Here is a 91,814-nt window from a genome sequence, read left to right as displayed (position 1 = left end):
TCAGGTGGTCTGAGCTGTGGTTACAGCAGGGGCGGCTCCGGCGCCGTTCTCCAGCAGGAGTTCCGCCGACGCTGGTCAGCAGAAGCTGCTGCGGCTTCCGCGTAACCGCCCGCGGCGTTTGCTGAGCTGGCCCCGCGCTTTGCGGTGCAGGTGGTCTGAGCTGTGGTTACAGCAGGGGCGGCTCCGGCGCCGTTCTCCAGCAGGAGTTCCGCCGACGCTGGTCAGCAGAAGCTGCTGCGGCTCCCGTGGGACCGCCCGCGGCGTTTGCTGAGCTGGCTCCGCGCTTTGCGGTGCAGGTGATCTGAACCGCAGGATACGCAGGAGCTAGTCAGGCTAACGGGCAGTCGGCCGGCAGGTTGATCAGGTTCGGCCGCATCCCCGGGCGCCAGGTCTCCAGTAGGAGTTGCTCTCGCACCCGGTCTCCGGCAACATCCTCCGCGCCCGACCTGCTAGCTCGGGAAGCTGATGCTGGTGAGCTCCTCGGAGACGTCCCAGATGCGACGAGCCTCGTCAGTACTACGAAGGCGGGAGTACAGCTTCTGCTCCGCCGGCCTGCCGCCGAGATGCCCGAGCCCGCTCGGCCCATAGAACCCACCGGCCTTGGCATCGGGGGAGGTAGCGGCGTACAGAGCAGGAAGCTGCGCAGTCCGGACTGTCCCCACGAGAATCCCGCGGGCCGAAAGCATCCGGATCAGACGAACACCAAGCGTGTCCTGAGAGCGGCCGAGTTCCGGCCGGGCGGCGAGGAGGCTGGTGGGGGCGATGCCGGGGTGGGACAGGTTGCTGGTGATGCCCCAGTTGCCTGCTTCGCTGCGGCGGTTGAGTTCCAGACCGAAGAGGCCGAAGGCGATCTTCGATTGGCTGTACGCCTTCATGCCGTCGTAGCTGCGTTCCCAGTTCAGGTCGTCCCAGTTGATGGCGCCCTGGTTCGCCGAGATGCTGAGTTGGGAGGTCACCCGGGCGTGGCCGGCGCGGAGCAGTGGTAGCAGGTGGGCTACTAGGGCGAAGTGGCCTAGGTAGTTAGTACCGAATTGCAGTTCGTACCCGTCGGCGGTGGTTTGCCGGGCGGGTGGGGTCATCACACCCGCGTTATTGATCAGCAGGTTGATGGGCTGATCCTCCGCCAGCAGGGTTTTGCCCAGCGCGGCGACGGAGTCGAGGGAGGACAGGTCGAGGGTACGGAGTGACACCTTCGCGTCAGGGACTTGCTGACGGATCGTCGCGAGAGCGGCCTCCCCCTTGCTCGGATTGCGGACCGGCAGGATGACCTCCGCGCCGGCGCCCGCCAGGCGTGTCGCGATGCCGAGGCCCATCCCGTCGCTCGCCCCGGTGACGACAGCGCGCCGGCCGGACAGGTCGGGAAGAGTGATGTCGATCGGACTGCGTGCCATGTCTGCTCCTGGAGGTTGCGGGTCCTTGCACTCTCGCTGAAAACCTCGGCGTTAGTCAGTGCCGCTCGATCCACTGCTTGAGAAGACCAGGCTGAGCCAGCCCAGAATCAGCTCGAGCGCCTCGGGATCGAGCCGGGTCCCGTCCTCGTTGTACCCCGTGCCCGGCGCCGCGGCGATCTCCTTGAGCGCGCGGGTGTCCTCCTTGAAGACATGGTTCGCGTCCGGCGGGAACGCGAAGGTCACGTTGTCCATCCCGGCAGCGGCCGCCTGCAAACGATCCCCATCAGCCCGTACGTCGATCTGCACGTCCTTCCCGCCGATCAGCACGAGCGCCGGAACCTCGACCTGTGGCAGCCGATCGACGGCCGACTCGGTCCACAGTTCGCGGGCCAGCGGGAGGTTGGCGGGGTTCTCGAAGCTGCCCAGCGTCAGCCGCACGGCCTCCGGCAGACTCGCGTCGAGCTCCATCGGCTGCCCCGCCGTGTACCGCTCGGTTGCCTCGCGCACCGAAATCATCAACGCGGAGCCGTCGGGGATCTGCGCTGCCTGTGCCGCAAGTTGCGAGAGCAGGACCTCGCCGACCGGGCGGCCCGGCGGAGCGGCGAGCACGATTCCGGCGAGAGGTACGTCCTGCGCGCTGGTGGCATAGCGGAGTACGTGCAACGTTCCCTCACTATTGCCCAGCGCAACGATCGGCCCGACGAATTCCTCAGCAGCCAGTACGCCGACCGCTGCCACCAACTCGTCGAGATGCGACCCCATGCTCAGCTGGCCGATGAGCTTGCCGACGTTCTCCATTGCCTGCGGCCCCGAAGCCCGCTTGTCGTACCGCAGCGAAGCGATCCCCGCCCCGGCAAACGCCTCCGCGAACAGCCGCGCCGATCCGTTCGTCCCCGGCATCAGCGGCGAACACCAGTCCCGATCGGTCGGCCCGCTCCCGGCCACGAGCACAACAGCCGGGAAAGGCCCGTCGCCGTCAGGCCGGACGACGGTGCCCTGCATCGTGATCCCGTCCAGCTCCCACGTCACAGCGGTGGAGGTCGTCATCGGTGGGTCTCCTCAGCGAGCGTACGGCGTACCGGGTCGCCTCGATCTTGCACCGACCAGCTCCGCTCGCACATCCGCCTCGCGGGGGACGGCTCACCCAACAGGATGGACAGGTGGAGCTCCTGCAGCTCCTGACAAGGCCGGATCGCCAACTGGTCGGCGAGCAGGCGGTCGATCGCGCGGTAGGCGGCCAGTGCCTCCGCCTGGCGGCCGCTGCGGTGCAGAGCCAGGATCAGCTGAGCCCGCAGGTTCGCGGACGGGTGCCGCGCGGTCAGTATCTTCAGCTCGAGGATCAGCGGCGCATGGACGCTGTCAGGCCGAGTGATCCGACTCACTCGGACGGAGCGGTCGCTCGGGTGTCGATCTCGACGGATCTGCCGACCGCCGCCGTTGCTCGGAATTGTGGATTCGCTTTGGCCGAGGTACTACGCCAGGCGTTTGTACAGCACTACGGGATCTCCCCATCCAGCCACCGCGCCAGCCACACCCGCACCCGCACCCGCTGACTCTCCGTTCACCAGCCGCGTTCACCATCTGCGGGCGCCACCTGCGGGCGCCACCTGCGTCCCCGCCACCTGCATGCACCACCTGCGTCCAGCTCAAGCCCGCACGTCCTGCCTTTCGCCGATGGCAGCTCAGACCACGTGCAGCGCAAAGCGCGGGGAGAGCGCAGCGCACGTCGCGGGCGGTCGAGCAGACTCCGTGCAGCGCAAAGCGCGCGGACGGCCGGCGAACGTCGCGGGCGGTTGATTGGCGGGCGGGGATATTGGCGTGCATCGGGGAGATCGGTGGGGGAGGGTGTCGCTGTGAGCATCGATGAGTTTCGGGTGGATATCCCGCAGTCCGAGTTGGACGAACTGCATACGCGGCTCGATCAGACGCGTTGGCCGGATGAGTTGCCTGGGGTCGGCTGGGCGTACGGCGTACCGCGCGACTATCTGCAAGAGCTCGCGCAGTACTGGCGGAATGAATACGACTGGCGCAAGGCCGAGGCGGAGCTCAATCAGTGGGAGCAGTTCACCACCACGATCGACGGGACCCGCGTGCATTTCGCGCACCTGCGGTCGCCGGAGCCGGATGCGACTCCGTTGCTCATCACGCACGGATGGCCGGGGTCGATCGTCGAGTTCCAAGCGATCGCAGGCCCGCTGACCGATCCTCGGGCGCATGGCGGCGATCCAGCGGCGGCGTTCCATCTGGTGATGCCGAGCATTCCGGGGTTCACGCTGTCCGGGCCGACGCGCGAGACGGGGTGGGAAGGCAAGCGGGTCGCGAGAGCGTTTGCTGAGCTGATGGAGCGGCTGGGGTACGACCAGTACGGCGTACAGGGTGGTGACTGGGGTGCTTGGATCTCGCGGGAGCTGGGGCGGATCCACCCGGAGCGGGTGATCGGGGTTCACCTCAACCTGATTCCGGGGTCGGGTGCGACCACGGAGCCGACTGACGAAGAATTGGCGCAGCTGGAGCCGGCGGAGCGCGAGCGGGCCTGGGCGTCGTGGCGGCGGTTCCAGAGTTGGAGCAAGGAGCGCCAGGGGTACGCCGAACTGCAGAGCACCCGGCCGCAGACGCTTGCCTACGCGCTGACCGATTCGCCGGTCGGTCAGTTGGCGTGGATCGCCGAGAAGTTCGAGGAGTGGTCGGACGGGCCAATTGATCGCGATCACCTGCTAACCAACGTGTCGCTGTACTGGTTCACCCGGACGGCCGGCTCGGCGGCGCGGATCTACTACGAGCGCGCTCATGCCCCGTACTACGGTCAGCCGATCGAGCCGTCGCGGACGCCGACCGCGCTCGCCGACTTCGCTCAGGAGAACTTCATCCCGCTGCGGCACATCGCGGCGGCGACGAACAACATCGTCCGCTGGACGTCGTACCCGAGCGGCGGTCATTTCGCAGCGCTGGAGCAACCCGAGCTGCTGGTGGCTGATATTCGTGCTTTCTTCAGCGAACTGGGCTGACCGCGCGTAGGACCGCCCGGTCGCGGTCCGGGCGGTCCTACGGGCGGAGTACCAGTTTGCCGGTGGTGCGGCGGGTGAGCAGGTCTTCGTGGGCGGCGCGGGCGTCGGCGAGCGCGTACTCCGTGACGACCGGGTGAAGCTTGCCTTTGGCAACCAGATCGAACAGCTCGGCGAGCGGTTCGCGGAAGCCGCCGGGGAGCTTGAGGGCCGGGCGAAGCCAGAAGCCGGCGATGGTGAGGTTGTGGTCGGCGAGCAGCGCCGGGTCGATCAGCGGGCGGCGTCCCTCGCGAGCCGCGTTGCCGAAGGTGACCAGCCGGCCGAATCCGGCCAGTGCGCCGAGCGCCGCGTTGAAGGTCGCGCCACCGGCCGACTCCAGTACTACGTCCACCGGGCGATCATCGTTCGCCGCGATGACCCTGGCGGCGTACCCCTCCGGGTCGCTGTCGACGGCGACGTCCGCGCCGAGCGAGACGGCCAGCTTGCGCTTCTCCTCGGTCGAGGCGACTGCGATGACCCGGCCGGCGCCGAAGTGCCGGGCGAGCTGCACGGCCAGCGAACCGACGCCGCCGGCCGCTGCGTTCACCACGACGGATTCGCCGCGCGACAGGCGAGCGCTGTTGCGGAGCAGGTGCCAGGCGGTGAGTCCTTGCACCAACAGAGCGAGGGCTTCGCCGTCGCCTACCTTGCCGGGGACGTCGACCGCGTCGGCTGCGGCGACCACCGCGAGTTCGGCGTACCCGCCGCCGTCGAAGGTGGTCGCGAGGACGCGGCGGCCGTCAGTACTGCGGCCGACGACCTCGGAACCGGGGACGAAGGGCAGCTCGGTGATGGTCGTGTAGGAGCCGTCGGTGCGATGGGTGTCGGCGTAGTTCACTCCGGCGGCGCCGACCTCGATCAGCAACTGGTCCGCGGCCGGCACAGGCGCGGGAAGCTCGATCGGGACGAGGACCTCGGGCCCGCCGTACTGGCTGACCTGGATGGCGCGCATGAAGTCGATCCGTTCTCTCGGTGAAGCTTCCACCGTAGAGCCGGATCTCGCTCCTGCCGGAAAATTGCACGTTGTTGCAATTCGTACTAGTCGGCCGGCCGGTCGAGAGTGAGCTGGCCGTTGGCGACGAGCCAGCCGAGCGCGTCGAGGGTCGCGCCGAGGGCGGAGTACGAAGGAGTGAAGCCGAGCAGGCGAGCGGCCTTCTCCATCGAGCAGTGCGGGCTGTGACTGAGGTGATCCAGCGTGATCTCCGCATCGCGCTCCGAGACGGTCCTGCGCCACTCGTCCCACGGCAGATAGGTCAGCCGTGACTCCTGGCCGAACCAACGTGCGACACCCTCTGCGTACCCGCGCAACGTCATCGCGCCGGCGGCCACGGCGTGGAAACTCTCGCCGACGGCGACCGAGCGGTTCGCCATCGCGGCGAGGAAGACGCCGGCGACGTCGGCGGCATGAACGTGCTGGACCGTCTCCAGTCCGAGGTTGGGCAGGGCGAGCTCGTTGCCGTTGGCAATGGTTTCGAAGACGCCGAGGTCGAGGTTTCCGGCCGGATTGACCGGGGCCCAGCCGGGGCCGCTGATGTGTCCGGGATGGACGACGGTGGCGGGCAGGCCGTCGCGGCCGAGCAGGTACTGCGCTATCGCGGCCTTGGCGATGCCGTAGTCGCCGAATGGTTCGGTCAGCGCTTCTTCCGGTGTCGGCACGAGGGTGCTTGGACCGTGGACCCAGATCGTGCCGCAGTGGAGGAGGTGGCGCACCTGGCCGCGCAGTGCCTCACCGAGCTGCCGGGCACTGGCCTCGGTGAAGCAGATCAGATCGATCACCACCTCGGCGTCGAGCGCGCGGATCCGCTCGCCGAAGGCGCCCGCGGCGTCCTCGGCGTCCCGGTCGACGGTGATCAGCTCGACGCGTCGCCAGGCGGAGCTTGCCCGGTACGGCGTACGCTCACCGCGGCTGAGCACGATGACTTGATGGCCGGCCAGCACCAACTCCGGCACCAGGTAGCTGCCGATGTGTCCGGTGCCTCCGATCACGACGATCCGCATGTGGCCACAGTAGTGCGGCGAACTATGGTGGCCGTATGAGTTTCACCGGCTTCCCGGCGGCAGCGCTGGACTTCTACGACGATCTCGAGATGGACAACAGCAAGACCTTCTGGACGGCGAACAAGCACGTCTACGAGGAGTCGGTGAAGGCGCCGATGGTCGCGTTGCTGGCGGAGCTGGAGCCGGAGTTCGGGGCGGCCAAGCTCTTCCGGCCGTACCGCGATGTCCGGTTCGCGAAGGACAAGACGCCGTACAAGATCGCGCAGGGTGCGTTCATCGACCTCGGGCCGTCCACCGGGTATTACGTCCAGCTGTCGGCGCCCGGCGTGCGGGTCGGAGCTGGCTTCTACGAGGCCTCCGGTGATCGGCTGGCCCGGATCCGGACGGCGATCGACGAGGACCGGCGGGGCAAGCAGCTGGAGAAACTGCTCCTCGCTCTGCAGGCGGAGGGGTGGGAGCTTGGTGGTGAGAAGCTCAAGACGACACCTCGCGGGTACGACGCCGGTCATCCGCGGATCGATCTGCTCCGGCACAAGTCGATGAGCGTGAACAAGTCGTACGGCTTCGAGCCGATCATCCACACCGCCGAGCTGGCCGAGCAGATCCGCCGGGACTGGCGGGCCACCGCCCCACTCCTCGACTGGATCGCAGCCAACGCCTGACTGATTTAGCGCAAACGCCCGACCTGCTCAGCGGTCATCGGTGCTCTTGACGGAGGACGGTGAGCTAGTCCAGGTCTCGGCTACTGGTCAGAGTCAGCCCGCCATCCGTTGATCTGTCCATCGTCGTAACGGTGTCGCCTGCTCATGAGAGACCGTACGGAGCGTAATGATTCTTGTACCATGCGAATCTTGGTGTGCAGACAGTCCTGTCAGGACAGATTTGTCGTCGATGAGCAGACCAACTTGGTCCGAATTCGCACCGTTGCGGAGTCAAAAACGAGAGGTTGTGGGAAATGCCGAGACCGTCTGGCCCTCCGACCGTACGGCTTCGCCGCCTCGCGTCCGAGCTGAAGGCATTTCGTGCCGAGGCCAAGCTGACGCGCGAGCAGGTGCAGGAACAGACCGGTGTCAACCAGGGGACGCTGTGGCGCATCGAGAAGGGCCAGGCCAAGCCGCACAACGGCACGTTGGAGACCCTGTTCGACCTGTACGGCGTCGCCGAGTCGCGCCGCCTTGAGCTCATCGAACTGACCAGAGGTGCGAAGCAGCCCGGGTGGCTTCGCCAGTACAAGGACGTTGTTCCGCAAGGCTATGCCGCCTACATCAGCTTCGAGTCGGATGCGAAGGCCGCACACAACTACGAGTCACTGTTCGTTCCGGGTCTTCTACAGACCGAAGAGTACGCTCGGGCGACGCTGGTCGATGGCTTGCCGATGGACACCGACACGATCGAGCGGAACGTGCAGACGAGGATGGAACGTCAGGTCGTACTGGCGCGGAAGAGGGAAGGGCGAGATCCGCTGGAGTTCTGGGCGGTCGTCGATGAAGCGGCGCTTCGAAGGGAAGTCGGCGGCCGCGCTGTCATGCGGGCTCAGCTCGGCCGACTACTGGAAATGAGCGAGCGACCCAACATCACGCTTCAGGTGGTTCCCTTCGACAAGGGAGCCTACCCGGGGATGACCGGTGCCTTTGTGCGGCTCAACTTCGGGGCCGTAGCGCCTGACATCATCTACGTGGAGAGCTTGGCCGGAGACATCTTCTTGGAGTTGGAGGCCGAGATCGATCGGTACGGCTTGGTGTTCGATCACCTGCGTGCCCGGGCGCTCAGCCCGCGCGACTCCAGCGCCCTGATTGCCACGCTGATCGCCTACTGAGAAGGAAGGGTGATCGCCAATTGCCGAGTGTGACCCGACCCAGGCTAACGGAGGGCAATCGTTAAGGGGCCGGACGATGTGAGCAGTTCGCATCGTTCGGCCCCTTCACTTTTCCACAACCTCGCATTTTGGTGCTGGTCGGGTACGGCAGGAATCCGACACAGCGAAAGCAACTCCCGTTTCGCTTGCCGATCTCCCCTATCAGTCACTCGGATTCGTATGGTGTAGCAGTCGTCACATTTCGTACGGTCGTTTCGTGACGATCTATGTGAGCCAGGCGTCCTGGCCAGACGGTGATCACCCGCTTGGGCTGCCGACTCGTTCATGCTCGCGCAGTGGAAACGGCGCATCGGCATCGTGGAGTGCGGTGACCCACTCAGTGGCCCCGCACCTCAGTGTGAAGCGCACGCTCTACTGCTATGCCCAGGAGCACCTTGCCAGCAGGTTGCGTGATGTTGTCGAGATTCATGAGGCTGCGGACCGAGTGGCGACTGGAGGCGGTTACCGTCTCGGGCCTCTCTTCATCGAAGAGGCTGGCTCCGGCCAAGCGATGCAGGCGCTCATTGAGGTTGCAGCGGCTTTCCACGACGGCGGAGCGGCAGTGGCGGTGCCCTCTCGCGGACACTTCATTCCGCTCGGCAGACCGCATGAGTGGCAGGTGTTTCTTGAACAGATCACTGGTCACCCGCTCCTGTTCACAAGCCGCATCCACTGAGCAGCGGGGCGGACATGCCGGCGCCCTGTCGCCCGTGTCCGTCCTGCTTTCCACAGCTCACACGAATCGCAACAACCGCGCCAACCCTGGGGAGCGACCACCCATGAACACCAGATATCCGTCTGCCGCGTGGAGAGAGGGACAGGCGTCAGTCCTCGGCTCGCATCCGAGGTCGGGCCTACCTGTCCGCTTGTCGGTCGACCGAACGCTGCGGCTGAAGGTCATCGACGCATGTGGCATGACTTGCACCTTCTGCCACAACGAAGGCACTCCGGTTGCCGCGGACAACCTCGGCCGACCGCTCACCGAGTTAACCTCTGCAGGACGTTCGGGCCGGGTCTCCATCTATCTGAGAACGAATGGTGCCAGATTCCTGCCGGCGACCGTCGCTCCGGACGACAGCCTGGCCACGACCTTGAGAATGCTTCGAGACGCCTTGCTCGTGGACGAGTTGCACCTCACCGGCGGCGAGCCGACGCTGCATCCGAGGTTGGCTGAGGTGGTGGCACTCGGTGTTAGCACCGGATACAAGATTTGCGCGACATCCAACGGCGAGAACGGTGCACGGGTACTTCCTGCCTGCGGCGAGGCCGGCCTGGAGCGAGTCAACTTCTCCATCTTCGGAACCACGGCCGGCGAGCTCGCCCAAGTGCAACATGGCAAGTATGCCAACGCGCTACGCGCGGAGCGGAAGATCCAAGCTCTGCAGGACGCAATTCAAGTGGCGATCAATCACGGCATTGGGGTGAGTGCGAACATCGTTGTGCCGAACGCGAGTCACGTTCCTCGCGTGCATCGGCTGCTCACGGAGTACTCGCCGTTCATATCAGTGCGACTGCTCAACTCGTTGGACGACGGCGAGGTGTCGATCGACGCTATTCACAAGCTCCTTGTGGATCTAAAGGCAGTACCTATCGGCATCAGCGTGACTGCGGGTGCGTCTGGCTGGAGAACGGCGTACCGGTTGCCGTCGGGCAGAGTCGTGTACTTCAAGCAGATCCGTCCTGTGCGCCTGCCCGAGAGCTGTACTGGCTGTCGTTTCAACAATGGCACCGATTGCGAAGAGGGGTACTACGGCGTCAGGCTCTATCGCGATCGCGACGGCGGGTTCCAGGTCGGTGTTTGTATCCAGCGCATGGATCTGTGCCTTCCTGTGGAAGAGTTTGTTCGCAGTGACCTCCGCGATGAGATTCTCTCGTTGCGGGAGGCGGAGTTTCGGAAGCTTGCGACGAAGTACGGGGCCGAGGGAGAGAGCTGAGATGCCGATCGAGTTCGAGGCCAAGATGTTGGACGTCGAACCGGATGAACTTGCGGATCGGATCCTCCGCCTGGGTGGTCGGCGGGTGGGCGACCGGCTGATGCGACGGTACGTGTACGACATCAGGGTGGGAGACGAGTCGCGATGGATTCGGCTGCGGGATGACGGTACGGCGGTGACGTTGACCGTGAAGGAGATTGCACACGACGGGATCGAAGGGACGACGGAGACCGAGGTGGTGGTCAGCGACTTCGAGGTCACCAACGAGTTATTGGGTCGGATCGGGTTCCATGCGAAGTCGTATCAGGAGAATCGGCGGGCCAGCTTCGAGCTTGACGGTGCTGAACTAGAGATCGACTGGTGGCCGTTGATCCCGCCATATCTCGAGATCGAGGGGCAGTCTCGGGAGCATGTCGTCCAGGTTGCCGAGGCGTTGGGCATCTCTGAGGATGAGCTCACCGGTGAGAACACGGTTAAGGTGTACGCCCGCTATGGAATCGATCTGGCTGAGATCAGCGAGCTCAGATTTCCTGAGTGAGGCATCGAGGCCAAACTACTCGGCTCATGCCACGGCTCTATCCCACTGGAGGTCCAATCAGCAGGGCCGCCTGGGAGTGACCGGCCCTCCGTAGCGGGAACTATTCAGTTCCTGACGGCGTGACGCCGGCAGGAACTGCCCTCACCAACCACGGAGGACTGACGCTCAGTCGTAGTCGTGGAGGATGGCGGCGAGGCGGTCGCGGGTTTTGCTGGGTGGGGGAGCTGCCACGCAGAGAGCTTCCATCGTCGCCGTGTACTGGTCGAGGTCTTCGAGCCTGTCCAGGTAGAGCGCGCTGGTCAGGTGCTCGATGTAGACGATGTCGGGGAGATCCTGCTCGGGGAAACGCAGGATGCTGTAGGCGCCGCCGGTGGCTGCGTGGCCGCCTGAGTCGAACGGCATCACCTGGAGCGTCACGTTCGGCATGTGGGAGGCCTCGATCAGGTGCTCGAGTTGGATGCGCATCGCCTTCAGGCCGCCGATCGGGCGGCGGAGTACCGACTCGTCGACGACGGCCCACAGGCGGACCGGGGTCGGTCGGGACAGGATCTCCTGGCGGTTGACCCGCAGGGTGACGCGGCGCTCGACCTCTTCGGCGGGGATCAGGCCGCGGCCGAGCTGGACGACTGCGCGGACGTACTCCGGGGTCTGCAGCAGGCCGGGGACGAACTGCAGCTCGTAGGTACGGATCAGTTGGGCCGCGGACTCCAGGCCCAGGTAAGAGTGGAACCAGCTGGGCAGTACGTCGCCGAAGCGGTGCCACCAGCCGGGGTTGTTGGCGTCGCGGGCCAACGCGAGCAGCCGCTCGCGCTCTTCGCCGTCGTCGATGCCGTACAGGGACAGCAGGTCGCGGACGTCGCGCTCCTTGAAGCCGACCCGGCCGAGCTCCATCCGGCTGACCTTGGACTCCGACGAGCGGATCTCCCAGCCGGCGTCGGACCTGGTGATCCCGGCCGCCTCACGCATTCTCCGCAGGTGCGCGCCGAGAATGATCCGCAGCGCGGTCGGCCCGCCCGAAGCGCCCGACTCCGTCACACTCACCTCCGACGCCCCAGCACGAGATCCCACACGGCGGCCTGTCCCACCCCGACGAATCATCTCATGGCCCAGCGGTGATCTGTCGAAGTTCTTACATAAGAGTCGGGGTCGCCGTCCGCGACCGGCATCGTTGCCAGATTTCATCACCCTCAGTCACGGCGAGCAGTGGCCGCCGGCGCGTGCACGAGTAAGCCCGCCAGCAGAAAATCGCTTCCAAGTCAGGTTGATTGGGAGGTTTGAGGCTCAGATGAGCGCGCTGGAGGCCGCTGCTGAGCGTTCAGTTGGTCACAAGTCGAAAACGTGCGGATGCACGTGCATCTGGCGCTTGCATTCGTTTCATGCGACCGCCATGATTGCTTCATGCACAGAAGGTGAGCTGAATCTCGCAAATAGTGACATCGCGTGATTCAGCAGGCCGGTCCTACAGACCCGCCGGGCGGTGCGGCCGGCATGACTGGTTGGGGAACCCGAGTCGATGAATGACGACGACACAGACGCCATCAGGTTCGCGGCAGCCCGCCCTTCCGGCGAGCGCGCCCCCGATGAGCTGACTGAGCGGGAGATCCAGGACCTGGTGGCGCGCTGCCCCGAGCAGCAGCGCTGGGCCTTCGAGGGCTGGCTTCGCGGGGAGCGCCTGCTGGACGGCGACCCCGTCGTGAGCCTGGGATGAACGCCGAACGAGCGAAAGGCTGGAAAATGGTGCGGATCTGGTTGGGCGACCACCTGATCGCCGAGTACGTCGCGGAGCCCGACCGGGCCTCGCGTTACCAGCGGGTGATGACGCCCAAGTTCACCGGTCTGCGGATCACGGTGGACGGCGCGGCCACCGCTGGAGCCTCGGAACTGCCGAGCGAGCAGCTCTGGCCGCTCACTGTTCAGTAGGTCCGTACCCCGAAACGCCCACTGGTTCGCAGGACAGCTCTGCTGCGCACCAGCGAAGAAAGGCCGGCCTCCTAGCGGAAGGCCGGCCTTTGTCGTTCCCGTCGGCCGCCGAGGCATAGATGCGACCGGCCTCACCGAAGTACCAAGACAATAAGAAGCCCCTCCACCACTCGCCTGGTGAAGGGGCCTCTCGCTCGTGAGGTGTGACTAGACGAGGTATCCGAACTCCCCGTCCTGAACGCCGCCGAGAAATGCTTCCATCTCAGCTTTGGTGAAGACCAGTGCCGGTCCGTCCGCGTGACGCGAGTTCCGCATCGCCACGCCGCCGCCGGGAAGCGTCGCCACCTCTACGCAGTTGCCTTGCGGGCCGCTGCGCTGGCTCTTCTTCCAGATCAGCTCGCTGTTCGCGTCGCCGGGCATGCCGTTGTAGATAGCAGTCATCAGCTGCACCTTCCGTACGTCTTTGGCATATGCACGTGCATTTGGGCTTGCATTTGCATCGTACACGTTAGAGGCCGCTGTGTCCGTACCAATACGCTCCGTGGTTTCGGCCCGGTCGGGACCACCGCGATGTCGCGGTGAGTAACCGATTTCCCCGCGCTGGCGCGGAGTTCCACGGCCCGCTGTGGGCTGTTCGGCCGACGCCTCGTCGGGCGTTCGGCGTAACCAGGCAAGGCCTTACCCAGTTGACTGCTTGAACCGCTCCCGAAAGGGCCTGACCAGGCTGCGGCTGGTATGCAAATGCACTACGATCACGGCAACGATTCCCTACGACTCAAAGGCTGCGCCGATGGCGACTCCCGACGGCCCGGATGCCCCTCCGGGGTTGGACACCTCCCAACCGACCATCGCCCGCGTCTATGACGCTCTGCTCGGTGGCAAGGACAACTTCGCCGCCGACCGCGAGGGTGCGGCGACCTACCTGAAGTACGTTCCGGACGCCGGTCGGTGCGCGATCGACAACCGCGACGCACTGGTCAAGGGCGTGCAGTACCTGGTCCGCACGGCCGGGATCGACCAGTTCCTCGACATCGGCAGCGGCCTGCCGACCCAGAAGAACACCCACCAGGCGGCGCAGGAGATCAACCCTGACGCCAAGGTCGCGTACGTCGACAAGGACCCGATCGTGCTGGCCCACGGCCGCGCGCTGCTGGCCACCAACGACAGCACCATCGTGGTCACCGCCGATCTGCGGCAGCCGAAGGAGATCCTCGACAACGCGGAGATCCGGGCGCACCTGGACTGGAGCCGGCCGATCGCGCTGATGATCGTCGGGATCCACATGCACTTCCACGACGACGAACTGCCGGACGAGTGGGTCCGCACCATCCTGGACACGCTGGCCCCGGGCAGCTACCTGTTCATCACCGACTTCGTCGACACCGGCGAGCCGCTGCAGAAGGCGATCGAGCAGGCCGGTCTGGAGAGCCTGGGCAACGGCTGGATCCGGACCCCGGAGCGGATCACCGAGCACTTCCTCGGCCTGCCGCTGGTGCCGCCGGGTCTGGACTTCCTGGCCCGCTGGTTCCCGGAGGACCCCGAGGCCGACGTGCCCGAGGTCGAGGACCTGCAGCCCTACCAGCGGATCCTGATGGCGGGAATCGCCAAGAAGGTCTGAGCTTCCGCACCAGAACAGGCGCGTACCCCGTAACGGGGTGCGCGCCTGTCGCGTTGTCAGGGCGGGGAGCGGCGAAAGGTTGCCAACTCACCCGTTCCGATTGTGACCACGGGCACCGGGTACCGGCACAATGAGGAACGAGACAGCCTCGAGCGACGGAGAAGTGACGTTTCAGCGTTCCGGATGATCAGGACGGTGCCTGCCGACGCGGTGGCCATCGTGCGGTTCTACCCGCCGATGGTGATCTGCTTCGCGGCGGCACTGGCCGGTACTGCGCTCGTCTTCGACATCTTCTACCTGGTCGCCAGCCCTGGACTCACGCTCGCCATGGTCTACACCGTGCCGGTACTGGCCGGGCTGATCGCCGGCCTGGTCGCGGCCGCCGACGATGTCGAGTTGGAGCGGCGGGTGCTGGTCTGGACGATCCTGGCGACGGTCGCCGTCGGCATCACGAACGTGGTGGTGGTCGCGATGGTCGCGGCGATGCGCCGGACCGGGCCGTCGGACTGGAAGGCGGGCTGGCAGTCGGTGCTGTTCGCCGGCTGCACCGTCCTCGCGGTCGCCGTGATGGTCGTGGTGGTCGGCGCCTTGATCCGGACGCTCGGGCTCGAGCTGCGGACGACGCTGCCGAAGAAGAAGGCGTACGTTCCGGCCGCGGTGCTCAGCAAGCCGAAACCTGCGGTCAGCAAGGAGGGTGCGGCGCGGTCCAAGCCGGCCGAGGAGCCGCAGCCCGAAGGAACCGTCGACACGATGTTCGACGAACTGACTGTCGAAGAATCATCGGGTGAAGCCGGTCGTCGGGTCGAGCCGGTGCCTGCGCTCACACCGCCGGCGTTCCTGCCGCCGTTGCCGACGGCGATCGATCTCGACGAAGCTCGGCCGGTGACGCCGTCCGAAGGCAGCGGCCACGCCGATCGCCGGACGCCGCGCTCCCGGCGGATCCCCGCCGTCCCCCCATCTCGCCGCCCCGGCCGCCGCGGCGGCCGCTGACCACCGGAATCGCAGTAGCCTGCGTTGAATGACGTGGGACTTGGTGGTGGTAGGAGCGGGACCGGCTGGTTCGGCAGCGGCGTTGGGTGCGCTCGCGGCTGAGCCTGGACTGTCGGTGCTGCTACTCGACCGCCACGACTTCCCGCGAGACAAGGCCTGCGGGGACGGGATCGCGCCGCAGGTGTTCGACCTGCTGGCCGAGGTCGGCGTGACCGGCCTGGTCGACGACCGTATGCCGATCCGCCGGCTGTCTCTGCGCCGCGGATCGCTCGGGGTCGACCGGTTGATGGCGAGACCCGCCTACGTGGTGCCGCGGACTCTGTTCGACCAGCGGCTGGTCGAGGCGGCTCAAGAAGCGGGCGCCGTACTGCGGAAGCAGCGCGTCGCACGCATCGACGTACAGACCTCGGCAGTGCTGGTCGATGACGAAGAAGCCCGGATGGTCGTCGGAGCGGACGGCGCGCACTCGCTGGTCCGCGGGGCATTAGGTGTTGCAGCCGGGCCGGTCGCGCTGGCGCTGCGCGGCTATGCGCCGACGCCCGCGAGCAGGGCTGGGCAGCAGGTCATCGTGTTCGGTACTGCGAGGCAGCCGTCGTACGCGTGGTCGTTCGATCGGGGCGACGGCTGGTCGAACGTCGGGTACGGCGAACAGTTGCGGGCGGGCCAGGACCATCCGACGCGGGCCGGATTGCTGGCATGCCTGGAAAAGTTGTTGCCAGAAGCAAGCGTTGGCGGGACGGACTGGCGTGGGCATCAGTTGCCGCTGTCGGGGTGGGCGTGGCGGCCGCAGGCTGGTCGAGTGATGCTCGTCGGTGATGCCGCCGGGCTGATCAATCCGATGACGGGTGAGGGGATCTACTACGCGGTCGCGACCGGGATGCTGGCGGGCAAGGCTGCGGCGGAAGCGATTCGCGGTGGCTCGGGCGATGCGGGTACGGAGTACCGGAAGGCTTCGGAGCGGCTGTTGGGTCAGCATTTCCGGCACACTGCGCTGGTTGCGGGGCTGACGCGCTCTGGGGTGGTGCTGGATGCGGGGATCAGGGCATCTGCCGCCGACCAGGGAGTCTTCGACAATCTGGTCGAGATCGGGCTGGCGGACGGGGCGCTGCGGGTCAGGTCGCTCGGGCGCGTGGTGAAGCAGGCGCTAGCGCACGGCGTTGGGCGTCGCTCAGGCGGGTGACAGCCACCGCATAGGTGTCGGGGGCAACTGTCTTGACGGCCAGCGGATCGGTGAAGAGTTCGTAGGTCTTCGCTGCGGAGAGCGCCGCACTGAGGCGGTCGCTCGACCAGTCGAGTGCGGTGCTGAGCTGGGTCGAGGTGAGTGGTCGGGAAGCGTGGACGAGCGCTGCCAGCAGCGTGGCGGTGTCTTCGGCGACTTCGGGATCAGGTCCGTGCCCGGACATGTCGTCGCTGAGTTGCTGGAAGAACTGACTCATTCGCTCGAGTCGCTCGCCCGCCGGAGTCGCCGGGTCGAACAGCTCGGCGCCCTTGCGGGCGGTGCCGGCCCAGTTCGCGTTGGCGCGGGCGCTGGTCCGCCACGCCTGGATCCAGATGTCCTCGGCGATCAGGTAGTGCTCGTGCCGCTGACCAGGATCCGGCTCACGGCGAACCAGTTCGAGGCTCTCCAGGTAGTTGATCGCCTTGGAGATCGAGGCGGGGCTGACCTTCAGCTCACGGACCAGCTCGGCGGCGGTGAGGCTGGCGGCGTCCGCGGTGTAGAGAAAGGAGAGCACTCGCGAGGCCATCCGCGGCAGGCCGGTCTCGACCATCGTCTCGGCGAACAGTTCGGCGTACTCCCGGACTGCCGACCGGTCCCGGCCGTAGGCATCGGTCGCAGGGCCCGACTCCTCCGGGGCGGAGCTCTTGCGTCGGCGGGCCCGAGAGCCGGTCGCGAGTTGGGCGTGCTCGGCGCGGTATCCGGCGCGACCGCCGTTGCGGGTGACCTCACGGCTGATCGTCGAGGTCGGACGGTCCAGCTCGCGCGCGATCTCGGCGTACCCGTGCCCCGCGGTCAGCCGGGTGGCGATCAGCAGGCGGTCCTGCTGGGTCAGGCGGCCTCCTGGCATCAGCACCTCCCGGGTTTGCGTTCGCTGTCAAAGTCATTGCAACAATAGCTCAGAAAGTCAAGAATAGTTGCTCAAGCCAGCGGAATGAGTGTTGCCGACTGCAGAAACGCAACGTAGCTTCCGAGGTATGACGATGACTGGGGAAGTCGTGCTGGAGGTCGACGGCCTGCGGATGCGGTACGGCGCGACCGATGTGCTGCACGACGTGACGCTGCGGGCGCGGCAGGGCGAGGTACTGGCGTTGCTCGGGCCGAACGGCGCGGGCAAGACGACCACGATCGAGATCCTGGAGGGTTTTCGGCTGCGTTCGGCCGGCCGGGTCGAGGTGCTCGGTGTTGATCCGGCCGAGGGCGACGAGCAGTGGCGGGCGCGGCTGGGCGTAGTACTGCAGTCCTGGCGGGATCACGGCAAATGGCGGGTCCGCGAACTGCTTGGGCATCTCGGCGAGTACTACGCGCCGTACTCGACCGCCGCGGTCCGGCGGCCGTGGGATGCCGACGAACTGATCGAGGCCGTCGGACTGACCGCGCACGCGAACCAGAAGATCAAGACCCTGTCGGGCGGGCAGCGCCGGCGCCTGGATGTCGCGATCGGGATCGTCGGGCGGCCGGAGGTGCTGTTCCTGGACGAGCCGACGGTCGGGTTCGACCCGGTGGCGCGGCACGAGTTCCACGACCTGGTACGCCGCCTGGCGGTGGAGGAGGCGACGACCGTGCTGCTGACCACGCACGATCTCGACGAGGCGGGCAAGCTCGCCGATCGCATCCTGGTCCTGACCGCCGGCCGGATCGTTGCCTCGGGCACCGAAGCTGACCTGACCCGGCAGATCGCCGGCCAGGACGAGGTCCGCTGGAGTGTCGAGGGCCGGCACTTCGCCGAGTCCACCAGCGAGTCCACGGCGTTCGTCCGCGACCTCTTCCACCAGTACGGCGAAGCGCTGGCCGAGCTGGAGGTCCGCCGGGCCACCCTGGAGGACACCTACCTGGCCCTCGTGCGGCAGAGCGAGGTGGCGTGATGAGTCCGCGGATGATGGCGATCAGGACCGGCTGGCGGCGCGGAGTGATCGAGTTGCGCCAGTCGTTCACGAACCCCGGTGAGCTGGTCAGTCACTTCCTCTGGCCGGTCCTGATGCTGATCGCGCTGTACTTCCTGCGGGACAGGTCGTTCGGCTCGACCGGGTTCGCGCTGGGCGCACTGGCCTTGCCGAGCATCCTCGGGATGAACACGGCGATGGGCATGGTCAGCATGAGCCAGCAACTCACCGTCGATCGTGAGGACGGCACCTTGCTGCGCGCCAAGGCGACGCCGAACGGCATGGTCGGCTACCTGACCGGCAAGGTCGTCTCGGTCGCGGGCGGGTTGCTCGTCGACCTGGCGATCCTGTTGATTCCCGGGCTGCTGATCATCGGCGGCCTCGCGGTCGATCGGCCGGGAGCCTGGCTGACGCTGCTCTGGGTGCTGCTGCTCGGGTTGCTGGCGACGCTGCCGATCGGCGCGATCCTGGGCTCGGTGTTCACCAGCGCGCGATCCCAAGGGCTGCTGCAGTTGCCGGTACTCGGGGTGATCGCGATCTCGGGCATCTTCTACCCGGTCACCGCGCTGCCCGGCTGGCTGGAGTGGCTGGCGCAGCTGACCCCGATCTACTGGCTCGGGCTGGGGATGCGGTCCGCGTTGCTGCCCGGCGAGGCGGTCGCGGTCGAGATCGGCGAATCGTGGCGGCACCTGGAGACCGTCGGAGTACTGGGGGCGTGGGCGGTGCTCGGGTTCGTGCTGGCTCCCGTCGTACTGCGAAGGATGGCGCGCCGCGAATCGGGGTCGAGCGTCGCGGGCCGCCGCGAGAAGGCGCTGCAGCGGATCGGGTGAGCTCTCAGTACGTCGCCGGGAGACCGAACAAGGGGAAGTGTTCCGCGCCGATGAACGAGGTGACGGCGGAGATCTTGCCGTCGCGAATCGTCAGCACGTTGATCGACCAGGCGTTGTGCTCGCTCTCGGCGGACATCCCCAGATAACATGCGACTGCGGGCTGGCCGTTGGCCGTGGTCACCAAGTGGTGCCAGCTCGGGCATCTGGTCAGCGGCACCTCGGTGGCGAAGTCCATCACCGCCGTGATTCCGCTGTACCAATGGCCCAGTGGCGGCATCGACCAAGTGACGTCTTCGGTGAGCAGCGCGACGAGAAGATCCGCATCGCCTTGTTCGAGCGCGGTCGCGTAGCTGGCAACCAACTCCTGGATCCGGTCGTTGCCAAGCTCGCGGATGGTTTGCTGCTGACTCACCGGAGGCACCTTGTCGGCCACGATCCGACGGGCCCGCTGCAGCGCGCTGTTCACCGAGGCGGTCGAGGTGTCCATCATGCTGGCGATCTCGGCCGCGCTGAACCCCAGTACTTCGAACAGCAGCAGCGCCGCGCGCTGGTTGCCGGGCAGATGCTGAAGCGCGGCGACGAAAGCGAGCTCGACCGCCTCGCGCTGCTCGTAGTGCGCTGCTGGTCCGGTGGGGAGGTCGCTGACGGAGTACGGGCCGAGCCAGGCGATCTCGGTCAGCGGTGGGTCCACCAGTACTGCGTGATCGCTCGACGGGCTGAGATCCATCGGGAGCGCGCGCTTGCCGCGTTTCTCCACCAGGTCGAGGCAGGTGCGGGTCGCCACGGTGTAGAGCCAGGACCGGAGCGTACTGCGTCCCTCGAACCGGGCGATGGCCTTCCAAGCCCGCAGCAACGCGTCTTGCAAAGCGTCGTCGGCGTCGTGCGATGAGCCGAGCATCCGATAGCAGTGAGCGTGCAACTCACGGTGCAGCGGCGCGATCAGGCGGCTGAAGGCGGCGTCGTCACCTTGCTGCGCTCGACTGAGGTCGGCCGCCGACTGGAGAGAAGTTTCGCTCACACCGATGAGTCTGCCTCATCGCGGGAGTCCTACCACTGAAACTGAACTCCTGAGGAGGCGGCACGATGAACGAGATCATGACCTGGGTCGAGGCCGAGCGGTTGTCCTTCGCCGACCTGCTGGCCGACTTGCGCGATGACGAGTGGTCGAGGGACTCGCTGTGCGCGGGGTGGACCGTGCAGGACGTCGCAGCGCACCTGACCCTGTCGACCCGGCTGACGCTGGGGATGGCGGTCTGGGGTGCGATCAAGGCGCGGGGGAGCTTCGACCGGATGGAGGCCGACCTGGCCCGCAAGCGTGCGACCCAGTTCTCGCGGGCCGAGTTGATCGAGCAGATCCGGTCGACCGCGGGGTCGGAGAAGCACGCGCCTGGCTCCAGCTCCCTCGACTGTCTCCTCGATGCGTTGGTCCACGGGCAGGACATCGCGCGTCCGCTCGGGCGACCTCGCCCGATGCCGGTGAAGCCGACGATCGCGGCGCTCGAACACCTTCGTGGCAACGCCTTCTACGGCGCCCCCAAACGTCTCCGCGGCGTGAAGCTGGTGGCCACCGACACCGACTGGTCCGGCGGCGACGGCCCCGACGAGCTGCATGCCCCGCTGGCCGACCTGATCCTGCTGGCCTCCGGCCGACCAGCCGGCCTCGCCAACGCGACCGGCCCAGGAGTTGCCTGCCTCGAACTCAGGATTTGAAGAGGGCGGAGTACGCGTTGAGAGCCAGTTGGCCGCCGAGATGGGCATAGAGAACAGTGGAGTCGCGAGGGATCTCGGTACTGCGAACCAGGTCGATCAGGCCCGCCATCGACTTGCCCTCGTAGACCGGGTCGAGGATCACGCCCTCCAGCGAACCGGTCAGCCGGATGGCGTCCAACGTGCTCTGCACCGGGATGCCGTAGTACTCGCCGGCCCAGCCTTCCAGCACGGTGATCTCGTCGTCGCGCAGGTCGCGACCCAGGCCGATCAGGTCGGCGGTGTTGCGGGCGATCTTCTCCACCTGCGCGCGGGTCTCGGCGAGCTTGGCCGAGGCGTCGATACCGATCACCCGGCGGGGCCGGTCCTGGCCCGCGAAGCCCGCGATCATCCCGGCGTGGGTGGAGCCGGTCACCGAGCAGACCACAATGGTGTCGAAGAAGAGGCCCAGCGCCTCCTCCTGAGCCCGTACTTCGTCCGCCCAGTTCGCGAAGCCGAGGCCGCCGAGCGGGTGATCGGAGGCGCCCGCGGGGATCGCGTACGGCACACCGCCCTCGGCGCGGATCTGCTCCAGCGCGTGCTCCCAGCTCTCCTTGAAGCCGATGCCGAAGCCGGCCTCGACCAGCTCGATCTGGGCGCCCATGATGCGCGACAGCAAGATGTTGCCGACCCGGTCGTTGACCGCGTCCGGCCAGTCGACCCAGCTCTCCTGGACCAGCCGCGCCTTCAGCCCGAGCGAGGCGGCGACGGCCGCGACCTGCCGGGTGTGGTTGGACTGGATCCCGCCGATCGTCACCAGGTGCGTCGCGCCCTGGGCGAGCGCGTCCGGCACCAGGTACTCGAGTTTGCGGGTCTTGTTGCCGCCGAACGCGAGCCCTGAGTTGCAGTCCTCCCGCTTGGCCCAGATCGCCGCCCCGCCGAGATGGTCCGAGAGCCGCTTGAGCGGGTGGAGCGGACTCGGTCCGAAGGTGAGGGGGTGGCGGGGGAAGTCGCTCAGGCTCATGGTGGCTCCTGATTCTCTGATGTGCTGAATGCAATATATTGCACGCGGAACGTCAGTGAATGTCAACCGAGTGTGGCGGAGCGGACAGAGCCGTGGTCGCGGGCTGTGTGGTCGGGGTGGGGGATGTCGGCGGTACTGCGGTCCGTGGCCGGTACAGACCGACCAGCAGTCCGGCGATCACCAGCACTACCCCGGCAAGCTCGGCGGGCGCCGGCAGGCCGAAGCCGAGAATCAGCGAGGTGATGATGGTCCCGACCGGGATGATCCCGGCGAACAGCCCGGCGCGATCAGCCCCGAGCATCGGCAGCGCGCGGTACCAGAGCAGGAAGGCGACTCCACTCACCAGCACAGCGAGGTAGGCCAGCCCGCCCAGTTCGGCCAGGCTCGGCGTCCGGAGGAAGTCAGAACCATCGGTCATCAGACCGAGCCCGAGCAACATCGGCACCGAGGTCGCCGCGGTGTAGGCGGACACCCGCACCGGGCCGAGCCTGACCAGCAACGGCAGCGCGAGCAGCGAGAAACACGCCTCGCAGGCGAGCGCACCAACGGAGTACAGGATCCCTTGCAGGTCGGACGTTCCGAAGCCGGAGGCCAACACCGTACCGGCCACCACGATCGAGGCGGCGACGATGATCCGCCCCGACGGCCCGGTACGCCGCAACAGCGGTCCCGCCAGCGCGAGCACGATCGGGACCGTGCCCACGATCGTTCCGACGATCGCCGGGTTCGCGTGCCGGGTGCCCTCGATGACGAACAGGTTGAACAGCACCAGCCCGGTCGCGGCGAGGGCGATCAGCAGCAGCGCCTCCCGGCCGGTCGGACGGATCAACGGAATCCGCCGAGCCCCGGCGACCGCGAACAACAGGATCGCGGAGACCAGGTATCGCGCGGCCTGCCCGCCGTAGAAGGGGTAGTCGTTGACGACGCCGGAGACGGCCGCCAGGCTGCCGACCAGGAACATCGCGCTGCCCGCGCGGCTGTAGGCCGGCCAGGAATGGTTGCTCATGGCCTCAACGTACGGCGGCTCTGGTCCCCTGTAGAGGTCCATAACCATGCACTTGCAGTGGTCCATAAAATCGCCTCTTGCCGACACTGAAGTCTGCGGCCATAGTCGGCACGGTGTCTGCGCAGCTCGAGCCCAGCGTCCTGCGCGATAACCGGTTCCCGGTGGTCGCCGCGCTGGCCGTGACCCAGACCGTCGGCTACGGCGTCCTGTACTACGTCTTCGGCGTTTTCCTCGGCCCGATGAGTCTCGACCTGGGCATCTCGACCGCCACCTCGGCCGGTGCGCTCACCCTCGCGATCCTGGTCAGCTGCGTGATGTCGGTCCCGGTCGGGCGTTGGTTGGACCGACGCGGCGCGCACTTGCTGATGACCACCGGCTCGCTGCTCGGCAGTGTGGCCGTGCTCGCCTGGTCGCAGGTGCAGAACGTGGTCCAGTTGTACGCCGTCTTCGTGCTGATCGGCGTCGCGTCGGCGATGGTGCTCTACGGCCCGGCGATCGCGGTACTGGTCGCAGTACTGGAACCGAAGCGGCGGGCCAACGCCTTGCTGGTGGTCACGATGGTCGCCGGGCTGGCGAGCACGATCTTCATTCCGCTGGCGGGGCAGTTGATTCACGCGCAGGGCTGGCGGCAGGCACTGCTGATTCTCGGCCTCGCCCACAACCTGGTGACCGTGCCACTGCACGGCTTCGCACTGCGCGGTACCCGTCCGGCCCACCCGAAATCAGCAAGAGACCCCGCGGACCGCGGCGCGATCCGGGTCGCCGTTCGCGACGGTGGCTTCTGGCTGATCACCGTCGGCTTCGTCCTGCACAGCGGAGCGATCGCGATCGTCTCGGTTCATCTGGTGCTGTTCCTTGTCGACCTCGGCTACCGGCCGGCGGTCGCGGCCGGGCTGACCGGACTGCTCGGCGTGTACTCCGTCACCGGCCGGATCGTCACCTCCGTGCTGCAACGGTGGCTCGACATGTCGACGATCGTGGCCCGGACCTTCCTGATCCAGTGCTTCGCGATCGGCGTCCTGCCACTGCTCGGCCTGCATCCACTCGGGGCGGCGCTGTGCATCCTGTTGTTCGGCCTCGGATTCGGCGTCTCCACTCTCGCCACGCCCGCGATCCTGCTCGAGCGGTACGGCGCAGCCGGGTACGGCACGATCTCGGGAGTACTCGCGACGCCGGTGCTGGCCGCCAGGGCGATCGGCCCGCTCGGCGCCGCGGTACTGGCCATGAAGGCGGGCTATCACTACACGATGGTTCCGGTGGCGCTGGCCTGTGTGGTCGCCAGCCTCTGCCTGACCTTCAGCCAGTACATCCCCAAGCCGGGTCGTTGACCGGATCGCGGCCGCGGACTGCGACGATGGATGCCATGGGAACAACGGAGTACGACGTCATCGTGCTGGGTGCCGGCGCGGTCGGGGAGAACGTCGCCGATCGCGCGATCAAGGGCGGTCTGACCGCGGTGATCGTGGAGAGTGAGCTGGTCGGCGGCGAGTGCTCGTACTGGGCCTGCATGCCGTCGAAGGCGCTGCTCCGCTCGGCCCAGGTACTACGCGCCGCGCGGCACGTCCGCGGCGCCGCCCAGGCGGTGACCGGTGACGTCGACGTCCAGGCGGTGCTCGACCGGCGGGACGATTTCACCAGTCACTGGAAGGACGACGGCCAGGTCGCCTGGCTGAACAGCGCCGGGATCGCGCTCGTCCGCGGCCACGGCCGGATCACCGGGGAGAAGACGGTGACGGTCGGGGACACGGTCCTCACCGCCCGGCACGCGGTCGTGGTGTCCACCGGCTCCGACGCGCTGATCCCCGACATCCCGGGCCTGCGCGGCGCTGACCCGTGGACCAGCCGCGACGCGACCAGCGTGAAGGTGGTGCCGAGCAGTCTGGCGATCATCGGCGGCGGGGTGGTGGCCGTCGAGATGGCCACGGCGTACGCCGGATTCGGGACGACGGTCACCGTGATCGCGCGCAGCAAGTTGCTCGAGGCAATGGAGCCGTTCGCCGGCGAGATGGTGACCGAGGGGCTGCGCGAGCTGGGCGCGACGGTGCTGCTCGACACCACCACGAAGAGCGTGCACCGGACCGACGACGCCGTGGTGCTGGAGCTGGGCGACGGTTCGACCGTCACCGCGCAGGAGGTGCTGGTCGCGACCGGCCGCACCCCGCGCACCGGCGACATCGGGTTGGAGACCATCGGCCTGAAGCCGGGCAGCTGGCTGGACGTCGACGACACCCTGCTGGTCCGCGGTTTCGACTGGCTGTACGCCGCCGGCGACGCGAACCATCGCGCGCTACTGACCCATCAGGGCAAGTACCAGGCCCGCGCCGCGGGTGACGTGATCGCCGCTCGCGCCGACGGCAAGCCGGTCTCGGACGCGCCGTGGGGGACCCATGTCGCGACGGCGGACAACCAGGCCGTCCCGCAGGTGACCTTCAGCGGGCCCGAGGTGGCTTCGATCGGGCTGACGGCCGCCGCGGCAGAGGCAGCGGGGTACCAGACCCGGGTCGTCGACTACGAGATCGGCAACGTGGCAGGCGCGAGTGTGTTCGCGGACGGCTACAAGGGCACCGCGCGGATGGTGGTCGACGAGCAGCGCAAGGTGATTCTCGGCGTCACCTTCGTCGGGCCGGACGTCGCCGATCTGTTGCAGGCGGCAACCATCGCGGTGGTCGGCGAGGTGCCGCTGGACCGGTTGTGGCACGCCGTACCGGCGTACCCGACGATCAACGAGATCTGGTTGCGGCTGCTGGAGACCTACGGTCGCCCGTAGCTGATCAGCTGAGGCGCGTGTTGCTCCTGGTCGCCAGGAGCAACGCGGGCAGTATGACGGCCAGTGCCAGCAGGACCGTGGTGCTCGGCTGCGGGTGGTAGGTCAGGATCGTCGAGTCGGTCAGGATCGTCTCCGTCCGGACGATCGCGAAGGCGCCGACCGGGATCGTCCAGCGGTAGTCGCGGGTCGTGATCGTTGCCCAGCCGGCAGCGATCAGCACCGCGAGCTCCAGGACGAACTGGCCACGCTGGAACCAGGGACCGCCCGCGGTGAGGTGGAGGCCGCCGGCAACGAACATGGCCAGCACGACCGGGATCAGCCAGCCGTAGGAGTAGCGGCGCGATCCGTTGGCCACTGCGAGAATCGCGCAGATCCCCAGCAGGAGCACGGGCAGAAAGATGTCGTGGGCAAGGATCGGCGCGCCCAGACCGTAGTAGATCACACCGGCAACACCTCGGTCGCCGAACACGTCTGAGCTGCTGACGCCGGCGTAGATCATGGCCGCCGCTGCCGGTACTGCGATCCAGGTCCGGCCGCGGAGCAGGGCGATGAAAGCGATCAACGGAAGCAGGCCGTAGGGGAGCAGGCGGGTCCGCGTGCCCTCGCCGATCGCCCAGGGGTACCAACCGTTGAAGTGGAAGTTAATGGCGTCCGAGCCCGGGTCGAGGTGCAGTGCCCAGGTCCAGATGTCTTGCAGATAAGGCGTCAGTGCGAGCAGCGTGAGCCAGAGCGCGGCCAACTGGAGGCCGCTGACCCACCAAGGACCGTGAGCGGTGGCAGCCTGCACCCGGGCCCGGAGGCCGCCACGGACCAAGGCCGTTGCCTCATGCAACGGTGGCCAGGCGCGGCCGGGATGCAGTTCGGTCAGACAGGCCAGCAGTTCGTCACCGTGGCCGTCGCGGTAGGTCTTGGGGTAGGCGACCAGGGCGAGACGGTTCACGCTTCGGCCGTCCGGGTGCGTCCGATCACCACGTTGGCGGCCTGTTGCAGGCGGCGCGCCTCGATCTGCAGGGCGGCGGCGCCGTCGTTGGTCAGGCGGTAGTAGCGACGGGCCCGGCCGTCCACGATCTCCTCATGGTCCGCCTCCACCAGGCGGGCGCGTTCGAGCCGATCCAGAGCGCCGTACAGGGTGCCGACGGCGAGCCGGAGTCGGCCGTCGGTGGCCTGCTCGGTGGCCTTGATGATGCCGTAGCCGTGCAGCGGACCGTCGAGCAGGGCGGCCAGCAGGAAGTACTGCGATTCGGTCAGGGACGGCGGTTTGTTCCTCACAAAATCGATCATATATCGGCGGGCGAAGCATGAGTACTGGCGGGAGCCGGGCCATTGACGCTGGGTTTTCTGTTAGGTAACTTTCCTAACAATTCTCACCACCCCGCCCCTGGGAGCGCAGCAGATGAAAAGACGCACGAAGATTTCGGCAGTGTTGTTACCGGTATTACTGGTGGCCGGCCTGGGTGCCGCCGCCCAGGCCACGGCCGGGACAACAGCAGATTCCCTGTTGTCGCAGCAAAAACCCGTCCTGACCTCCAGCAACGAATCCAGCGCCCTGAGCGGTGACAAGGCCGTCGACGGCAGCTCGACCACCCGCTGGGGGAGTGCGGAGGGCATCGATCCGCAGTGGATCAGCGTCGATCTCGGTCAGCCGGCCACGGTCAACCGGGTCAAGCTCAAGTGGGAGGCGGCCTACGGCAAGGCCTACCGGATCGAGACCTCCACCGACGGCACCAACTTCACCACGATCAAAACGGTGACCAACGGCAACGGTGGGACCGACGACCTGACCGGTCTCGGCGGCAACGGACGGTACGTCCGGCTGGTCGGCACCCAGCGCGCCACCGCCTACGGCTACTCGCTGTTCGAGCTCGAGGTCTACGGGACCACCGCCTCCAGCGGTGACACCCAGGGGCCGACCGTGCCGACCGGCCTGGCGGCCAGCGGCATCACCGCCACCTCCGCGAACCTCTCGTGGACCGCTTCGACCGACAACGTCGGCGTCAGCGGGTACGACGTACTGCGAAACGGCGCCGTGGTGGGGTCGGCCGCTACGACGCAGTACAACGACACCGGCCTGACCGCCAGTACGGCGTACCAGTACACGGTGAAGGCGAAGGACCTGGCCGGTAACACCTCGGCGGCGAGCAGCGCGATCACGGTCACCACCAGCGCGGGCGGCGGTACCGGGAGCTTCGTCCTGGCCGCGGCCGGCGACATCGCCGACCAGTGCACCGCGTCCAGCACCTCGTGCGTCCACCCGAAGACGGCCAAGGTGGTCGACTTCATCAAGCCGGCCAACGTCATCACGATGGGCGACAACCAGTACGACGACGCCCACCTGTCGGACTTCCAGAACTACTACGACAAGACCTGGGGCAAGTTCAAGGCGATCACCAAGCCGGTCCCGGGCAACCACGAGACCTACGACGACACCCCGTTCGGCGGGTACGAGAAGTACTTCGGCAACGCGATCGCCAAGCCGCAGGGCAAGCGCTACTACAGCTGGGAGAAGGGGAACTGGCACTTCATCGCCGTCGACTCGAACGACTTCAGCGGTGAGTACGACGGGTCGCCCGCCCCGCAGCTGGCCTGGCTGAAGGCCGACCTGGCCGCCAACACCAAGGGCTGCGTCGCGGTCTACTACCACCACCCGCGGTTCAGCTCCGGCGACCACGGGGACAACGACGCCGTCGTCCCGCTGTGGGAGACCATCGTCAACGCCAAGGTCGACCTGGTCCTGAACGGCCACGACCACCACTACGAGCGCTTCCTGCCGCAGAACAAGAGCGGCGGCGTCGACGCAGCAGGCCCGGTCCAGATCATCGGCGGCATGGGCGGCAAGAACCTGTACCCGGTGACGTCGGGTCACCCGTCGACCGCCAAGCTCGTCGAGGGCTTCGGGGTGCTGAAGCTGTCGATGACCGACAACACCTTCCAGAGCACGCTGCTGGGCCTCAACAACCAGGTGCTGGACGCCAGCCCGACCTACAGCTGCCACTGACGGGCTGAGTCATGTATCTCGCCGAGACTCGCAGTAGCGCACCGGCCAAGGCCGGGCGGAAGTGGCGCCGGGTGCCTGCCAACGTGATGGCACTCGGGGTGGTCAGTCTGGTCACCGACATCTCCTCGGAGATGATGACGGCGATCCTGCCGCTCTACCTGGTGATCGGGCTCGGCCTGAACCCCTTGCAGTTCGGTCTGCTGGACGGGCTGTACGCCGGGGCGACCGCACTACTGCGACTTGTCGGCGGGCATGTGGCCGATCGCTGGCGGCGGCTCAAAGCCGTCGCCAGCCTCGGCTACGGGTTGTCAGCGGTCGCCAAGCTCGGGCTGCTGGCCGCCGGTTCGTCGGTGGCCGCAATTGGCGGCGTACTCGCGGTGGATCGGGCCGGCAAAGGGATCCGTACGGCGCCGCGCGACGCGCTGATCTCGTTGAGCACCGAACCCGAGAACCTCGGCCGGGCGTTTGGCGTTCATCGGGCGCTCGACACGTTCGGCGCCTTCCTGGGACCGATCGTGGCGGCCGGAGTGCTGTGGGCCAGTCTGGGAGATTTCGACGCGGTCTTCGTGGTGAGCTTCTGCATCGCCGGGTGCGGTGTGCTGCTGCTGGTGTTGCTGGTCAAGGACCACCCGCGTCCCGGGCCGCCTGGAGCTGTCCCGCTCCGGGGGATGCTCAAGTTGCTGGGCATCAGGTCCTTCCGCCGAACCTGCGGCTGGGCCGCGATGCTCGGGCTGGTGACGATCACGGACTCCTTTGTTTATCTGGCGCTGCAGCGTCGGTGGGATGTCAGTACCGCGCTGTTCCCGCTGCTGCCGATCGGCACGGCTGGGACGTTCTTGCTGCTGGCCATCCCGCTCGGCCGGCTGGCCGACAAGGTCGGTCGCTGGAAGCTCTTCCTGGCCGGCCATGTGGCGCTGGTGGTCGCGCTGTTGCTGCTCTGCGGACCGGTGCAGACTCCGTGGCTCGCAATCTTGGCGCTGGCCCTGCACGGAGTTTTCTACGCCGCGACCGACGGCGTACTGCCGGCCGCTGCCGGTCCGATGCTTCCTGAACATTTACGGGCGAGTGGGCTCGCGCTGCTCCAGACCGGCCAGGCACTGGCCCGGATGGTGTCGGCCGTGCTCGTGGGTCTGGTCTGGACCCTGTGGGATCTCCGCCCGGCGTTGTTGCTGACCACTGCCGCCCTGCTGGTCGTCACCATCGCCGCAGCCGTTGTCCGACCCTGGGAGGAAGCACGATGAAGAAGTTCCTGATCGGCGCCCTCGGCGTGGTGCTGCTGCTCGGCGCGGGCATCCTGTACGTCGTCCAGGCGCGCACCGGCCCGACGGTGAACGCCAGACCGGTGGTGTCCGGCCGGCTGACACTTGCCTCCGGCAACTTGTATGTGACGAACCTGGCCGAGGGCCCGGACCAGGGCAAGCTGGCGGCCGCGTCGGTGACCGCGCCGGACGGACCCCGGCAGGTCGGGGAGCTCAGGTGTGATCGGTTCGCGACGGCACGCAGTACGAGCATCTGTTTGCGGACCAAGCCCGGTTCGCTGCCGCCGCTGACCGAGATGCTGGTGCTCGGGCGGGAACTCGACGTCGTGCACCAGGAGACGTTGCCCGGCACCCCGAGCCGCGCGCGGGTCTCGCCGGACGGCAAGATCGTCAACTGGACCTTGTTCGTGACCGGCGACTCGTACGCCGCGAGCGGGTTCTCCACCCGGAGCGGGTTCTACGACCTGGAGAAGAAGAAGCTGACCAAGAGCATCGAGGAGCTCCCGGTCTTCGTCAACGGGAAGCGCTACTACGCCTCCGACATCAACTACTGGGGAATCACCTTCGGTGCGGACGGCGATCATTTCTACGTCACCATGGCCAGCAAGGGAAAGACCTATCTGATCGAGGCGCACCTGAAGAAGTTCCGGGGCGAGGCGATCGCGGAGAACGTCGAGTGCCCGTCGCTGTCGCCGGACGGCGAACGGATCGCGTACAAACAGAAGCAGCCCGACGGCAGCTGGCGGCTCGCGGTACTGGGGCTCGACAGCCTCAACATCAAGTACCCGCCGGAGGACCGCGCGATCGACGACCAGCCGCTGTGGCGCGGCAACTACACGCTGCTCTACGCGCTCCGCCGCGGCAACAGCTCGGACGTCTGGTCGGTGCCGGTCGCCCCGATCGGCAAGCCGACGCTGCTGGTCCCGGACGCGGCATCCCCCGCGCTAGCCTCGGCGGGGTGACCGACCACCTCGTACTGCGCCACCTCGAACTGGGGGACGGTCCGGCCTTCGCCACCTGGGGGCTGGACCGCCGGTTCTGCGAGCACGCCGGCTGGAGACTCGACCGCCCACTGTCCGGCCACGAGGCGCACTGGCACCGGCTGATCACGGTCCCTTCGCCCGATCATCTGCGGCTGGCCGCGGTCGCGGCCGGCGAGCTGGTGGGCTACGTCGACTTCGCCGGTGCCAGCGCCGATGCCGACCCCGATCGCCGCGAGCTCGGCTACGTGGTCGGCCCGTCGACCCGCTGGGGCCAAGGCCTCGGCACCGCCATCGCCCGGCTGGCCCTCGCCTATGGCTTCGGCCAGCTCGGCCTACAAGAGATCTGGGCCGAAGCACTCGACGCGAACGCCGCCTCCATCCGCATCCTGCAGTCGATCGGCATGACGGAGTACGCCCGCGGCGCCGACGACACCTTCCTGGGCGTGCCGACCTTCTACCGCCAATTCCGGATCCGAGGAACCTGACGGCGAAGAAATGACTGAAGCCCAGGTCGAATGACCTGGGCTTCAGCCGGTACTACGAAATCGTGCTCAGCTCAGGCGGTGAAAGTCACTCGCCGACGAGCTGCGGGGAGCCGCTTCCGGTGTACAGGAAGTGGGTGTTCGCGTCGAACGACGCTGCCGCCGTACCGATGGTGTTGATGACGGTCGCCGCGCCGTTCGCCTTGCTGACCGCGTACACGGTGGCCGTGTTGGCGGTGTTGTTGAAGCCGGTGAGCAGCGTGCTGCTGGTGCCACAACGCTGCGCGACGAGCTGGTCGTAGGCGCCGAAGCCGGTCGTCCGGACAGCCTTGAGAGTGGCCTTCAGCGGGTTCGCGACCGGAATGTGAATGGTCCAGAGCGCGCCCTGCTTGGTGGTGGCGAGCAGGGTGTCGTAGGTCGCCGTGGAAGCGATCGTGGTGATCGCCTTGAACGACTTGTAGCCCGGGGCGCTGCCGTAGCTGGCGACCGGACCGGTCGGGCCGAGGACGCTGTAGCGGTACAGGGAACCATTGGCGTGCAGACCGTAGAGGTTCAGGTGCTGAGCGCCGGTCGCCTTGTTGTAGAAGTTCGCGCTGGTGATGGTGGAGAAGCCGGTCCAGCCGGTGCCGAGCTTCTTCGAGCTCACGACCGGGTTGGAGGTCTCGGTCTTGTAGGTCTCGGCCGCGGCGTACAGGTTGCCGCCCTGCAGCACGAAGCCGGCGTAGTAGGTCGTGGTTCCAGAGGCGGCCCAGAGGTACCAGCTGGAGCTCGCGCGGACGCCGAATACCTTCAACGGCTGGTACTGAGTCACGCCGACGGGCTTGGTCGCCGTGAACTTGTACGGACCGTTGATCCCGGCGGCATTGATCGCGCCGACGGTCACGCTGCAGGCTGCGGCGGCGGCCTGCTTGTCGGTCAGCGGCACCTTCTTCGACGCCTGGATCCGGTCCTGGTGGGTCGGCTGGGGCTTGCCCTGCACGTCCGCGTTGGCCTGTCCGGCCAGTGCGGCTCCCGTGACCAGGCTGAGCCCAGCCACTGCGAGAGCAAGTTGACGAATTCTCATCTGAAGATCTCCCTTAGTACTCGATGCCCCCCGAGGGCCCACGCACCGACGAATGTGGGATCACCCTAGCGAGCGAGAGGTCCATACCAGAAAAGCTGTTGCACGTTGTTGCAGTGTTCGCGTGTCGCTCTGGCGTTATTCGCAAAGCGTTCGGACCTCCTGCAGTTCCGCCTCGATGACTTTCAGCTGCTGATCGATGGCCTCCGCGGGGGTGTCCGGCGGGAACAGGATCGTGAACTGGTACTCGCTTCCGTTGCCGTTCGGCATCACCCGGGTGAACGCGCCGGGGCGGGGATCATCGGCGGGGGCGATGTCCACGGTGCCCTGGTCGGCGGAGACGTCGTACCGGATCCTCGCCTCGCCCTGGGCGTTCTCGATGATCCAGTGCTCGCCGTCGGGGCGGACGGCGTGCGCGAAACCGGGGGCCCAGTCGGGCAGCCTGGCCGGGTCGGAGACGAGGGCGAAGACGGTCCGGGGTGGCGCGGCGATCGTGATGGAGCGAGTTCGGACGAGTTGCTGATTAGTAGGCATCTGCTGATCATATGCAACTGCGTATCATTGTCCAACGCTTATCATTCGAGGCATGCAGCGCGAAGACCTCGGATCGCTGGTCGGGCGGATCACCCGGCGACTGATCCTCGCGGAGGAGCCCTTGCTGAGCCGGCACGAGCTCTCGATGTGGGAGTACGGCGTACTGACGCACCTGGCGAAGGAGCCAGCTGCCAACCAGCTCGCGCTGGCGACCGCGATCGGCTACGACAAGTCGCGGCTGATCGCGCTGCTCGACGGGCTGGCCCGGGACGGGCTGGTGGTCCGCGAGCAGGATCCGACGGACCGGCGTAACCGTCAGGTCCGGCTGACTCCGGCGGGGGAGAGCCGGCTGGCCGCGGTACGGGCCGAGATCCACGCGATGGAGGACGAGTTGCTGGCTGGGCTGTCCGCGGCCGACCGGCGAGCGTTGATCAGGATGCTGACGGACCTCGCCAACGGCTGACGCAGGCCGGTTCGGCCCGGTTCAGCCGGTGATGTCGGCGGCGAGTTTGTCGGCGTCGGCCTTGGTGAACTGCGCGGTGATCTGGACCTTGCCGCCGGTGATCGCCGACATCACGGTGGGGGCGCTGACCACCTTGCCGCGGACGACGATCGCGAGCTGGTTCTGGGGTGGGTTCTTCGTGGCGAGCTCGGTGGTGAGCTTGGTGAAGGTGGCCTCGCCCTCGGTGTCCAGGGTCAGATTGACCTGCCAGGACGGGTCGCCGCTGCCTTGGTTCTGGTCGGTTCGCACCTCGGCGACGTGTGTGCCGTCCAGGGCGACGGGGCCGAGGGTGTAGCGGGTCCCGTCCGCGCCGCAGGCGGTGTTGCTGCCCGGCTTGGCGGGGGTTGATGCGTTGCAGGCGTTCGGCTCGGTGTTGAGCACCGAACGGAACCGCAGCGACTCCGGCGACGCGGGCACTCCCGCGGACCCGCCGCTGGCCGACTTGGAGTCGTCCCTGCCCAGCAACACGACCGCGCCCACGACTACGGTCGCGATCAGCACCAGCCCGAGCACGATGACCAGAACCAGCGGTCCGCGACTGCGCTTCGGCGGCCCGTCCTGCGGTGTTCCTCCGTACGGCGGCGGCGGGTAAGAGCTCGGCTGCGACATACCGGCAGATGCTACGGCCTGACCGGCGAGATCGGCTGCGCCAGGTGACGGCCCGGGCGCGGGGTAGCCGCAGGTCAGCAGGTCTTGCGGAGGTACGCCGAGTTGTCCGGGGTGGTGACGTCGAGGTCGCGGCGGACGATGCTGAGTTTGCTGCCGAAGGCTTTGCAGGCTTTGGTCAGGCCGCCGGCGGTGTACTCGATCACCAGCACGTTGTTGCTGAAGGCATCGGCATAGGCGGCGCACTCGTCGTACTGGCCGCACTCCTCGGAGACGGCGAAGTCGAGGCCGACGGTCTTGCGGTCGCCGACCAGGTCGGCGGTGTTCTTCTGGCCGATCGCGAGGTTGCGGGAGTGTGCGTGCTGCGCCAGCAACGCCAGGAACTGCTTGGCCTGGTCGGCGGTCAGCAGGTTCTTCGACCGGGTGTAGCTGTCGTAGTTGTCCGGCTCGATCGCCTGGTAGCCGCTCTTCGCGCAGCCGTCGATCCAGGTGTTCACCTTGGTGGCGATCCGGGTTCGCTTGCCGGCGGTGCGCAGATCGAGGAGGGGTTCGTTCCAGTCTTCGTCGATCACGACCTTGCCGGCGCTGTCACGCAACAGGAGGTCCTGGTCCCAGCTGTCCTCTTCGCCGGGCTGGGTCTGGAACGCGTTGACGTAACAGATGTTGTAGAGCCCCTTGGCGATCGGCGCCGTGCGGTCCCGGGTCACCACCTTGACCCCGACGGCCGGTGGATACGGACCGCCGAGTTGGTAGTCGAAGCCGGCATGCAGCGGCGGCAACTGGAGCGCGGACGGCGTACCGGCCGGGGTGCTGGCAGGGATCCCGGTCGGCGTCGGCGTCGGCTGAGAGACCGGCGGAGAGGCCGGGGCGGACGGCGTACCGGGAGTCTCGGCAGCAGCCGGTTCATCGGGCGACTGATTGGAGCAGGCAACCAACAGTCCACCGACGGCCAGACCGATGAGCAAGGAGCGAACGCGGAGGGTCACAGGACCCAGGCCACCACGACCCGTTTGGTTCCGGAACCGCGACTCGCCGCAGCAGGGGTGTGCGCTACCGCCCACGACATTAGAGTCCCGACGAAAGTAAGCGCTTTCCAGTGTGATTCGAGGAGGAACCGTGAGGCGTTCCATCAGTGCGGCGGTCATTACCGCCCTGGCCGCCGGGAGTGTGATCGCAGCCGCCGGCCTGCCTGCGACGGCCGGCCGGCCCGACCGTGGAGCCGCCGTCACCGGCACGTACTCCACCGGTCCGGCCCAGGCCTGGCAGCCGCTGCCGACCAACTACGTCGGTCGCGACCAGGGTGGCGCCACCGACGCCACCGTGGTGATCGACCCCAGCGCGCTGCGGCAGAAGTACAGCGGCGTCGGCTTCTCGCTGGACGAGACCAGCGTCTCCAACCTGTGGAAGCTGACCCCGGCCGAGCGGGACCGGGCGATCCGGTTGCTGGTCGACCCGAGGACCGGCGCCGGGCTGGACCGGTTCCGGCTGACCATCGGCAGCCCGGACCTGATCGAGCACCTGCCGTTCTGGTCGTACGACGAACTGCCGGCCGGCGTCACCGAGGACTTCGGGCTGAAGTACTTCTCGATCAAGCGCGATCTCGACACGCACATCGTCGACACGGTCAAGCTGATCCAGCGCTACAACCCGCGGGCGACCTTCTTCGCCTCGGCGTGGAGCGCCCCGGCCTGGATGAAGACCAACAACCGGTTCACCGGCGAGGTCGCGCTCAAGCCCGGCAGCACGTCGTACTACCAGGTCGGCAAGCTCCGCGACGACTGCATCGACGTCTTCGCCCGGTACTACGTGAAGTTCCTGCAGGCCTACGCCAAGCGTGGCGTGCACGTCGACGCGCTGACCCTGCTGAACGAGCCCGGCATCGACGTCGTCTACCCCGCGATGGACATCAGCGTCGAGCAGCAGCAGAAGCTGGCCGTCTCGATCAAGCGCGAGATCAAGCGAGCCGGGCTCGGCACCGAGCTGTACGTGCACGACTTCAACTTCTGGGACTGGCGCGACCCGAACAGCACCGAGACGAAGAACTACTACCGGATCCTGAACGACCCGGCGACCAAACGGGCCACCGACGCGATCGCGTTCCACCCGTACTGGGGTGACCCGACGGTGATGCGGGACGCGTACGAGCAGACCGGCAAGCCGGTGCACATGACCGAGACCAGCGACCTGTCGCCGGCCACCATCCTGGACTACTTCCGGCTGGACGCCTCGTCGTACGTGATGTGGGCGCAGACCACCGACCAGGACGGCGGCACGCTGCACTGGACGCCGTCGCGGGACAACAACGTCGACTGGGAGGAGGTCGGCCGGACCACCAAGTGGCCGGACCGGCTGGTCAAGGTGAACACGACCAGCAAGACCTTCACCGTCCGGGACGAGCTCTACGCGATGGGCCAGTTCGCGAAGTACCTCGGGCCGGAGCACACCCGGGTCGAGTCGAGCGCCACCGCGAACGGGGTCAGCAACGTGGTCTACAAGGATCGTGGCGACAACTTCGTCGCGATCGTCGGCAACGCGAACGCCACCCCGACCAGTGTGCGGGTGGTGCTGGGTGGCAAGTCGTTCACGGCGACTGTGCCGGCTGGTTCTTACGCGACGTACCGGTGGCGTGGGGAGGTTCCGTCGGCACACCACAACCATGCGCCGGTGCTGGGCGCAGTACCGGATGTTGTTGCTGATCAGTACGGCACCACGCAGGTGCAGCTGAAGGCGACCGACCGGGATCGTGACCGGCTCTCGTACTACGCCAAGGACCTGCCGGCGGGTGTGAGCATCGACGGGCGCACCGGCCTGGTGACGCTGCACCCGACCAGCGCAGGCAAGCAGGACTTCAAGATCCGTGTCACGGACGGCGCCGCGCACGACGAGGTGACTGTGCACGTGACGGTCACGCCGCACGGGACGCCGATCGGCGAGCGGGTCGAGGCCGAGTCGTACGTCGCCCAGAACGGCTGGGTCGACGGCGGCGCGAACTTCGTCGAGAACAACCCGGCGGCGAGTGGTGGCAAGAACGTCGGCTGGACCGCGGCGGGCAACTGGCTGCAGTACCGGGTGGATGTCGCGACGGCAGGCACGTACAACGTGGAGTTCCGGGTTGCCAATGGCACCGGTGCGGTTGCCACGGATGCGATCTCGTTGCGGGACGCGTCTGGCGCAGTACTGGCCAAGGTGTCGGTGCCGTCGACCGGTGGCTGGGCGACGTACCAGTCGGTGAATGCTCAGGTGACCTTGCCGGCGGGCGATCAGCGGATCACGGTGTTCTGTGAGACGGGTGGATTCAACATCGATTACCTCCGCCTGACCAGCTAGCTGTCCCCCGAGCGAGCTACTGCAGGTGTCCACCGCACGGTGACTCTTTCGAGGCCGCGAATCCCTAGCGTTCGAGCTGTCCGCGGCGCTGGGTTCGCGGCCTCGTCTCGAAGGAGTGGACATGCGACTGCTGAAGCAGCTCGGAGTCGTCGGTGTGGTGGCCCTGGCCGGTAGTTTCGCGGTCAGTGCGGCGCAGTGGAACGTGCCGTTGACCTTGGTCCTCGGCATGGCGACGGCGGTGTTGTCGCTGCTGGCCTACGCCTGGATCGTGCGGCGGACCGAACGCCGTACGCCGGTGGAGGTCGCCTTGGCCGGAGCCGGTCGGGGAATCGGCCGGGGAGTGCTGATCGGAGTGGGGATGTTCGCGGTGGTGATCGCGAACATCGCCTTCCTCGGCGGCTACGAAGTGGTCGGCTGGGGATCGGCGGCGGGAGCGCTGGCGCTGTTCGGCTTCATGGCCGCGGCCGCGGTGACGGAGGAGCTGATCTTCCGCGGCATCCTGTTCCGGATCGTGGAGGGGCGAATCGGTAGCTGGGGAGCGTTGGCGCTGACCAGTCTGCTGTTCGGCGCGATGCATCTGCTGAACCCGCACGCCACCTTGTGGAGTTCGCTGGCGATCGCGATCGAGGCCGGCGCGATGCTCGCCGCGGCGTACGCGGCCACCCGCACGCTCTGGGTGCCGATCGGTCTGCACTTCGGCTGGAACTTCGCCGAGGCCGGCATCTTCGGCACCGAGGTCTCCGGTAAGAGCGCGCCGAACGGCCTGCTCGACGGCGTGATGTCCGGCCCGGCGGCGATCAGCGGCGGCGAGTTCGGCCCCGAGGCCAGCCTGTACTCCGTTGCCGCGGGCACCGTTGTGACGATCGTCTTCCTCTGGCTGGCGCACCGCCGCGGCCGCTTGGTCGCGCCCCGGCAGCGCGCCGCCGTTACCCTCGTGCCGTGATCGAACGCGCGCGGGTCTCGGACCGGTGGCGACGGCTCGACGTCATGGTCCGGGATCTTCCGCTGGCCCTGCTGGTTGCGATCGCGCCGCTGATCCCGGCGCTCAGTAGCAAAGGGACGCAGGTCGGCGACCTGCCGACTCGCCCGATGGACGCGCTGGCGATCGCGGTCGTCGCGATGGAGTGTCTGCCGCTGATCGTGCGGCGCCGGTTGCCGCTGGTGTGCCTCATGCTGGTCTCGATCGGCTTCGCGGTCGATCAGTTGCGCGGCTATCACACGGTCGCGGGTACTGCGCTGCCGCTGGCTTTGCTGAGTGCCGGGGCCTATCTGGAACACCATCGGCGTACGACGATGGTGCTGGTCTCGGCCGCCTATGTGCCGTTCGCGTTCAGCCTCGATCGGGGCGGGGCGACCGAGGGTGTCTCCGGATTCGTGACGTTCTACCTGGCTTTGGCGCTGGCGTGGGGGATCGGGGGGTGGCTGCGGCTGACCCGGAAGACCGAGGCTGAACGGCGTGACCGGATTGCCGAATCGACGTTGGTTGCCGAGCGCACCAGGGTCGCTCGCGAGTTGCACGACGTGGTGACTCATCATGTGACCGCGATGGTGGTGCAGGCCGAGGCCGCGCGCTACCTGACCGCGTCGCCGGAACGTCTCGACCAGACGTTGACCGCGATCACGGATACGGGCCGGTCGGCGATCAGTGATCTCCGGCAGTTGCTCGGGCTGCTCAATCCGGAGCATGGGGTCGAGCCGCGGACTGTTGGTGAGTTGAAGAGTTTGGTGGAGCAGACGCGGCGGGCCGGGCAGCCGGTCGAGTTCATCGAGGTGGGTGAGCCGGTCGAGGTCGCTGGGAGTGCTGAGGGTACGGCGTACCGGGTGGTGCAGGAGGCGCTGACCAATGCGCTGAAGCATGCTCATGGGTGCCGGACCACTGTTCAGGTGCAGCGTGGTGAGAGGGAGATCGTTGTGGAGATCGGCACCGAGGGGTCGGGGGCAGCGGTCGCGTCTCCGGGTGGGAGCGGGCGTGGACTGGCCGGGCTGCGGGAGCGGGTCGGGTTGCTGGGTGGGGAGTTCAGCGCGGAGCCGCGGGAGGGTGGCGGGTTCGTCGTACGGGCTCGGATTCCGGTTGGTCGTGTGGCGTGATCGGGACAGTGGTTGGGGGTTGGCTATGACCGTGCGGGTGCTGGTGTGTGACGACCAGGCGCTGATCCGGACCGGGTTCGCGACGATCATCGATGCTCAGCCGGATCTCGAGGTGGTCGGCGAATGCGGCGACGGCCGGACCGCGGTCGACCTCGCCGGACGGTTGCAGCCGGATGTGGTGGTGATGGATGTCCGGATGCCGGTGATGGATGGCATCGAGGCGACCCGGCTGCTGGCCGGCGCCGGTGTCGCGCAACCGGCCAAGGTGCTGGTGGTGACGACGTTCAACCTGGACGAGTACGTCTACGAGGCACTTCGAGCGGGTGCCAGCGGCTTCCTCCTCAAGGACGCGCCGCCCGCGCAACTGCTGAACGGGATCCGCACGGTCGCGAGCGGCGCCGCGCTGCTTGCTCCAGAGGTGACCCGCCAACTCGTCGGCCGGTACGCCGCTCGCATCCGGCCCGTCGACGACACTGCGGCCGATACTCCGCTGACCCCGCGCGAACTCGAGGTCCTGCGGCTGATCGCCAACGGCCTGTCCAACAGCGAGATCGCCGCTGCGCTCGTGATCAGCCAGGAGACGGTCAAGACCTACGTCTCCCGGATCCTGACGAAGCTCGATCTCCGCGACCGGGTCCAGGTCGTCGTCTATGCGTATCGCCGTGGGCTGGTCAGCTGATCGCATCGCGGACAATGTCCAGCGGATTGGTAGACATCGGTGAGAATCGTTGCCGTGACCATCTCCGCAGAAACGCCGTACCGATTGAGGTACGGGGCCGAGGCAGCGTTCGACGTACCGGCTGAGTGGACCGAGGTACTCGAGCTCCAGTTGGCCCATCGCTCGGTCCGCAGCTACCGCCCCGATCCGGTCTCGGACGAGACGCTGACGGCTCTGATCGCGGCCGCGCAGTCCGCGCCGACGTCAGGCAACCTCCAACTCTGGAGCGTTGTCGCCGTCCGCGACAACGCCCGACGGTCCCGGCTCGCCCACCTCGCCGGCGACCAGGGCTTCATCGAAGAGGCCCCGCTACTGCTGGTCTGGCTGGCCGACCTCGCCCGCGCACGTCAGGTGACGACAGAGCTCGCGTCTCCCTCACCCGGCGACCCCGACTTCTCCGCAGCCGAGGGCGCCGACTTCGTCGAAGCCGCGCTGCTGTCCTTCGTAGACGTCGCCCTCGCCGCCCAGAACGCGTCCCTCGCCGCCGAGTCACTGGGCCTCGGCACCGTCTTCGTAGGCGCCATCCGCAACCGCCCCCTGGACGTAGCCGCCGAACTCGGCCTCCCCTCGAACGTCTTCCCCGTCTTCGGCCTGACAGTCGGCCACCCCGCCGACCTGACCGAAACCGCCGTCAAACCCCGCCTTCCCCAACAAGCAGTCCTCCACCACGAGCGCTACGCCCTCGAACCCCAAGCCGCGCACGTCAAGGCCTACGAGGACCTCCTCAACGCGTTCTATACAAGGGCGGGCCTCCCCACCAGCTGGATCACCCGAGTAGCCCACCGCTTCGGCACCACCGCCGGCCTCAAAGGCCGCGAACACCTCCGCGCCGCCCTCAAAACCCAAGGCTTCGAACTCCGCTGACCCGCCGAGCAAGCGGGGTGGGGGTGCAGCCACCACACCAACCACCCGCAACCGCCGCCGACTGCAGCAGCCACCGCCAACCACGTCGGGCGTGCAAACCGCTCGCACCACCAGCTACGCCGAGCGTGCGACCTCCACCAGCATCCCAACGACACGCCTCACTTGGCCCCATCCTGCGCGCCGCGGCGACCAGCCAAAGACAACCTGCCGCGCGCCACCGCGCGGCGATCAAGCACCACGACCCCCGCCCACCTCAGCAAACCCACCCACCGCCACCCCAAACGGCCCGGGTGGGCGGGCTGCTTCAACCACACACACGAGTACGGGTGGGGCGACCACCCGTGCCCGCCTGGTGGACACGTCAAGAACCCAGCGGCGAGCAACCTAAGATCAGTACCAGCAAACGCTTGTGAACTGAGTCTCAAGCGTTTGGGAACCCAGGTTCTATCCTCTAAGGTGATTAGGTAAGCCTTACCTAATATACAATTGGGGAGACCTGTGAGGGACCTCCGAGTTGCCGTCGTCGGCGCCGGGCCGGCCGGCATCTACGCGGCCGATATTCTGACCAAAGAACACGAAGGCGCCCACGTCGATCTGATCGAGCGGCTGCCTGCTCCGTTCGGGCTGGTGCGATACGGCGTGGCACCGGATCACCCCAGGATCAAGGAGATCATCAAGGCGCTGCACCGCGTGGTCGGGCGGGACCGGATCAGGTTCCTCGGCAACGTCGAGTTCGGGGTCGATCTCAAGCTGGAGGATCTGCGCCGGCACTACGACGCCGTCATCTTCGCGACCGGCGCGATCACCGACCGCGAGCTCGCCATCCCGGGTGTCGACCTGCCCGGCAGTCACGGTGCGGCCGACTTCGTCAGCTGGTACGCCGGGCATCCCGACGTACCGCGGGACTGGCCGCTCGAGGCTCGTCACGTCGCGGTGATCGGAGCCGGCAACGTGGCTCTCGACGTCGCCCGGATGCTGGCCAAGCCGGCCGACGAGCAGCTCACCACTGAGATCGCGGACAACGTCTACCAGGGGCTCAAGGCCAACCAGGCGACGGACATTCACGTGTTCGCGCGGCGCGGTCCGGCGCAGATCAAGTTCACCCCGATGGAGCTGCGTGAGCTCTCGCACTCCCCGGCGGTCGACGTGATCGTGCACCCCGAGGGTTTCGAGATCGACGAGGCGAGCCAGCAGGCGATCAACTCCAGCAAGGGCACCCGGCTGATGGTCGACACCCTGCTGAAGTACCTCGAGGCCGAGCCGACGGGCGCGGCGCACCGGATCCACATCCACCTGTGCCACTCGCCGGTCGAAGTACTCGGCACCGACAAGGTCGAGGGTCTGCGCACCGAGCGCACCGAGCTGCAGGGTGACGGCACGGTCAAGGGCACCGGCGAGTACGTCGATACGCCGGTGCAAGCGGTCTACCGCGCGGTCGGCTACCTCTCGTCGCACCTGCCTGGGCTCCCGTTCGACCACCAGGCCGGCGTGATGACCAACGAGCGCGGCCGGGTGCTCGACATTGACGACGCACCGCTGCCCGGCACCTACGTCACCGGCTGGATCAAGCGTGGACCGATCGGCCTGATCGGCCACACCAAGTCGGACGCGGCCGAGACGATCGCGAGCCTGCTCGAGGACCTCGACAGCTTGCCGCACCCCGAGGTGTCCGACCCGGACGCGATCCTGAAGCACCTCGGCGATCGCGGCGCGACCGTGGTCGACGCCGAAGGCTGGTCGCGGCTGGATGCCCACGAGATCGCCCTCGGCCAGGGCCACGGCCGCGAGCGGGTCAAGGTCGTACCGCGCGAGGACATGATCCGCGCCGCCACGAGTTCCTGATCCACCGCAGCTCTCGGCGCCAGCGCATCAGCTGGCGCCGAGAGCTTGTTTGTTTCAGTTCAAGCCGGGGTGATGGTGACCGGGATCGCGCTGCTCAGCGTGTGGCCCACCGGCGACGACGCCTGCACTCGCTCGTGCAGCGCGGCGAGCTGCTCCGGCGGCGCCGCGGACTTCAGCTTGACCGTCGCCGTGATCGAGTCGAAGCCGGCGTGCCCTTCGGCCAGACCGAGGAAGACCTGCAGATCGATGTCGCCCTTGAGGTCGATGGCGAGTTCGTCGATCGCGATCCCCGCGACGCTGGCGTTCGCCGCGTAGCCGACCGCGAGGCAGTTGCCCAGGGCGCCGAGCAGTTGCTCGACCGGGTTGGCCGCCAGATCGCCACCTCCGAGCGTGGCCGGCTCGTCCGACGGGGTTGGCGCGAAGCCGCGGACCCGGGACTCCGACGCGAACGCGCCGTTCCAGGTGACGTGCGCGGCCCAGGTGGTCTTCGCCTTCGACGGATCGGCCTGGATCGCCCCGACCAGCGCCCCGACGGCGGCCAGGTTCACGTCGTTGAGCTGCGTCTGCGCTTCAGTAGTCATCTATTGCACCTAACTTACTAGACAATCCGACCCTCCTACTGTGCGGTATCCGGAGCGCTCCCGGTCGGCGTATCGCCTGCCGAGACGATCGCTGTCTACTAAAGGACATTGACCATTTCGGACGTCGCCGGACGTCTATGGTGAGCGCGCTGCTGCGGCTGCGGGCCGGCGGACGAGGGGAGCTGTATTCGGGTCGTCGGCGAGAGCCGCAGCAGCCTCGAACCGGGAGCGGAGGTGGCGACGGTGGGATCCGTGCAACGGGTGTCGGTGATCCGGGCGATGACCCGCAGTCATCTGGCCGGCGCGATCGAGGTGATCAACTCCGACGCGCTCCCCGGTCAGCCCTGGTGCACGACCGGGATGTTGCTTCAGGCAACCAAAGTCAGGGATGCCGGCGGCGTACTGCGGCCGGCCACGCCGGTCGAGCGACCGAGGTCCTTCGTGGCGATCGGCGATCGCCTCGTCGGCGCAGCGGACGTGACCCGAACCGCGGATGGGGTCGGTTCGATCAAGTGGCTGCATGCGCGCGAGGACCCCACCGTGATCGGCGAACTGCTGGATCACGCGCTGGACCGGCTGGCCGGCTGCGACGTGATCGAGGCCTTCGCCGGGGGAGGAATCGGCCCGATCGTCTCGGGGCTGCCGGCAGTACGCAGTACGACGCAGGAGGCGCTGGTCGCGAGAGGCTTCGCCGCGACACCGGCCGGGCGTTATCTCTATCGGCCGATGTCATTCGCGCCACCTGCCCTGGCCGATCCGCCGCGGATCGAGGTGACCGCGCACGCCCGTCGACACCAACTCACCATCCCCGGACTGGCCGAGGCGACCGTCTCCGTCCTTGCCCCGGGACATGGGCTGCTTCAGTGGATCGAAGTGGATTCCAGCCATCGCGGCGGCGGCCTGGGCGCTCATCTCCTCAACGCGTGCTTGCGCTACCTGCACCGCCTCGGGGTACGGCACGTGATCGGGTTCCTCGACGACCACAACCTCAGCGCCGACGACGGGCACGGCCGGATCGGCGCGCACATGATCTGCACGCGCGCGGGCTTCGTCACCGGCGCCCAGCTGGCGACGTACAGCAAGGTTAGGGTCGGCGAATGGGGTTCTCACTAGAGCCGGTCGGGTTGTCGGAGACGGACAGCCGGGTGTTCCTGGCGATTGCCGATGCGCCGCGGATGACGCCGGGGGAGCTGGCCGAGCAGCTGGACATCTCGCCGTCCGCGGTACGCCGGGCGCTGGCGCAGCTGGTCGCGGCCGGGCTGGTGACCAAGCTGGTCGCGCGGCCGCCGCGCTACATCCCCGCCCCGCCGGATGTCGCGGTCGACGCGTTGGTCGTTCGCAGGCAGGAGCAGCTGGAGCGGCTGCGGGCCGACGCGCGGGAGCTGGCTTCGCGGGTGCGAGTGGCGCCGGGGCGGAGCTCTGTCGATCTGCTGGAGGTCATCGAGGGCAGCGAGGCGATCCAGCAGCAGATGGCGCAGCTCCAGTTGGGCGCGCGCGAAGAAGTGCTGATGGTGGACTCCCCGCCGTACATCCATGGCCGCCCGGTCCCGAATCTCGAGGAGATGCAGGCGCTCCGGCGCGGGGTCTCGTATCGCTGCGTGTACGACGGTCCGGCGCTCGAGCTGCCCGGGCACTTCGAGCAGCTGGTCGGCTATGTCCAGGCGGGCGAGCAGGCGCGGACCCTGCCGGTGACGTCGATGAAGATGCAGATCGTCGATCGCCGGGTCGCGATCCTGCCACTGTCGCTCGACCCGGCCGAGAACGGTGTCCGGCTGCTGGTGCACGCGTCGCCGCTGCTCGAGGCGCTGGTGATCTGCTTCGAGTCGATGTGGGAACAGGCGACGCCCGTGGCGGTACTGCGGGACGGCGGCCAGGACGCTGCGGGCGACCAGGCGTCCCGGCGGCAGCGACGGCGCGGCCTGCTGACCGAACAGGATCGGCGCCTACTGTCGCTGATGTCGTCGGGCATGAAGGACAGCGCCATCGCGCGCACGTTGGGCGTGACGCAGCGGACGGTCAGCCGCCGGGTGGCGGAGCTGATGGCCGAGCTCGGCGCCGAGACCCGCTTCCAGGCCGGGATCCAGGCCGCCCGGCGCGGCTGGCTCTAGGAGTACGCCGCTGCGAAGTTCGCCCTGGCAGCCGGGCGACTCCCGACACCTTCCGCCAGGTCCGCAGCTCAGCGAAGTGGCAGGCTGGTGCCGTGAACTCCAAGGCGACCGCCAAAGGCGAGTACAACCGCGACAGTGACTACATCTCCACCCGGATCACCGCGGACGGCCGCGACGGCTATCCGGTCGAGCCGGGCCGGTACCGGCTGATCGTCGCGCGGGCCTGCCCGTGGGCGAACCGCGCGATCATCGTCCGCGGTCTGCTCGGGCTGGAGGACGTGCTGTCGATCGGGTACTGCGGTCCGACCCACGACGAGCGCAGCTGGACCTTCGACCTCGACCCGGGTGGCGTCGACCCGGTGCTGAAGATCCCGCGGTTGCAGGAGGCGTACTTCAAGCGCGACCCGGACTACCCGAAGGGCATCACGGTGCCCGCGATCGTCGACGTGACGACCGGCGCCGTGGTCACCAACGACTTCGCACAGCTGACGCTCGACCTGTCGACCGAGTGGACGGCGTACCACCGCGAAGGCGCTCCGCAGCTGTACCCCGAACCGCTGCGGGCCGAGATCGACGAAGTTGCCAAGCGCATCTACACCGAGGTCAACAACGGCGTGTACCGGTGTGGTTTCGCCGGTTCACAGGAGGCCTACGAGTCGGCGTACGACCGGCTGTTCGTGGCCCTCGACTGGCTGGAGGAACGGCTGGCGGGTCAGCGCTACCTGGTCGGCGACAGCATCACCGAGGCCGACATCCGGCTGTTCACCACCCTGGCCCGCTTCGACGCCGTCTACCACGGTCACTTCAAGTGCAACCGCAACAAGCTCACCGAGTTCCCGGTGCTGTGGGCCTATGCCCGCGACCTCTTCCAGACTCCCGGCTTCGGCGACACGATCGACTTCGACCAGATCAAAGAGCACTACTACGTGGTGCACACCGGCATCAATCCGACCCAGATCATTCCGAAGGGCCCGGATCTCGCCGGCTGGCTCACCCCACACGGCCGCTGATCCTCAGGTGCGTGAGGGGTTTGCGTTGTAGTGCATCGCGTCGGCGGCTTGCTCCGGGCTGAGCGGGCCGACGGGCAGTGGATGCGCAGCAGTCGCGCGCAGACCGTCGAGGGTGAAGGCGAGACCGCGGCGCCAGCTCCCCGGGGCGGTGGCCGCGGTCGTCCGGGAGGTGGCCGCGGTCGCTGAGAACAGCAGGATGAAGTCCTCCGCGGTGAAGTCGGCGCGGAGCAGTCCCGCATCGTGGGCGGCCTTCATGTACTCGCGGCCACGGTCGAGGGATTCGTCGCAGACCGCGCTGAGCCGGGGCGTGTCGGCGTACCGGCGGGTGATGGCGTCGCTGAGTGCCGGGTCGCAGGAGATCAGCTCGCTGATCTTCTCGACGTAGCGGGCGAACTGGTCCCACGCGTCGGCGCCGGCCTCCGCGTGCTGGATGGCTGCGGCGAGTTGGTCCTCGGCCAGTTGCGGGACCACGGCGTCGATCAGGGCTTCGCGGGTGCCGAAGCGGCTGTAGAGGGTGCCGTGACTGACGCCTGCCCGGCGGGCGATCTCGTCGAGCGGGCAGTCCAGGCCGCGCTCGGTGAACAGCTCGACCGCGGCCGCCGTCAGCTTCTCGATATTGCGCTGGGCGTCCTTGCGCATGACTCCTCCTCGAACGTACTTGACACATGCGTCAAGTTAGTTGTTACTCTCGACAGAGAACGTGACGCATGTGTCAAGATACCAGCCTTCAGGAGTTGAGCATGTCCAAGACCATCGCGATCTTCGGTGCCGGAACAGGGCTCGGCGCGGCCACGGCCCGCCGCTTCGGCCGGGAGGGCTACTCGGTCGCCCTCGTCGCCCGGCGCCGGGAACCGCTCGAAATACTGGCCGCGTCGCTCGCGGCGGACGACATCGAGGCAGCGGTTTTCACCGCCGATCTGGCGGATCCGTCCGGAGTGCCTGTGCTGATCAAGTCGATCGTCGAGCGGTTCGGCCGGCTGGACGTCGTCGAGTACGCGCCGATCGGCGCCGAGGCGCTGTTCGTGCCGGCCACCGAGCTGACCGCGGACGCGTTGCGCAGTCTGGTTGATCTCCATCTCTACACGCCGGTCGAGATCGCGCGAGCGGTCCTGCCGGAAATGATCAGCCGCGGCGACGGTGGATTCCTGCTGGGACAGGGCTTGTCAGCGGTGGCGGGGAGCCCCGGTGCGAGTGGCGTTGGCCCGGTAATGGCAGCGGCGCGCAACTGGATCCAGTCGCTGCACGGCGAGCTGGCTGAGCACGGTGTCTATGCGGGCATGCTGACCGTCGGCGCCTGGATCGGCGGCAGTGCTGGCCAGCTGGCCGCCGCAGCGGACGATCCGACACTGGGCGGCAATCCGGTCGTCGACCCGGCCGATCTCGCCGACCAGTACTGGGACCTGCTCGCCCGCCGCGACCGAGATGAGCAGATCTTCCCACCGCTGAGTTGACAGCACGCATCGCGCAGCGTGCAATATTTCGCATGCCGGTGCCCAAAGAACGTGGAGTGGTCTCGCGCTCGCTGCTGCGGGAGGACGCCTATCGGGCGATCCGGGACGCGATCGTCCAAGGCGATTTCGCGCCGGGCGAGCGGCTGAACGACGCTGATCTCTCGGACTGGCTGGGCGTCAGCCGTACTCCGGTCCGAGAGGCGCTCGCCCGACTGGAGCAGGCCGGCCTGGTGCAGACCAAGCCCGGGCGCTACACGATGGTCAGCCCGCTCGACGCCCGCGCGTTGCGGGAGGCCCAGTCGGTGACAGCGGCCATGCACGAGCTCGCGGTCCGCGAAGCCATCCCGCAGCTGACCCAGCCCGACCTGGCCGAGATGCGCGACGCCAACCATCGCTTCGCCGCGGCGCTGAGCGAAGGACAGGTCGACGCAGCGCTGCAAGCCGACGACGACTTTCACGCCGTCCCGGTCCGGGTCAGCGCCAACCAGGCGGTCGCCGCGGTTCTCGACCAGTACACCCCGGTACTGCGCAGACTCGAGCGCCTCCGCTTCAGCTCGTTGAACGGTCGTGAGTCGGTTGCTCAGCACAAGCAGATCATCATCGCCTGCGCGGCCGGCAACGCGACCACAGCCGGCGAGGCAGTCCGGACCAACTGGCACACGCTGGTCCCGCTGATCGCCACGCTCGACGAAGTTCCCACGCAGTGAAAGAAGCCCGTCCCCAGCTGGGGACGGGCTTCCTCCTCGACAGCACTACTGGCCGGCGTACCCCTTGCCCGCGATCCAGGTCGCGAGATTCTTGGTGCTCATCCAGTACTCGTTGACTCCGTAGACGTCCGCCGAGTCGTAGACATGCGCCAGGCTGCCGTTGTCGTCGTAGCCGACGACGGCGACGTAGTGACCGCCGTACTGGTGGCCGTGCCCCTGGGTGTCGTAGGCCGTGCCGATCGTCACGTTGGCCACGATCGGGCGGTTGGCGTTGAGGCTCGTCTGGATCCGCTGCCGCAGCAGCTCGACATCGTCCGCGGTGGCCTCACCGTTCTCGTCGGTGCCGATCTCGTAGGCCTGGTACGCCCGCGTGCGCAGTTGCCCGTTCAGGAACGGGACGACGTCGTTCGCGATCGTGTCGGTGCCGTCTTCGTCGGTGTGCAGCCCCTGGTAGAGGTCCGACTCGTGGTCGAAGTAGACGCTCTGCGCGGACAGCGCGACCCGGACCGCCGCCGGACCACAGGACCAGCCGGTGTTCTGGTGCCCGTAGTTCTTCCAGTTCCCGCGATCGCACTTCTTGCCGCCCTTTTCGCAGTCCAGGCCGGTCTCGTCGGACTTGTTGATCGGGTCGTTGGCGGCGTACGCGTACCGGTTCAGCCCGATCGTGTCCTCGCCGTCGACCACCGGGTTCGGGGACACGAACCGTCCGAGCTCCGGGTCGTAGTACCGCGAGTGCAGGTAGACCAGCCCGGTGGTGTCCGCCCGTTGCCCGGTGAACCCACGCGACTCACGCGCGAGCGGGCCGGCGGCCGACGTGACCGCACCGAAGGCGGCGTACCTCTTCCGGTGCACCTCGTTGCCCGAGGCATCGGTGACGGCCTGGACCGAGCCCTGCTGATCGGTGTGCACCCAGTACTTCGTGCCGCCGTCGGCCCGCGCCACCAGTTGGCCGGCCACAGAGACGTACTTCGTCGCCGTACCGGCCGTCACGTCCACCTCGTAGTCGTCACCGAGGTAGCGCCTGGTGGTGCCGCCCTCGACGGTCTGGAGGCGCGCCCCCTCGCCGTCGTAGGTGAAGGTGGTCGTCACCCCGCCCTTGGTGACCGTCGCCAACCGGTTCTCACCGTCCCAGGTGAGGGTTCGGCCCGCGCCCGAGGTCATCAGACCGGCCGCGTCGTAGCCGTAGCTGTTCGCGCCGGCCGTCGTCACCGCGTGCGGTTTCGCCGACCCGTAGGTGTAGGCGCCGAGCGCCGAGTTGGCGGCGATGTTCCCGGTCCCGTCGTAGGCCAGCGTGTGGTTGCCGGTCGAGGCGGTTGCCTTGGTCAACTGCTCCGCCTCGTCGTACGTGTACGTCGAGCTCTCCCCGGCGAACGGGCTGGTCACCTGGGTGACGTTGCCCAGGGCATCCCGGGTGAGGGCGTTGTCCTGGATCGTCGTCGATCCGAGCTTCGTGACGATCGAGTTCAGCCAGCCACGCTGGTCGTCGAAGCCACGCGTCGTCACCGTGCCGTTGCTGTTCTCCAACCGGCTCAGCTCGCCGGCCGCCGTGTAGCGCGCGGCGTTGACGAAACCCGGAACCGCGAGCAGCCGGCCGGCCGCGTCGTACCGCAGTGGCGCGGCTTCGGTGCCGACGGTGAAGCCGTCCGGGTACGTCGTCCACAGCGGCCGGTCGCCGGCGTCGAAGCCGTACCGGAACGTGTACGCCGTGCCGTTGATCGTCCGCACTGTCTTGACCGCCCGGCCCGCGGCGTCGTAATCGGACGTCCTGGTTCCGGCCGGGTCGGTCATCGTGGTGGCCTGGCCGGTGTTGAAGAACCCGGCGCGGGCCTCGTCGTACCGCCAGGTCGCGGTGACGGCCGCGGCGGTCCCGGCCTTGCTCACCTGGCTGGTCTTGCGGTCGATCAGGTCGTAGCCGAAGGTGGTTCGCTGTCCCTTGGCGTCGGTCTGTGCGACGACGCGGCCGGCCGCGTCCCACTCGTACGTCGTGGTGCCGTTGTCCGGGTCAACGATCTTGGTGGCGTTGCCCGCCGAGTCGCGGGTGTAGACGATCGCGTTGCCGTCCGGGTCGGTCGACCGGATCAGGTTGTCGTTGCCGTCGTAGGCGTACGTCGCGGTCCGGGTCGCGCCCCCGACCTGCTGGGCGCTGGAGATCCGCTTGTCGTAGGCATTGACCCGCTCGGTGGTGGCGTTGCCACGCTCGTCGGTCTCGGTCGTTGTCCAAGGCCCATAACTCTTGGTCCGCACCGCCCCGCCCGGCATGGTCTCCTTCGTCAACCGGTCGAGCGCGTCGTAGCTGCTGAGCGTCGGATGGGTCGTCGGCTGCGGCTGACCCGGGACCCAGTAGTACTCCGCGGTCTTGGCCGCGACCTGGCCACGGGTGTTGTAGGCCGAGTCGACGTAGATGTCACCCGTCGCCGCATCCGGGCCCTTGGCAACCGTCCGCCAGGTTCGCTGCAGACCGTCGAAGTACCGCCGGCTCCACTGCGGGCTGCTGGTGCCGTCGGCGGCAGGCCGCTCGGTCTGCTCGTACTGCGTGCCGCCGTTGCCGAAGTCGACCCAGCTGTACCGCTCGAACTTGCCACCGGGTTCGGTCATCTCGGCCCGTCGGCACAGCGGGTCGTAGGAAACGGTGGTCAGCTGGTTCTCCGGGTTGCGCACCTGAGTGGGCTGGCCGCAGACCGGGTCCCAGGTCGCGGTGACCTGGTGGGCGAGCGCGTTCTTCTCCGTCGTCTGGTACGCGTGGTAGGTCGGGTCCCAGCCGAGTTCGGTGCGGGCGCCGAGCGGGTTGATCTCGGCGGTCAGGTTGCCCCACTCGTCGTACTCCTTGCGCGACTCGGCGTAGGTGTCCGTGGCCGATCGCCACTGACCGGCCTTGGTGGCCAGACCCTTGACCGGCGCCTGGTTCCAGGTCGCGGCGTTGTCGTAGTACGCGAGGGTTTCGCCGAGCTTGGCGCCGGTGGTGCCGACGCCTTGGTACCTGCGTTCGGCGGCCGACTTGTTCACGACGTACGCGGTGGTGTTGGGCACGAAGGTGGTCGCCGTGGTGCGTTCGTCCCCGGTGGCCTCGTAGTCGCCGTGCTCGACCTCCAGCACCACCTCGCCGTACGCGTTGTACTGCCGGGTGGTGTACTTCCGCTTGCAGTCGACGCCGGGGCAGGTCAGGCCGTCCCCGGTGTAGATGTTCTCCCAGGTGCCGGTCGGCACCGCGGTCCGGGGCAGCGTGGTGTTGTCGACGGTGAACTCCTGAACCGTTGCCCCAAGCAACACTCCGGCACCGGTCCGGCGTTCGCGCCGCTCCGGTTCGCCGAGCGCGGCGAGATCCTGCCGGACCCAGGTGTCGGTGTAGGGGCAGGCGGTCTCACCGGTGATGCAGGGCGCCGTCTCGCGCAGCGTGCGGAACCCCAGCGACTCGTGCTCCTGCCGGTCGTAGGCGCCACCCGAGAAGCTGTAGCTGGTTGCGGCGGTACCACCGCGTCCGTCGCCGACCGTCACCTTGGACGCGGTCTGGACCAGCGGCGGGTTGTTGGTGTTGGCGTAGGCCGAGGAGGGGGTGTAGGTCACTGCCGTCGTCGCACCCGCGGAGCTGGTGCTGGTGCTGAGCAGGTCGGGGACCACACCGCCGATGTTCCAGACGTGCCGGCCTCTGCTGGTGCCGAAGTTCTGGTTGTAGATCTCGGTCATCTCGTCGAGGCCGTCGCCGTTGACGTCCATCTCGAGGAAGTCGCTGGTGCAGTTGCCCTTGCTGCAGCTGAACTGGCCGATACTGGTGTCGAGCGGGCCGGCCGCGAACCCGGCGCCGGTGGAGAACCAGATCTGCCGCCTGGTCGACAACCCGTACGGCGCGAGCGCGATCAGGTCGGAGCGGCCGTCGCCGTTGAGGTCGGCAACGAGTTGCCGCGCGGTCTGCGCGTACGGCATCACCGCGTCGCTGGAGCCGAGGACGTAGCTGTAGCCGGTGGAGATCCAGGTGCGCCGGGTGTACATGCCCAGGAACGGGTAGAGCTCGACCATGTCGGCCTTGTCGTCGCCGTTGACGTCCATCGTGATGAACCGGCTGCCACTGCCCTCGCCGTCGGTCGCGACGAACTGCATGGCGGTGTCGATCGCGCCGGAGACGAAGCCGGTGCCGTTCGACAACCAGATGTGCCGGCCGCCGGCGCCGAAGCCGGCCGGGTAGACCTCGACCAGGTCGGTCCTGCCGTCGCCGTTCACGTCGGCGGGGTAGAACTGGTGGTCCGCGCCGAAGCCGATGCCCGGCTCGTCGCTGACCTTGGTGAAGGCAGTGCCGTTCGACAGCGAGGTCGCGCGGCAGTAGTAGACCGGGAAGAGCCCGCAGCGGTACAGCTCGATCACGTCGGACCTGCCGTCACCGTTCACGTCCAGGGTCAGGAAGTGCGCGTCGGCGCTGTTGTTGCCGACCGAGTTGGCGGTGGAGGCGAGGGTGAAGCCGGTGCCGTTCGACAGCCAGAGACGCCGGCCCCAGTTGAAGCCGTTCGGGAAGATCTCGATCAGGTCGGACTTGCCGTCGGCGTTCGCGTCGGCGGTCATGAACCGGGTGTCGGCCTTGATCGGGATGCCGGCGACGTCGTTCGAGGCCAGCGTGAAGCCGGTGCCGTCCGACAGCCAGGTGTGCCGCTCGAAGGTGGTCCAGCCCGGGAACAGCTCGAGCATGTCGGACTTGCCGTCGCCGTTGATGTCCATCGGCAGATAGCGGGTGTCGGACTTGATGCCGAGCGTGCCGGTGGTGCCGGAGACGAAAGCCGGCGCAGCGGTCTGATAGCCGGCCGTGGTGGCCGGCAGGCTCGTTCCGCTGGTGACAGTGCCGGTCGCGTCCAGGACGGCGTCGCGACCGAACTGCTGCACAGTGGCCAGCATCGACCGCTTGGTGGCGGTGCTGACGGTGTAACCGAGTTTGTACGCCCGGAGCCGGTTGCTGCCGACCGAGACGTCGATGGTCTTGAGCCTGCTGCGCGTCGTGGCCAGTACGCCGTTGCCGATCGCCCGCTGGTCGTTGTCCGGCCGGGTCTCGTAGTGCAGCTTCACCGTGCTGCCGTTGTAGGCGATCGAGTCCAGTGAGTCCTCACAGCAACCGAACCGGTCGCTCACCCAGGTGTAGGTCACGGTGTTGCCCAGGGTGTCGGTCACCTCGCTCAGGCCCCAGCGGAACACCAGATCGGTGCCGACGCTCTGGGTCGGGGCGAAGACCTGCTTCGTGCCGTCCTTGTCCGTCACGGTCCAGCGAGCCGCGGCGCCGGTCCCGGTCAGCGCGACCCGGACGTAGCTCTCGTTCTTGGTGGAGTGCGTGCCACCCGTCGTACAGCTCGGACTGACGCTGCCCGCGGCGCACGGGACCAGTTCCTCACCGTCCAGCAGATAGATGTCCGAGGCGTCGTACTTCGGTGCGCCCTTGCCGGTGCCGGCGCGTTCGACATCGGCGACACCCGACAGGCTCCAGCCGGTACCGGTGACGCTGTTGCCGCCGCTGGACTGGTACGAGAGCGTGAGCTTCGGCGCGAGCGCGCGGAAGGCCGGGACCTCGATCGGGATCGCATCGGAGAAGGCGCCGCGGGAGTCGACCTTCCAGGTCTTCTCCGGGACCTCGGGCTCGGCCGGCTCGGCGACGTCGGCGAGCTTGGTGCGTTCCTCGTCGGACGGCTTCGTGCTGTCGTCCGGTGGGCTGATCGCTCCGGCCGGAACAGCGAGGGACATCAACAGGACAGTGGTGAGAACGCCGCGGGCGGCGCGGCTCAGGCGGGATGACCTCATGGGTCAGACTCCTCGGGGCGGTAGGCGGTAACCGATGGTAGGACCGCGTAACGCAGGGTGTAAGAGCCTTAACACCCACGTCGAATCTGTTACCGCCCGGTGCCGTTATTCGCCGGGAGATCCGAGGTCAGGGGCAGCCGGGTTGGCCGCCCCTGACCGGAATCGGGGTGACTCAGCCGGCGTACGCAGCGGTGACGTCGAGGATCCAGGTGACGCCGAAACGGTCGGTCAGCATGCCGAAGCCGGGGCCCCACTGCGACGGGCCGTACTTCTCGATCACGTCGGCGCCGTCAGCGAGCTTGTCCCACAGCGCGCTGACCTCTTCGTCGCTGTCGCCGCGCACGGAGACGAAGAACCGCTCGCCGGTCAGCGTCATGCCGTGCTCCCGGGTGGTGGCGGCCGGTGCGACGGCGGCGGCGGCCTGGCTCGGTACGTCGTACGCCATGATGCTGAAGCCGTTGTCGGCGGTGACCTGACCGAAGACGATCTTGTCGGCGTCCGGCAGCTCCTTCGGCATCCCGAAGTCGCCGTACGCGATGACGGTGAGCTGGCCGCCGAAAACGGTCTGGTAGAACTCCAGCGCCGCACGGGCGTCGCCCCGGAAGTTCAGGTGGGTGGTGGTGGAGATGGCCATTCTGTTGGCTCCTTGCCGGTTGGTTGCAGAACCAACAGTCACAGCAGTAGGTGACAGGTAGTGGCACCTACTACAGGCAGAATCGGTGCCATGCCGAAAACCTCGTCCCGCCTGCTGACCTTGTTGTCACTGCTGCAGACCCGCCGGGACTGGTCCGGCACGGTGCTGGCCGACCGGCTCGACGTCAGCCTGCGTACCGTCCGCCGCGACGTCGACAGACTCCGCGAACTCGGCTACCCGATCGCCGCCGCCAAGGGCCCCGAAGGCGGCTACCGACTCAGCGCCGGTACGGAACTGCCGCCGTTGCTCTTCGACGACGAACAGGCCGTCGCCCTCACGATCGCCCTGCAGATCGCAGCCACCACCCAAGGCAACGGCCTCGCCGAATCCGCCGAGCGAGCCCTGAACACCATCCGGCAGGTCATGCCCAGCCGGCTCCGCCACCGCATCAACGCACTCCAGATCACCGCCGTGGAACAGCCCACCACTCAACCGGACGCCCCAGTCTACGGCGACGTCCTCCTCACCATCAGCGCCGCCATCCAAGCCCAGGAATCCCTGCGCTTCGACTACGGTCCCGGCACGACGGACCAACGACCCCGCCGCGCCGAACCCCACCACGTCATCACCTGGAACGGCCGCTGGTACCTCGTCGCCTGGGACCTCGACCGCGAAGACTGGCGCACCTTCCGCGCCGACCGAATCACCCTGCGCACCCCCAACGGACCCCGCTTCACCCCACGCGCAGTACCCGGGGGAGACGTCGCCACCTACGTCACCAGCATCTTCCGCGGCTCCGCCGACGCCTCCGGCAACTGGCCCTGCCAAGGCACGGTCATCCTCGACCTGCCGGCTGCATCCGTCGCCCTCTACACCCGCGACGGGTTGGTCGAAGCCCTCACACCTGACCGTTGCCGACTAACCCTCGGCTCCTGGTCCTGGCCCAGCCTCGCCGCCGCCATCGCCCGCTTCGACGCGGAGATCGAAGTCGTCAGCCCGGTCGAACTGACTGACGCCTTCGTCCACCTCGCTGAGCGTTTCACCCGGACCAGCCAGTGAGTTGTCAGACGGCCCGGGCGATCGCGATGGCACCCTGCAGGCGTTCGCCGGCTTCGTAGAACATGTACTCCTTGCCGTCCATCGTGCCGAAGGACGCCGCGGCGCAGCGGCCGTTGTCGGGGGCGCCGGCCAGTGGCAGGTGGAACGCGCCGAGGTGGTTGCGTTTGGTGAAGTCGTTGCCGACCTCGGTGATCAGCATCTTGCCACCGGATCCCTTGTCCTGGTGGTAGATCACGTACGTCGAGTTGTTGCGGTGCACAACGGTCGGCGCACCGATGTTCTGCGAGCCGACCTCCTCGGGGCGGATCAGCGAGTTGGGTGAGAAGACCCAGGTGCGGCCGTCGACCGAGCGGCCCCAGCCGATGGAGCGGTGGTTGGCGGTGGTGTTGATCATGAAGACCATCACGTACTTCGACCCCTTGGCCGTGAGCTCGTGCTCGAAGACGCGGGCGTACGACGTCTCCGTGGTTCCGGCCGGCATCATCGAGGTCGACAGGACGACCTTGTCGTAGGTGAAGTGGATGCCGTCCTTGGAGCGGGCGAGCCGGGTGGTGGTGTTCTCGCCGTGAAAGTACAGCCACATCTCCTGCGCCGCTTCGTTCCAGATCACGTGCGGCGACGACACGTGGCTGACGTTGTAGTGCGGACTCCAGGTCCGCGCCACGATCGGGTTGTTCGGGTACTCGATGAAGGGTCCCTCGAGGCTGTCGCTGTAGCTCAGGCAGATGCCACCGGGTGCGTCGTGTGGTGCGTAGTAGAGGTAGTAGCGGCCCAGTGGGTTCGCGATCCGGCCGGCTGTTCCGCGGATACAGGGAAAGATCACTTCCTTGCGCGCCGGGGCGTAGCTGAGCTTGGACTTGTCGAACGCGGTGCGGACGTACCGGTACGTCGGGAACCCCGCGGGTGCGGCGCTGGCGGTTGTGGATCCCAGCAGCGGTAGCCCGGCCAGGCCGAGGCCCGCGCCGGCGGCGGCTCCACGTAGTACGGCACGACGTGACAGTTCGGCCATTCGGCCCTCCTCATGAGCGGCGGTGATGCTGCGACTCTGGTAGCTGTCTGCGAGAGTGTCAATAAGATAATGCGTATTAGCTAATGACATCGCGAAGGATGATCCAGTGCGGATCAGCCGCAGGAGAGGTGCTCGGCGGCGGCCTTGAGGTCGTTCAGCCAGGCTTCGAGGCCCATGCCGAGCATCGTGGTGGACAGGGCCGTATCGGCCTCGACCTGGGCTCCGTTCCAGGTCTCCTCGGTGCGGACCAGGGTGCCGCCGCGGACCGGGACGAAGTTCCAGACGTGAGTGCCTTTGTCGATCTTGAGACCGGTGCCGATGGCTGGGCCGGTCCAGCGCAGGCAGGTGTTGTGCCGGGCCTGCTGGACGGTCGACGTGATGGTCAGGACGGTCGCGGGGGTGGTCGGCGTGGGCGGTGCCGGGGTGGTCCAGACGAACGCTGAGCCGGCCCGCAGCGGTCCGTGGTCCAGGCGCTTGGCGGTGGTCACGGGTGCCTGCCAGGACGGCCAGCGGGCGATGTCGGTCTGCAGCCGCCAGATCTTGCTGATCGGCGCCTTGATGAACTTCTCGGTGCCGTAGCGGATCTTGGCGCTGGAATCGACGCCCTGGCCCTTACAGCTCAGGTCTGTTGTGCTCGGAGCCGCTGCTGCGGTGCTGGTTGCGCCAAGGAATCCTGCGGCGGTGACCGTGGCGGTCAGGAGGGTGGCCACCAGGCCGCGGCGGACGGAGGAGCTGACGATGGTCATGATTTCTGGCCCTTCAGGTGCTGGAGAGGTTGATTGCCTGCAGCACCAACAATGCCGTCGAGGCGGCCACGGTCGCGTCGGTAGAAACTGCGTAGTCCGCCCGGCCGAGTCAGGGAGGTTACGCAGGCCTCAGACGAGGGCGGGAGCTGAGGCCTCGCGGTGGCTCCGGTTGATCATGGACGCACGGGCGGCGAAAGAGCCGGTACGAACGAGCATCATCGCGACGGCCATCATCATCAGCGCGTCGGTCAGCGCGTTGGTGGTGACGTGGTGAGTGGCCATCCAGGTGCCCAGTTGCGGGCCGAACCAGTTGGACGAGCCGTAGGAGAAGAGGCTGCGGACCGCGACCACACCGACCCAGATCGCGGCGTACCCCCAGCCGGCCGCGCTGACCGGCTTACCGGTGCGCGGGCTGCGATAGACGCGGGTGTAGTTGATCGCCAGCGCCCCCAGCAGCAGGCCGGCCGCGGTGAGCCCGAGTTCCAGGGCCAGTCCGGCACCGTCGGTCGTGAGGCCCTTGAGGTAGAAGGGGATGATCAGTCCGGCGGTGAGCAGCGGCCGCAGGATGCGGAACTTGCCGATCTTGCGATGCGGTCCGAGGTCGGCCTCCAGCACCGAGAACAGTACGACTCCGTTGATGAGCAGGGCATTGGCGAGGGGTGACATGGTTCGACCTTCCGATGAGTGTGCCTTGCCGACCCCTCGAGTCTTGGTCGGGGAGTGGGTGCGAGTCGTCGCCGTGGACGGTGAGCCAGGGGTGAATCCCGCAGCCCCGGGGTGACCTCTGGTACTACGCGATGTCACCGTGTGGGGTGAGGCCATGGCGGCTCGCGTTGCCTACTGTGGAGGTGTGACGCCCGGCCAGTACGCGAGAAGGCTCTTCCGCGGTCCGCACTCAGGATCGGTACTGCGGACCGTGTCGTGGTTGGCGCGCGCCGTGGCGTTCGTTCTGATCGGGGTCGAGACCTTCGTCCACTCCCCGGCGTACGAGGCGGCCTTTGTCGTTGCCGCAGGCGCCTATGTTCTCTGTGGACTGCTGCTCGTCGGATGGTTCGTCCTCGAGCTTCGACCGGCCGGGCCCCGGATCGGGCTGCCGCTGATCCTGGGTGTGGCCGCTGCGGTTTCCGGAGCGGCGAGCACTGTACCGGCCGGGCACGCGTTGCTGGGGATCAGCCTGCTGGTGGTCATCGGCGCGGGCAGCGCCAGCGAGGTGGCCGTCGGGTGGGTGGTGACCCTGGCCGGAATCGTCGGCGTCGAGGCCGGGGGTCTGTTCACGGGGCTCGATCGCGGCGAACTGCTCGGCTATCCGGCAGCGCTGCTGCTGGCCTTGCTGGTCGGCCGCAATCGGCGGACGTACCGGGTCCATGCCGAGGAGACCTCCGCTCTGCTGGCCGAGGTCGAGCAGCTCCAGGCCGAACAGCGCAGGGCGGCCGTACTCGACGAACGAACCCGGATCGCGCGCGAGATCCACGACGTACTGGCGCATTCGCTCGGTGCGCTCGGCATCCAGATCCAGACAGCGCGGGCGTTGCTCGATCACGACCCGCGGCGCGCCGACGACGTCCTCGGTGTCGCTCAGCGGATGGCCGCCGACGGTCTCGGCGAGACCCGCCGTGCAGTGCAGGCCCTGCGATCCGACATCCCACCGCTATCTCGGTCCCTGGCCGAGATCGCCAGGGTCCACCACGACCAGCACGGTACGCCGGCGAGGCTCGCGATTCACGGTGAGGCTGCGGGCCTTCCGTCCGAGCAGACTCTCGCACTGGTCCGGGTCACCCAGGAATCACTGACGAACGCGGCCAAACACGCCCCCGACCAGGAGGTCGACATCAGTGTCGGCTACGAGGACCACCAAGTGACCTTGACCATCACCAACCGACTCCCCGGGCAACCGTCCGGGGCTACCTTCGCCACTGTGAACGGCGGCTACGGGTTGACCGGAATGCGCGAGCGGCTCCTTCTGCTGGGCGGCAGTCTCACCGCGGAGGCCCGCGACGATCGCTGGCACGTCGTGGCGCGGGTGCCGCGATGACGGAGGCCGGGCAGCCGTCGCTGCGCATCGTGGTGGCCGACGACCAGGCCAGCATTCGCGAAGGACTCGTCATCATGCTCGACCTGCTGCCCGATATCGAGGTCGTCGGCTCGGCCGCCAACGGTCTGCAAGCGCTCGACCAGGTCGCCGCGCTGGCCCCCGACGTGATCCTGCTGGATCTGCACATGCCCGAGCTCGACGGGATCGAGGTCACCCGGCGCCTCACCGCCGAGCATCCGGAGGTGGCCATCGTGGTCCTCACGACGTACGCCGACGACGCCTCGATCATGGACACGCTGCGCGCCGGAGCCCGGGCGTACCTGACCAAGGACGCCGACCGCCGAGACATCGCCCGTACGCTGCACAGCGCGGCCGGCGGGTATTCGGTCCTGGATCCACGAGTTCAGGCAACGTTGCTGGCCGCCACCACCGCCGTACCGGCAGCGCCCACGGCACCAGCGGAAGTCGCACCCGACGGCCTCACCCCGCGTGAGGCCGAGATCCTCACCCTGGTCTCCCGCGGCCTGACCAACACCGAGATCGCCGAAGCCCTGTTCCTGAGCCACAACACCGTCAAGACCCATCTCAACCGCATCTTCACCAAGACCGGTTCCCGCGACCGGGTCGCCGCGATCCAGTACGCCCAGCGCCACCAGCTCGGCTAGCCGGCCCTAACTCGCCGGTGGTTGGGTGGTCGAGCCGCGGACGACGAGTTGGGTGGCCAGTTCGAGGTGGACGGCCTCGGGGCGGTGCCCGTCCAGGACGCGCATCAGTTGGGTGACTGCGATGCGGCCCATCTCCTGCAGGGGCTGGCGGACCGTGGTGAGGGGTGGGTCGATCGCGGCGCTCAGGTCGATGTCGTCGAAGCCGGTCACCGACAGATCGTCAGGAACGGTCAGTCCACGCTCACGGGCGGCGTGATAGGTGCCGACGGCAATCTTGTCGTTGAAGCAGACGACGGCGGTCGGGCGGGGATGCCGGTCGAGCAGTTCGCCGGCTGCCCGGCGGCCGTCCTCGATGGTGGGATGGACATAGCGGATCCGGTCCGGTGGCAGGAGCGTTCCGGCGGCCGACAGCGCGGCCCGGTGCCCGAGCATCCGTGCGTTGCTGGCCAACCATTCCTCTGGGCCGGCGATGAAGGCGATGTCGCGATGTCCCAGGCCGGTCAGATGGGTGACGACGGCGTTCGCGCCCGAGGCGTGCGCGGCCGAGACCGCGGCGATGTCCGGCGGCAACGCCTGGCGTGGATCGACGACGACGAACGCGAAACCCGAACGGGACAACGAGACCAGGTCCTGCTTCGACTCCGGGGGGAGGATGAGGATCGCGCCGTCCACCTCGTCCCGGAGCGGTAGCCCGACCAGGGCGTCGCTGTACTGGCCGGATTCGCCGGCGTCGAGCAGGACGCGGCGGCCGTGCAGAGCGAGGGTCTCCGCGATCGAAGACACGATCAGGCCGAAGTAGTCGGTCAGCAGGTACGGGCATCGGACGTAGACCGCGCCAGGCGTCTCCACCGGCTGGCCGCCGGGGGCGTTGCGGCGGGCCACGGCCTGCAGCACCAGGTCCCTTGTTCGCGGTGCGACGTTCTCGTGCTCGTTGAGAACGCGCGAGACGGTGGCGATCGACACCCCGGTCTCGGCGGCGATGTCGCGCAGCGTGGTCCGAGGCTCCACCAGCGCCGCGCCCCGGCGACCGCGCGAATCACTCATCGGCGCAGTCTACTGGGCCGTTGACGCCATCGAGGCGGTGCTGTTTCATGATGCAAAAGAATTTGCAGGATGTCCGGTTCGCTCAGTCCGGTCATCCCGCGGTGCATGACCACCAGACTGCCGCCCGCCCCCGGTGGCAGTCGTCCGCCCCCAAGGAGAGTCATGTTTTCATTCTGGAAATCCCGAGCCGCGCACCGCAGGTACCCTGCCGCGCTGTCACTGACCGCGGCCGCCGCTGTGACGGCCGTTTGCATGACGGTCCCGGCCCAGACCGCCTCGGCAGCGCCGAACGTCGGCGTCTGGCTCACCACGGCCGACCGCTCGAGCCTGCTCGGCCGGCAGGCCGACGTGAGCTTCGGGTCAGGCGCGGGCAGCGGCCCGACGATCTCGGTCAACCCCAATACGACGTACCAGTCGATGGTCGGTTTCGGCGCCTCGTTCACCGACGCGGCAGCCTGGAACGTCTTCAACTCGCCCCGGCGCAACGAGGTGATGAACGCGTTGTTCGACCGCGGCAACGGGATCGGCCTGAGCTTCCTGCGCCAGCCGATCGGCGCCAGCGACTTCTCCCGCAGCTTCTACACGTACAACGATGGTGCCGCCGACCCGAGCCTGTCGCGGTTCTCGATCGCGCACGACCAGTCCTACATCCTGCCGCTGGTCAAGCAGGCGCTGTCGCTGAACCCGGAGATCTCGGTGATGGCCACGCCGTGGAGCGCTCCGGCCTGGATGAAGACCAACAACAACCTGATCGGCGGATCACTGAGTGACAGCCAGGTCGGCACCTACGCCGACTACCTGGTCAAGTTCACCCAGGCCTACCAGGCCGCCGGGGTGCCGATCGACTACCTCAGCGTTCAGAACGAGCCGAAGTTCTCCCCGCCCGGTTACCCCGGCATGCTGATGACGGCGGGTCAGCAGAGCAACATCATCAACAACCTGGTGCCGAAGCTGCGCTCGGCCGGGCTCGACGCACGGCTGCTCGGCTACGACCACAACTGGGACGACACGTCTTACGCGCAGACGGTCAACAACAGCACCGGAAACAACGTGGTCGGGTCGGCATGGCACTGCTACGGCGGCAACCCGTCGGGACAGTCCACGGTGCACAACGCCCAGCCGAACAAGGAGATCTTCTTCACCGAATGCTCAGGGACGAAGTCGAGCGATGCCGCCGCCACCTTCCGTGACTCGTTGCGGTGGCAGGGCATCAACCTGGCAGTCGGAGCGACCCGGAACTGGGCCCGCTCCGTCGTCACCTGGAACCTGGCGCTGAACAACGCGAACGGGCCGGTCATCGGCAGTTGCACCAACTGCACCGGGGTCGCGACCGTCGACGGCAACACTGTGGCCTACAACGCCGAGTACTACGTACTGGGTCACCTGAGCAAGTTCGTCCGGCCGGGAGCGGTCCGGATCGAGTCCACCGGGTACGGCGAAGGTGGGATCCAGAACGTGGCGTTCCGCAACCCCGACGGGACCATCGCGCTGGTGGCGATCAACAGCGGCGGTACTCAGAACTTCCAGGTGTCGTTCGGCGGCCAGACCTTCGGGTACCAACTGCCCGCCGGAGCGATGGCGACCTTCACCTGGCCCGGCTCGGGTGGAGGCAATCCGCCCACCGGTGGCACCGGCGCGATCACCGGCCTGGGTGGCAAGTGCCTCGACGTCACCGGCGGCTCGACCGTCAACGGGAACCAGCCCCAGCTGTGGACCTGCACCTCAGGCCCCAACCAGCGCTGGACCGTCGGAACCGACGGAACCATCCGCGGCCTCGGCAAGTGCCTCGACGTGACCGGCTCCGGCACCGCCGACGGCACCGCAGTACAACTGTGGGACTGCTTCGGCGGCCCCAACCAACGCTGGACCGTCTCGAACGGCACTCTGGTCAACGTCGGCAGCGGAAAGTGCCTGGACGTCCGCGACGCGAACACCAGCGACGGCGCCCGCCTCCAGATCTGGACCTGCACCGGCGCCCCGAACCAACGCTGGACGACGCCCGGGTAACACCGCCGGCGATCAGTCAGCCGAGCAGCGACCTGGCCGGGTCCCTGACATCAGTGTGTTTTGGACCCGGCCAATTCGTAGACCTTCTGCTGTCTCGAGCGGTCGTGAACTCGCCATCACCAAGCACCCCTCGCTGTGCCTCAACCGGCTCGGCGGTTGGTTGCGTCAACGATGTGAGGTGACACACAGTCGCGATCAGATCAAGACGGCCCGGAAAACACAAAGGCCCGGGAACAGATTGCGATGTCTGCCCGGGCCTTCGTGTTGGTGCGCCGCCAGGGACTCGAACCCCGAACCCGCTGATTCCCGTCGAACCAGCAGCGCCGTTCTTGTTGTTGCCCCAACCCTACCCCTCAACCGCGAAATCACAGCATCGGTGACCAGGAGCCGCCCGACCGTGCTCGTTGCTGCCCGACCAATTCCATGGGGAAAACCATGGGGACTCAGGGCGCTGCGGCATCGCCTCAGACTTGGGGAGACGGTAGTTTCCGGACCCATGGATACCACGACTGTCGCAATAGTCGCATCGGGCATCGGCGCTGCGGGTGCGGTTGCTGGGCAGCTTGTCTCGCAGACCTTCACGGGCCGGCGAGAGGCGAAGCGCCTCAAGTGGGAGGGGGAGCAGCGCGCGTGGGAGCGTCAACAAGCGATCGAGGCTGCCCGATTTGAACGCGCACGGGTATTCGCCGACGTGAAGCGCGCCTCCTACGCCGAGTACTTGCGAGCAATTGGCGAGCGTCGGATGCGTCTCTACCGCGTGACTGGTGGGAATGCTGTCCTGAGGGCGACGGTCCGTGAAGAGCTCAAAGCGGACTGGGTTGCGTGGTGGAACAGTTTTCAGCCGATGGGTGATGAGCTGACCATGCTCAGCGCTGAAGTCGGCAACCAGAGTCGCGCTGTCCGCGACGCGTTGCTCGCATTGGAGCGGGCCGCGCACCAAGCGGACATCCAGGGAGCAGATGAGTTGGTTGAGGAGGTGGACAAGAAAGTTCGCGATCTGCTGACCGTGATGCGATCAGATTTGAATCTAGAGAACCTGCCCAACCTTCCTGCATCGGGAACCTTCTCATCCGGGGCCTCGGCCTAGCCTCGCTTTTGTCGCTGCCTGCCGAAAATGCGCAGAAGCGATCCACGCTGTGCCAATTCGTCTTGTGTTGCGCGGACTTTAGTAGCCAAAAAATATCCATGGGCCAGTTGTGGATCGAGGGCGACCTCGATCTCCGCGAGGAACTTTCTCGCAGTTCGTCGTTTCCGCCATCCTCTGGCGGCATCGACACGCGCCATCTGTATTGCAGAGTTAACAGTCTCGGGATCGTGTAGTCCGGATAGACGTAGGCGCTGTTCGAAGGTCTTCTTGTGTAGAGCCGAACTCTCGCTGCTGCGGCCAGCGGCAGAATAGGCATTCGCAAGAGAGTGTTGAGTGAGGATCACAGACGGATCGTCGGCGTCTCGCTTTTCTAGGACATGCCTAAGAAGTGGCTCAACCAATCGCACCGCATCGCTTGGATATCCTTCCGTAATCAATAGTTCCGAGAGATTTCTTGCAACGTTAATTGTTCTAGGGTCTCCGGGGCCAAGTATGGAGCTTCGCCTCTGGTAAACCTCTTCGTATAGCGGGCGCGCTCGTTTGAGTTCGCCAGCGTTGTGGTACGCGCCCGCCAGGCAGTTTCGGGAAATTAGCGTGTCGAGGTCGTCGCCTCCGAATTTTTCCATGCGGATCCGCAGTGTTTCTTCGTGTATTGGGATGGCCTCGGCCGTCAACCCAATCTTCATGTACGTGATACCGAGATTTGTTCGCACGGTTAATGTGTCATTGTGTTCGGCGCCTAGGGATGCGAGAGTCTGCTCGTAGCAAAATCTTTGAAGTTCGCTTGATGCGTCGTACATTCCCATGCGCTGATAGATGCTAGCTAGAATATTAGCTAGAGAGAGATAGGTTGAGCTCTTCTCGCCGATTCGCTCGCGCAGATCATCTTGAATTCCTTCAGCTACGACGGCGGCTCGGGAGACATCGCTGATCGACAGTAGGAATCTTATTGATTCGATTACTGCTGATGCACAGGCTTCGTAAGTAGCGGCTGCGACTAGGGGTCCGCTTGCCAGATGGCTCCACATTGAGAGGCTGTGAGAAACCAATTCGTTTCCCATGTGTCGCTGGTCCCAAGATTCCTCATTAGGGGGGATCTTTTTCGTGATCGCATCAGATAGGGTTCTGATCGTTGCTTCGAGTGAGCCATTTTTATTCGAGGAATCCCGGAGTGCGCGCCCGACGAGGCGATGCATCAAAAGGGTGCCGTCGTCTGCAGACCACGTCAAAACAGACAGGCTCGCTAGCTCGACCAGCATTTGTGTTGCGGAGTCCGGGTTATAGCTTCCATCATCAGGAAGTGTCACTTTGCACAGGTCTACGGCGATCTGGCTGGTGAAACCGTCCGCACTCAGGATGGCAATGGTCTGGATCATTTCCCTTGCAAAAGGGTACCTACTGGCCGGTGCTGCGGTTTCGACCGCGATTTCAATTGCTGCTACTGTTTCTCGGGGGTATGGATCGCCTGCCAGGCGAGGCAAGTTTTCCGCAAGACTACGCGCACCAAGCTTCGTGACGTACTCCGCGTAGGAGATGTTTTGACGTTTGATGACTGCGGCCGCCTGTGACAGGGCGAGGGGATGATCGCCGAAAATTTCTGCAATAAGTTCAGTGTTCTTGTCCGACGGGAGCCCCGTGACTCCTTTCAGGTATTCCTTCGACTGGTCTCGACTGTAGGAATCGATTTCAATCAGATCGCCGAAGGTAGAGAAGTCTCGATTTGTTGTGGTGATTATGACTTCAATGTTGCCTGTGGCGGGGATCCAGTTTCGAATAAAATCAGGGTCCTCACCATTATCTATAATGAGAAGTACCTTCTCCGTCGATGCTGCCAGTATGTCTCTGAGTGCCTTGGCGGCATCTTCTGATTTAAGCTGATTAGGCTCGGCGACTCCCGACTTCACTGCCAGAGCTGACATTGCAGCGATAAATGACTGCTGCTCCTCGCCTGGAAGCCAGGCGACGGTTTTGTAGTCCTGCTCGGCTCTCTGTCTCGCATAGTCGGCTGCAATTTGCGTCTTTCCGACACCAGGCCCACCGGCAACTACGCACACCTTGGTTGTTGCTCTCGATGCAGCGAAAAAGTCGGCGACGGTCTTCGCCTGAGGTCGGGCGATTGGCGTGCTCGGCTCAATAGGGATGTCGCCAAAACGTACATTCGGAAGTGGTGGCGTAGCGGGAGGAAGATGGACGTTAATATCACCAGATCCGCTGTTTGCGTTATAAGCTATGTTACCAACTGAGGAGTTTCCGACGGCCAGTCCGCCGGAAGATGCGACTGCTTGGCCGGTAATTAGTCCCGATATACCGTCGTTGACTATCTGATTGGCGCCACTCGGGTTTTGATCTCTGCGCGGGAAAAAGCCAAGGATCAGCGCTCCTACGCAAATGGCTCCAGTGATCGACCAAACCACAGTGGGATTCTGTGACCACTTCCAATCTTTTGGGATTATGTCGGTGCTCAGATTCATGAAGAAGGCTAAAAGGACGGCTGCGGCTGCGGTTAGTCCTCCGCCGATCTGCCAGCGCGCCGGCGGTCGCTTCCGTGCCACTTATTTCCTCCCAGGGTGAACTTCAATCACCCTAAACTCGCCTTTGAAAGAGTGCGCCGCTCATTCGTCCTGGAGCATCGCATGTGCGTACGTGTTCAAACCCGTGATTGATGTAGTACTCGTGAAGCGCAGTGTTCGTGCTCCAGCAGTTGAGGCGAATCCAGTGCTTACTATCTTGTTCGGCCTGATCTATGACTGCCTTAAGCAGCACTGAGCCGTAGCCCTTGCCGTGTTCAACGACGAAAAACCGGCTGATGTATGTCTGCGGTTCGGCAAGTTCCTCGGGGGTCCAGAAGTCGGCTTCTGGGTCGATGATTGCCATCATTGCGACGACGCGACCGTCGATCTCCCAGCCGACGAAGGGGAATTTGTCGAAGTCGTGGTCGATGTTGGCGTGGACCTGGGCCATGTCGAGGCCGCCTCGGTACTGGTCGGTGCCTTTGGTGGCTAGCCATTCTCCGGCCGCGTCGCGCGCCTGGTGGACGAGCTGGCGGTGGGATTCGTCGAGGGTGATCAGCATCAGTCGTCCGTGTTGAGGTCGTAGGAGACTTCTACGCGGTCGGCTGCCATGCGGGTGACCATGTAGCGGACCGGGCGGCCCTCGGCGTCGTAGCCGACGCGGGTGTGGACGAGCAGGGGAGTGCCGGGGGCCATCATGAGGCGCTGGGATTCTTCGGCGCTGGGCATCCGGGCGGTGAGGGTGTCGTGCCAGCGGACCTGCTTGTGGCCGGTCGCGGCGAGCAGGCCGCCTGGGACTCCGAGGTCGCTGGGGTTCCAGAACAGGTCGTTCCCGTCGGTGACGAACGGCGGGAAGTAGGAATCGCTGAGCTGGTGGGGTTCGTCGTTGACCCAGCGGAGGCGATTGCGTGCCTGAATCGCTGTGCCTGCGGGGATCTGGAGCACTTCGGCCACATCGGCCGGCGCCTGGATCGACAGGATCTGAAGGTCGTTCTTCGGGGTGCCGCCCTGAGCCTTGATGGTGTTCGCCCAGGCATCGCCGTCGTTGTTGTGGGCTTTCTCCCACTCGGCCATCTTCCATTCCCACCGGCTGATCTGTCGTACGCGGCGGGTCCGGCCCTGGCTGCTGGTGATCAGCCCTTCGGCCTCCAGAGCGGCTAGCGCTGCGCGGACCGTGTTCCGGCTCGCGCCGTAGCGCTCGACCAGCTCCGCTTCGCTGGGCAGGGCTGCGCCCGGCTCGCCCAGTGAGTCGCGGATCAGGCGCGCCACTCGCTCTTGCAACGTCTCCGGCATCCCAAGTTCCTTTCGTCTGCTGCTTGACAAGCTTATGCGGCTTGTTCCAACATGTCACTCAAGCAACTTGTTCCAACAAGCCAAACAGGCAGACCAAGACCCATAGGCGAGAACAGAGCGACGCCCCGGCGGTGGCACCCGCCGAGGCGTCTGGGTCGCGCCCGTCCCATTACGAACAGGAGCACAACCCGTGAGCGTCATCATCTCCTTTCCGGTAGTTAGCAGCGAGGGTCCGAGCCCTACTGATCTGGCGGCCATTGAGCGTGAATGGCCGCTGATCGCGGCTGAGTTGGATCTGCTCGACGCCGAAATCTCGTACATCAACGCGGGTCCGGCCGCGTCGGCGCTGGACCGGCGCCGGGTGCGCCGGGCAGAGCACCGCGTGTTGGAGCTCGGCCGCGAGTTGGCCGACCGCGACCCGAAGTCGGAGGACGCGGCATGAATGGCATCGATCCCACCTCCGCGCGGTTGCCGGAGCTGTCCAGCTCGGATGTTGCCGAGCTGATCTGTGCGCTCGCCGCCCTCCAGCCCGTTATCGAGCAGGTGTCGTGGGGGTGGGCCGAAGAGATGCGACAGGCCGTCGAGAAGGCGCTCACCCTGACCACGATCACGCCCATCATCGCGGGCGAGCAGTACGTCCACGTTGGTCCGTTCCGACCGCCGTGCTGCCGTCATGGTCTGGGGGAGCAGTCATGAGTACTCCGCTTCGCACGACGTACCCGGTCCCGGTTGAGGACCTGATCCCGGCCGCCCGCAAGCTCGCCGCCAAGGCCGGTGGCGTGCCGTCACAGAACCGGCTGATGAAGCACTTCCGGATCGGCAAGGACAAGGCCAAGGCCATCCGCCTGACGCTGATCGAGGAAGACACCGCTGCCACCGGAACGCACCTGCACCCTGTTCCGGACCCGTACGAAACCGCACCCGAGACCGAGGCCGCGCCGACCAACGATGAGATGCCCCGCGCGGCGGCGGGGGAGGCATCTCCGCAGGTCACAGCGCCTGCAGAACCGGTGATCGTTGCCGACTCCACCCAGTCCGAGGGGGTTCCCGCGGTTGCCCCTGACGGACCCGATCCCGTGCGCACTTGGCCGGTACTGCTGCTCGCCCTGCCCGCGTTCGTCGCTGTCTGGTCGGGGTGGGTCGGACTCGGCACGCTGACCGGGTTCGGAGTCGTTCACCCGCTGCCCGGTATCGCGGACGGGTTCACGATCAACTCCGCCATCACGCTACCTATCGGCGTGGAGACGTACGCCGCGTTCGCGCTGCGGGTCTGGCTGTCCGGCCAGGTCCCGGCGTCGGCTCGCCGATTCGCGAAGTGGTCCGCGCTGTCAGCTCTGGTTCTGGGCGCGCTCGGTCAAGTCGCCTATCACCTACTCGAGGCGGCCGGAGTCACTCAAGCGCCATGGCAGATCACGACCGTCGTTGCCTGCCTGCCCGTCGCAGTGCTGGGCATGGGCGCGGCTCTCGCCCACCTGGTCCACGCCGGACCCCAACCGGCCCGCAAGCCCAGTCGGTTCCACCAGTTCCGTACACGCCTGTTCAAGAACGGGGAGAAGTAGTCATGACCGAGAACGACGGAGTGCCGCCGACTGTCTTCGACATGGACGAGATCGGCTGCCTGATGGTCGCGCTGGCGTCGATGCCGACCGCCGTAATGCAGGCGTCGAGAGGCTGGACGCCGCAAATCTGGGGTGCGGTTACCAAGGCGCTGCACCTGACCATCATCAGCCCGGCCGGACCGGACGGCCGAACCACGATCCTGCTCGGTCCCTACACCGTGATCCCTTCCCACAGGCAGAACCCCACTCAGAACGGGAGCAACTGACATGTCCGAGCTTCCCAACGAGAATGTGCCCGAGCCGATCGACCTGGACGCGCACCGCGCCCGCCGCGACGACACCTCGCAGGGTGCGGACGATTCGGCCGGCATAGCGGTGCCGCTGTCGGCCGCCGACGTCGCAGGGATGGATACCGCGTACGAGGTTGCCATTGACGACGACGCGGAGACCGGCGTGAGCAAGGTACTCGTGCCGGTAGACACGCCGGGCCTGGCGGTGCCGGTGACGCCGGGGGAGCGGCTGCCGATCATCCCGGTTCACCTGCTTCCGCAGAACCTCCGCGCCACCGTCCGCCGGACCCTGGCCCGGTCCGGACACATCGCGGCATTCCACGCGGTCCGGTCGCCCTGGTACGGCGCGAAGTTGACGTGGTTTGCGGGTCGCGGCTTCGCTCGCGTGGTCCGTAATCAGCTCGCGTGGTGGTGGGTGCCGAACTCGTTTGCCCTTGAGCAGAAGGCCGCTGACGGCAACGAGCTCAAGGAATGGGAGAAGATCCACCGCGAGCTGAAGCGGACCCGGTTGTGGCGTGGCGGCGTTCTGGCGGCCCAGAACATCGGGCTAGCCATCAGTGCTCCGATCGCCCTGAACGCGGCTCCTGGCGCTGCTGTAGCGCTTGCGGGCGCTGGTCTGGTCGCTGCGGCGGCGCACTACGGCCGCCCGGCCGGTCAGACGCTGGTCGGTACTGCGGTCGTCGCGCCCCGGTTCCGGAAGCTGAACTCCGACATCGTGCTCCGCGCCTACTACGCGGCCGGACTCGGCAAGCCCGACCGGTCGGACCAGGAGATCCGGTTCGGGTCGCAGATGTCCAGGGATGCCCGCAACACTGGCTCTCAGGTGCTGGTCGATCTCCCGTACGGCAAGGGCTGGTCCGATGTCTCGGGCTCGCGGGAGAAGATCGCTTCCGGCTTGGACGTGCACGTGAACCAGGTGTTCCTGACGCCGGACAAGACCTCTAGCCGTCGGCACACGTTGTTCGTGGCCGACCGTGACCCGCTCGCGGTTCCGGTGGGCCGGACGGACATGCTGGACTGCAAGCCGCGCTCGGTGTGGCGGCCGGTGAAGTTCGGCCGCGACGAACGAGACAACCCGGTGAACCTGTCGCTGTTGTGGGCGTCGCTGCTGATCGGCGCGCAGCCGCGCAAGGGCAAGACGTTCGCGGCCCGGCTGATCGCGCTGCATGCCGCGCTTGACCCGTACGTGAAGTTGATCGTTGTCGATGGCAAGAACTCCCCGGACTGGCTGGCGTTCAAGAAGGTTGCCCACCGCATCGTGTTCGGGACCCACCCGAACCCCAACGATGACGACCCGATCGAGCACTTGCGGGCGATCCTGGACGAGATCCTCGCCCACATCGACCGCGTGAATTCGATCTTGACGACGCTGCCGGTGGACCAGTGCCCCGAAGGCAAGCTGACCGAGGAACTGGCCCGCGACCCGCGCCACCCGGACCTGCGGGTGCTGATGCTGGTGATGGAAGAGTTCCAGGTCTACTTCGAGACCGAGGACCAGCCGGTCAACAAGGAATTCGCTGCCAAGCTGTCGCGGATTCAGGCGGTCGGCCCGAGCGCTGGCGTGATCATCGAGTCCTGCTCGCAGAAGCCCGGCAGTGTCGGCGCGGGTGACGTGGCGCGGTTGTTCACCCGCTACCGCGACAACCACACCAACCGGTTCGCGCTGCGCTGCGGTAACCGGATCGTGTCCGAAGCAGTGCTCGGTGGCGACGCCTACCAGGAAGGCTTCGACGCGTCGAAACTCCCGGTCGGTGACGAGTACAGGGGCGTTGGCTACCTCTACGGCGCATCCGACGCCACGCCTACGGTGCGGACGTTCCTGGCCGATCACACCGACGCGGACAAGATCCTGACCGCTGCCCGCCAACACCGCGAACGCCTCGGCACCCTGACCGGCGAGGCAGCCGGGGAAGAGATCGAGCGCGCCAGCCGCGACGTCCTGGCCGACGTGCTCACCGTGATGGGCGCTGACAATGCGGCGCACTGGGACACCATCGCTGGTCGGCTTGCCCAGGACATGCCCGAGCAGTACGAGGGCACAACTGCCGAGGCCATCTCGGCTCAGGCGCGCGGCCTGAATGTCCCGAGCGTCAACGTCAAGCGCGACGGTGCGACCCGCAAGGGCGCCAAGGCCGACGCCATCCGCGCCGCGATCAACCGCCGCGACGCCACCGGCACCTAAGCCGCGGGGAACAGAGAGTAACCAACTCAACCGGGGTGGCGGGACGGTCGAGGTAGCGACCACCCCGCTACCGGTAGCGGCTGCGCTACCCGTCCCGCTACCCCGCAACCCAAACCTGACCAGGCCGTTCATCCGCGCGTAGCGGGTAGCGGCCACGGCTCCTCACGCCCAAAAGCAGCCCTCTGGAGGCATACCATGCCCACCACCGCCGCTACCGCTGTCCCTGAGGTCGCTACCCACGGTAGCAACCTGGGTAGCGCCTCGATCGACCTCACCGCTAGCGCCCACAGCGTCGCCCACGCCGCCACGGTGGCACTCATCGTGACCGTCGTCGCCGTGTTCTACCTCCTCACCTGCGCTGTCTGGCCGTTCGGGAAGTGCCGCCGCTGCAAAGGCGTCGGCAAGTTCAAATCCCCGTTCGGCAACGCGTTCCGGCACTGCGGACGCTGCGACGGCTCCGGGCTGCGGGTCCGGTTCGGCCGCAAGGTCATCAGCTACTACCGCCGCACCCATAGCGCTGCTTCCAACTCCACCAGCAAGGGAGACAAGTGATGAGCGAGATCCTGACCGAGGCCCTCGCCGCCGCCGAACGCGGCTGGCCAGTGTTCATGCTTGGCCGGTCCAAGCGCCCGGTCGCCAACTGCTCCGACTGCCGCGAGGCGGCCGACCACAACCCCGCGATCTGCGGTCACCTGACCTGCCACGGGTTCTACGCCGCCAGCACCGACCCGGCCCGTGTCGCTGCGATCGTCGCCGCCGTTCCGGGTGGTCAGCTCGCGGTCCGTACCGGCGCTGTGTCTGGTCTCCTGGTGGTCGATATCGATCCTGCGCACGGCGGGCGGACCAGCTTTCTCAGTCTCCAGTTCCGCCACCTGGTCCCGCGCACTCTCCACGTTCGTACCGGCAATTGGGGACAGCACCTCTACTACCGCCACCCCGGCCACAACATGCCGTCCCGGCCGATGCCCGGACACAAGGGCATCGACATCAAAGCCGACGGCGGCTACGTCGTTCTCCCGCCCTCGATCCACCATCGGACCGGCCGCGCCTACGCGTGGGGCGATGGAACGACCGCAGTGAATGAGATGCCCCGCGCCCTCGTGACCGCCTGCTTGCCTCCTATGCCGGCCGAGTTGGCCACCCCGAAAACCAGCCCGACTATCGCACGACCGGGCGGGGGCATCTCCCACCCGGACAAGCTCCTCGACGCACACCTGGACGCCGTTCGCCGTGCCCCGAAAGGCAGGCGCCGAACCACCCTCTATGGCGCTGCGCGGGGTGTTGCGCGGATGGTCGCGGCCGGTGCGATCGACCAGGCCGCCGCCGTCACCGCTCTGACCTACGCCGGACACCAGGCCGCCCAGACCGAACGCGACATCAGAGCCGCCATCACTGGCGGTTTCCGCGACGAAGGGATCGCCGCATGACCAACGACAATCACGACCAGGTCGACGCCGAAGATGGCGCGGAGCTGCTGGACGAGGTGACGGCCACGGTCGCTCGCTATGTGATCTTGCCCAGTACTTCCGCGATGGTCGCTGTGGTGTTGTGGATCGCTGCCACGCATGCGATTCCGGCGTGGAACTGTGCTCCGCGGCTTGTCATCCGGGCACCCGAAAAGCGGTGTGGAAAGTCGCGGTTGCTGGACATGGTCGAGGGCATGTCTCACCGGCCGCTGATGACCACCAACGCGTCCCCGTCAGCGGTCTACCGGTCGATTGGCAAGCGGCCGTCTGATCCGCCCACGTTGCTGATCGATGAGGCCGACACGATCTTTGGCGCCAAGGCAGGTGAGAACGAAGACCTACGCGGACTGCTGAACGCTGGACACCAGCGCAACCGGCCGACGCTGCGCTACAACGCCAGCAAGGACGACGTCGAAGACATTCAGACGTTCGCGATGGCGGCGCTCGCGGGCATTGGGGTTATGCCGGACACGATCGAGGATCGAGCGGCAATCATCCGGATGCGTCGCCGCGCGCCGGGCGAAGCGGTTGAGCCATACCGGATTCGTCGCGATGGCCCGCAGTTGGGCGAGCTGCGGCAGCGGCTGAATGAGTGGCTCACGGCGCACCTGGACGTGCTCACTGCCGCCGCGCCGGACATGCCGTTGGAAGACCGCGCTGCCGACACGTGGGAGCCGCTCATTGCCGTTGCTGATCTAGCGGGCGGGAATTGGCCACGGGCTGCCAGGAAGGCTGCTGTAGCGCTCACCAGCGATCGTGACGCGGGCGACGAAGCATCGCTGCATACCCGGCTGCTCACGGATTGCCGGATCGCGTTCCAAGACGCTGACGCGCTGCCTACCGCCGTACTGCTGGAACGGCTCAAGGCCGACCCTGAAGCGCCTTGGGCAACGCACGGAGCTAACGGGCTGACCCCGATGAAGATGGGCAACCTGCTGCGCGATTTCGAGATCCGCAGCGCGAACATCCGGTTCACGACCGGGCAGGCCAAGGGCTACACCCGCAGTGATTTCACCGACGCGTGGAATCGGTATTGCCCGGAGCCAAAGGCTGCCGGTGGGGAAGGCGTCCCAGCCGTCCCAGGCGTCCCTTCGCAGGTCAGCACGGGGACGGCTTCAAGCCCTGGGACGGCTCAAGCCGTCCCAACCACCCAAGCCGTCCCGGGCCTGACCAGGGAAGTTACGCCTGGGACGGCTGGGACGGCTTGGGGACCCCGGCCCGTCCCGACCCTCGTTGACGACGACGGCACCCGCACCGATTCCAACTGCGCCTGACCAGGGAGACGCCTCACATGTCTGCTCAGATCACGGAACTCAACTTGACCATGGTCGACGCCGTTCACGCTGCCTGCTGGACGGTCGACGATGTCGCCGTCTATCTCCGGGTGTCGGTGAAAACGATCTACAAGTGGCGGCTGACCAATGACGGCCCACCGGCCGCGCGCGTCGGCAAGCACCTGCGGTACGACCCGGCCGACGTCGTGGCCTGGCGCAAATCCATGATGATCGCTGCCTGAAGGAGACTGACCGAAATGGGACGCAAACCCCTTCCGATGGGTAGCTGGGGCAAGATCCGGACGTACGAAGCCGTGTGGAACGAGAAGGGCAAAGCGACCTCTCACCGGGCGGTTGCCAACTACCGAGATTTCGACGGGCGAGTCCGTCAGGTGGAGGCTTACGGCCGGACGAAAACCCAGGCTGAAGCTGACTTGCAGGACAAGCTCAGGAACCGTCGAAAGGCCACCCAGGGCACGGAGCTGACGGCAATGGACAGGTTCTCTGTCGCGGCTGAGCTTTGGTTCAGCAAGCTTGAGGAGAAGGTGCGGGACGGCAAGAGATCGCCGGGCACTGTCGACACCTACAGGCGTCAGCTCGACAATCACGTATTGCCCGCGATTGGTGAAGTCAGATTGGGGGAGCTGCGGACTCCGCTGCTGGACAAGGTGGTCGGTGCGATCAAGAAGGACGTTGGACCGGCGACGGCCAAGACCTGCCGGAGCGTTGTGTCCGGCACGCTCGGACTGGCCGCGCGGTACGGCGCTATCGACACCAATCCGATTCGCGACGTGGACACGATCGAGAGCGAGTCCAAGCGGAAGGCACGGGCGCTCACAGACGAAGAGCGGGACGCCTGGTTCGAACAGCTCCGGGCCGATCCCAGCGCCGTCGCGGCAGACCTGCCGGACCTGACGACATTCATGCTCGCTACCGGCGTACGGATCGGGGAGGCGCTGGGGGTGCATGGAGAACAGATCAACCTGGCGGCTAGTGAGGTTGAGATCACTCACCAGATCATCCGAATCAAGGGCCAAGGCTTGGTCCGGATCAAGACGAAGTCGCGGGCGGGGGAGCGGGTTCTCAAGATGCCGGCATGGGGCATGGCGATGCTCCGCACTCGGCTGATGAGCGGTGCGCGGTTGGATGAGCCGGTCTTTGCCGACTCGCGGGGCAGCTACCGCGACCCTGCCAATACCAGAAGGGATCTGAGGGAGGCACGGTCACCGATCGGCGGGGAGACGCGCCAGGAGCTGGGGCGGCTGCTGCGGAAGGCGCGACGGGCAGCCGGGCTGTCGCAGACCGACACCGCTGCCCGACTCGGCTGGGCTCAGTCGCGGGTCAGTCTGATCGAGACAGCGCGGGTGCGGCTGGACCTGGTCGACGCCGCTGCGCTGCTCGATCTGTACCGAGCGTCAGGGACCGAGCGCGCCGAGCTGCTGGAGCTGGCAGGGCAGGCAGCCGAGGGCAGTCAGGCGGATGCGCTGGCGTGGATCACGTCGCACTCCTTCAGGAAGACGACGGCAACGATCCTGGACGACGCGGGGCAGAGCGCCCGGCAGATCGCGGACCAGCTCGGTCACGCGCGGCCGTCGCTGACCCAGGATGTCTACATGGCACGGCGGGCGAAGAACCCGGCAGCGGCGGCCGCGCTGGAGGCCGCGTTGAACAGGTCGCCTGACATGGCAGATACCGGTGAAGATCCGGAGGCCAACGTGTCGTAGAACACAAAGGCATGGGGTAAAGCATGGGCCCCAGATACACGAAAGCCCTGGTCAACCTTCTGACCAGGGCTTTTGTGCGCCGCCAGGGACTCGAACCCCGAACCCGCTGATTAAGAGTCAGCTGCTCTGCCAATTGAGCTAGCGGCGCATGTTCAGTTTTTGTGCGGTGTTGCCTTCGAACGAAGAGGAGCTTAGCAGTGGTTTTGGGTGGATGTGAAATCGGTTCTTCAGGGGCGGAGTTCGAGGACGGCCATGGCGGCGTTGTGGCCGGCGATGCCGCTGACGGCGCCGCCGCGGCGGGCGCCGGAACCGCAGATCAGGAGGTTGGCGACGTCGGTCTCGACGCCCCAGCGGCCGGCTTGGGAATCGTCGTCGACCCAGGGCCATTGCAGGTCGCCGTGGAAGATGTGGCCGCCGGGCATGCCGACGGATTCCTCGATGTCGACGGGGGTCTTGGCCTCGATGCAGGGGTTGCCGTCGGCGTCGCGGGCGATGCAGGGGTCGAGGGGTTCGGCCAGGTAGGACTCCAGGCCGGCCAGGACCCGGCGGGCCGATTCGGCGCGGGCCGCGTCGTTGTCGGCGGCAAACAAGCGGGTGGGGAAGTGGACGCCGAAGACGGTCAGGGTTTGGTGGCCTGAGGCAACCAGTTCGGGGCTGAGGATCGACGGGTCGGTGAGGGAGTGACAGTAGACCTCGGACGGCGGTACGGCGGGCAGCGAGCCGTCGGCGGCCGACCGGTACGCCGTCTCGAGCTGGCTGTAGTCCTCGTCGATGTGGAAGGTGCCCGCGAACGCCTTCCGGGGGTCGTCGCCGGTCTTCAGTTGGGGGAGCCGGGAGAGCAGCAGGTTGATCTTCAGTTGCGAGCCTTCGGGCTTGTCCCCGGCCGGCTTGCCGCGCAGTGCGTCGAGCGTGGCGGGGGCGACGTTGGCGAGCACGTACGAGCAGTCGACCGATCGCTCCCCGTCACCGCCGAGCCAGGTCACCGTTCCGCGTTTACCGTCGGCCTCGACGGAGGTCACGGAGGCGTCGACGATCAGCGAGGCGCCTGCCCGGCGTGCAGAGGCAGCAAGAGTGTCAGTGACTGCACCCATGCCGCCGACGGGCACTCGCCACTCGCCGGTGCCGTTGCCGATCAGGTGGTAGAGGAAGCACCGGTTCTGGATCAGCGACTCGTCGTGCAGCCCGGCGAAGGTGCCGATGACCGCATCGGTCGCCACCACGCCTCGTACGGTGTCGTCCTGGAAGCGGCGCTCGACGCTCTCACCGAACGGCCGCTCGACCAGTTCCTCCCACAGGGCCGGGTCCACCTGCTTGCGGAGCGCCGCAGCAGTGGTGAGCGGCTCCAGCAGCGTCGGAGCCAGTACGCCGGCCAGCGACGAGACAGAGTTGTAGAACGACGTCCAGGCCTCGTACTCCGTATCGCCACCGGTCAACTGCCGGAACGACTCCCGAGTGGTCGCCCCCTCAGGCCGCTCGACCATCAGACCCAGGTCGCGGCCGTCCCGGCGTACCGGCGTGTACGACGCCACCGAGCGCGAGCGGAGGTCCAGGGACAGGCCGAGGTCAGCCACGATCTTGTCGGGCAACAGGCTGACCAGGTACGAGTACCGGGACAGCCGGGCGTCTACGCCCGGGAACACCTGCTGGCTGACCGCTGCCCCGCCGGTGTGCGACTGCTGCTCCAGTACGAGCGTGCTCAGCCCGGCGCCGGCCAGGTAGGAGGCTGCGACGAGGCCGTTGTGGCCACCGCCGACGATGACGACGTCGTAGAAGTCCTTCATCAGACCGGCCAATCCAGTTCGCGGTACGCGGCGTCCCAGAACATCCACTCGTACCTGGTGGTCGTTGCGAAGTGCTGGTGGCAACGCTCGCGTTCACCCGGGCCCACCTCGGCGCCGAGCCGGTCAGTCACCGCCAGCACAGACTCTACGACCGCATCGAACTCTTCGGAGCTGTAAGCGGCGATCCATTCCGCATAGACCGGGTCCGGTGACGAGTGCTTGAGCAACTCACGCCCCACCTCGCGATAGATCCAGTAGCAGGGCAGCACGGTCGCCACGGCCTCGGCGTACGTGCCAGTGGCGCAGACGGCCGTCAGATAGGACATGTACGCCGTAGTGGTCGGCCTGGAGCCGATCGAGTCGATGTCGGCGGAGGCGAGGCCCAGTGAGCCCAGCAGCGAGCTGTGCAGTTCCCGCTCGACCTCGATGGCGTCGGCGGCGTGCCGGGCGAACATGCTGACCGCGTCCTCGTCCGTCGCGCGGGCGGCGACCAGGGCGAGCGCGCGCGAGTAGGAGCGCAGGTAGTGGCTGTCCTGGACGATGAAGTAGCGGAACGCGTCGCGGCTCAGCGTCCCGTCGGTCAGCCCGGTGATGAAGGGGTGCCGGACGATCTCGGCGTACACCTCGGCGGCGCCGGACTCCCACAGTTCTTTGGAAAACGTCATCCCCAGCTCCTCCTGCTCGACTGCGACCGACCCTAGCCGCAGCCCTGTCAGGTCTGACACGACGAATGTCACTGACCGGCCTTACCCTGACGCCATGACTATCCAGGGGGAGAGCCTGACCAGCGCCGTGACCGAGCCGGTCGGTGGCCGCGAACTGATGCCGCCGGACACAGCGCTGCTGGCGCGGATCCGCGCCTCGGTGATCGGCGACGACCAGGTGATGCCGGGCCCGTACGGCCCGCGCCGGGTCACGTACGCCGACTACACCGCGTCGGGTCGGGCGCTCGGTTTCCTCGAGGACTTCATCCGCGAAGAGGTGCTGCCGCGGTACGCGAACACGCACACCGAGTCCAGCGGCACCGGCCTGCAGACCACCCGGCTGCGCGAGGACGCGCGCAAGATCATCCACGACAGCGTCGGCGGTGACGACGAGACCGCGGTGATCTTCTGCGGCTCCGGCGCGACCGGCGCGATCGACAAGCTGATCGGCATCCTCGGCCTGCGCATCCCGGCCCAGCTGGACGACCGGTACCACCTGACCGACACGATCCCGCCGGAGCAGCGGCCGGTCGTCTTCATCGGCCCGTACGAGCACCACTCGAACGAGCTGCCGTGGCGCGAGTCGATCGCCGACGTGGTGGTGATCGGGCAGGACGCCGACGGGCACATGAACATCCCGCAGCTGGAGAGCGAGCTGGTCAAGTACGCCGAACGCCCGCTGAAGATCGGTTCGTTCTCGGCCGCCAGCAACGTCACCGGCATCGTCAGCAACACCCACCGGGTCTCCGCGCTGCTGCACCAGCACGGCGCGCTGTCGTTCTGGGACTTCGCGGCCGCCGCGCCGTACATCGAGATCGACATGTACGGCGGCCGTGACGCGGATCCGCTGGCCTACAAGGACGCGATCTTCCTCAGTCCGCACAAGTTCATCGGCGGCCCCGGTACGCCGGGGGTGCTGGTGGCCCGGCGCGAGCTGATGCGCAACCGCGTTCCCGACGTACCGGGTGGCGGCACGGTCGCGTTCGTGAACCCGACCGAGCACCGCTACCTGGACGACCCGATCCACCGCGAGGAGGGCGGCACCCCGGCGATCATCGAGTCGATCCGGGCCGGCCTGGTCTTCCAGCTCAAGCAGAAGGTCGGCATCGAGGTGATCCGGGCGCACGAGGACGCGTACCTGCGGCGCGCGGTCGAGGCGTGGCGTGACGAGCCTGGGATCCAGATCCTCGGCAACCTGGACGCCGAGCGGCTGTCGATCGTCTCGTTCGTGGTCAAGGCGCCGTCAGGTCGGTACCTGCACCACAACTACGTGGTCGCGCTGCTGAACGACCTGTTCGGCATCCAGTCCCGCGGCGGCTGTTCGTGCGCGGGTCCGTACGGGCACACGCTGCTGGACATCGACCTGGCACGCTCGGCCGAGTTCGCCGAGGAGATCGTGCACGGCTGCGAGGGCATCAAGCCCGGCTGGGTGCGGGTCAACTTCAACTACTTCATCTCCGAGGCGGTCTTCGAGTACGTCGTCGAAGCGGTTCGCCTGGTCGCGCGAGAAGGCTGGCGCCTGCTCGGCGACTACCGCTTCAACCCGGCGAACGGTCTCTGGAAGCACTACCGCGGCCCGGTCGAGCCGCCGATGCGCCTGTCCCAGGTCGGCTACGACGCGGACGGCAAACTCCGCTACCCCCGCCACAACGACACCGCCCCCGAGGAAGCCCTGGCCGGCTACCTGACCGAGGCCCGCGAACTTCTGACCGCCTGCGGACACGCGGACACCGACCCGGAGGCGACCGTCAACGAGGAGTTCGACCACCTCAGATGGTTCGACCTCCCGTCGAGCTGCATCACGAAGTAGCAGCCCGCAAGGCTTTCTCGTACTCGCCGCTTTCCCCCACGGTCCAAGGCACCCCGTTGAGCAGCAACGTCCGCTCGCCAACGGGTGCTTTGGTGACCGCAAGCACCGGCTCGGCCTTCAGGTGGCAGCCGCCGCGAAGAGTCCGCTGGGTCACCCGTAGGTCGATCGCACCCGGCCCTTCGGCGTACGTGACCACCTGAGGCTTCTGCGCACACCCGGTCGGCGTAGCCACGATCAAGATGAGCTGCCGAGGATTCCCCTTAACAACCTGCACTTCCATCACCCCAGCCGCAGTAGGTCGAACCACCCGCTGAGTAGGCGAAGCACTAGGGGTCGATACAGCCTGGGGAACACTCACAGGCTTCTCTTCAGGCGCTGAGGATCCGAAGACTTTCGCCAGCACGAACACACTGAACGAAAGCACCCCGACCAAGAAGGTCACCAGAACAGCAACCCCGTACCCGAACCACACACTCCCCGACGCTTTCACCCAAAGGATCCTCGCAGCCGAAGAACTTCAAACCAACTAGACCCGCCACACCTGCCCCTGGAGGTTGGTGGACTAACTACCTGGGGCCTCTGGCGGGCGTAGCTTTCACCCGCCTACGACCGCTCGTGGTCCCGCCGCCTGTGGGGCGGGTGAAAGCAGCAGCTGTTGAGCATGCTCGGCATGGCCACACCTGCACCCAACCGCCCACATCAACCCCAGACAAGGGGGTGTGGGTGGCGAAGCCCCCACCACGCACCGAGCGGAGCGAGGTGCAGAAATGCCGAGGGCGACCCGCTCTGCGTACTTCCGCAGACACAGGTCGCCCTCGTCCGAGGGTGAGTAACGGGACTTGAACCCGCGGCCCCCTGGACCACAACCAGGTGCTCTACCAGCTGAGCTATACCCACCATGTTTCTCACCGCCTGGATCAGCGCGGCTCGGCAATCATAGCGATGAAGGTCAGATACCTGAAATCGGGGCGCTGACCAGGCTGGCGGCGGCCTTGGCGGTGTCGGTGTCGGGGCCTGGCTGGGGGACGAAAACGGTCTGCCGGTAGTAGCGCAGCTCGGCGATCGACTCGGTGATGTCGGCCAGTGCGCGGTGGTTGCCGTTCTTGGCGGGGGTGGCGTAGTAGACCCGCGGGTACCAGCGGCGGACGAGTTCCTTGATGGAGCTGACGTCGACGTTGCGGTAGTGCAGGTGGGACTCGACCTTGGGCATGTCGCGGACCAGGAAGGTGCGGTCGGTGCCGACCGAGTTGCCGGCCAGGGCGGCCTTGCGCGGCTCCTTGACGTAGCCGGCGATGAAGTCGAGCACCTGCTGCTCGGCGTCGGCGAGCTCGATGCCCTGCGGCAACTCCTCGAGCAGGCCGGAGCCGGTGTGCATGTCGCGGACGAAGTCGCCCATCTGCTCGAGGGCAGCCGGGGGTGGTGCGATCACCAGGTCGATCCCGTCGCCGAGCACGTTCAGTTCGTAGTCGGTGACGAGCACAGCGACCTCGATCAGGGCATCCTTTTCGAGATCGAGTCCGGTCATCTCACAGTCGATCCACACCAGCCGGTCGTTCATGGGCACCCACCTTACGGCGACACGCCGACTCGGTCGCGCCCGGTAGCGTCTCCGCCGGGCGTGGCGGCGGCCGGACGGCGTACCGTTTGCCTCGCGCAACTGCTTGTCCAGGGGGTCCGTGGCAGCACTGTTGCGGCGCCACTACCCACAGTGCTGTGCTGTCTCTGTGCCGTGGGAAGCGTCTTGGGGGGAGAGGGGTGGGGCTATGCAGGGGATGGTCGGACGGCCGCGGCTGACCAAGCTGTTGAGTGAGGGCGCTCGGCGCCGCTTGCTGACGGTGGTGGCCGACGCAGGGTTCGGGAAGTCCACTCTGCTCGGCTCCTGGGCTGCAGAGCGGCCCTGCGCTTGGTACACGGTCCGGGCCGAGGACCGCTCACTCGCTGCGATGGTGACCGGTCTGGTCGAGGCACTGCGCCGCCAGGTACCAGCACTGTCTGCCGTGCTCGCTGCTGAGCTCCAGGGGCCGCGCGGCCCTGATGCTGATGCCGAGCAGAGCACCAGAGCTCTCGCGTACGCCGCTGTGCTGGCTGACGCGCTCGAGCAGAACCTCACCACCGACCTGGTGCTCGTCCTGGACGACCTGCACGAGCTCAACCCCGGAGATCCGGCCACCAAGCTGATCGAGTGCCTGGTGCGAGTCGCGCCGCCTTCTCTGCATCTGGTGGTCGCATCCCGTACGCCCATGCCCTTTGGCATAGACCGGCTGCGGGGCCGGGGCCAGGTGCTGGAGATCGATGCGACGGCGCTGGCGTTCACCGTGCAGGAGACGCTCGCGGTGCTGGACGTAGTACTGGGTGAAGGGTCTGAGGAGCTCGCCGAGCCGTTGCAGGCCGCAGTACAGGGGTGGCCGGCGGCTGTGCGGCTGGCGGTCGAGGCCCTGCGGACTGTGCCGGCCGCGGACCGCCAGGGGCGTCTGCGGAGGGCAGTGCGTTCAGATGGTCCGCTGTACGACTACCTGGCAGAGGAGGTCTTCGCCGCAGAGCCTGCATCCGTACGCCGGTTGGTCGCGGCGGTTGCTGTCCTGCCGAGGTTCAGCGCCGAGCTCTGTCAGGCGATCGGGCTCACCGAGAGCTCGGAAACCCTGCAGCAGTTGCGTACTAGAGGACTCCTGGTCTCTGCTGGGGAGGTGGATGGCTACGAGCTCAATCCGCTGGTCCGCGACTTCGCCATCGATCGCCTGTCCACCAACGAGAGCGGGATGGCCGACCTGACTCTGCAAGCAGGACAGTGGTTCGAGTCGATCAGTGACCACCGGGACGCGTTGGCCTGCTACCAGGCAGTGGACCCGGCACACGTCGCCCGGATGCTCACTCAGCGAGGGCACGCGATGGTCAGCGGCGGGATGGCCGAGACGGTTGTCGTGGCCGTCACCTCCCTGCCTGATGACCTGCATGACGCCGCAATGGACCAACTGGAAGGCGAAGCGCGGCAGGTGCTCGGCGACTGGCAGGGCGCGGAGAGGTGCTTCGCTCGGATCATCGAGCCGGAAGGCGAGATCCCGGTCGCCATTGCCTGGCGGCTCGGACTGATCCACCACCTGCGTGGCAGGACCGACGTAGCAGTTGCCATGTACCGGCGGGGGCGGATCGACGGGCAGCACCCGGCAGACGAGGCGCTGCTGCAGGCTTGGTGGGCCGGGGCGCACTGGCTGCGCGGAGAGTTCGACGAGTGCCGTGAGTTGATCGCCAGCGCCGAGATCTCCGCCAAGGTGTCCAGTGACGACCGGGCGCTCGCCATTGTCCATACAGTGTTGGCCATGCTGGCTGCTGTCGACAGTGACCCGCGTGGCAATGCGTCCCACTATCTGCGGGCGTTGGAGCATGCGGAGCGAGCAGGCGACCTGCTGCAGTCGATCCGGATCAGGGTCAACCGTGCTTCGCACCACATCGCCGAGGGCGACTATGCGCGCGGCCTGGCCGAGCTGGAGATCGCACTGGAGTTGGCAGACCGGGCCGGTTTCGCCGTGTTCCGTGCGCTGGCACTCAACAACCGTGGCGAGGCACTGCTGCGCCTAGGCCGGCTGGACGAGGCCATTGGCGAGTTGGAGGCGTCGCGGGCGCTCTACCAGAAGCTGGAGTCGAAGCGGGTCGCACAGCCCCTCGCAGTACTGGGGGAGGTCTATCGCGAACGCGGTGACAGGGCGATGGCCAGAGCTTGTTACGAGGAAGCCATTGCGATGGCAGACGACACCAGGGACATGCAGTCGTTGGTGCCGTCGTTGGCCGGCCTAGCGCGGGTCCTGGCCGTGGAGGAGCCCGAACGAGCTGCAGAGCTTGCCGAGATCGCCAAGCAGGCAGTGGCTTACGGGCCCGTCCCGGGATTGTCCGGCGCACTAGTAGCGCTGGGCTGGGTGACGCTGCACGCGGGCAACAAGGCAGAGGCTGCAGCTGCTGCCGAGGAGTCTGCCGCGCTCTGCCGTCGCCGCCGCGACCGGGCCGGGCTGGCCGACGCACTTGAGCTGTATGCGGCAGCGGACGGCGGCGAGGTGCTGCACGAAGTACTGAACATCCGGCATGAGCTGGGCGATCCACTAGGACAGGCACGGGCTGAATTGATGTTGGCAGGACGTACCCCGGGCGCTGAAGGCCGTGAGTTGGCACTGAGGGCTCACCAGCAGTTCCTGGCCGCCGGAGCCACCCGGTACGCCGCGGCCGCTCTTGCCGCCAGCCAGCAGACAGGGCCGGCCCCGGTCCGCATCGAGTGCCTAGGCGGTTTCCGCGTACTACGGGACGGCAAGGCGATCCAGCTAGGCGAGTGGCCCTCCAAGAAGGCTCGCGACCTGCTCAAGATCCTGGTGGCCCGCAGGTGCCGCCCGGTGGCCCGAGTGCAGCTCCTGGACCTGCTCTGGCCGGACCAGGGCGAAGCAGTCGCCTCACCCAGACTGTCGGTCGCCCTGTCGACTGTGCGCTCGGTGCTCGACCCGGACAAGCACTTCCCGGCTGACCGCTTCGTCGGAGCCGACCGGGCCACCATCTGGCTTGACGGCGACCAGACGTCCGTCGATGTCGAGGGCTTCCTCCATGACGCCCGTAATGGCCTGGACAGCAACAGCATGCCGCTGCTGCGCGCGGCGGAGGCGGCGTACAGCGGGGACTTCCTGGAGGAGGACGTGTACGCCGACTGGGCCGCCGGGATGCGGGAAGAGGCCAGGGCGCTCTATGTCCGCGTCGCGCGCGTGCTTGCCGAGCGGGGCAAGGGTGACCCCGACGCAGCCGCCGGGTATCTGCTGCGGATCCTCCAGCGCGACCAGTACGACGAACGCGCGCACCTGGGGCTGGTAGCGGCCTTCCAGGCGAGTGGAGCCCACGGCGAAGCCAGGCGGGCCTACCGGACCTACATCCAGCGCATGGGCGAGCTGGAGGTCGAGCCGGCGCCCTACCCGGCGGTGCCCGCACGGGTCTGAGATGTGATCGAGACCCACCTTTAAGACTGGCAGAAGGTTTGTCAGCACCCTCTTGGCATGGCAGCTCCGGTACACAACGCGGACGTGACCTGCGAGTTCGGGGTCGCAGGCGACGGCGGGCACGGCTTCCACTCGGGCCGTGACTACCGTGCCGCCGCCGGTACGCCGATCAGGGCCACCATGGCCGGGGTCGTGGTACGGGTGTCGGCTGGGCAGGTAGTGGTCGAGTCCAATGCCATCTGGCATCTGTACGACCACCTGGCCGAGCCGGAGGTGCGTCAGGGCGACACGGTGGAGACAGGGGATCGCCTTGGCGCGGCTGCCGGACCGCATCTGCACTACGAGGAGCGCGTCACGCCGTACGGGGAGGGGGACCGGCGTAACCCGCGGTTCGACCTGCATCCGAACGCGCCGGTGCACGCGTAGCGGGGGAGGTGGCGTCGGGCGGGCCGGCAGTGGAGGGAGCTGCCGAGCCGCTCGCCGCTACCGTCGACCCATGATTGCCACCACATTCGCTTCCGAGCGGCTCGTGATGCAGCCGCTGCAGGTCGAGTACGCCGACGCGATGGCTGAGGTGCTCGCCGACCCTGCGCTCTACACGTTCACCGGTGGCGAGCCGCCGACGGTCGAGAGTCTCGTGGAGCGCTACCGGCGGCAGGTGGCCGGTCCGGGGCGTGAGGGGGAGTCGTGGCTCAACTGGGTGATCAGCGTCACGCAGTACGACACGCTGGCCGGGTATGTCCAGGCCACGGTGATCGGTGACGAGGCGGAGATCGCCTGGGTGGTGGGGACGAGCTGGCAGGGCCAGGGCTTCGCCAAGGAGGCCGCGATCGCTCTCGTCGGCTGGCTGGACGCACACGGGGCACAGCGGATCACCGCGACCATCCACCCGGACCACACGGCCTCAGCCGGAGTCGCTGCCGCCGCTGGACTCAGCAAGACGGATCAGTTGGTCGACGGGGAAATTCTCTGGGTCAGATAAAAAGAACAAGCCCGGCCGAAAACGGCCGGGCTTGCTCAAGCGGTGGTTCAGACCGGGCGGACGTTCTCCGCCTGCGGGCCCTTCGGGCCCTGGGTCAGGTCGAACTCGACCTTCTGGTTCTCATCGAGCGAACGGTAGCCGTCCGCCGCGATCGCCGAGTAGTGCACGAAGACGTCGGCGCCGCCGCCGTCCTGAGAAATGAAGCCGAAGCCCTTTTCACCGTTGAACCACTTCACTGTTCCGCTGGCCATGATCTGCTCCTTGTGTGGGGCGGGTAACAGGTCCCGACGGTCGCCGGTCCCCTGGTTGCCGAACGAGCCCTCCCACACCGGACCGAGGCCCAGAAATGAGAAAACGCCCTGCGGATCACAAATCCGCGGGCGTTTCAAAAACGAACGGGGAACTGCAAAACTGCAACCGTCGGAAACGGTAGCACACCGTTGCCGCCCGCACCCGGAGGACCGGCAGGAAAATTCACCACGCGCCGCGATGGTCCGGAACGAGCAGGGTCAACGGCACGATCAGCAGCAGCACGGCCGCGAAAACCACGAAGCTGTGCGACTGGGCCAGCCCGCCGTTCTCGGCGTGCGACAGCAGCGTGGTGGTGACCGAGACGGCGACGATGCCGCCGGACTGGCGGAACATCCCGCGCAGGCCGGCGATCGCCGAGATCTGGTCCGGGGCGAGTTGCAGGCTGGCGTTGTTCGAGGCCGGGATGGACAGCCCCATTCCGACGCCCGTGACGCCGGCCGCCAGCGCCAGCCACCCGTACGGCGTGAGCCCGTGCGGCGCGAGCGCCATCAGCGTCATCCCGCCCGCGACCAGCAGGAAGCCGCCGATCATCGGTGCCCGGTACCCGGTCCGGCGGAGCGCGAAGACCGCCAGCCCCGCCACGCAGATCATCCCGACAGCCCTTGCCGTCAGCAACGTTCCGGCCTGCAGCGGCTGGATTCCGTACCGCGATTCGGCGTACAGCGGGACCAGCGCGCCGAAGCCCAGCACGGCCGCGCCGAAGAGGAAGTTGATCGCGTTCATCGCACCGAAGCCACGGCCGCGCAGCAGGTTGATGGGGATGAACGGCGCCGCGCTGCGATTGGCGTGTCGCACGAACAGGAAGCCGAGTACGACGGCGATCACCTCGGCCGCGATGAACAGCGGATCGGTGGGTTCGGCGCCGCTGCTGCCGAGCGAGCTGATCCCGTACATCCCGAACAGGATCGTCAGGGTCAGCAGCACCGCGCCGACCAGGTCGACCTTGGCGGCCGGCTTCGGCGTACTGCGGGGGATGAAGCGCAGACCGAGCCCGATCAGCAGCACCCCGATCGGCACGTTGACGATGAAGATCTCCCGCCAGGACCAGTAGGTGACGATGATGCCGCCGATGATCGGGCCGAGGATGCCGCCGATCGGGAAGATCGAGGTGAACATCCCGATCGCGCGGTCCCGGTCGCGGCCGAACTGCTCGGAGACGATCCCGGTCGCGGTCGGCATGAAGGCGCCGCCGCCGATCGCCTGGAAGGCCCGGAACACCACCAGCAGGTAGATGTTGTCGGCCAGGCTGCAGCACAGCGAGGCCACCGTGAACAGCACCGCGGCGCCGAGGAAGACGCGCTTGCGGCCGAACTGGTCACCGAGCCGGCCGGCCAGCGGCATCACGATGATCTGACCGAGCGCGTAGATGGTGATCGTCCAGCCGCTCCAGTTCAGCTCCGCGTGCAGGTCGCCGCGGATGGCGTTCAGCGCGGTCGCCACTATGGTCTGATCGATCGAGGCCATCAGCAGCGCGATCGAGACGATGCCGAACACGATCCGCCGGTGGGCCAGCGGCTCGTCCGCGGCCGGATCGGCGGTCTGTTCGGCTGCTGAACTCGACGGTGACATCGATCAGCAGACTACATTGCTTGCCAGCAGGCAATAAAGGGGTGAGATGAGGGGTGAGATGACCGATACCGAGACGCTGAGCAAGCTGCGCGGTGTGATCTCCAAGCTCGCGCGCGAGCTCAATGCCACCGCCACCGGCGAGGGGCTGACGCCGACCCAGGCCTCGGTGCTGGGGCTGATCGCCTTCCGCGGCCCGCTCGGCCTGACCGAGCTGGCCCGGCTCGAAGGCTTGAACCCGACCATGCTGTCCCGTGTGGTCGGCAAGCTGACGGAGCTCGGCCTGATCCAGCGCGACCCCAATCCTGAGGATCTCCGTGCGATCCGGGTCGAGGCGACCGAGGCCGGCCGGCAGTTGCACGAACGCGTGAAGCTTCTGCGGACCGAGGCGATCGGCGGCTGTCTCGATCAGCTCCCGGAGCAATCGTCGAGGACGATCATCGAGGCGCTACCGGCCCTCGAAGAGCTGGCCAAGGCGATGCGGTCGTCCCACTAGTGCGCGTCGGCGCCGCGTACGTCGTACTGGTCGGGCGTGAGGTCGCAGGAGAGTGCGCAGCCGGTCGTCCCGCACTCGCAGGCGAAGGGGAACGGCCGCTGTTCCCGTACTCCGATGTCCGCCAGCCACAGCCGGATCTGACGACACGCAGCCAGATTCTCGATCCGCCGCTGCCTGCTCAGCTCGACGCCGGCCGCTAGCGACGGCTGCGGCCCCAAGGCAGTCGCGACCGCCGCTGTGATCGCCTCCCAGTCAGGCTCCGCCGACACCTCGATCAACGTCCGCCCGTACTGCGCTGCCTCCTGCCGCACCCGCGCGGCCAGCACCGCGTCCCGCGCCATCAACCCCTCTAGTCGAGCGCGACCAGCCGGATCGTCGATCCCCTCGAGCCGCGCCTCCCGAGCTCGGCGAGTCTGCTCCGGATCCGGTAGCAGCCACACCGCGGCGACTACGCCGTCGGCGACCATCGACGGATACAACTGCGGCCCCTCGACCAGTGCCGGAACCTCGCCGAGCCCTCGCGCCCGCACGTCCTCGACGACCAAGTCGAGCCGCGTCCGCCCGATCCGCACGAACGCCTCCGCCGCGAACTCCGGCCCCTCGGCCAGGTCTTCCGCCAGCGGTCGCAACGGCGGCATCCGCCCCACGTGGTCATAGGTCCACAGATCCACGGGATGCAACGGCAGATCCAGCTCGCGCGCCAGCCTCCGCGCGATCGTCGACTTCCCGGCTCCCGGCGCCCCACCGATCCACACCATTCGCGGCCATGTCATCGGTCATGCTTATCAGATCAACGCGTCAGTAGACAGTGTCTACGGCGATGGTGTAGACACTGTCTACGTGATGGTCCTGGGGCTGCTGACGGCGGCGGCGTTCTGCCACGCGGGCTGGAATCTGCTGATGAAGACCTCCGGTGAGCAAGGGCCGCAGTTCGTCTGGCTGTGTGCGGCCATCGCCGCGCCGCTGTCGGTTGTCGTGCTCGTCTGGTACTTCGTCCGCGGCGAGCTGGGCGTGACTTGGCAGGCAGCGCTGGTCAGCATGCTGCTCCACACGGCGTACTCCGTCGTCCTGCAATGGGCCTACAAGACCGGCGACTTCTCCGGCGTCTACTCGGTCAGCCGAGGGGCGACGCCGGTGATCGTCACGCTGGCGGCCATTCCGTGGATCGGCGGGCCGTCGCTGCAGGTTTGGTGTGGCGTCGCGGCGGTGCTGTTCGGCGTACTGGTGATGGATCGGGTGGCACCCGGCCGGGGGAGTCTGAAGGGCCTGGCTGTCGCGGCCTGCAGCGCCGGCTACACGCTGTGGGACGGGTACGCGATCGCTTCACTCGGCGCGCAGACGCTGCCCTATCTGGCTGTCACCAACGTCGGTCAGCTCGCCGTGCTGACGCTGGTCCTCGCGCCGCGCCGGCGGCTCACGCGGGCCGTGTTCGCGTCCTGGCGTCGCGCGATTCCGATCGCGCTGCTCACACCGGCCAGCTACGGGTTGGTGCTGGTGGCGATGTCCTTGTCGCCGGTCAGCACGGTCGCGGTCGGCCGCACCCTCAATGTTGCTATTGGCAACCTTCTGGGCCTGGCTGTACTCCGTGAGCGACTCACCCGCACGGCAGTGGTCGGCTTGACCGCAGTGGTGGCCGGCGTCCTCCTCGTCTCGATCGGAGCCTGATGAAAGACCTGGTTTGCCTGCATGCCGCCGGGAGCAGCCCGGCCACCTGGGACGAGGTGCTCCCCGGGCTGACCGAGCTCGGCTATCGCGTCCACCGCCCGATCTTGCTCGGTCATCGCGGCGCGGCGCGACAGTCGTCGTACTCGTTGAACGACCTCCGCGACCAGGTACTGCGCGACATAGAACGGCTTGGCGAGGTGACTCTGGTCGGAGCGTCGCTCGGTGCCTTCGTGGCCACTACTGTCGCGACCTACGAGCCGGGCAGGGTCGCGCGGTTGGTGCTGGAGGAGTTGCCGGTTCCGCCACGCGACGCGCAGGACGGTCCGCCCAGTCGGCAGTCCGGCAGTGGTCTGGTGCTTCGGCTGATGGGTTTGCT

The 91,814-nt window shown here is 67.1% G+C and carries 89 protein-coding genes and 2 tRNA genes (1 of these 91 only partly in view); 54 read left to right on the top strand and 37 right to left on the bottom strand.

Going from position 1 to position 91,814, the window contains the following annotated elements; all coding sequences use genetic code 11:
* Positions 1-449 precede the first annotated feature (449 nt).
* The 3 genes from AB0P21_RS10400 to AB0P21_RS10390 are packed head-to-tail and all read right to left on the bottom strand — an operon-like array spanning position 450 to position 2,773.
* Positions 450-1,391: an SDR family oxidoreductase gene (locus AB0P21_RS10400; RefSeq protein WP_363695432.1), complete on the bottom strand. Its 942-nt coding sequence runs from the start codon at positions 1,389-1,391 to the stop codon at positions 450-452.
* Positions 1,392-1,442: 51 nt separating this feature from the next.
* Positions 1,443-2,438 (bottom strand): alpha/beta fold hydrolase, encoded by a 996-nt coding sequence (locus tag AB0P21_RS10395; RefSeq protein ID WP_363695430.1) that lies wholly within the window; start codon positions 2,436-2,438, stop codon positions 1,443-1,445.
* Positions 2,435-2,773, bottom strand: a complete 339-nt coding sequence (locus AB0P21_RS10390) for a BTAD domain-containing putative transcriptional regulator (RefSeq protein ID WP_363695429.1) — start codon at positions 2,771-2,773, stop codon at positions 2,435-2,437. Before AB0P21_RS10390 ends, AB0P21_RS10395 begins: the two co-directional genes overlap by 4 nt.
* 471 nt (positions 2,774-3,244) lie before the next feature.
* On the opposite strand from AB0P21_RS10390, the gene AB0P21_RS10385 reads away from it, so the two are divergent.
* The gene (locus AB0P21_RS10385; protein WP_363695428.1) at positions 3,245-4,396 is read left to right on the top strand and encodes an epoxide hydrolase family protein; all 1,152 of its coding nucleotides are present in this window, start codon (positions 3,245-3,247) and stop codon (positions 4,394-4,396) included.
* Positions 4,397-4,433: 37 nt separating this feature from the next.
* On the opposite strand, the gene AB0P21_RS10380 is transcribed toward AB0P21_RS10385, so the two are convergent.
* Both AB0P21_RS10380 and AB0P21_RS10375 read right to left on the bottom strand, forming a co-directional pair.
* Complete coding sequence (locus tag AB0P21_RS10380; RefSeq protein ID WP_363695427.1) at positions 4,434-5,384, bottom strand: zinc-binding dehydrogenase; 951 nt, start codon at positions 5,382-5,384, stop codon at positions 4,434-4,436.
* Between the two features lie 86 nt (positions 5,385-5,470).
* Positions 5,471-6,430, bottom strand: a complete 960-nt coding sequence (locus AB0P21_RS10375) for an NAD-dependent epimerase/dehydratase family protein (protein ID WP_363695425.1) — start codon at positions 6,428-6,430, stop codon at positions 5,471-5,473.
* A 35-nt stretch (positions 6,431-6,465) separates the two neighbouring features.
* Here AB0P21_RS10375 and AB0P21_RS10370 point away from each other — a divergent pair, with 35 nt between their 5' ends.
* From AB0P21_RS10370 to AB0P21_RS10350, 5 genes are all read left to right on the top strand, one after another.
* Entirely contained in the window at positions 6,466-7,092 is a 627-nt protein-coding gene (locus AB0P21_RS10370; protein WP_363695423.1) for a DUF2461 domain-containing protein, read from the top strand.
* 293 nt (positions 7,093-7,385) lie between these two features.
* Positions 7,386-8,246, top strand: coding sequence for a helix-turn-helix transcriptional regulator (locus AB0P21_RS10365; protein ID WP_363695421.1), 861 nt, complete (start codon positions 7,386-7,388; stop codon positions 8,244-8,246).
* A 256-nt stretch (positions 8,247-8,502) separates the two neighbouring features.
* Positions 8,503-8,961 (top strand): hypothetical protein, encoded by a 459-nt coding sequence (locus tag AB0P21_RS10360; RefSeq protein WP_363695420.1) that lies wholly within the window; start codon positions 8,503-8,505, stop codon positions 8,959-8,961.
* Positions 8,962-9,151: 190 nt separating this feature from the next.
* Positions 9,152-10,219, top strand: a complete 1,068-nt coding sequence (locus tag AB0P21_RS10355) for a radical SAM protein (RefSeq protein WP_363695418.1) — start codon at positions 9,152-9,154, stop codon at positions 10,217-10,219.
* Position 10,220: 1 nt separating this feature from the next.
* On the top strand, positions 10,221-10,757 hold the full coding sequence (locus AB0P21_RS10350) for a CYTH domain-containing protein (protein ID WP_363695416.1): 537 nt from the start codon (positions 10,221-10,223) through the stop codon (positions 10,755-10,757).
* A gap of 165 nt (positions 10,758-10,922) precedes the next feature.
* Here AB0P21_RS10350 and AB0P21_RS10345 read toward each other — a convergent pair whose 3' ends face one another.
* Positions 10,923-11,792, bottom strand: a complete 870-nt coding sequence (locus tag AB0P21_RS10345; protein ID WP_363696471.1) for a helix-turn-helix transcriptional regulator — start codon at positions 11,790-11,792, stop codon at positions 10,923-10,925.
* A gap of 478 nt (positions 11,793-12,270) precedes the next feature.
* Here AB0P21_RS10345 and AB0P21_RS10340 point away from each other — a divergent pair, with 478 nt between their 5' ends.
* Positions 12,271-12,465, top strand: a complete 195-nt coding sequence (locus tag AB0P21_RS10340) for a hypothetical protein (protein WP_363695414.1) — start codon at positions 12,271-12,273, stop codon at positions 12,463-12,465.
* 26 nt (positions 12,466-12,491) lie between these two features.
* Positions 12,492-12,677 carry a hypothetical protein gene (locus tag AB0P21_RS10335; RefSeq protein WP_112249279.1) on the top strand — a complete coding sequence of 62 codons (186 nt, stop codon included), beginning with the start codon at positions 12,492-12,494 and terminating at the stop codon, positions 12,675-12,677.
* A gap of 207 nt (positions 12,678-12,884) precedes the next feature.
* Here the strand turns inward: AB0P21_RS10335 and AB0P21_RS10330 are convergent, their stop codons facing one another.
* Complete coding sequence (locus tag AB0P21_RS10330) at positions 12,885-13,118, bottom strand: DUF397 domain-containing protein (RefSeq protein WP_363695413.1); 234 nt, start codon at positions 13,116-13,118, stop codon at positions 12,885-12,887.
* A 349-nt stretch (positions 13,119-13,467) separates the two neighbouring features.
* Here AB0P21_RS10330 and AB0P21_RS10325 point away from each other — a divergent pair, with 349 nt between their 5' ends.
* The 3 genes from AB0P21_RS10325 (at position 13,468) to AB0P21_RS10315 (ending at position 16,465) form a co-directional block, all read left to right on the top strand.
* Positions 13,468-14,295, top strand: coding sequence for an SAM-dependent methyltransferase (locus AB0P21_RS10325; protein ID WP_363695411.1), 828 nt, complete (start codon positions 13,468-13,470; stop codon positions 14,293-14,295).
* Between the two features lie 183 nt (positions 14,296-14,478).
* Positions 14,479-15,285 carry a hypothetical protein gene (locus AB0P21_RS10320; RefSeq protein ID WP_363695410.1) on the top strand — a complete coding sequence of 269 codons (807 nt, stop codon included), beginning with the start codon at positions 14,479-14,481 and terminating at the stop codon, positions 15,283-15,285.
* 28 nt (positions 15,286-15,313) lie between these two features.
* On the top strand, positions 15,314-16,465 hold the full coding sequence (locus tag AB0P21_RS10315) for a geranylgeranyl reductase family protein (RefSeq protein ID WP_363695409.1): 1,152 nt from the start codon (positions 15,314-15,316) through the stop codon (positions 16,463-16,465).
* On the opposite strand, the gene AB0P21_RS10310 is transcribed toward AB0P21_RS10315, so the two are convergent.
* On the bottom strand, positions 16,398-17,351 hold the full coding sequence (locus tag AB0P21_RS10310; protein WP_363695407.1) for a MarR family transcriptional regulator: 954 nt from the start codon (positions 17,349-17,351) through the stop codon (positions 16,398-16,400). The genes AB0P21_RS10315 and AB0P21_RS10310 overlap by 68 nt on opposite strands.
* A 127-nt stretch (positions 17,352-17,478) precedes the next feature.
* Between AB0P21_RS10310 and AB0P21_RS10305 the strand changes: the two genes are divergently transcribed.
* Both AB0P21_RS10305 and AB0P21_RS10300 read left to right on the top strand, forming a co-directional pair.
* Positions 17,479-18,366: an ABC transporter ATP-binding protein gene (locus AB0P21_RS10305; RefSeq protein WP_363695406.1), complete on the top strand. Its 888-nt coding sequence runs from the start codon at positions 17,479-17,481 to the stop codon at positions 18,364-18,366.
* Positions 18,366-19,214, top strand: a complete 849-nt coding sequence (locus AB0P21_RS10300) for an ABC transporter permease (RefSeq protein WP_363695405.1) — start codon at positions 18,366-18,368, stop codon at positions 19,212-19,214. The genes AB0P21_RS10305 and AB0P21_RS10300 overlap by 1 nt, the downstream gene beginning before the upstream one ends.
* A gap of 4 nt (positions 19,215-19,218) precedes the next feature.
* Here the strand turns inward: AB0P21_RS10300 and AB0P21_RS10295 are convergent, their stop codons facing one another.
* Entirely contained in the window at positions 19,219-20,232 is a 1,014-nt protein-coding gene (locus AB0P21_RS10295) for a sigma-70 family RNA polymerase sigma factor (protein WP_363695403.1), read from the bottom strand.
* Between the two features lie 65 nt (positions 20,233-20,297).
* Here AB0P21_RS10295 and AB0P21_RS10290 point away from each other — a divergent pair, with 65 nt between their 5' ends.
* Entirely contained in the window at positions 20,298-20,924 is a 627-nt protein-coding gene (locus tag AB0P21_RS10290; protein ID WP_363695401.1) for a maleylpyruvate isomerase family mycothiol-dependent enzyme, read from the top strand.
* Here AB0P21_RS10290 and AB0P21_RS10285 read toward each other — a convergent pair.
* Both AB0P21_RS10285 and AB0P21_RS10280 read right to left on the bottom strand, forming a co-directional pair.
* Positions 20,914-21,924 (bottom strand): 1-aminocyclopropane-1-carboxylate deaminase, encoded by a 1,011-nt coding sequence (locus tag AB0P21_RS10285; RefSeq protein WP_363695399.1) that lies wholly within the window; start codon positions 21,922-21,924, stop codon positions 20,914-20,916. The genes AB0P21_RS10290 and AB0P21_RS10285 overlap by 11 nt on opposite strands.
* A gap of 52 nt (positions 21,925-21,976) precedes the next feature.
* Positions 21,977-22,930, bottom strand: a complete 954-nt coding sequence (locus AB0P21_RS10280) for a DMT family transporter (RefSeq protein ID WP_363695397.1) — start codon at positions 22,928-22,930, stop codon at positions 21,977-21,979.
* A gap of 113 nt (positions 22,931-23,043) precedes the next feature.
* Between AB0P21_RS10280 and AB0P21_RS10275 the strand changes: the two genes are divergently transcribed.
* Together AB0P21_RS10275 and AB0P21_RS10270 are read left to right on the top strand one after the other, a co-directional pair.
* The gene (locus AB0P21_RS10275; RefSeq protein WP_363695395.1) at positions 23,044-24,258 is read left to right on the top strand and encodes an MFS transporter; all 1,215 of its coding nucleotides are present in this window, start codon (positions 23,044-23,046) and stop codon (positions 24,256-24,258) included.
* 35 nt (positions 24,259-24,293) lie between these two features.
* Positions 24,294-25,697 (top strand): NAD(P)/FAD-dependent oxidoreductase, encoded by a 1,404-nt coding sequence (locus AB0P21_RS10270; protein WP_363695393.1) that lies wholly within the window; start codon positions 24,294-24,296, stop codon positions 25,695-25,697.
* Positions 25,698-25,701: 4 nt separating this feature from the next.
* On the opposite strand, the gene AB0P21_RS10265 is transcribed toward AB0P21_RS10270, so the two are convergent.
* The gene (locus AB0P21_RS10265; protein WP_363695391.1) at positions 25,702-26,637 is read right to left on the bottom strand and encodes a hypothetical protein; all 936 of its coding nucleotides are present in this window, start codon (positions 26,635-26,637) and stop codon (positions 25,702-25,704) included.
* A complete protein-coding gene (locus tag AB0P21_RS10260; RefSeq protein WP_363695390.1) occupies positions 26,634-26,966 on the bottom strand; it encodes a PadR family transcriptional regulator in 333 nt (110 codons plus the stop codon). The genes AB0P21_RS10265 and AB0P21_RS10260 overlap by 4 nt, the downstream gene beginning before the upstream one ends.
* A 124-nt stretch (positions 26,967-27,090) precedes the next feature.
* Between AB0P21_RS10260 and AB0P21_RS10255 the strand changes: the two genes are divergently transcribed.
* From AB0P21_RS10255 to AB0P21_RS10240, 4 genes are read left to right on the top strand one after another with little or no spacing between them, the layout of a single operon-like run.
* Positions 27,091-28,692 (top strand): discoidin domain-containing protein, encoded by a 1,602-nt coding sequence (locus AB0P21_RS10255; protein ID WP_363695388.1) that lies wholly within the window; start codon positions 27,091-27,093, stop codon positions 28,690-28,692.
* Positions 28,693-28,703: 11 nt separating this feature from the next.
* Positions 28,704-29,933 carry an MFS transporter gene (locus AB0P21_RS10250; RefSeq protein ID WP_363695386.1) on the top strand — a complete coding sequence of 410 codons (1,230 nt, stop codon included), beginning with the start codon at positions 28,704-28,706 and terminating at the stop codon, positions 29,931-29,933.
* On the top strand, positions 29,930-30,913 hold the full coding sequence (locus tag AB0P21_RS10245; protein WP_363695385.1) for a hypothetical protein: 984 nt from the start codon (positions 29,930-29,932) through the stop codon (positions 30,911-30,913). The genes AB0P21_RS10250 and AB0P21_RS10245 overlap by 4 nt, the downstream gene beginning before the upstream one ends.
* Entirely contained in the window at positions 30,910-31,419 is a 510-nt protein-coding gene (locus tag AB0P21_RS10240) for a GNAT family protein (protein ID WP_363695384.1), read from the top strand. Before AB0P21_RS10245 ends, AB0P21_RS10240 begins: the two co-directional genes overlap by 4 nt.
* Positions 31,420-31,504: 85 nt before the next feature.
* On the opposite strand, the gene AB0P21_RS10235 is transcribed toward AB0P21_RS10240, so the two are convergent.
* Together AB0P21_RS10235 and AB0P21_RS10230 are read right to left on the bottom strand one after the other, a co-directional pair.
* On the bottom strand, positions 31,505-32,479 hold the full coding sequence (locus tag AB0P21_RS10235; protein ID WP_363695383.1) for a hypothetical protein: 975 nt from the start codon (positions 32,477-32,479) through the stop codon (positions 31,505-31,507).
* A 135-nt stretch (positions 32,480-32,614) separates the two neighbouring features.
* The gene (locus AB0P21_RS10230; protein ID WP_363695382.1) at positions 32,615-33,010 is read right to left on the bottom strand and encodes an SRPBCC family protein; all 396 of its coding nucleotides are present in this window, start codon (positions 33,008-33,010) and stop codon (positions 32,615-32,617) included.
* 52 nt (positions 33,011-33,062) lie between these two features.
* Between AB0P21_RS10230 and AB0P21_RS10225 the strand changes: the two genes are divergently transcribed.
* Entirely contained in the window at positions 33,063-33,473 is a 411-nt protein-coding gene (locus AB0P21_RS10225; protein ID WP_363695381.1) for a MarR family transcriptional regulator, read from the top strand.
* 21 nt (positions 33,474-33,494) lie between these two features.
* On the opposite strand, the gene AB0P21_RS10220 is transcribed toward AB0P21_RS10225, so the two are convergent.
* Both AB0P21_RS10220 and AB0P21_RS10215 read right to left on the bottom strand, forming a co-directional pair.
* A complete protein-coding gene (locus AB0P21_RS10220) occupies positions 33,495-34,121 on the bottom strand; it encodes a hypothetical protein (RefSeq protein WP_363695379.1) in 627 nt (208 codons plus the stop codon).
* A 74-nt stretch (positions 34,122-34,195) separates the two neighbouring features.
* Positions 34,196-35,104, bottom strand: coding sequence for an endo alpha-1,4 polygalactosaminidase (locus tag AB0P21_RS10215; RefSeq protein WP_363695377.1), 909 nt, complete (start codon positions 35,102-35,104; stop codon positions 34,196-34,198).
* A gap of 130 nt (positions 35,105-35,234) precedes the next feature.
* Here AB0P21_RS10215 and AB0P21_RS10210 point away from each other — a divergent pair, with 130 nt between their 5' ends.
* From AB0P21_RS10210 to AB0P21_RS10185, 6 genes are all read left to right on the top strand, one after another.
* The gene (locus tag AB0P21_RS10210; protein ID WP_363695375.1) at positions 35,235-37,445 is read left to right on the top strand and encodes a carbohydrate-binding protein; all 2,211 of its coding nucleotides are present in this window, start codon (positions 35,235-35,237) and stop codon (positions 37,443-37,445) included.
* 121 nt (positions 37,446-37,566) lie between these two features.
* Positions 37,567-38,388 (top strand): CPBP family intramembrane glutamic endopeptidase, encoded by an 822-nt coding sequence (locus tag AB0P21_RS10205; protein WP_363695373.1) that lies wholly within the window; start codon positions 37,567-37,569, stop codon positions 38,386-38,388.
* Positions 38,385-39,533, top strand: coding sequence for a histidine kinase (locus AB0P21_RS10200; protein WP_363695372.1), 1,149 nt, complete (start codon positions 38,385-38,387; stop codon positions 39,531-39,533). The genes AB0P21_RS10205 and AB0P21_RS10200 overlap by 4 nt, the downstream gene beginning before the upstream one ends.
* A 19-nt stretch (positions 39,534-39,552) precedes the next feature.
* The gene (locus AB0P21_RS10195; protein ID WP_363695371.1) at positions 39,553-40,212 is read left to right on the top strand and encodes a response regulator transcription factor; all 660 of its coding nucleotides are present in this window, start codon (positions 39,553-39,555) and stop codon (positions 40,210-40,212) included.
* Between the two features lie 54 nt (positions 40,213-40,266).
* Positions 40,267-41,115, top strand: a complete 849-nt coding sequence (locus AB0P21_RS10190) for an NADPH-dependent oxidoreductase (RefSeq protein WP_363695369.1) — start codon at positions 40,267-40,269, stop codon at positions 41,113-41,115.
* 498 nt (positions 41,116-41,613) lie between these two features.
* Positions 41,614-42,957 carry an FAD-dependent oxidoreductase gene (locus tag AB0P21_RS10185; protein ID WP_363695368.1) on the top strand — a complete coding sequence of 448 codons (1,344 nt, stop codon included), beginning with the start codon at positions 41,614-41,616 and terminating at the stop codon, positions 42,955-42,957.
* A gap of 59 nt (positions 42,958-43,016) precedes the next feature.
* On the opposite strand, the gene AB0P21_RS10180 is transcribed toward AB0P21_RS10185, so the two are convergent.
* Positions 43,017-43,538, bottom strand: coding sequence for an OsmC family protein (locus tag AB0P21_RS10180; protein ID WP_363695367.1), 522 nt, complete (start codon positions 43,536-43,538; stop codon positions 43,017-43,019).
* A 243-nt stretch (positions 43,539-43,781) separates the two neighbouring features.
* On the opposite strand from AB0P21_RS10180, the gene AB0P21_RS10175 reads away from it, so the two are divergent.
* From AB0P21_RS10175 to AB0P21_RS10165, 3 genes are all read left to right on the top strand, one after another.
* Positions 43,782-44,651: a GNAT family N-acetyltransferase gene (locus AB0P21_RS10175; RefSeq protein ID WP_363695366.1), complete on the top strand. Its 870-nt coding sequence runs from the start codon at positions 43,782-43,784 to the stop codon at positions 44,649-44,651.
* Positions 44,636-45,646, top strand: coding sequence for a MarR family transcriptional regulator (locus AB0P21_RS10170; RefSeq protein WP_363695365.1), 1,011 nt, complete (start codon positions 44,636-44,638; stop codon positions 45,644-45,646). The genes AB0P21_RS10175 and AB0P21_RS10170 overlap by 16 nt, the downstream gene beginning before the upstream one ends.
* Before the next feature lie 92 nt (positions 45,647-45,738).
* Positions 45,739-46,656: a glutathione S-transferase C-terminal domain-containing protein gene (locus tag AB0P21_RS10165; protein ID WP_363695364.1), complete on the top strand. Its 918-nt coding sequence runs from the start codon at positions 45,739-45,741 to the stop codon at positions 46,654-46,656.
* A 3-nt stretch (positions 46,657-46,659) separates the two neighbouring features.
* Here the strand turns inward: AB0P21_RS10165 and AB0P21_RS10160 are convergent, their stop codons facing one another.
* The gene (locus tag AB0P21_RS10160; protein WP_363695363.1) at positions 46,660-47,295 is read right to left on the bottom strand and encodes a helix-turn-helix domain-containing protein; all 636 of its coding nucleotides are present in this window, start codon (positions 47,293-47,295) and stop codon (positions 46,660-46,662) included.
* Between the two features lie 101 nt (positions 47,296-47,396).
* On the opposite strand from AB0P21_RS10160, the gene AB0P21_RS10155 reads away from it, so the two are divergent.
* Positions 47,397-48,107, top strand: coding sequence for an SDR family NAD(P)-dependent oxidoreductase (locus AB0P21_RS10155; protein ID WP_363695362.1), 711 nt, complete (start codon positions 47,397-47,399; stop codon positions 48,105-48,107).
* A gap of 32 nt (positions 48,108-48,139) precedes the next feature.
* Positions 48,140-48,814 carry a GntR family transcriptional regulator gene (locus tag AB0P21_RS10150; RefSeq protein WP_363695360.1) on the top strand — a complete coding sequence of 225 codons (675 nt, stop codon included), beginning with the start codon at positions 48,140-48,142 and terminating at the stop codon, positions 48,812-48,814.
* A gap of 45 nt (positions 48,815-48,859) precedes the next feature.
* Here the strand turns inward: AB0P21_RS10150 and AB0P21_RS10145 are convergent, their stop codons facing one another.
* Both AB0P21_RS10145 and AB0P21_RS10140 read right to left on the bottom strand, forming a co-directional pair.
* The gene (locus AB0P21_RS10145; RefSeq protein ID WP_363695358.1) at positions 48,860-54,580 is read right to left on the bottom strand and encodes an RHS repeat-associated core domain-containing protein; all 5,721 of its coding nucleotides are present in this window, start codon (positions 54,578-54,580) and stop codon (positions 48,860-48,862) included.
* Between the two features lie 172 nt (positions 54,581-54,752).
* A complete protein-coding gene (locus tag AB0P21_RS10140; protein WP_363695356.1) occupies positions 54,753-55,214 on the bottom strand; it encodes a VOC family protein in 462 nt (153 codons plus the stop codon).
* Between the two features lie 90 nt (positions 55,215-55,304).
* Here AB0P21_RS10140 and AB0P21_RS10135 point away from each other — a divergent pair, with 90 nt between their 5' ends.
* The gene (locus AB0P21_RS10135) at positions 55,305-56,273 is read left to right on the top strand and encodes a YafY family protein (protein WP_363695354.1); all 969 of its coding nucleotides are present in this window, start codon (positions 55,305-55,307) and stop codon (positions 56,271-56,273) included.
* A 4-nt stretch (positions 56,274-56,277) separates the two neighbouring features.
* On the opposite strand, the gene AB0P21_RS10130 is transcribed toward AB0P21_RS10135, so the two are convergent.
* From AB0P21_RS10130 to AB0P21_RS10120, 3 genes are all read right to left on the bottom strand, one after another.
* Positions 56,278-57,282: a hypothetical protein gene (locus AB0P21_RS10130; protein ID WP_363695352.1), complete on the bottom strand. Its 1,005-nt coding sequence runs from the start codon at positions 57,280-57,282 to the stop codon at positions 56,278-56,280.
* Between the two features lie 113 nt (positions 57,283-57,395).
* Complete coding sequence (locus tag AB0P21_RS10125; RefSeq protein WP_363695350.1) at positions 57,396-58,028, bottom strand: SRPBCC family protein; 633 nt, start codon at positions 58,026-58,028, stop codon at positions 57,396-57,398.
* 129 nt (positions 58,029-58,157) lie between these two features.
* A complete protein-coding gene (locus AB0P21_RS10120; RefSeq protein WP_363695348.1) occupies positions 58,158-58,694 on the bottom strand; it encodes a hypothetical protein in 537 nt (178 codons plus the stop codon).
* Between the two features lie 184 nt (positions 58,695-58,878).
* On the opposite strand from AB0P21_RS10120, the gene AB0P21_RS10115 reads away from it, so the two are divergent.
* Positions 58,879-60,060, top strand: a complete 1,182-nt coding sequence (locus tag AB0P21_RS10115; protein ID WP_363695347.1) for a histidine kinase — start codon at positions 58,879-58,881, stop codon at positions 60,058-60,060.
* Positions 60,057-60,725, top strand: coding sequence for a response regulator transcription factor (locus AB0P21_RS10110; RefSeq protein WP_363695346.1), 669 nt, complete (start codon positions 60,057-60,059; stop codon positions 60,723-60,725). Before AB0P21_RS10115 ends, AB0P21_RS10110 begins: the two co-directional genes overlap by 4 nt.
* A 6-nt stretch (positions 60,726-60,731) precedes the next feature.
* Here AB0P21_RS10110 and AB0P21_RS10105 read toward each other — a convergent pair whose 3' ends face one another.
* On the bottom strand, positions 60,732-61,769 hold the full coding sequence (locus AB0P21_RS10105) for a LacI family DNA-binding transcriptional regulator (protein WP_363695345.1): 1,038 nt from the start codon (positions 61,767-61,769) through the stop codon (positions 60,732-60,734).
* A gap of 252 nt (positions 61,770-62,021) precedes the next feature.
* On the opposite strand from AB0P21_RS10105, the gene AB0P21_RS10100 reads away from it, so the two are divergent.
* Both AB0P21_RS10100 and AB0P21_RS10095 read left to right on the top strand, forming a co-directional pair.
* A complete protein-coding gene (locus tag AB0P21_RS10100; protein WP_363695343.1) occupies positions 62,022-63,776 on the top strand; it encodes a lectin in 1,755 nt (584 codons plus the stop codon).
* A 496-nt stretch (positions 63,777-64,272) separates the two neighbouring features.
* Positions 64,273-64,863 (top strand): hypothetical protein, encoded by a 591-nt coding sequence (locus tag AB0P21_RS10095; RefSeq protein ID WP_363695341.1) that lies wholly within the window; start codon positions 64,273-64,275, stop codon positions 64,861-64,863.
* Here AB0P21_RS10095 and fxsT read toward each other — a convergent pair.
* The 3 genes from fxsT to AB0P21_RS10080 all read right to left on the bottom strand — a co-directional run bounded on the left by fxsT (position 64,860) and on the right by AB0P21_RS10080 (position 68,666).
* Entirely contained in the window at positions 64,860-67,334 is a 2,475-nt protein-coding gene (fxsT, locus tag AB0P21_RS10090) for an FxSxx-COOH system tetratricopeptide repeat protein (protein ID WP_363695339.1), read from the bottom strand. The two genes, AB0P21_RS10095 and fxsT, sit on opposite strands and share 4 nt — an antisense overlap.
* Positions 67,335-67,446: 112 nt before the next feature.
* Positions 67,447-67,935, bottom strand: a complete 489-nt coding sequence (locus AB0P21_RS10085) for a GNAT family N-acetyltransferase (protein WP_363695338.1) — start codon at positions 67,933-67,935, stop codon at positions 67,447-67,449.
* A complete protein-coding gene (locus AB0P21_RS10080) occupies positions 67,935-68,666 on the bottom strand; it encodes a GntR family transcriptional regulator (protein ID WP_363695337.1) in 732 nt (243 codons plus the stop codon). The genes AB0P21_RS10085 and AB0P21_RS10080 overlap by 1 nt, the downstream gene beginning before the upstream one ends.
* 190 nt (positions 68,667-68,856) lie before the next feature.
* On the opposite strand from AB0P21_RS10080, the gene AB0P21_RS10075 reads away from it, so the two are divergent.
* The 10 genes from AB0P21_RS10075 (at position 68,857) to AB0P21_RS10030 (ending at position 77,161) form a co-directional block, all read left to right on the top strand.
* Positions 68,857-69,108 carry a DUF6284 family protein gene (locus AB0P21_RS10075; RefSeq protein ID WP_363695336.1) on the top strand — a complete coding sequence of 84 codons (252 nt, stop codon included), beginning with the start codon at positions 68,857-68,859 and terminating at the stop codon, positions 69,106-69,108.
* Complete coding sequence (locus tag AB0P21_RS10070) at positions 69,105-69,362, top strand: hypothetical protein (protein ID WP_363695334.1); 258 nt, start codon at positions 69,105-69,107, stop codon at positions 69,360-69,362. The genes AB0P21_RS10075 and AB0P21_RS10070 overlap by 4 nt, the downstream gene beginning before the upstream one ends.
* On the top strand, positions 69,359-70,225 hold the full coding sequence (locus AB0P21_RS10065) for an ABC transporter permease (RefSeq protein ID WP_363695332.1): 867 nt from the start codon (positions 69,359-69,361) through the stop codon (positions 70,223-70,225). The genes AB0P21_RS10070 and AB0P21_RS10065 overlap by 4 nt, the downstream gene beginning before the upstream one ends.
* A gap of 2 nt (positions 70,226-70,227) precedes the next feature.
* The gene (locus AB0P21_RS10060) at positions 70,228-70,491 is read left to right on the top strand and encodes a hypothetical protein (RefSeq protein WP_363695330.1); all 264 of its coding nucleotides are present in this window, start codon (positions 70,228-70,230) and stop codon (positions 70,489-70,491) included.
* A gap of 1 nt (position 70,492) precedes the next feature.
* Complete coding sequence (locus AB0P21_RS10055) at positions 70,493-72,697, top strand: cell division protein FtsK (RefSeq protein WP_363695329.1); 2,205 nt, start codon at positions 70,493-70,495, stop codon at positions 72,695-72,697.
* 195 nt (positions 72,698-72,892) lie between these two features.
* Positions 72,893-73,249, top strand: a complete 357-nt coding sequence (locus AB0P21_RS10050; protein WP_363695328.1) for a hypothetical protein — start codon at positions 72,893-72,895, stop codon at positions 73,247-73,249.
* Positions 73,249-74,124 carry a bifunctional DNA primase/polymerase gene (locus AB0P21_RS10045; RefSeq protein ID WP_363695327.1) on the top strand — a complete coding sequence of 292 codons (876 nt, stop codon included), beginning with the start codon at positions 73,249-73,251 and terminating at the stop codon, positions 74,122-74,124. The genes AB0P21_RS10050 and AB0P21_RS10045 overlap by 1 nt, the downstream gene beginning before the upstream one ends.
* Positions 74,121-75,437: a DUF3631 domain-containing protein gene (locus AB0P21_RS10040; protein WP_363695326.1), complete on the top strand. Its 1,317-nt coding sequence runs from the start codon at positions 74,121-74,123 to the stop codon at positions 75,435-75,437. The genes AB0P21_RS10045 and AB0P21_RS10040 overlap by 4 nt, the downstream gene beginning before the upstream one ends.
* A gap of 17 nt (positions 75,438-75,454) precedes the next feature.
* On the top strand, positions 75,455-75,679 hold the full coding sequence (locus AB0P21_RS10035) for a helix-turn-helix domain-containing protein (RefSeq protein WP_363695325.1): 225 nt from the start codon (positions 75,455-75,457) through the stop codon (positions 75,677-75,679).
* Between the two features lie 15 nt (positions 75,680-75,694).
* Positions 75,695-77,161 (top strand): helix-turn-helix domain-containing protein, encoded by a 1,467-nt coding sequence (locus AB0P21_RS10030; RefSeq protein WP_363695324.1) that lies wholly within the window; start codon positions 75,695-75,697, stop codon positions 77,159-77,161.
* A 75-nt stretch (positions 77,162-77,236) separates the two neighbouring features.
* Here AB0P21_RS10030 and AB0P21_RS10025 read toward each other — a convergent pair.
* The 3 genes from AB0P21_RS10025 to tenA form a co-directional block, all read right to left on the bottom strand.
* A tRNA-Lys gene (locus tag AB0P21_RS10025) sits at positions 77,237-77,309 on the bottom strand.
* 79 nt (positions 77,310-77,388) lie between these two features.
* The gene (locus tag AB0P21_RS10020) at positions 77,389-78,942 is read right to left on the bottom strand and encodes an NAD(P)/FAD-dependent oxidoreductase (RefSeq protein ID WP_363695323.1); all 1,554 of its coding nucleotides are present in this window, start codon (positions 78,940-78,942) and stop codon (positions 77,389-77,391) included.
* Positions 78,942-79,607 carry a thiaminase II gene (tenA, locus tag AB0P21_RS10015; protein ID WP_363695322.1) on the bottom strand — a complete coding sequence of 222 codons (666 nt, stop codon included), beginning with the start codon at positions 79,605-79,607 and terminating at the stop codon, positions 78,942-78,944. The genes AB0P21_RS10020 and tenA overlap by 1 nt, the downstream gene beginning before the upstream one ends.
* A 94-nt stretch (positions 79,608-79,701) precedes the next feature.
* On the opposite strand from tenA, the gene AB0P21_RS10010 reads away from it, so the two are divergent.
* On the top strand, positions 79,702-81,456 hold the full coding sequence (locus AB0P21_RS10010; protein WP_363695321.1) for an aminotransferase class V-fold PLP-dependent enzyme: 1,755 nt from the start codon (positions 79,702-79,704) through the stop codon (positions 81,454-81,456).
* Here the strand turns inward: AB0P21_RS10010 and AB0P21_RS10005 are convergent.
* The 3 genes from AB0P21_RS10005 to orn all read right to left on the bottom strand — a co-directional run bounded on the left by AB0P21_RS10005 (position 81,446) and on the right by orn (position 83,014).
* Positions 81,446-81,652, bottom strand: a complete 207-nt coding sequence (locus AB0P21_RS10005; protein ID WP_363695319.1) for a hypothetical protein — start codon at positions 81,650-81,652, stop codon at positions 81,446-81,448. The genes AB0P21_RS10010 and AB0P21_RS10005 overlap by 11 nt on opposite strands.
* A 628-nt stretch (positions 81,653-82,280) precedes the next feature.
* Positions 82,281-82,353: transfer RNA gene (locus AB0P21_RS10000), tRNA-His, on the bottom strand.
* A gap of 52 nt (positions 82,354-82,405) precedes the next feature.
* On the bottom strand, positions 82,406-83,014 hold the full coding sequence (orn, locus tag AB0P21_RS09995) for an oligoribonuclease (protein WP_363695318.1): 609 nt from the start codon (positions 83,012-83,014) through the stop codon (positions 82,406-82,408).
* 205 nt (positions 83,015-83,219) lie between these two features.
* Here orn and AB0P21_RS09990 point away from each other — a divergent pair, with 205 nt between their 5' ends.
* The 3 genes from AB0P21_RS09990 to AB0P21_RS09980 all read left to right on the top strand — a co-directional run bounded on the left by AB0P21_RS09990 (position 83,220) and on the right by AB0P21_RS09980 (position 87,399).
* Positions 83,220-86,417 carry a tetratricopeptide repeat protein gene (locus tag AB0P21_RS09990; protein WP_363695316.1) on the top strand — a complete coding sequence of 1,066 codons (3,198 nt, stop codon included), beginning with the start codon at positions 83,220-83,222 and terminating at the stop codon, positions 86,415-86,417.
* A 57-nt stretch (positions 86,418-86,474) separates the two neighbouring features.
* Positions 86,475-86,843 carry a M23 family metallopeptidase gene (locus AB0P21_RS09985; protein WP_363695314.1) on the top strand — a complete coding sequence of 123 codons (369 nt, stop codon included), beginning with the start codon at positions 86,475-86,477 and terminating at the stop codon, positions 86,841-86,843.
* Between the two features lie 70 nt (positions 86,844-86,913).
* On the top strand, positions 86,914-87,399 hold the full coding sequence (locus AB0P21_RS09980; RefSeq protein ID WP_363695312.1) for a GNAT family N-acetyltransferase: 486 nt from the start codon (positions 86,914-86,916) through the stop codon (positions 87,397-87,399).
* A gap of 47 nt (positions 87,400-87,446) precedes the next feature.
* On the opposite strand, the gene AB0P21_RS09975 is transcribed toward AB0P21_RS09980, so the two are convergent.
* Both AB0P21_RS09975 and AB0P21_RS09970 read right to left on the bottom strand, forming a co-directional pair.
* Complete coding sequence (locus AB0P21_RS09975; protein WP_026163488.1) at positions 87,447-87,650, bottom strand: cold-shock protein; 204 nt, start codon at positions 87,648-87,650, stop codon at positions 87,447-87,449.
* 223 nt (positions 87,651-87,873) lie between these two features.
* Positions 87,874-89,280 carry an MFS transporter gene (locus AB0P21_RS09970; RefSeq protein ID WP_363695311.1) on the bottom strand — a complete coding sequence of 469 codons (1,407 nt, stop codon included), beginning with the start codon at positions 89,278-89,280 and terminating at the stop codon, positions 87,874-87,876.
* Between the two features lie 58 nt (positions 89,281-89,338).
* On the opposite strand from AB0P21_RS09970, the gene AB0P21_RS09965 reads away from it, so the two are divergent.
* Complete coding sequence (locus AB0P21_RS09965) at positions 89,339-89,773, top strand: MarR family transcriptional regulator (RefSeq protein ID WP_363695310.1); 435 nt, start codon at positions 89,339-89,341, stop codon at positions 89,771-89,773.
* Here the strand turns inward: AB0P21_RS09965 and AB0P21_RS09960 are convergent.
* Entirely contained in the window at positions 89,770-90,546 is a 777-nt protein-coding gene (locus tag AB0P21_RS09960) for a hypothetical protein (protein WP_363695308.1), read from the bottom strand. The two genes, AB0P21_RS09965 and AB0P21_RS09960, sit on opposite strands and share 4 nt — an antisense overlap.
* 70 nt (positions 90,547-90,616) lie before the next feature.
* Between AB0P21_RS09960 and AB0P21_RS09955 the strand changes: the two genes are divergently transcribed.
* Entirely contained in the window at positions 90,617-91,438 is an 822-nt protein-coding gene (locus tag AB0P21_RS09955) for an EamA family transporter (protein ID WP_363695307.1), read from the top strand.
* A protein-coding gene (locus AB0P21_RS09950) for an alpha/beta hydrolase (RefSeq protein WP_363695306.1) crosses the window boundary here: on the top strand, positions 91,438-91,814 show its 5' portion. Its footprint extends 298 nt past the window's final position; 377 of the gene's 675 nt are visible here — the first part of the coding sequence; its start codon is at positions 91,438-91,440; its stop codon lies beyond the right edge, outside the window. The genes AB0P21_RS09955 and AB0P21_RS09950 overlap by 1 nt, the downstream gene beginning before the upstream one ends.

The organism is Kribbella sp. NPDC056861 (assembly GCF_040687575.1).
Classification (GTDB): domain Bacteria; phylum Actinomycetota; class Actinomycetes; order Propionibacteriales; family Kribbellaceae; genus Kribbella.
Note: the sequence above shows the minus strand (reverse complement) of the source record. Positions and strands in the feature narration are given on the sequence as shown.

Coding starts and splice junctions, on each gene's coding strand:
- AB0P21_RS10400 (WP_363695432.1), bottom strand. CDS start 1,391: ATGGCACGCAGTCCGATCGACATCACTCTTCCCGACCTGTCCGGCCGG.
- AB0P21_RS10395 (WP_363695430.1), bottom strand. CDS start 2,438: ATGACGACCTCCACCGCTGTGACGTGGGAGCTGGACGGGATCACGATG.
- AB0P21_RS10380 (WP_363695427.1), bottom strand. CDS start 5,384: ATGCGCGCCATCCAGGTCAGCCAGTACGGCGGGCCCGAGGTCCTCGTC.
- AB0P21_RS10375 (WP_363695425.1), bottom strand. CDS start 6,430: ATGCGGATCGTCGTGATCGGAGGCACCGGACACATCGGCAGCTACCTG.
- AB0P21_RS10370 (WP_363695423.1), top strand. CDS start 6,466: ATGAGTTTCACCGGCTTCCCGGCGGCAGCGCTGGACTTCTACGACGAT.
- AB0P21_RS10365 (WP_363695421.1), top strand. CDS start 7,386: ATGCCGAGACCGTCTGGCCCTCCGACCGTACGGCTTCGCCGCCTCGCG.
- AB0P21_RS10350 (WP_363695416.1), top strand. CDS start 10,221: ATGCCGATCGAGTTCGAGGCCAAGATGTTGGACGTCGAACCGGATGAA.
- AB0P21_RS10340 (WP_363695414.1), top strand. CDS start 12,271: ATGAATGACGACGACACAGACGCCATCAGGTTCGCGGCAGCCCGCCCT.
- AB0P21_RS10335 (WP_112249279.1), top strand. CDS start 12,492: ATGGTGCGGATCTGGTTGGGCGACCACCTGATCGCCGAGTACGTCGCG.
- AB0P21_RS10330 (WP_363695413.1), bottom strand. CDS start 13,118: ATGACTGCTATCTACAACGGCATGCCCGGCGACGCGAACAGCGAGCTG.
- AB0P21_RS10325 (WP_363695411.1), top strand. CDS start 13,468: ATGGCGACTCCCGACGGCCCGGATGCCCCTCCGGGGTTGGACACCTCC.
- AB0P21_RS10320 (WP_363695410.1), top strand. CDS start 14,479: ATGATCAGGACGGTGCCTGCCGACGCGGTGGCCATCGTGCGGTTCTAC.
- AB0P21_RS10315 (WP_363695409.1), top strand. CDS start 15,314: ATGACGTGGGACTTGGTGGTGGTAGGAGCGGGACCGGCTGGTTCGGCA.
- AB0P21_RS10310 (WP_363695407.1), bottom strand. CDS start 17,351: ATGCCAGGAGGCCGCCTGACCCAGCAGGACCGCCTGCTGATCGCCACC.
- AB0P21_RS10305 (WP_363695406.1), top strand. CDS start 17,479: ATGACGATGACTGGGGAAGTCGTGCTGGAGGTCGACGGCCTGCGGATG.
- AB0P21_RS10300 (WP_363695405.1), top strand. CDS start 18,366: ATGAGTCCGCGGATGATGGCGATCAGGACCGGCTGGCGGCGCGGAGTG.
- AB0P21_RS10290 (WP_363695401.1), top strand. CDS start 20,298: ATGAACGAGATCATGACCTGGGTCGAGGCCGAGCGGTTGTCCTTCGCC.
- AB0P21_RS10285 (WP_363695399.1), bottom strand. CDS start 21,924: ATGAGCCTGAGCGACTTCCCCCGCCACCCCCTCACCTTCGGACCGAGT.
- AB0P21_RS10280 (WP_363695397.1), bottom strand. CDS start 22,930: ATGAGCAACCATTCCTGGCCGGCCTACAGCCGCGCGGGCAGCGCGATG.
- AB0P21_RS10270 (WP_363695393.1), top strand. CDS start 24,294: ATGGGAACAACGGAGTACGACGTCATCGTGCTGGGTGCCGGCGCGGTC.
- AB0P21_RS10255 (WP_363695388.1), top strand. CDS start 27,091: ATGAAAAGACGCACGAAGATTTCGGCAGTGTTGTTACCGGTATTACTG.
- AB0P21_RS10250 (WP_363695386.1), top strand. CDS start 28,704: ATGTATCTCGCCGAGACTCGCAGTAGCGCACCGGCCAAGGCCGGGCGG.
- AB0P21_RS10245 (WP_363695385.1), top strand. CDS start 29,930: ATGAAGAAGTTCCTGATCGGCGCCCTCGGCGTGGTGCTGCTGCTCGGC.
- AB0P21_RS10235 (WP_363695383.1), bottom strand. CDS start 32,479: ATGAGAATTCGTCAACTTGCTCTCGCAGTGGCTGGGCTCAGCCTGGTC.
- AB0P21_RS10230 (WP_363695382.1), bottom strand. CDS start 33,010: ATGCCTACTAATCAGCAACTCGTCCGAACTCGCTCCATCACGATCGCC.
- AB0P21_RS10225 (WP_363695381.1), top strand. CDS start 33,063: ATGCAGCGCGAAGACCTCGGATCGCTGGTCGGGCGGATCACCCGGCGA.
- AB0P21_RS10220 (WP_363695379.1), bottom strand. CDS start 34,121: ATGTCGCAGCCGAGCTCTTACCCGCCGCCGCCGTACGGAGGAACACCG.
- AB0P21_RS10205 (WP_363695373.1), top strand. CDS start 37,567: ATGCGACTGCTGAAGCAGCTCGGAGTCGTCGGTGTGGTGGCCCTGGCC.
- AB0P21_RS10180 (WP_363695367.1), bottom strand. CDS start 43,538: ATGACTACTGAAGCGCAGACGCAGCTCAACGACGTGAACCTGGCCGCC.
- AB0P21_RS10170 (WP_363695365.1), top strand. CDS start 44,636: ATGGGGTTCTCACTAGAGCCGGTCGGGTTGTCGGAGACGGACAGCCGG.
- AB0P21_RS10160 (WP_363695363.1), bottom strand. CDS start 47,295: ATGCGCAAGGACGCCCAGCGCAATATCGAGAAGCTGACGGCGGCCGCG.
- AB0P21_RS10155 (WP_363695362.1), top strand. CDS start 47,397: ATGTCCAAGACCATCGCGATCTTCGGTGCCGGAACAGGGCTCGGCGCG.
- AB0P21_RS10150 (WP_363695360.1), top strand. CDS start 48,140: ATGCCGGTGCCCAAAGAACGTGGAGTGGTCTCGCGCTCGCTGCTGCGG.
- AB0P21_RS10145 (WP_363695358.1), bottom strand. CDS start 54,580: ATGAGGTCATCCCGCCTGAGCCGCGCCGCCCGCGGCGTTCTCACCACT.
- AB0P21_RS10140 (WP_363695356.1), bottom strand. CDS start 55,214: ATGGCCATCTCCACCACCACCCACCTGAACTTCCGGGGCGACGCCCGT.
- AB0P21_RS10135 (WP_363695354.1), top strand. CDS start 55,305: ATGCCGAAAACCTCGTCCCGCCTGCTGACCTTGTTGTCACTGCTGCAG.
- AB0P21_RS10130 (WP_363695352.1), bottom strand. CDS start 57,282: ATGGCCGAACTGTCACGTCGTGCCGTACTACGTGGAGCCGCCGCCGGC.
- AB0P21_RS10125 (WP_363695350.1), bottom strand. CDS start 58,028: ATGACCATCGTCAGCTCCTCCGTCCGCCGCGGCCTGGTGGCCACCCTC.
- AB0P21_RS10120 (WP_363695348.1), bottom strand. CDS start 58,694: ATGTCACCCCTCGCCAATGCCCTGCTCATCAACGGAGTCGTACTGTTC.
- AB0P21_RS10110 (WP_363695346.1), top strand. CDS start 60,057: ATGACGGAGGCCGGGCAGCCGTCGCTGCGCATCGTGGTGGCCGACGAC.
- AB0P21_RS10105 (WP_363695345.1), bottom strand. CDS start 61,769: ATGAGTGATTCGCGCGGTCGCCGGGGCGCGGCGCTGGTGGAGCCTCGG.
- AB0P21_RS10100 (WP_363695343.1), top strand. CDS start 62,022: ATGACGGTCCCGGCCCAGACCGCCTCGGCAGCGCCGAACGTCGGCGTC.
- AB0P21_RS10095 (WP_363695341.1), top strand. CDS start 64,273: ATGGATACCACGACTGTCGCAATAGTCGCATCGGGCATCGGCGCTGCG.
- fxsT (WP_363695339.1), bottom strand. CDS start 67,334: ATGAATCTGAGCACCGACATAATCCCAAAAGATTGGAAGTGGTCACAG.
- AB0P21_RS10085 (WP_363695338.1), bottom strand. CDS start 67,935: ATGCTGATCACCCTCGACGAATCCCACCGCCAGCTCGTCCACCAGGCG.
- AB0P21_RS10080 (WP_363695337.1), bottom strand. CDS start 68,666: ATGCCGGAGACGTTGCAAGAGCGAGTGGCGCGCCTGATCCGCGACTCA.
- AB0P21_RS10070 (WP_363695334.1), top strand. CDS start 69,105: ATGAATGGCATCGATCCCACCTCCGCGCGGTTGCCGGAGCTGTCCAGC.
- AB0P21_RS10065 (WP_363695332.1), top strand. CDS start 69,359: ATGAGTACTCCGCTTCGCACGACGTACCCGGTCCCGGTTGAGGACCTG.
- AB0P21_RS10060 (WP_363695330.1), top strand. CDS start 70,228: ATGACCGAGAACGACGGAGTGCCGCCGACTGTCTTCGACATGGACGAG.
- AB0P21_RS10055 (WP_363695329.1), top strand. CDS start 70,493: ATGTCCGAGCTTCCCAACGAGAATGTGCCCGAGCCGATCGACCTGGAC.
- AB0P21_RS10050 (WP_363695328.1), top strand. CDS start 72,893: ATGCCCACCACCGCCGCTACCGCTGTCCCTGAGGTCGCTACCCACGGT.
- AB0P21_RS10045 (WP_363695327.1), top strand. CDS start 73,249: ATGAGCGAGATCCTGACCGAGGCCCTCGCCGCCGCCGAACGCGGCTGG.
- AB0P21_RS10040 (WP_363695326.1), top strand. CDS start 74,121: ATGACCAACGACAATCACGACCAGGTCGACGCCGAAGATGGCGCGGAG.
- AB0P21_RS10035 (WP_363695325.1), top strand. CDS start 75,455: ATGTCTGCTCAGATCACGGAACTCAACTTGACCATGGTCGACGCCGTT.
- AB0P21_RS10030 (WP_363695324.1), top strand. CDS start 75,695: ATGGGACGCAAACCCCTTCCGATGGGTAGCTGGGGCAAGATCCGGACG.
- AB0P21_RS10020 (WP_363695323.1), bottom strand. CDS start 78,942: ATGAAGGACTTCTACGACGTCGTCATCGTCGGCGGTGGCCACAACGGC.
- tenA (WP_363695322.1), bottom strand. CDS start 79,607: ATGACGTTTTCCAAAGAACTGTGGGAGTCCGGCGCCGCCGAGGTGTAC.
- AB0P21_RS10010 (WP_363695321.1), top strand. CDS start 79,702: ATGACTATCCAGGGGGAGAGCCTGACCAGCGCCGTGACCGAGCCGGTC.
- orn (WP_363695318.1), bottom strand. CDS start 83,014: ATGAACGACCGGCTGGTGTGGATCGACTGTGAGATGACCGGACTCGAT.
- AB0P21_RS09990 (WP_363695316.1), top strand. CDS start 83,220: ATGCAGGGGATGGTCGGACGGCCGCGGCTGACCAAGCTGTTGAGTGAG.
- AB0P21_RS09985 (WP_363695314.1), top strand. CDS start 86,475: ATGGCAGCTCCGGTACACAACGCGGACGTGACCTGCGAGTTCGGGGTC.
- AB0P21_RS09980 (WP_363695312.1), top strand. CDS start 86,914: ATGATTGCCACCACATTCGCTTCCGAGCGGCTCGTGATGCAGCCGCTG.
- AB0P21_RS09975 (WP_026163488.1), bottom strand. CDS start 87,650: ATGGCCAGCGGAACAGTGAAGTGGTTCAACGGTGAAAAGGGCTTCGGC.
- AB0P21_RS09970 (WP_363695311.1), bottom strand. CDS start 89,280: ATGTCACCGTCGAGTTCAGCAGCCGAACAGACCGCCGATCCGGCCGCG.
- AB0P21_RS09965 (WP_363695310.1), top strand. CDS start 89,339: ATGACCGATACCGAGACGCTGAGCAAGCTGCGCGGTGTGATCTCCAAG.
- AB0P21_RS09960 (WP_363695308.1), bottom strand. CDS start 90,546: ATGACATGGCCGCGAATGGTGTGGATCGGTGGGGCGCCGGGAGCCGGG.
- AB0P21_RS09955 (WP_363695307.1), top strand. CDS start 90,617: ATGGTCCTGGGGCTGCTGACGGCGGCGGCGTTCTGCCACGCGGGCTGG.